Raw genomic sequence first — 115343 nt, 5'->3', positions numbered from 1 at the left:
AACTTCGATCAAATTGAAAATTTTGTGCTAAAGAACCCTTTATTAAAGATAAATGACAGCGCTTGACCCAAGATTGAACGCAAAAATCCACTAACGCACCAAAACAATGCAACTTTGGACCATTCCTCCCCAACGTGACTTTCAACCCGCTCGTGGCGCGCTAAAATCCCACTTGGGCCGAGACCTCACCGCCGGCCCGAGAACTAGCGCACTCTTTTCAGGTCTCATATCCAGCGATTTGCATGTCAGGCGCCCTCTAATAACGTGTCCCGAGGCGGCATCTGCGGTAGCATTTCCCTTTCGGCCCGAGCAGATCCAGCGAGCGCCGAAATCGGCAGGCTCAAACAAGGTTGTAAAATATGAAAGCAGTTCCCGAAGCCCCCCGTATCTGGCTCACGACCGTGCTGTTCGCCAGTACCGCACTGATCGCCGTGACCCTGGTACCGCTGTACGGCTTCCTGGTTGGTTATCACTGGTACCACTGGCTGGCATTTGCCGTGCTGGGTGCCTTCTGCGGTATTTCCATCACCGCCGGTTACCACCGACTCTGGTCCCACCGCACGTACGAGGCCCACTGGTCCCTACGCCTCTTTTATGCGCTGTTTGGCGCCGCTGCGCTTCAGAACAGTGCGCTGATCTGGTGTTCCGGCCACCGCCGCCATCACCGCCACTGTGACGACAACGAGCAAGACCCCTATTCCGCCAATCGCGGCTTCTGGTTCTCTCATATCGGCTGGATGCTGCGGGACTACCCCAGTGGTGCGGTGGACTTCGATAATGCCAAAGACCTGCAGCGCGACAAGATTGTAATGTGGCAGCACAACCACTATGTGCCCATTACCGTGGCAATGAATGTGGGCGTGCCGCTGGTTCTCGGCCTGCTCACCGGTGATGTCCTCGGCATGCTACTGGTGGCCGGCGTGCTGCGCATCGTGGTGAACCATCACACCACCTTCTTTATTAATTCTCTGGCCCACATCTGGGGCCGTCGTCCCTATACCGATGAAAACACCGCCCGCGACAACGATCTGCTGGCGTTTTTCACGTTTGGCGAGGGCTATCACAACTATCACCACATCTTTCAGACCGACTACCGCAACGGTATCCGCTGGTTCCACTGGGACCCCACCAAGTGGCTGATCAAGACCGCCAGCTGGCTGGGGCTGGCGCGCAATTTGAAGACGGTACCCGCAATGCGTATCCAGCGGGCCATGCTGACCATGCAGTTCAAACGCGCGGAGAAAAAACTGGAAAACTCCAAGCACAAGGAAAGCTGGAAGCAACTGCTGGAGCGAGAAGCGCAAGACTTTTCGGCCGCGCTTGCGGAGTGGAAAGAGCTGCAGCAAACACGCTATGAAAGCGCCCGCGAACGCCTGGTCGAAAAGTGGGAAAATGCGACCATCCGCACCCGCGTTAAGGAGCTGGAATACAGCCTCAAGATGCAGCGCAAGCGATTACAGATCATGATGGAGCAGTTCCATCTGGCACCGGCCACAGCGTAAATACACAGGCGATCCCAACGGATCGCCTTTTTTGTGTCCGGGAGTCTATCGCCTGCGATGACTTGAACGCCCGGGGATATGCACTATAACCATAAGAGAAGTATCACACTCCTCATTTGAGGCTCCCACCGGAAAACTATAATTACATCAACCAACGAGAAGGCGCATTGATGAAGACGTTCAAACAGGCCCACGAAGTTCTCAAGGATGCCCAAAAGTTTCATCTGGATATGGCCGGGCTATACCAGCAATTGCTGGAAAATAGTCAGGACAATCGCACCCAGCTGCTGCTCAAGCACCTGCACGAACACGAGCTGCGCATGGCAAATAATCTCAAGAACTATGGCGCCGTTGCAGAGCAGAAAGTCATGCAGACCTGGCTGCAGTACACCCACGAAGAGTCCGCCGGTGAACTGGTAAAAAATCTCTACCTGAGCGACAAGCCCTCCATCGACGAGATCAATAAGCTCGGGCAGGAAGTAGACCGCTATTTTTCTGAGCTATACCACTCTGTCTACGGCTCTATCGAGTCGGTGGAAGTCAAAGAAGTCTTCGAGAACCTGAAGCATATCCAGGACAAGGAGCGCATCACTCTGTCCATGGCGACAAATTCCCTCTGGGATATGTAACAGCCAGGCCGTGGTGCCGCTCCGTTCGAGCGATACCCGGCAAGAGCTCCGTTTCTTCCCCATTCCGCTACCAGCCTGCACGTTCGCCACCCTGCGGCAAGTCGTCTCGCGGGCGACCACAGCATGACATTCTTCTCATATCTGACTTCGGCCGCAAATTCTGGCGTTAAAAGCTCGATTGTGACCGCTTTATGAAAAGTTGGTGTTGCCTCGATGAATACCGGTTGCTATTTTGACAGCGATGTCATTTGGCGGCGCCGAGTTTCCAGCGTCGTGATTCAATAAAAATAATCTGCCGCAAGGTGAACATTATATGATCAACTCAAAGCTCAGGCTCGGTCTGGTGACCGCAGCCATGCTCTCGGCGGGCCACAGCTATGCCGCTGTCGACTGCAGTAATTTCCCGGTTTGGGAAGCCGCTACCGCCTACTCCGGAGGCGCGGAAGTCCAGCACAACGACAACGCATACAAGGCAAACTGGTGGACACAGAACCAGGACCCCGAACAGTATTCCGGCCAGTATCAGGAGTGGAGCCTGCTCGGCGCCTGTGAGGATGGCGATCCCCCCCCGCTCGTTGCTCCACAGGGGTCTATCACTGCACCCACCGCCGGATCTACTCACACCGAGAATGACAGCGTTGTCTTCACGGTTTCGGCGTCCGATTCCGATGGCACCGTAACGTCCGTTGAATTCTTTATCGACGGTACCTTGATCGACACTGATACCGCCGCCCCCTGGGAAACCACCTGGACCGCAGTAACCGGTGAGCCCACTCTCACCGCGCGCATCACCGACAACGACAGCCTCACCGCGACTACTTCACCGGTCACTTTCACCGTGGAAGAGGAAGTCGTGGGTGGCCCGGTTGCCCCACAGGTTAATATCACTGCACCGGGCAATGGCTCCAGCCATACCACCGGCGAAACCCTGACCATCACAGCCAGCGCGTCAGACAGTGACGGCAGCGTGAGCCAAGTTGCCTTCTACGTCGATGGCAGCCTGCTCAGCACCGATGCCATTGCGCCATACAGCGCCGAGTGGACTGCCACGCTGGGCAATCACACCATTTCCGCAGTGGCTACCGACAACGACGATCTGGACGCCTCTTCGGAAATTTCCATTGCTGTCGAAGATGAGCAGGTCGTTATCGGGGATCACCCCTGTCGCCCGGACGGGCTCTACACCACCCCGGGTACCGCGCCCAATTACTGCGACATCTATGACGCAGAGGGCCGCGAAGACATGGGCGCCGATCACCCGCGCCGAATCATTGGTTACTTCACCAGCTGGCGCAACGGCGCCAACGGCCAGCCCAGCTACCTGGTGAAAGACATTCCGTGGGGCAAAATCACCCACATCAATTACGCCTTCGCCCACGTGGGCAGCGACTACTCCGTATCCGTGGGCAATACCAGTGACCCGGGTAATCCCGCCACCGGTATGGAATGGAATGGTATCCCCGGTGCGGAAACCGACCCGGACTACAGCTACAAGGGCCACTTCAATCAGCTGTCCAAATTCAAGGAACAGTACCCGGATGTGAAAACCCTGGTATCCGTGGGCGGATGGGCGGAAACCGGTGGCCATTTCAATGAGAACGGCGACCGTGTGGCCGACGGTGGCTTCTACACCATGACCACCAATGCCGACGGCAGTATTAACCACCAGGGTATCGAGGCCTTCGCCAACTCTTCCGTGGACTTTATCCGCCAGTACGGCTTTGACGGTGTGGATATTGACTACGAATACCCCACCAGCATGAACGACGCCGGTAATCCACTGGATTTCGGGATTTCCAATCCCATGCGTGGCTCCCTGATGGAGTCTTATGTGGAGCTGATGCGCGTACTGCGGGAGAAGCTGGACGAGGCGGGCGAAACCGACGGCACTCACTACATGCTGACCATCGCCTCTCCCTCCTCCGGCTACCTGCTGCGGGGCATGGAAACCATGCAGATCACCCAGTACCTGGATTACGTCAACATCATGACCTACGACCTGCACGGGGCGTGGAATGAATATGTTGGCCACAATTCCGCGCTGTTCGACAACGGCAATGACCCGGAACTGGCGGCCGCCAGTGTGTACAGCACATCCCAGTACGGTGGCATCGGCTACCTGAACATCGACTGGGCAGTGAAGTACTTCCGCGGTTCCATGCCCGCGGGCCGCATCAACATCGGTATCCCTTACTACACCCGCGGTTGGCAGGGGGTATCCGGCGGCACCAATGGCCTGGGCGGCTCTGCGCCACTACCGGCACAATCCGAGTGCCCTGAAGGTACCGGCGGCGCTGCCGACTGCGGAAACGGGGCGGTCGGCATCGACAACATGTGGCACGACAAAAACAGCCTGGGAGACGAAATGGGGGCGGGCTCCAACCCCATGTGGCACGCCAAGAACCTGGAAGACGGTATCCTCGGCAGCTACCTCAGCGACTACGGTCTGGATCCGGCCAACGATCCGGAAGATGCGCTGGTAGGCACCTATGTGCGTAACTACGACAGTGTTTCTGAAGCGCCTTGGTTGTGGAATGACCAGAAAGACGTATTCATCTCCACTGAAGATGAAGAGTCCATGGACGCCAAGGTGCAGTATGTGATCGACGAAGGCGTTGGCGGCATCATGTTCTGGGAGCTGGCCGGCGACTACGACTGGGACGCGTCCAAGGGCGAGTACTTCATGGGTGACACACTGACGACTCTGGCCTATGACAAGTTCACCAGCGCCAGTGATTACCGACATCTGCGCACCGATCGCGCCGTACCGGAAGAGGCACTGGATATTGGTATCGAGATCACCGACTTCAAGCTGGGCGACCAGAACTACCCGCTGAATCCGAAGCTCTACATCACCAACAACACCGGCGGTGTACTGCCCGGCGGCACCGTGTTTGAGTTCGATATGCCGACCTCCACCTCCAATATCATCACCGACCAGAGTGGTGCCGGACTGGAAGTGATCGAAGACGGCGCCAATGCCGGTGGCGGCAACGTGGGCGGCCTGGAAAACGAGTTCCATCGCGTGCGCTTCAGCCTTCCGGAATGGCAGGATCTGGCCGACGGTGAAAGCTGGGATATGACACTCAACTACTACCTTCCGGTTTCCGGCCCTCAGGCCTATACCGCAACCGTTAACGGTAGTACCTATGCCCTGGCGTTTGAGTACCCCGACCTGCCAATCGCCGAGCTCGGCAGCGGCGGTGGCAGCTCTTCCGGCGGCAGCTCAGGCGGCGGCAGTGGTGATAGCTGCAGCGATGCGGGCGTAGATACCAGCAATCTGGTCACCTACCCCGAATGGCCGCGAGGCAATCACGCGGCCGGGGGTGATCAGATCATCCACAATGACAGTGTTTTCGAAGCCAAATGGTGGACCCAGTCCGAACCGGGCACCGCGGACGGCAGCTGGAGCTTCGTCTGCAATATCTGAAGCTCGATGCACAACGAATCTAGCCGGACCGGCGACGCAGCGCCGGTCCACTCTCACAGGATGGGTAGTCGATAAGAGTCGTTTAACAATTCTCTCTCTGCGTTGTGACCAATAGGAATTCCTTTGCAGGATTTGCTCCTATGTTCGCCCCGGCTTCCGTCGGGGCTTTTTTCGTTTAATTACGCAATAAAAATAAGGAAACCACGATGGCAATAATTATGAATATGCGCCCCCTGTATATTGTCACCGCGATTGCTGCACTGGCGATCAAATCATCGAGACCTTCTACACCATCAGCCCTCTCAAGGCAGACATGGACCCGGACTACAGCGAGATGGATTTCGAGTATCTCGCCAACGGCGGTTGGGGAGAGCCCGACAATGCACTTTTTGCTACCAGCTGGGAAACATTCAAGCTCGACCCGCTTGTGAAAGACAACGAGTACAGCACCAAGCCCGGCAGCTTCGCCGGCTGGCACACTCTGGTTCTACAAGCCGCAGAGAACAAGATCCGCTACTATGTCGACGGCGAACTGTTTGCGGAGCACAGTGAACATGTATATCCAGAAGAACCGATGTCGATCAATTTCAATCTGTGGTTCACCCAGGAGGGACTTATCGACTCAAACGAGCTGCGCACCTATGACAGGAAGTAGACTGGGTTTATCACATCGCGGATGAAGTACTCAGTCCCGAAGAGGTTTCCCAACAGGTACAAAACCTGCGCGCAGAAAAGATCGCGTTTACCGACACCGTGCCCGACTGGAACCCCAAGCTGGAGTCTCCCTGCGGACTTTGATGCGCTGAATCTTCACCTATAAGTACGGAACGATCTGGATCGCTCCGTACTTCAAAACCGAAAACATTGACTTAGAAAGTAGTAACCATGGTCAGTAAAAAGCAACGACTTGCATCCGTAGACGCTTTGCGCGGCTTCGATATGTTCTGGATTATCGGGGGCGAGGCGCTGTTCCTGCCGCTGTTTGCACTCACCGGCTGGTCCATTTTCCAGTTTGGCCACGGTCAGATGCAGCATACCGAGTGGCACGGCTTCAGTTTTTACGACCTGATCTTTCCGCTGTTTATTTTTCTTTCCGGTGTCACCCTCGGACTTGCCAACAAGTCTTTGCAGGGGCTGCCGATCAGCCAGCGGGCACCGATCTACCGCAGGGCGATAAAACGTCTGTTTTTGCTGATCCTGCTGGGAGTTCTTTACAACCACGGTTGGGGTACCGGAATCCCGGCAGACCTGGGTGAAATCCGCTATGCCAGTGTGCTGGCTCGTATCGGTTTTGCCTGGTTTTTTGCTGCGATGATCGTTTGGCATTTTGGTATTCGCGCTCAGTACGCGATTACAGCCGGTATCTTGCTTGCGTACTGGCTGATTCAGGCTATCGCTGGAGATTACACGCCTAAGGGCTCGATCAATGCCTGGGTGGATCAGCATTTCCTGCCGGGTATCACTTATCAGAACCGTGCCTACGACCCGGAAGGTGTTCTTTCAACCATTCCGGCGATAGCCAATGCGATGTTCGGCGTCTTCGCCGGCCGCTGGCTCAGCAAGAATGCGGGTGATCACGGGGCCATTCTCAAAGGCCTGTTTATCGGCGCCGCGACCTGTCTGCTCATTGGATTTTTATGGCATTGGAATTACCCGGTGAACAAGGAGCTGTGGACAAGCTCGTTTGTACTGATCACCTGCGGCTGCTGCTTACTTCTGCTGGGTATTTTCTACCTGGTTGTGGATATGTGGCACTGGAAAACCTTCACCTACTTCTTCTCGGTGATTGGTTGTAATGCGATTCTGGTGTATCTCGGCACCAGCCTGGTGAACTGGACATATACCAGTAAGAGTGTGTTCGGCGGGATTGCTTCAGCCTTGCCCGAAGCAGCGGGGATTTTGGTGATTGCCTGTGGTGTGATTTTGCTGCAGTGGTTGGTGCTGCGGTTCTTGTTCAAGCGTGGGATTTTTATTAGCCCTTGAGTTTCGGGGCCCCACTTAGACAGTTCAGTGGCGACAAAGCACTGGGTGTGGGTTTTCAGGACCGCTGTGAACCCATCCCTGGGCGCTTCGGCGCAAACATCCTGTTTGCGACGATCCTGAAAACCCACACCCAGCACTTTGTCTTAGATTTGAAATTCTCGCTTTTGAATAGGTTACATTGTTGAACGAACAATGCGCAGAGGCCGAAGCGAAAGTAAAGTAGCGGGGATTCGTTTTCGAAAGCGTCGGCGACAGGGACGTCGCCGACGCAGCGTACATGGATGTATTGAAGGGGGGCGCCTAGCTCGGTTTCGAAAACGAATACCCGCTGCTTTACTGCCCGAAACCCAACTAGCGGAACCTCGGACTTTTACGAACCAAGAAGGTCGCTCTTTTGTATCGCCTCAACAATAGGTTGATTGGCATCAGGAAAATGAAAATCTGATAACTCCGAAACAGAAACCCAAGCCAGCTCCTGCCCCTCAACACCGCGCTCTTTTCCGCTGAACTGGGTAACAAACCAGGTATCCAGAAACACCTGCTTATCCCCATAGTCATGGCGAACCTCGATTAGCGGCTCCATGGCTTTCACTTCAATATCGAGCTCTTCTTTCAGCTCTCGACTCATCGCTTGTTGAATGGTCTCACTGCCCTCGACCTTGCCGCCCGGAAATTCCCATCGTCCACCCATATGCAGGTGATCCGGGCGCTTGGCCAACAGGATTCGACCGTCGGCACCGAGAATAACACCGACCGCAACGTGAATATGCTTGATGGCCGACTCTCCCATCAGGTGCGGTACTCGGCGTTGATTGTCACATACTCGTGGGAGAAGTCGCAGGTCCAGATATGTTCACTAGCGTCGCCCCGTTGCAGGTCGACGGTAATAGTGAATTCCGCTTGCCCAAATATTTTCTGCCCAGCTTCCTCGGTATAGCTATCGGCGCGACCACCCGCTTCCACTATTTGTACATCATCGAGAAACACACTGATCTTACTGGTATCCAGGTTTTCGGCGCCGGCATTGCCGATCGCCATTACCAAGCGCCCCCAGTTCGGGTCAGATGCATACATTGCGGTTTTTACCAGCGGCGACTCGCCGATCTCAAACGCCATACGCAAGGCTTCTTTTGAGCTCGCCGCATTGTTCACCTGTACGGTAACAAATTTGGTCGCGCCCTCACCGTCTTTCACGATGGCCTGCGACAGCTCGATATGCACCTCAATGACGGCCGCTTTGAGCTGTGTGTAAGCCTCGCTGCCACGTTCGACTTCACTGCCGGTGGCGCCACTGGCAATCAGTACACACGCATCATTGGTGGAAGTATCCCCATCCACACTGATGCGGTTGAACGATGCCCCTACCGCCTCTTTCACCAGCTCATCCAACAACGGCTGTGCGATACGCGCATCGGTGGCGACGTAGGCGAGCATGGTTGCCATATTTGGCTGGATCATGCCGGCGCCCTTGGCGATGCCGGCAATGGTAATGGTCTCACCGGCGATTTCGAGGGTGCGGCTCGCGGTCTTTGGGCGGGTGTCGGTGGTCATGATGGCTCTGGAGGCACTATCCCAGGCATTCGCTTGCAGGTTATCCACAGCCGCCGGCAGCGCATCAAGAATTTTTTGTACCGGCAAGTGCTCACCGATCACGCCAGTACTGAATGGCAACACCTGTTGCGGCTTGATTCCCAGCGCCGCAGCAACCCCTTCGCAGCTCTGCTCCGCAGTTTTCAGGCCGCGCTCACCGGTCGCGGCATTGGCATTGCCGGCATTGATCAGCAACGCGCGGATATTGCCCTGACGGATATGCTCCTTGGCCACCAGTACCGGTGCCGCACAGAAGGCATTCTGGGTAAACGTGGCGGAGACACTAGCGCCCTCAGCGATTTCGATCAGCAACAGATCGTCGCGCTGCCAGTTTTTGATTTTGGCGGGAACGGCGGAGAGGCGAACACCGGGGATCTGAGGGAGTGGCTGCGCCATGAAATTACGTCCTTGAGCAAAAACAGAGAATGCGCGGATTATAAATAAAAAGGCCCGCTGGGTAAGAGCGGGCCTTTTTATTAATTACCTAACTACCGCGCAGTAGTTTTCAGGTGGGAGTGGAGGAAGTCAGCTTGCCGTGGCACTGCTTGTACTTCTTGCCAGACCCGCAGGGGCATGGATCGTTGCGGCCAACACGGGGGCCGCGGCGTACCGGCTCCGGATTCGCTTCTGCCGTGGCGGCTTCAGTTTCCGGCATGGCGGAGGCCTGGGCGTGTTGCAGCTCCAGCTGCTGGCGGCGCTGGGCCTCCAGACGGCGCTGCTCCATCTCCTCCATCTGTTCACGGGTCATCGGCTCTACGTGCGCCAATACGCGGATCACCTCGTGCTTGAGGTTTTCCAGCAGGGTCTGGAACAGCTGGAAGGACTCGCGCTTGAACTCCTGCTTGGGGTTCTTGTTGGCGTAGGCGCGCAGACCGATACCGGCGCGCAGGTGATCCATGCTGGACAGGTGTTCTTTCCACAACTGATCCAGAACCTGCAGCATGACCTGGCGCTCGATGGTGGGCATCAGGTTCTCGTCGCCGGTGCTCTCGGCAATCCGCGCCAGCTTCTGCTGGTAGGCACCCTGGGTTTCTTCGACGATTTTCTCGCGCAGGCTCTCTTCGTGCAGGGTGCGGTCTTCGTCCAGCCACTGCTGGACCGGCAACTGAATTCCCAGCTCGGAGGCGAGCTGCTGTTCCAGCGCGGGGATATCCCACTGCTCTTCCACACTCTGCGGCGGTACATGGGCAGAGATCAGCTCGTTGACTACATCGTCGCGAATGGCGGTGATGGTGTCGCCAATGGTGTCCGCCTCCAGCAGCTCGTTGCGCTGGGAGTAGATTACCTGACGCTGATCGTTGGCCACATCATCGTATTCCAGCAGCTGCTTACGAATATCGAAGTTGCGGCCTTCCACACGGCGCTGGGCTTTTTCGATGGCGTTGGACACCATACGGTGCTCGATGGCCTCGCCGCGCTCCATACCCAGCATCTGCATAAAGTTCTTCACCCGGTCGGAGGCGAAGATACGCATCAGGTTGTCTTCCAGCGAGAGGTAGAAGCGGGTCACGCCCGGGTCTCCCTGACGGCCGGCGCGGCCACGCAGCTGGTTGTCGATACGGCGGGATTCGTGGCGCTCGGTACCGATGATGTGCAAGCCGCCGGCCTCGATCACGGTTTCGTGACGCTTCTTCCACTCGCCCTTGATCTTCTCAATCTCTTCGGCGGTTGCCTCGCGACCCTGGCTTTGCGCCAGCTCTTCGACTTCCGCCTCCCAGTTACCGCCGAGCACGATATCGGTACCGCGGCCTGCCATGTTGGTGGCGATAGTCACAGTGCCCGGACGACCGGCCTGGGCAATGATCTGGGCTTCTTTTTCGTGGAACTTGGCGTTCAGTACCTGGTGCTCGATCTTGGCTTTCTGCAGCAGGCGCGACATTTCCTCAGAGGTCTCGATGGACGCGGTACCGACGAGGATCGGCGCCTTCTTGTCGCGACAGTACTTGATGTCTTCGATGATGGCTTCGAGCTTTTCGTCCTTGGTGAGGTACACCAGGTCGTTCAGGTCTTCCCGCTGTTTTTCGCGGTTGGTGGGGATCACCACCACGTCGAGGCCGTAGATCTGACGGAATTCGAAGGCTTCGGTATCCGCGGTACCGGTCATGCCGGCGAGCTTCGGATAGAAGCGAAACAGGTTCTGGAAGGTGGTGGAGGCGAGGGTCTGGCTCTCGCTCTGAATCTGTACGTTTTCCTTTGCCTCCAGCGCCTGGTGCAGGCCTTCGGACAAACGGCGGCCAGGCATGGTGCGGCCGGTGTGCTCGTCGATCAGCACCACCTGGCCGTTCTGTACGATGTAATCCACATCCTTGTTGAACAGCACGTGGGCGCGCAGGGCGGCGTTGACGTGGTGCAGCAAACCGAGGTTACCCGGCGCGTAGAGGGATTCGTCCTCTTTCAGCAGGCCACTGCGAGTGAGCAGATCTTCAATCAGCTGGTGACCGTCTTCGGTCATTTCCACCTGACGACTCTTTTCGTCCACGGTGTAGTGACCTTCGCCTCCCTCTTCGCCGCGCTCCAGCTGCGGCACCAGTTTGTTCATGGCCATATACAGCTGGGAGGAATCTTCCGCGGCACCGGAGATAATCAGCGGGGTACGGGCTTCATCGATCAGGATGGAGTCCACCTCATCCACAATGGCGAAGTTCTGCGGGCGCTGGGTGCGATCTTCCTTGCGCAGCACCATGTTGTCGCGCAGATAGTCGAAGCCGAATTCGTTGTTGGTGCCGTAGGTGATGTCCGCCTGGTAGGCCGCCTTCTTGTCTTCCGGGTGCTGCTGGGAAACCACGATACCCACGGTAAGACCGAGGAATTCGTATACCGGGCGCATCCAGTTGGCGTCACGGCTGGCGAGATAGTCATTCACGGTAACGATGTGAACGCCCTTGCCTTCCAGAGCATTCAGGTAAGCCGGCAGGGTCGCCACCAGAGTTTTACCCTCACCGGTACGCATTTCCGCGATATGCCCTTCATGAAGGGTCATACCACCAATCATCTGCACATCGAAGTGGCGCATGCCCAGGGTGCGGTCACTGGCTTCGCGCACCGCCGCAAAGGCTTCGGGGAGAATCTTGTCGAGGGTTTCACCATCCGCCAGGCGCTGGCGGAATTCGTCGGTTTTGGCTTTCAGCGCGGTGTCATCCAGCGCCTTGTACTCGTCTTCCAGCGCGTTGATCTTGACGACCGCTCTGCGCATGCGCTTGAGTTCGCGGTCATTTTTTGAACCGAAGACTGTTTTTATCAGTTTGCCAATCATTATTCAGAAACCACATTAATGCTGATTTTGCCTGCAGGGCCTAAAAGTGGGGCCTCTGCGCAGAAAGAGTGCAAGTAAACAGGAAGGCGCCAGACGCCGCAACAGTCTAACTTGGTGCAAACACCTGAGTTGCGGGCGTTCCTACGGGATTACAAGGGTCCCGTGCGCAAGAATAGAGAATAGTTGTTATCTGCCGGTGCGGCGGATATAGCTGGCGGGATCGACCGGACGGTCGTTTTTGTAGACTTCGAAATGTACGTGCGGACCGGTGGAGCGGCCACTGGAGCCCATCAGAGCAATCACCTGGCCGCGTTTGACCACGTCGCCTACCTTGACCTTGAGCTCACTGTTGTGGCCGTAGCGGGTCTTGTAGCCATTGCCGTGGTTGATTTCCACCAGCTGGCCATAGCCGTAGCGGTCTTCCGCCCAGGTCACCACTCCCGCGGCCACGGACACCACGTCGGAGCCGTTCTTGCCGGCAAAATCCACACCTTTGTGCCAGGAGCGGCGACCGCTGAAGGGATCGGTGCGATAGCCGTAGCGGGAAGACATCCAGCCGCGGGTAATCGGGCGGCCGGCAATAAACTGCTCGTCTTGCAGTTGACGACGAGCCATCAGGTTGTCCAGCGTCTGCAGCTGCATCTGCCGGTCTTCAATCTGATCGGACAGATCGCCGATCACTTCGAGGAATTCAGGGGGTTGGTAAGGGAGTTCACTGGCACCGCTGATACCCGGGTCTTCCGGGCCGCCTACGGCGGGCATACTGCCAAACTGGAACTCGCCTTCATCGAGCTTCGCCATTGTGGTCAGGCGTTCGCCCATCGCATCCAGGCGAGTCAGGCGCGCCTGCATCTCGGCGAGCTTTACCGTCAGCGCAGTCAGCTGCTCGCGCGCCTGCTGGTCTGCCTCCTGAATCTGATCCTGCTGCTTGCGCAAAGCCTTATTCCACGCCTTTACCGCGCGGGAATCGAATACGTCGGATTCTGAGGCCGGGAGATTGGCGCCAATCAATAGCGCACCAACGGGCAGGCCCAACAGGCAGAGGCCGAGCAGAGCTTTACTCAGGCCACCGAAGTTGAAAGTGCGGGACACACCGCCGCGATCATTGACGAGGATAACTTTCATTTCAGGCGCATTTCTGACGTGCAAGGTTTGCGACAAATTGTTGTTTTAATAATTTGGTCGTCGACAGCCCATTGGTTAACACACAGGAAACGACCGGAAGCTGCCGGTCACACACTGCGGGAGGCTCTGTCGAGACCGGGACTGCCGCATCCTGCTTGCCCCGGCGCCATCCTCATGGCGGATTGCCAGCCAATGTAACACGCACTGGCGGCGAAATAAGAATACTGGCGCACAAATCATTGCCCGCCATAAACAAAAAAGCCGGCAATTTTCGTGCCGACTTTTGCGTGAAGCGCCTCTTACACCGCCAGGATTGGCTTGACGTAAGAGATAGGCGCTTCCTGTTCGTCCTCGAACGTCACCATTTCCCAAGCATCTTCCTGCGCCATCAAGGTGCGCAGAGACTTGTTGTTCAGTGCGTGGCCGGATTTAAAGGCCTTAAACTCACCAATAACGCTGGTACCCAGCAGGTACAGGTCGCCAATGGCGTCGAGGATTTTGTGTTTCACGAATTCGTCTTCGTAACGCAGGCCGCCCTCGTTGAGGATACGGTACTGGTCGATAACGATGGCGTTATCCACACTACCACCCTGCACCAGACCTTTGGAGCGCAGATATTCAATCTCGTGCATGAAACCGAAGGTGCGCGCGCGGCTCACTTCTTTTACGAAAGAGGTGCTGGAGAAATCTACAGAGGAGCTCAGGTTGCGCCCCTCGAACACAGGGTGATCGAAGTCGATGGTGAAGGACACCTTGAAGCCGTTAAACGGCAGAAAGCTGGCAACCTTGTCGCCCTCTTCCACGGTAACCGGCTTCTTGATCCGCAGGAATTTCTTCGGAGCAGCCTGCTCCTGGATACCTGCAGACTGAATCAGAAATACGAAAGGACCCGCGCTACCATCCATGATCGGCACTTCCTGGGCGGACAGCTCGACAATCGCATTGTCGATACCCAGACCAGCCATGGCGGACAGCAGGTGCTCTACCGTGGCAATGCGCACGTCGCCCTTCACCAGAGTGGTGGAAAGCAGTGTGTCACCCACGTTTTCAGCACGCGCTTCAATCTCAACCACCGGATCCAGATCGACCCGACGGAATACGATACCACTGTTCACCGGCGCCGGTTTCAGGGTCAAAATGACCTTTTTACCGGTATGCAGGCCAACACCAGTGGCACGAATAGCGTTTTTGAGAGTGCGCTGTTTGATCATCTATATCTAGGTTCCCAATCGGTGAGCTGCGCACGAACCGCAGCGAGCCGGCGATAGTAACAGAAAATATACGCCAAAACTACAGAAACCCGTTCAGTCACTTCCCGGGCAATTCTGTTAGTGCGGCACACCATTTCCACCCTGCTTCCACTAAGCATAGTCCAGAGAGAAGACTACTGCGCCAAACCAGCGCACAGGCCAGAAACTAACGGTGTTAATTGTACGCCTTTACCAGGCTGCCGGCGGTTAACAAGTGTTAACGCACGCCCGAAAACCTGACGGTCACCAGATTCTATCGTCGAATTACTGAATTCCCCCTGAATATCACCGACTTCCTGCGGTGTACTGCCACTTTCTTCCCTGCTGAATGTCATCCAAAAGCATTGCTTTCAGCCCTCCGGGAGACGAAGCCCCACGCTCAGTGAGACTCCGCCGCCCTCGCCAGAGCGGGCGAATGCCCGGAATTTCACCGGACATAGACATGAGCAGATGCCGCCGCTGCTCGGACGAGCCCCCAACAAGCACAAGGTGCCCGCACAAAAGGGTCCCGAAGAGCCGGGCGACGTCAGTCTGCCTGGCGGCGCAGGAACGCCGGGATATCCAGGTATTCCATATCTTGGTCTGCCGGGTTGATCGGCGGCATAGCACGCTCGCGCTTCACATCGGCGCGGGCAGAAGACCGAACTTCCTGAGACTCACGGGTCGCTTCCGTCGGCGCAGCGGCACGGGCCGCTTCTCGAGGTTGCTCACGTCGAGTGTTATCCACGACCTTGGTCGGACGGGCCACCTGAGCACCTGCATCACCGAGACCGGCAGCAACTACAGTTACACGCATCTCGTCACCCAGTTTGTCGTCGACCGCAGTACCGATCACGACGGTGGCATCGTCAGAGGCAATTTCCTGCACAATCTGACCGACTTCGGAGTATTCCCCCAGAGTCAGCTCCTGACAGCCAGCCTCCTCGCTACCGGTGATGATGTTCACCAGAATACCGCGCGCGCCCTGCAGATTGACGTTATCCAGCAGCGGGCTGCGTACGGCTTTCTCCGCCGCTTCACGAGCACGGTTCTCACCAATGGCGGAGCCGGAGCCCATCATTGCCATACCCATTTCAGACATCACGGTGCGCACATCGGCGAAGTCCACGTTCATGATGCCCGGACGGATCATCAGGTCCGCAATCCCCTGAACGGCACCCAGCAGTACGTTGTCGGCCTCTTTATACGCGGCCTTCATGGTGATCTTGTTGCCGAGTACTTCCAGCAGGCGATCATTAGGGATGGTGATCAGGGAGTCGACCTTGTCGCGCAGTTCGAGGATGCCCTCTTCTGCCACGGTAGTGCGCTTGCGACCTTCAATCATGAAGGGACGAGTGACCACCGCTACGGTGAGGATACCCAGATCCTTGGCGATTTCTGCCACGATCGGTGCACCACCGGTACCGGTACCGCCACCCATGCCCGCGGTGATAAACACCATGTCGGCACCGGTCAGTACTTCGGCGATGCGCTCGCGATCTTCCAGTGCGGACTGACGGCCCACATCCGGATTGGCGCCGGCACCCAGTCCGCGGGTAATGGTGTTACCCAGCTGCAGAATGGTTTGCGCTTCCACATCTTTCAGCGCCTGGGCATCAGTGTTGGCGCAGATGAAATCCACACCGTCCACTTCGCTGGCAATCATGTGCTTCACGGCGTTACCGCCGCCGCCGCCCACACCAATCACTTTAATGACAGGTTTATCCTGTACGCTATCTACGAGTTCGAACATTGCTGTTCCCCTTTTTTGCTCATGTCCAAATTTATTAATCTGTCCGGGTATTTATTTTCGGCTTGAAGGCTCTCTTGCTACAGGTTGCCTCTGAACCAGTGTTTGACCTTGTCCCACCACTGGTTGTCCTCTCGCTTGACGCGGGGCTGGCTACCCTTGTTTTCCTCTGCCTTGATGGCGTACATCAGCAAACCCACCCCAGTGGAATAGATGGGATTACTGACAATGTCGGTCAGTCCGGCAATACCCTGCGGCACCGCCAGGCGCACGGGCATATGGAAAATTTCTTCAGCCAGTTCGACAGCACCTTCCATTTTTGAAGAGCCGCCGGTCAGTACGATGCCCGCTGCACACAGATCCTCAAAACCGCTGCGGCGCAACTCCGCCTGCACCAGCGTGAACAACTCGTCGTAACGGGGCTCTACCACTTCGGCCAGCGCCTGACGTGAAAGGTCCCGCGGTGCGCGGTCGCCCACGCTCGGCACTTTGATGGTCTCCCCTTCCCGCGCCAGCTTCGCCAGCGCGCAGGCATATTTGATTTTCAGCTCTTCCGCGTGCGGCGTCGGTGTGCGCAGGGCCATGGCGATGTCATTGGTAACCTGGTCGCCGGCGATCGGGATAACACCGGTATGGCGAATAGAGCCGCCGGTAAACACCGCGATATCGGTGGTGCCACCACCAATATCCACCATACACACGCCCAACTCCTTTTCATCGTCAGTCAGCACGGCGTAGCTGGAAGCGAGCTGCTCAAGAATGATGTCTTCCACTTCAAGACCACAGCGACGGATACACTTCTCGATATTCTGCGCCGCATTCACCGCACCACTTACCAGGTGCACCTTGGCTTCCAGGCGTACGCCGGACATGCCCAGTGGTTCTTTCACGCCTTCCTGGTTATCGATCAGATATTCCTGCGGCAGGGTGTGCAGGATTTTCTGGTCCGCCGGAATGGCCACCGCACGGGCCGCATCGATTACCCGATCCAGATCCTGCTGGGTCACTTCGCGATCTTTGATCGCCACGATACCGTGGCTGTTCAGACTGCGAATATGACTACCGGCAATCCCCGCATACACCGAGTGAATTTCACAGCCAGCCATCAGCTCGGCTTCTTCCACCGCGCGCTGAATGGACTGCACTGTGGATTCAATATTCACCACCACGCCACGCTTCATACCGGTCGAGCGGTGAGAGCCGATGCCGACGATATTCAATTCGCCGTCTCCGGAAACTTCACCGACGATCGCCACCACCTTGGATGTACCGATATCCAGCCCGACGATCATGCGCGGTTCAGAGGATTGTGTCATTGGATTTTCAACCTCGCGGGACGATGCGCCGATCCACATAGAGCATGTCGGATCAGGGCCGAGCCCCGCTTTTTATCTGCCTGTTTTGTTGTCAGTTTTGTTTGTTTTCCGTTGGTTTCCATTGCACCGCAACTGCGTTGTTGTAACGGGCATCCACGCCCGCAATTTTTTGCAGATGCGGCGCCAGTACGCCGCGGGTCAGACTGAGGAAGCGGTCAACCCGCTCCAGCAGTTCATCGTGCCCGAGCTGCAGGCGAATACCGCTCACCAGCTCCAGCTGCCAGCCCGCCAGGTCATCGAAGGACAGGCGGCGCACTTCCATATCTTTGGTGGTCAACAGTCCGGCCAGAGCCTGGTACTGCATCATTATTCGATCCACCAGATCCGCATCGCCCGCCAGTTCCGGCAAGCGCAGATCTTTTAAATTTTCTGGTCGTGGCAACAATGCGCCACTGGCGATCAACAGTTGATCTTCCCCCCAGATGGCAAGGGGCTCCGCCTCTTCGACCACCACATCCACCCCGTTGGGCCAGCGCCGGCTGACCGACGCATTCACAATCCAGGGGTCGGCCAGCAGTGCACCGCGAATCTCGTCGATATCCATCGAGAAGAAACCGCTGCGCAGGTGCGGCAACAAAATATCTTCTACCGCCTTTTCGCTGAGCGCACGAAACGGCGCTCTCACGCGCACATTTTCCAGTGCATCTACGCGGCTCAATTCCACCGCCGGTGCCCGCTGCCACAGCCAGTGGGCGCTGTAACCGAGACCGCTTGCCACCAGAAGCAACATGGCGACCATACCCAGAATTCGCAGCAGGCCCGTCCCGGCATCCTGGTCAGGGTTTGGTAGCGCGCGCGCGCCGCGCACCGGCTTCTTCCCCTTTTTTGTCTTCGCCGCTTTTTCTCGAGACGACTTTTTTTCTCTGGCCACGGTTGCTAACTGTTGCTCGCTACTTGTCGCCCAGGCGCCATTCCGCCAGTTGCTGCGCCAGGCCGCCCACGTTACCGGCGCCCTGTGTCAGCACGATATCGCCGGGCTCCAGAAGATCCGCGAGCATCGGTGGTACCTGGTCGATTTTTTCCACAAATATCGGATCTACCTGGCCGCGGTTGCGAATACTGCGCGCCAGGGTTCGACTGTCCGCGCCCGGGATTACCGCTTCGCCCGCGCTATATACATCCAGAAGAACCAGTTTGTCGACCTGAGAAAGCACCTGTACGAAGTCTTCAAACAAATCCCGGGTGCGCGTATAGCGGTGCGGCTGGTACACCATGACCAGTCGGCGCTCGGGCCAGCCGTCGCGCACAGTCTTGATGGTGGCGTCCACTTCCCGCGGGTGGTGGCCGTAATCGTCCACCAGCATGACCTTGTCTGAGTCCTTGTCGTCGCTGACCGGGTACTCGCCGTAAATCTGGAAGCGGCGACCAACCCCCTGAAAGCCCTTCAGACCTTCACGAATTGCGTCATCGCTCACCCCTTCTTCAGAAGCAACCGCTATTGCCGCGGTCGCATTCAGTACGTTGTGAATACCCGGCACATTGACGCAGACATCGATCACACTGCTATCCGGGCGCTGCACATTGAAAAAGCTGCGCAGCGGCTCCTGACGCACATCGCTGATCAGGAAATCGTTACCCTCATCAAACCCGTATGTAGCCACCGGGCGCGACAGCTTGGGGATAATCTCCTGAACGTTTTCATCGTCGCCACACATCACCGCCAAACCGTAGAACGGCAGGTTGTGGATAAAGTCGATAAAGATCTGTTTAACCTTTTCGAAATCACCACCGTAGGTTTCCATATGATCTGCATCGATATTGGTCACCACGGTGACCATCGGCTGCAGGTGCAGGAAGGACGCATCACTTTCGTCCGCTTCCGCCACCAGGTAACGGCTTTCTCCCAGTGCGGCGTTGGCCCCGGCACTGTTTACCAAACCGCCGATCACAAAAGTCGGATCCTTGCCGTCCGCGGCAAAGATCGATGCGATCAGACTGGTAGTCGTGGTCTTTCCGTGCGTACCGGCGACGGCGATGCCGTAGCGATAGCGCATCAACTCGCCCAGCATTTCCGCACGGCGCACCACCGGAATCCTGTTTTCCCGCGCGGCGGTCAACTCGGGATTGTCCCCGTAAATGGCCGAGGAGTTCACCACGACATCCACATCGCTGACATTTTCAGCGGTGTGGCCGATCTGCACTTTTACACCCAGGTTGCGCAACCGCTCGGTTACCTTGCTTTCACGCAGATCCGAACCGGACACTTCGTAGCCCTGGTTCTGCAGCACTTCCGCAATGCCGCTCATGCCCGCGCCGCCGACACCAATAAAATGGATGCGGCGAATACGGCGCATGGCGGGAACGTGATAGTGGCGCTCGCCGGTTTCACTCATAATTTTTCCTGACTCGGCGCTCTCTGGTGTTTCGTCGGACATATCAGCACCCCAACTCTTCGCGGCACACCGCCAGCACCCGACCGGTTGCGTCGGGCTTGGCCGCGCGACGCGCAGCCTCGGCCATGGCCAGTAATTTTTTCGGATCGGCAAACAGGCTTTCCAGCAAGCTCGCCAACTGTTCTGCATCCAGATCATCCTGCTGGATCACCTGTGCGGCACCCGCCTGCTGCAACCACTCACCGTTTTTGGTCTGGTGGTCGTCAATGGCAAATGGGAAAGGCACCATGATTGCACCCAGGCCAGCGGCAGCAATTTCGGAGACCGTCAGCGCACCGGAGCGGCAGATCACCAGATCTGCCTGGCTGTAGGCCGCGGCCATATCCGCGATAAATGGCACCACTTCCGCAGTGACACCAACACGCTCGTAAGCCTCCTTCGCTACGTCCAGATGGCGCTGCCCTGCCTGGTGTACAACCTGCGGGCGCTTGTCCCGGTCTATTTTGGCCAGCGCCTGCGGCACCAACTCATTAATGGCTACGGCACCCAGGCTGCCACCCAGAATCAACAGGCGCAGAGGCTGTTTTGTTCCCACCCGTTCAGCCGGTGCTGGCAAACTGGAAATTTCCTCACGTACCGGGTTCCCCACTTCTTCTGCGTTCGGAAGTCCGCTGGGGAATGCTTCCAACACCCGCGTGGCCACTTTTGCCAGCAACCGATTCGTGGTTCCCGCCACCGCATTCTGCTCGTGAATAATCAGCGGTATACCAGCGAGTCGCGCTGCCACGCCGCCGGGACCAGTGGCAAAACCACCAAAGCCCAGCACCGCATCAGGGGCTACCGCTTTCACGACGTTGCGCGCTTGCCATACGGCCTTACTGATCTGCAGTGGCGCCTTCAGCAGTGCCGCCTTGCCTTTGCCGCGAATACCTTCCACGGTAATAAAGTGCAGCGGAATATCAGCAGCCGGAATCAACTGCGATTCAATACCGCGCATGGTGCCCAACCACTCGATGGCAGCACCCTGTCCCCGCAAAGCGTTGGCCACCGCCAGCGCCGGAAACACATGACCGCCGGTACCGCCGGCCATCATCAGAATTTTTTTGCCGGTAAAAGGCTTGTCTACTTCGTGCGCACTCATTACGCGGCCTCCCCGGTTTTTCTGTCGCCCAGCTGCAACGGATTGAAAATCGGTAGCTGGCTGATTTTGGCGAGGCGACCTTCGTCCTCACCTTCATCGCTGCTCAACTCTTTCTGTGCGCGCCAGGCCAGAGCGAACAGGCCAAAGCACACCACAAGGCTGGAGCCACCTGAGCTGACAAACGGCAGCGTCAATCCCTTGGTGGGCAAGAGGCCAGATGCCACCCCCATATTCACAAATGCCTGGCCGGCCAGAAGCACCGCGATACCAAAGGTCAATAGCGCGGCGAAGTAAGCCTGCTTCTGCAGCGCTTTCCGCACCAGGCGCAACAGCGACCAGGTCAGTGCGCTGTAAAGGCAAATCACCAGCAGACCACCAATCAGACCCCACTCCTCGGCAAGAATTGCAAACACAAAATCCGTGTGCGCTTCCGGCAGGTAAAACAATTTCTGTACGCTGTTGCCAAGACCGACGCCGAACCATTCACCACGCCCGAAGGCAATCAGAGACTGAGTTAGCTGGTAGCCGGCAGCGTATTGCTCCGCCCAGGGGTCCCAGAACGTGGTGAGGCGCTGCAGCCGGTATGGACTGAAAATCGCCATCATCACCAGACCACAGGCTGCCAGTGCCACCAGCATAAAGGTATGGGGCAGACGCGCACCGGCGAGAAACACCATCGCCAGTGCAGTGCCGGCAATTACTACAACAGAGCCAAAATCCGGCTCCAGCAACAGCAGAATCGCTACGATGCCCAGCACCGAAATCGGCACCATAAAGCTGCTCCAGTGCCGGAGCTTTTCCTGACGGCGAGTCAGGAAGCTGGCGAAAAAGACCAGGCAACAAAATTTCGCAATCTCCGCCGGCTGTACGGTGATCGGCCCCAGTGCAATCCAGCGCATACTGCCGTTAACCGCGCGCCCCACTCCGGGGATCAACACCACTACCAGCATGGCGCAGGCGAAAATCAGCAGGGTCCACGACAGGTTCGACCAGGTGCTGAGGGAGATTCGACTCAGCACGAATGCTCCGAATATGCCTGCGGCAAGAAATACCAGGTGCCGCTTTAAAAAGTGCCACTCGTCGTTGTACAGATCTGCGGCGTAGGCCACCGACGCCGATGCAACCATCACCACACCGATGCTCGCCAGTGCCGCCACGCAGAATGGCAATACCCACGCGTAGGGGTCCACTTGCTGGTTGGCGGCATCAAGGGGCAACCTGCTCATTGGCTGCCTCCTTTATTCGCACAATCACTCGCAACCGAACCAGACAAACGCTCCAGCACCACGCGCCGAAATTCTTCACCCCGCGCTTCAAAATTGCGGTACATATCAAAACTGGCGCAGGCCGGAGACAGCAGTACATAGTCGCCGGGATTGGCCAGCGCGCTCGCCTTATTTACCGCATCAAACATATCTCCAGCGGTTTCCTGCTGGACTTTGCCGTCGAACACACAAGCGATTCTGGGGCCATCCACACCGATGGTCACAAGGCCACGCAGGGTATTAGCCGCCTCTGCAAGCGTCGAAAAATCGGCGCCCTTGCCATCACCACCCGCAATTAAAACGATCTTGCGTTCGCCTTCAGCCAGGCCATCCAGTGCCGCCCGCGTCGCACCCACATTGGTGCCCTTGGAATCATTCACATAAATGACACCAGCCTGATCGCCCACCCGCTCACAGCGATGTGTAAGGCCGGCAAAGGTACGCAGAGCCTGAAGCATTGGCTCCATGGAAATTCCCACCGCATTGCCCAGCGCCAGCGCCGCCAGTGCATTGGCCACGTTGTGGCTGCCCACCATGGCCATATCGTCGGTGCGCATCAGCTTTTCGGCGCCTTTCGCCAGCCACTGCCCGGCGTCGTCGGTGACCACGCCGAACTGGCGCAGGTCCGGACGATCAAGGCCAAAACTCCACTCCACCCGGTCTTTACCCAATGGGCCGCGAGTAAGCGGGTCCGCGCGATTGATAACCAGCTGCTCCGCATGGCGGTACACCCGCTGCTTGGCCTGGTGATAAGCCGCCAGGTTTGCGTAGCGGTCCATATGGTCCGCACTAATATTCAGAATGGTGGCCACATCGGGCGCGAGCGAATGCGTGGTTTCCAGCTGAAAACTCGATAGTTCAAGCACAAATACATCCGGCAGTGCAGGCCCACATTGCGCCAGCATATCCAGTACCGGCACGCCGATATTTCCGCCCACTTCCACTCTCAGGCCCGCAGCCTCGACCATCTTGCCCATCAGGGTAGTCACGGTGCTTTTGCCATTGGAACCGGTGATGGCGATGATTTTCGGTTTTGTTTCCGCGCGATTGATTTCCCGCGCGAACAGTTCGATATCGCCGATCACCGGAATCCCGGCACCTATCGCAGCCGCAATGGCCGGCTCGGCCACACCAATACCTGGGCTTGCAATGATTTCGCTCGCGGCCAGCAGGGTTTCGCTGTTCAGCGGGCCACACTCCACCGGCACATCCGGGTAATCTGCACGGAATTGCGCCAGTGGGGCCGGCGCCTCGCGGCTGTCAACAACCACAGGAGAAATACCCTGGCGCAGCAGATAGCGCACCACCGATTGCCCGGTAGCGCCCAGTCCGATCACCACTTTTCTCTCTGAAGTTGCGATTAGGCTCATTGGTTTTTTATGCTTTCCGCGTCGATTTTTTCTATGGATTAACGTAATTTGAGGGTCGCCAGACCCGCGAGTACCAGCACCACGGTGATAATCCAGAAGCGCACAATCACCCGCGGCTCCGGCCACCCTTTCAATTCAAAGTGGTGGTGCAGTGGCGCCATCCGGAAGATGCGTTTTCCGGTCAACTTGAACGAGGCCACCTGCAGGATCACCGATACAGTTTCCATTACGAACACACCGCCCATAATGAACAGCACAATTTCATGGCGGGTGATCACCGCAATAATGCCCAGGGCCGCGCCCAGGGCCAGGGCACCCACATCACCCATAAACACCTGGGCCGGGTAGGTGTTAAACCACAAGAACCCGAGGCCAGCCCCGCCCAGTGCGGCGCAGAACACCGCCAGCTCACCGGCACCGGAGATCGACGGAATGTGCAGGTAGGTGGCAAATTCCACGTGGCCAACCAGATACGCAATCACACCCAGCGCTCCGCCAACCATCACTGACGGCATAATGGCCAGGCCATCCAGGCCATCGGTCAGATTAACCGCGTTGCTGGAGCCCACAACCACAAAATAAGTCAGCAGGATAAAAGTCACTGGGCCGAGATTAATGGCCACATCTTTGAAAAACGGCACAAACAACTGGGTTTCCGCCGGCGAGGTGGCGGTCATATACAGGTAGATCGCCGCCCCTAAACCCGCAATCGACTGCCAGAAGTATTTCCAGCGTGCGATCAGTCCTCTGGAGTTTTTCTCCACCACTTTTTTGTAGTCGTCGACAAAACCCACTGCACCGAACACAAAAGTGACCAGCAGGGTTACCCACACCAGGCGATTACTGAGGTCGGACCACAGCAATGCGCCGGAAAAAATCGCGGCAAGAATCAGGGTGCCGCCCATGGTGGGCGTACCCGATTTGCTCAGGTGCGATTGCGGGCCGTCATCCCGCACTGCCTGCCCTACCTGCAACCGGTTCAGCCAGGTAATCATGCGTGGGCCAACCAGCAGGGAAATCCCCAGGGCGGTGAGCGCACTGAGAATCGCGCGCACAGTCAGGTAGTCAAAGACTGCAAAGCCCTTGAAGTACTGTTGTAAATATTCAGCCAGCCAAAGCAGCATGGATTAAACCTTTTCTTGAATCCCGTTGGTCAGTGCCTGCACAACCAGTTCCATTCGCGCACTGCGGGAACCTTTCACCAGCACAGTGGTGTTTCCATCCAGTTCCGGGGCGAGTGCCTGAATCAGCGGCTCGCGTTCGGAAAAATTCCTTTGTCCGTGTTGGCGGCCCGCGGCGAATTCCACACTCGCCGCGCCGCTCAAAGTCCCCAGGGTAAACAGCTGGTCGATACCCCGTTCGCGGGCCAGCTTCCCCATATCCCGGTGCGCGCTATCCGCCTCCGGACCCAGTTCGGCCATATCGCCGAGCACCAGGATTTTCTTGCCGGTGCGCTGGGCCAGCAATTCAATGGCCGCACTGACCGACCCAGGGTTGGCGTTGTAGCTGTCATCAATTACCGTGGCGCCATTACGCCCCTCTTGTGACTGCATTCGCCCGCCCACGCCTTTGGCTGCACTCAGGCCACTTGCAATTTCCGCCACAGGGATTCCTGCAGCGTGAGCGCAGCCGGCGGCTACCAGCGCGTTATGCACATTGTGCTCACCGAGCACGCGCAACTGCACCGGGTGCGAAACCCCTTCGACAATCAAATCGAAAGAGGCACAACCCAGCTCATCTATTTGAACGTTATCCGGATGCACCGCGCACTGATGACCGAAACCAACTTCCAGCGTGCGCACGCCCTCCGGCATTTCGCCGCGCCAATAATCCGCGTAGTTATCGTCCGCGTTCACCACCGCAATCCCTTCCGGATCGAGGCTGGTGTAAATCTGCCCCTTGGCGGTGGCGATGCCATCCACCGAGCCAAAACCTTCGACATGTGCAGGCATCACATTGTTGACCGCAGTGATCCCGGGTTTGGCAATGCCGCACAGATAGCCGATTTCATTGGGGCCGCTCGCCCCCATCTCGACGATCAGAACTTCATGCTCCGGCGCCAGGGAAAACAGGGTCATGGGCACGCCGAAGTGATTATTCAGATTACCCCGGGTAACACACACCTGATGACGCTGACCAAAAATGGCCGCCATCATTTCCTTTACCGTGGTTTTGCCACAGGAACCGGTAATGCCGATAACCGGGCCACTGAATTGATCGCGACACTGGCGACCAATCTGTCCAAGGGCAATATTGGTGTCCGGCACCAGCCACTGGGGCATGCTGGAGTTTTCCAGGCGCTTTTCGGTAACCAGGCCTAGAACCTCGCCATCGACTTTTTCCAGAAAGTCGTGGGCATCGAAGGTCTCGCCGCGCAACGCGACAAACAGTGCACCGGAATCCAGCTTGCGGGTATCGGTGCACACCGCATCAAACGTCACCGAGCCATTGATCAGCTCTCCGCCAAACCGTTGCTGTAACTGTTCCAGGGAGATCGGCGCAATCATTGTTCGCTCCCCGCGGTTGCACGCTGATCCAGGGCGGCGGCGGCCTGCTCACGATCGCAGAAGTGCAGTTTTTCACCGCCGATCAGCTGGTAGTCCTCGTGGCCCTTGCCGGCGATCAGAACCGTATCGCCCGGCTCGGCTTGCGCAATCGCAAAAGCGATGGCTTCTGCGCGATCGATTTTCACCACACACTGCTGACCATCAATGCCTTGCACTATGTCATCGATAATTTTCTGCGGATCTTCACCGCGAGGATTATCGCTGGTGACGACCGCGCAATCTGACAGCTCTGCTGCGATTCGCCCCATGGGGGCGCGCTTGCCGGAATCGCGATCACCACCGCAGCCAAAAACACACCACAGTTTGCCGCGACAATACGGGCGTGCGGCTTCCAGTGCCGCGCGCAGCGCGTCCGGAGTGTGGGCGTAATCCACCAGTACGTTGATATCTTCTGCCACACTGCTGGCGACACGTTCCATCCGCCCAGGTACCGGGCGAATCGTTTCAAACGCGGCGAGGATTTCGTCGAGCGGCATTCCCGCGGCGCCCGCCGCAGCAACAACGGCCAGAGCGTTGTGAATATTGAAATCACCAATCAACGGTGCTTTCAGTTCGCCTTCACCCCAGGGGCTAATTAAATGTACGGAAAAACCACTGTCCAGGCGCTTCAGGTCGCGGATCTGTAGATCACCGGATTGCAAACCGTAGGTAATGGTTTTCAGGCCGCGCAGCTTGCAGCGCTCAACCATCTGCGCACCAAAGGGGTCGTCAATATTGATCACACCGCGCTTCAGCTTCGGCAAACCAAACAGTTTTTCTTTGGCGGCACCGTAGGCGGCCATATTGCCGTGATAATCCAGGTGATCCCGGGTCAGATTGGTAAAAACCGCGGTATCAAATTCCAGCCCGTGCACCCGCCCCTGCGCCAGGGAGTGGGATGAAACCTCCATGGCGCCAGCGCGGGCACCCAGCGCAAAAAACTCTGCGTAGTCTTTTTGCAGTCGCACCGGGTCAGCGGTGGTGAGGCCGGTGTCCACAAGCTGGCTATCGCCGTTTTTCCAGACACCATTGCCGATGGTGCCCATCACTGCGGCACTGCCAAAATGTGCGGCCAGCAGTTGTGCGGTCAGATAGGCACAGGTGGACTTTCCATTGGTGCCGGTCACCCCCACGAGATACATGGAGGCACTGGGGTTACCGTAAAAACGCGCGGCGATTTCACCCACGCGTGCAGCAAGACCGGGCACGGTGACGACCTGCACGCCGTTGCGCTCCTCACTGCCGAGGGCCTCACCATCAGCCAGTACCACTGCTGCACCGCTGCTGATGGCACTGTCGATATATTCGCGGCCATCCACTACAGTGCCGCGCAACGCCATAAACACATCGCCCGGCTGCACCTGGCGGCTGTCGAGTGCGACACCGGTGACACAAATATCAGGAATACCTGCGTAGCCCGGCACCAGCGCTGTTAGGGATACGCTGCGCACTTCTTTCGCGCCGGTTTGGTTTTGATTGCGCTGGGTCACGATGTGGTACCTCTCTCGTCCAGCTGCGTCGCCAGCTGTCGCTCGGCGGGCGCAATTTCTTCCGGTGGCACCTGCAGCAAGCGCATGGCGCCAGTCATTACTTTTCCGAACACGGGCGCGGCGACTTCACCGCCGTAATACTTGGCGCTGGTGGGATCGTCGATCACCACCACTGCCGCCAGGCGCGGATTGCCTGCCGGTACAAAGCCCGCAAATACCGAGCGATAACGGTTATCCGCATAGCCTTCACTACCGACCTTGTGCACGGTGCCGGTTTTACCCGCGACCCGGTAGCCCTCAACTGCTGCGTGCTTGCCGGTGCCCTCAGGGCCGATCACGGTTTCCAGCATCGCGGTCACTTCCCGTGCCAGCTCCGACTCTACAACCCGATCGGCGGGCTCTGCCTTTTTTCCCTGCTCCAGAATCAGCGAAACCGGGCGCTTGAGCCCGGCGTTGGCGACCACACTGTAGGCCTGAGCCAGTTGCACCGCGTTTACTGTTAAACCGTAGCCGAAGGCAAAGTTGGCCAGCTCAATGGGGTGCCATCGTCCCCGGGTTGGCAGGATGCCGGGAGCCTCCCCGGGGAACCCACTGCCAACGGCCTCACCCAGCCCCAGTCGGTAAAAAAGCCCCCGCAGGGTTTCCGGCTCCAGATCCATCGCCACCTTGGTGATACCCACCTGACTCGATTTGGTAATCACCCGGGTCAGATCGATTTCGCCGTAGTTCACCGGGTCCAGCAGGGTCTTGCCCGGCAGGCGAATATAGCCGGGGCTGGTATTGATCCGGGTATGCGGCTGCCAGCGGCCGGTTTCCAGCGCCGCAAGTGCGGTCAGTGGCTTGATGGTGGAACCCGGCTCGAACTGGTCGATCAGCGCGCGGTTGCGCATGGCGGCCGCTTTCACCCCGGCGCGGTTGTTGGGGTTAAACGATGGCTGATTGGCCATTGCCAGCACATCGCCGGTGCGGGTATCCAGAATCACCATATAGCCGGACGCGGCGCCATTTTCCGTGACCGCCTTTTTTAGCTCCCGGTAGGCCAGGTACTGCAGGCGCATATCAATAGTGAGCTGCAGGTCGCGACCAGGGCGCGCCTCCTGCTTCACTGCCAGATCGCGCACGGTGCGGCCTTTCAGGTCTTTCACTACCTGACGCTTGCCGGGCTCGCCAGCCAGGGACTGCTCATAGGCAAGCTCCAGCCCTTCCTGACCGAGGTCGTCAATATTAGTAAAGCCCAGCAGCTGGGCAGTGACTTCACCGGCCGGGTAAAAGCGGCGGTATTCTTTTTTGCTGTAGACACCCGCGAGGTCCAGCTTCAGGACTTTCTGCGCACCTTCTGGAGTCATATGACGGCGCAGGTACATAAAGCCCTTGTTGCGGTACTTTTCCAGACGCTTGGCGAGACGCGCGGGCGGCGTGCCCAGGGCGGAGGCCAGTTGGCGCAACTGGTCGGCGCTTGCCTCTTTCAGCAGTTGCGGATTTGCCCAGATGGTGTGCACCGGGGTACTTACCGCGAGCAGTTCACCGTTGCGATCGACAATGCTGCCGCGGTAGGCGGCAATTTCTTCGGTGCGGATTGTGCGGGCGCGCCCCTGATCCTGCAGGAAGCGGTAACCCTTGTCCTGCTCCGGCAGCACCTGCAGGCCAGCCAGGTGTACCACCAGGGCTGCGGCGAGCGCACACAGTAGCCCCGCCACCAGCGCAAAGCGCCAGCGGGCGATACCCGGCTGCTGTTGTGGTTGCTGCTGCTTTTTCACGGCACCCATGATTGAGGCTATCCCGAAATCCCTGTTGTTATCGCAATCTTCTTTGCGGCGCTGCTTCGCCGTCTGTTTACCTGTCTATTCGGCCATCTAATCTGTCGTTACCAGCACCCGCTCCGATGGCCCGGGCGCGTGCATATCCAGCTTATCTTTTGCCACCTGCTCGATCCGGCTATAGGCCGACCAGGCTCCGCGCTCCAATAACAGTCGCTCCTGCTCATAGCGCAGCTCATCCCGGTAGCGCTGCGCCTGCTCCAGCTGCGCTGTGAGTACCCGGCTCTGATGCGTGGTGTGCACCACCCCCAGGGCGGACACCATCACCAGCCCCCAGAGCCCTGCCAGCCACCACTTGTTTGTCGCCGTCGCCGCCATAACCTGCGATCAGCCCAGACGCTCGGCAACACGCATTACGGCACTGCGCGAACGGACGTTTTCGCCCACTTCCTGGGCCTCGGCCTTTACAGCCTTGCCAATCGAGCGCAGGGTTTTGTTGATCTGGCTGTCCATCACCGGCAGCCCGCGAGGCAATTGCGGCCCCTTTTCCTGTTCGCGGATAAACCGTTTCACAATCCGGTCTTCCAGCGAGTGGAAGCTGATAATCACCAGCCGCCCGCCCGGCTTGAGCAGCGCCAGCGACTTGTCCAGCGCCTGGTACAGGTCATCCAGCTCGCCATTGATATGGATCCGGATCGCCTGAAACACGCGCGTGGACGGGTGCTTGCCTTTTTCCCAGGCCGGATTCGCGGCCTTGACCACTTCCGCCAGGTCCAGCGTCCGCTCAAATGGCTTTTCGACCCGCCGACGCGCGATGGCCCCGGCCATACGGCGCGCAAAACGCTCCTCACCGTACTCTTTGAAGACCCGCGCCATTTCGGCTTCGGACTCGGTATTCACCCACTCCGCCGCGCTGATACCGCGGCTGGTATCCATGCGCATATCCAGCGGGCCGTCCTGCATAAAGCTGAATCCGCGCTCCGCCTGATCCAATTGCGGCGAGGAGACACCCAGATCCAGCAGGATTCCGGTTACCTGGCCCGCGTGACCGGCGACGGCCTGATCCATATCGGCAAAAGAGCCATGCCAGATATCAAAACGCGACTCGCCGGCAAAGCGCTCGCGAGCAAATTCGATGGCCTGCGGGTCTTTATCCACCGCCACCAGACGGCCCGCGTCACTCAGCTGTTCAAGCACCAGCGCACTGTGGCCACCGCGACCAAAGGTGCCATCGACATACAAGCCGTCCGGATCCACCACCAGGGCGTCCACAGCCTCGCGCAACAACACACTGCGATGCAGATCCTGGGACACCCCACTCTCCTGCGATTAGTTGAATTCGTTTACAGGGAGAGAGAGGCCATTTCTTCCGGCATCTCTCCATCCCCCTCACTGTCGTCGAGCCAGTCCATCCAGCGGTCCTCGCTCCACAACTCCAGTTTTTTCCCTTGCCCCACCAGCATCAGCTTTTTCTCAAGCCCCGCGTACTCGCGCAAGGTGGGCGGGATCAGCACGCGGCCGTTGCCGTCCACCTGCAGCTCGCAGGCATAACCGATCAACAACCGCTGGGCGCGACGCGCCACTTTATTGAAACTGGACAGCGCCTCGATCTTTGGAAGAATTTCGCGCCACTGTGCATCAGGATAGACGAGCAGGCAGCGCTCTTCCGTATGCGCTGTCACAACCAGGCGACCACCGCAATCTTCCAGCAGCGAGTCTCTCACTCGCGCCGGAATCGCCAGACGCCCCTTGGCGTCCATATTGATTGCGTGACTGCCCAGATACATGGATCAGCAATTGCCTGGTTATTAATCAAATTTCATCCGCAGAGCGATGACACTTCCTGCCACCCGGCGACACGGTGTTGCGTGAATTACCACTCACCACCACATTCGCCCCACTTTGCCCCACAAATTTCCACTTTTCTCCACCTACGACACTATAAATCTGGGCGCAACAAAGTCAAGGAAATAGCGGGGAGAAAAGGGGAAAAGGCCTAGTAATTTCGCGGCCTGCAGGCGAAGTGTTTACATTTCAAACAGAGGTGGGGTTGCGCAAAACTGCAGCAGAGCAAGCACTTACTCTGCCAACTTAACAAGTCACTTTAACTTCACGCGAAAGCCCCATGAGCAGACTGAAAAAGCACAAAAGTAAGCAGGCACTTACGAGAACTGACCAGCCACAACTCACCCGGAGGGAAATTTGCGCCAATACGGACTTTCGCGCCACGCCCTACAATTCATGCAAAGGGGAAGGCTTGGGGCGTCGAGTCTGCGGGGATAGAACGGAGAGGCATATAAAAATCAGCTTTTATTATTTTTAATGGACATCGACACGCTGTAGCTTTGCCCTATTCAAAATTCAGCAGGAATTTATCGACATGGGCCTATCCGCCGGACTGAGCAAACAGAGCGTTCCCACTCGCACCTTCCACCACGGTGCCGACCTGGATGCGCTCAACCAGCGTTTCAAAGGCAGCAAACCCAGTGAAATCATGGCCTACACCATCGCGGAAGCCGAAAACCCCGTGGTCTTCACCAATTTCCGCCCCCTGGCCGTCGCCTTTTTGCACCTGGTCACCCGCGCCAAGCCGGACATCCCGGTAATCTGGGTAGACCATGGCTACAACACGCCGGAGACTTACCGCCATATCGAGAAGGTCATCAAGCTGCTAGACCTGAACCTGTACACTTACTCGCCGAAAATGTCCGCGGCCCACTACAACGCGGTGTACGGCGGCATTCCGCCCCTGGACACTCCGGAGCACGACTTTTTCTCGCGCACGGTGAAGCTGGAACCCTTCAACCGCGCCATGCAGGAGCTGAAGCCGGACGTCTGGCTAAACGGTATCCGCCACGACCAGAACGCGCACCGCAAGGGGCTGGATGTCTTCACCAAGGGCAACCACGGCACCATCCGCGTAGCGCCGATGTTCCACCTCAAGGAAATTGATGTGGAAGAGTATGTTTACGAGAACGATCTGCCGGATAACGATGTGTACTTTGACCCGACGAAGGGCGAGGAACACCGTGAGTGTGGGTTGCTGCTGCAGAAGTAGCCCCAAATAGTCGACGCGAAGGGGCTGATATCGGGTACGGCCTTGCGAGACCTTCTGCGACAGGGATGTCGCGGAAGAGCCCCCAGGGATGGGTTGAGGGGGGGCGCCTAGCTCGTGTCTCGCAAGGCCATACCCGGTAGCAGCACCGCCACCGGACCCTTCAAGCACCAACACCGCCACCCGATTGAACCAGCAGCACAAACGCGCCACTATTACGTAAGAATAAGTCGAGTCAGCCGATAAGCCGGGTTCTGTCGCGGACAATCATTCATCTGGGATGCCTGTCACCAGACACCTCAAGCGACCTACCCGCCCCCAGTGCGGGTCACACCTTTTAGCTTTCGCTATAGGGGGCCTATTTGGTCTTGCTCCGAACGGGGTTTACCGTGCCACGAACTGTTGCCAGTCGCGCGGTGCGCTCTTACCGCACCCTTTCACCCTTACCTGTGCTTCCGAGGAAGCCATCGGCGGTCTACTCTCTGCTGCACTTTCCGTAGGCTCGCGCCCCCCAGGCGTTACCTGGCGTCCCACCCTATGGAGCCCGGACTTTCCTCCATCTTACCGCCCGAAAGCAGTAAAACAGCGATTGTCTGGCTGACTCGGGCGCGAAGGTTAATGAGCACTGACCCCGGATGCAAGCCAAATCCTCTCAGTACCTATTTAAAGTTCCCTGGCGGTGGCGCTACCGGGTATAGCTTTGTGAGACACGCCGTGAACCCTTCCCTGGGGGCTCTTCCGCGACATCCCTGTCGCAGAAGGTCTCACAAAGCTATACCCGGCATCGTCACCTGCTCATCTGACACTGTTACTTCTGCGACAACGACCAGTTATACAGCACCTTTTTGTTCACCCCGGTGATCTCCGCCGCCACGGCTGCTGCCCGCTTGGGCGGCAACTCCGCCAGCAGCAGCTTCATTACTCGCTCGGACTCACTATCCAATTCCGAGACCTTCGCCTCCTCTGCACCGCGCACCAGCAGCACTATCTCACCGCGCTGCTGATTGCTATCCGCCCTCACCCACTCCACCAGTTCAGCGAGCGGCAACAACTGAATCGTCTCGAATGCCTTGGTCAGCTCCCGTGCAATCACCGCTTCGCGCTGCCCGCCGAAGCTCCCAGCCATCGCCTCCAGGGTCTCCAGCACCCGGTGTGGGGCTTCGTAGAACACCATGGTGCGAGTTTCGCCCGACAGTGCAGAAAGCACCTTTTCCCGGGCCAGGGACTTGGCCGGCAGGAAACCCTCGAAGGTAAAGCGGTCACAGGGCAACCCCGCCGCGGACAGGGCGGCGACGAAGGCGCAAGGGCCGGGAATGGGTACCACCGGGAAGCCCTGCTCGCGGGCCTCGCGCACCAGGCGATAGCCCGGGTCGGAGATCAACGGGGTGCCGGCGTCGGATATCAGCGCTACGGTCTGCCCCTGGGCGAGTCGCTCGAGGATCTTTCCGGTACGGACGTCGTCCGAGTAGTCATGGTAGGCAACCAGCGGCGTATCGATGGAAAAGTGGGAAAAAAGTCTCTGACTGTGACGGGTGTCTTCCGCCGCCACGAGATCCGCGGATTGTAGAACTTCAACGGCTCGCGGTACCATATCCGCCAAATTGCCAATGGGCGTCGCGACGATATAAAGCACCGCTGTATCAAGCCCCATAGTTCACTCCAGAATAAGTTTTGTGGGAGAAGAATATGTCCGCCCTTTCCCGGCGCATTCCCTTCATTTTAAATAGCCTGGCCGCAGGCACCCTGGCGCTGGCGCTGGCCGGCTGCCAGACCCCGAGCACCCAGCCTGGCGCGCAGATCCCTGCCACCCCGGGGGACGGGGTCACTGCCAACCGCCAGAGCGCCATGCGCCTGATGAGCGAGGCGCGCCAATTGCCGTCACCGCAAAAGGACCAGGCGCAATTGCAGGCGGCCGCCATTCTATACGGATTGGGCGATAACGCGACGGTCAGACAGGCTGCGAGCAGTATCGACCCGGAGCAGCTGACCGATTCCGAGTACGCGCAATACGCGCAGGTCTACGGCAGCGCCCTGGCTGCCGACGACGAGTTTTTCACCGCGCTCGATCTGGTCAGCGCACCGCGCCTGGAGCAGTCCTGGTTCCAGATTCCGGCAACCACCGCCCTGCCCCTGCGCAATCTGCGCGCAGATCTGTGGAGCCTGATGGGGGATATCGACAGCGGAATCAAGGAACGCCAGCGGATTGCGGGCCTGCCACTGGATGAACAGTCGGCCTACACCAACAACGACGGCCTTTGGCAACTGTTGACGCAGCTCCCCTCCAAAGAGCTGCGCCTGCGTGCTGAAGAGAGCCTGTCACCAGAAATGCGCGCCTGGTATCAGCTGGCGCTTTTGGGGCGCGATACCCAGGCAGATATCAGCACCCAGCTGACCGCGCTCAGCCGCTGGCGCCAGCAGTGGCCGGCACACACGGCGGTACAGCACCCACCCCAGGCGCTGCAGCTGCTGGAACAACTGGCATCCCAGCCGGCACAGAATGTCGCCCTGCTGCTGCCGCTGTCCGGCCCTCTGGGCTCCGCGGGGCACGCCATTCGCGACGGCTTTATGGCGGCCTACTACAGCGCGCTGGATGCCGGCGCGCCCACCCCGCAGGTACAGGTGTACGACACCGGCACCCAGCAGCCGTTTGAAGAGATTTACCAGACCGCCATCAACAACGGCGCCCAGGCAATTGTGGGCCCGCTGGACAAAAGCAAGGTGGCCAACCTGCTGGCGACCGAGAAACTCCCGGTTCCCACGCTGGCCCTCAACTACGGCGACGAAGGCCGCCTGACCGACGATCTGGTGCAGTTTGGCCTCGCCATTGAAGACGAAGCCCGCCAGGTGGCGCAGCAGGCGTACCGCCAGGGCCACCGTCAGGCGATGATCCTGGCACCGGAATCCGGCTGGGGCCAGCGCGGCCTGCAGGCATTTACCGAGGAGTGGAACCGCCTCGGCGGAAGTGTCAGCGTCAGCCGCAATTACAAGGACAACAGCAACTTCTCACAACTGGTGAGCGACGCACTGCTGATCCCGGAGAGCAAAGAGCGCGAGCGCGCACTGCGCAGCAAACTGGCGGCCCCGCTCAAGTTCACCCCGCGCCGTCGCGGCGATGTAGACATGCTGTTTGTGCTGGCACAGCCGCAGCAAGCGCGCCAGATCAAACCCATGCTGTCGTTCTTCTACGCGGGCGAACTGCCGGTGTACTCCACCTCGCAGATTTTTGCCGGCAATGTGGACCGCCAGCGCGACCGGGATATCAACGGTGTGCGCTTTACCGCCCTGCCGTGGCTGTTTGAAGACGACAACCAGACCAAACAGAATATTGTGAAGCAGGCAGCTCCAGCGCCGGCCTTTGCGCGGCTCTATGCGCTGGGTGCCGATGCGTTCCGCCTCTACCCGCGCTTGCCGATTCTGCGCCAGTTCCCGGAGCAACAGGTTTACGGGCTCACCGGGGCATTGAGCCTGACCTCTGACGGCCGCATCGTGCGCGAGCAGATCTGGGCGAAAATCGACAAGGGAGCACCGGTGCCCATCACCACCGCCGAAGCACCGCCTGCAATTTCCGACAGCAGCGCGCGCAACGATTGATCGAAAATCGTAACGCGCTCGTCAACCGAGCGCGTCTTTTTGGTTAGCGCTTTCCTCGGACCCGGAAAGCATGGAAAAAGTGTATGGATACCACCAGTATTGGCAGCCAGATGGAAGCGGAGGCCGAGCGGCATTTGATTGCGGCCGGACTGCGTATTGTGGAACGGAATTTTAGCGGCCGCTTTGGCGAGATCGACCTGATCGCCCGCGACAGAAACACGCTGGTGTTTGTGGAAGTGCGCTACCGCCGCAACCGCCTGTTTGGCGGTGCCGGAATGTCCGTTGACCAGCGCAAGCAGCGGAAACTGTTGCTCACCGCCAACGGTTACCTGCAGATGCGCGGACTGGACTGCCCCTGTCGCTTTGATGTCATCACCATCGAGCAGGGACAGCGCGGCGAACCATTGAATTTAGATTGGATACAAAACGCCTTCGGGCAATAGTTCACCCCTTTACGGCTACGTTCACCCATAGGAAAACACAGAGTACATGGAACAGAGAGTGGTAACGCTGTTTCACCACAGCATTGAAGCAACCATGAATGCGGGTGAACTTTTGGCACCTTACATTGCCGAAGCCAGCGAAATGATCGTGCACACCCTGCTGGCGGAAAACAAACTCCTGATCTGTGGCAATGGATTGAGTGGCGCGCTGGCACAAAGTTTTTCAGCACAGTTGATGGGCGGTTTCGAGCGCGAACGCCCGGGGCTACCGGCCATTGCATTGAACGGCGATGCGGTAACCACCGGTACTGTCGCGCGCAATCACGGCCGTGCCGAGTCTTACGCGCGGCAAATTCGCGCCCTGGGGCAACCCGGTGATCTGCTGGTCATCATCAGCACCGATGGACAGGATTCGAACCTGGTCCAGGCCATTCGCGCCGCCCACGATCGCGATATGGGCGTGCTTGCCCTGACCGGCGGCGAAGGTGATGGCGACTGTACTGCCCTGCTCGACGTGCACGACATAGAACTGCGTGTTCCCTCTCCGGTAGCACCGGAAGTGCACCAGGTACATTTACTGATACTGTTCTGCCTGTGCGACCTGATCGACAGTAGCCTGTTTGGCGGATTCGAGGAGTAATCCATGCAACCGAGCACCCATAAAAATCTTTCTAGAAAACGTTCCACCTCGCTGAAGCTGGCCCTCGCCGGCGGCCTGCTGGCCCTTGTGAGTGGCTGCGCCACTGTGCTGGACGCCACCCACGACGGTCCTATTCAGCCCGATCCGGGCGAGCGCAGCTTCGGCACCTATATTGATGACCAGCAGCTGGAAACCATCACCCGGGTAAATCTGCGCAAGGCGCACCCGGAGTTAAAAGAATCCAATATCGACGTCACCAGTTTTAATGGTGTAGTGCTGTTGACAGGTCAGGTATCCAGTAACGACTTGCGCGACCTCGCTGGGCGAACCGCGCAACAGGTACACTCGGTGCGCCAGGTGTACAACGAGATTCAGGTGCGCGGCACAACCTCCGTACTGGCTCGCACCAGCGATACCTGGCTGACCACCAAGGTTAAAAGTGTCCTGCTTACCGATAAAGAAATCGACAGCGGGCGCATCAAGGTGGTTACGGAAAACGGTGTTGTCTATCTGATGGGCCTGCTAACCCGACAGGAAGCCGAGAACGCAGCGGAGAAAACCCGTACCGTCGGTGGCGTACAGAAAGTGGTGAAAGCGGTGGAATATATCGACTGACTTTCCCAAGCAGAGAAAAGCCCGAAGCAGAGAAAAGAAAGTACCGAAAACAAAAAACGGAGGCATTGCCTCCGTTTTTTGTTTCTAACAAGCGAACCCGTTACGGGCGCTCGATCGCAATCGCCGTTGCTTCACCACCACCGATACACAGGCTCGCCACCCCCTTCTTCAGGTCGCGATTCTCCAGTGCCGCCAGCAGGGTAACAATTACCCTCGCACCACTGGCGCCGAGCGGGTGCCCCAGCGCGCAGGCACCACCGTTCACATTGACCTTGTCGCGAGACAGGTCCAGCTCTTTCATCGCAGCCATGGTGACCACGGCAAATGCTTCGTTAATCTCATAAAGGTCTACATCTGCCGCACTCCAGCCAGTTTTATCCAGCAGGTTTGCCATAGCCGAGACCGGTGCAGTGGTGAACCATTCTGGCGCGTGAGCAAACTGGCTCTGGCCACGCAGTATTGCCAGCACTTTTACTCCACGGGCTTTCGCCTCGCTCTCGCGCATCAACACCAGAGCTGCAGCACCGTCAGAAATGGAGCTGGCGTTGGCCGCGGTGACAGTACCATCTTTGCGGAAGGCCGCACGCAGCTGGGGGATCTTGTCCGGGCGCGCATTGCCCGGGCCTTCATCCACGGAGACCTCGTGATCACCTTTGCGGGTGCTCACGGTGACCGGAGAAATTTCGCGCCGAAAGGCGCCTGACTCAATCGCAGCATTGGCACGCGCCAGTGACTCGATAGCAAAGGCATCCTGCTCTTCCCGGGAGAAGCTGTACTTGTCCGCGGTGCACTCGGCGAAGTTACCCATCAACTGGCCGTCATAGGCATTTTCCAGACCATCGGTAAACATATGGTCCAGCACCTCACCGTGCCCGAGACGCATACCGCCACGGGCTTTCGGCAACAGGTAGGGCGCATTACTCATGCTCTCCATACCACCAGCCACAACCACTTTGGCATCGCCGGAAAGCAGCGCATCGCGGGCCATCATTACGGTTTTCATCCCCGAGCCACAGACCTTATTGACTGTGGTGGTCGGGGTACCCTCCGGAATACCCGCCCCCAAAGACGCCTGGCGAGCAGGCGCCTGCCCCAGGCCCGCGGGCAATACACATCCCATCAACACTTCGTCCACATCCGCTGCATCCACGCCGGCATCAGCGAGGGCACCACGAATCGCCACCGCGCCAAGCTCCGGGGCGCTGAGGCCGGACAAAGCCCCCTGCATTGCCCCCATTGGCGTACGGGAAATACCTACGATGACCACAGGGTCTTTTGTTTGCTCGCTCATGCTATTTTCACTCCATATTTTACGGAAACCGCCGCAAATGGCTGACCAGTATTGCGCCAAGTCCTGATTTGGTGGCGAATTATAACCCAGACACCCGATGAGATGACCATCCACCTTTCGTTGTATTGCTCATGGTAGTATCAGGCGCAATGGTGGAATAAACCGATACAGATCAATCGCACTGGCGGATCCGTCAATCGTGGTCCCCACCGGTCTCCTCACAACAATCTGGACCCTGGACTCTATGGAAATATCGACCATTGTCTGGCTGGTGATCATCGCCGCCCTGGTGTTTTACGTTATCGGCATCTACAACAAACTGGTTTCACTGAAACACCGCTACGAGAATGCTTTCGCTCAGATCGAAGTCCAGCTAAAACGCCGCTACGACCTGATTCCAAACCTTGTGGAATCCGCCCGGGGATACCTGAAGCACGAACGCGAGACCCTTGAAGCCGTCATTTCTGCACGCAACTCCGCCGTCGCGGGGCTGAAGGCAGCCGCCAATAACCCCGGCAGTGCGTCTGCTATGGCGGATCTGGGCAGTGCAGAGGGCCTGCTGAGCAACGCCCTTGGCCGGCTCAACGTCGTCATGGAAGCCTACCCGGACCTCAAAGCCAACCAGACGATTCAGCAGGTGATGGAAGAGCTCACCAGCACGGAAAATAAAGTCTCCTTTGCCCGCCAGGCGTTCAACGACGGCGTCACTACATACAACGTCTTCCGCCAGAGCTTCCCCCCGGTATTCTTCGCGGGCTTTTTTGGTCACCGCGAGAACGGCAAGCTGCTGGAGTTTGCGGATTCCGAAGCTTTCCAGGCTGCGCCCCGGGTAGAGTTCTAGTCAGAGGCGCGCACCACCAATGAATTTTTTCGAGTATCAGGATCGCGCCCGACGCAACAGCGCACTGCTGATCGCCCTGTTTGTGGCAGCCGTGTTCGGGCTGGTTGCGATTACCACACTGTTTGTAGCGTTTATCACCAGCTACTCCGACCTGAGTACCGCCGGTACAGGGTTCTCGCTGACATCAATGCTCGGCAGGCTGGGCTGGGACACCATTGCCGGCATCGCCATCACCATCGTCGCGATTATCGGCCTCGCGAGCCTGTTCCGGCTGCGGCAACTGGCCGATGGTGGGCGCGCGGTCGCCGAATCCCTTGGCGGGCGCAAGATCAATACTTCACCGCACAACCTTGCGGAGCAGCGCGCACTCAACGTGGTGGAGGAGATGGCGCTGGCGTCCGGTACGCCGGTGCCCGACGTGTATATCCTGGAAGACGAAGCGATCAACGCCTTCGCCGCAGGATATGCGCCCGGCGATGCAGTGATAGGACTGACGCGCGGCTGCATCGAACAGCTGAGCCGCGACGAACTTCAGGGCGTGGTAGCCCATGAATTCAGCCATATATTCAACGGGGATATGCGCCTCAATATTCGCATCATCGGATTGCTATATGGCATCCTGATTATCGGCCTGCTGGGCAGCTGGTTAGTACGCGGCAGCTACTGGGGAGGCAGCGGACGCAGCCGCGGACGCGCGGTTTTCTTCGGTATTGGCGCGGGACTCGCAGCCATCGGCTACATCGGAACGTTTTTTGGCAATCTGATCAAATCGGCAGTGAGTCGCCAGCGGGAATTCCTGGCTGATGCATCAGCAGTACAATTTACCCGCAGTCATCAGGGTATTGCCGACGCGCTGAAGAAAATCGCCGGGCACGACAGCGGCTCCCGACTACAGGCTGCAAATGCCAGCGAGTTCAGTCATATGTATTTTGCCAGTGGCCTGAAGAGTAGCTTTCTCGGCCTTTTCGCCACCCACCCGCCACTGCACGCTCGGATTCAACGCCTGGACCCTCTGTGGCCAGGCCAAGGCAACAGTCTCGTCGAAGGCAGCGAAATACGTTCAGGGGCCGCGACGGATACAGGATCAGCGCCGGTTTCGCATATGCACCCTGGAACCGGCACGGGCAATGCCGCGGGCACAGCATACAAAACGCGCCTGGACCAGGTGGTCGAGGTCGTCGACAACAATATCGCCACCCCTTCTTACCAGCAGCACGCTCTTGCCAGGTCATTGCTGGCGAACATTCCTCCACCGCTAAAGGCCGCGGCGCACGACCCATTTTCAGCGCGAGCGCTGGTGTATGGACTGCTGATGGCAGATACCGAGCGCGCCGATAAACAGGCGCACCGCGCAGCCCAGATCGCAATGCTTGAAAAAATTGCCCACCCGGCAGTGCTGCGAGAGTTTCAACGACTCGCCCCGGTGCTGAGCGAGACGCCAGTCACCTATCGCCTGCCGCTCATTGACCTGTGTATTCCTGCACTCAAAGCGCTGGCACCGCAACAATTCCAGGTGTTCAAGCGCAACGTCATCAAGCTGCTGCGCGCCGACGGCAAGATAGAGATCCGGGAGTGGGCCCTGTACCGGGTGTTGATGCACGGCCTCGAACCCAATCCTGACCAGCACCGCAAGCAGGGCGCCAGCACAGGCAAAGCAACGGCGGTCAGTGATGCGCAGCAATTTCTACTAGCCACAATGGCCCATGCGGACTGCGAGGACTACCTTACCGCGAAACGGGCCTTTGAGGCCGGCACCCGCATTCTCAGCCTGAAGGCCGCACCGCTTCCCGCACGCACGGATATCACCCTGCAACGACTGGATAAGGCCATTGCCATTGCGCGTGATACCAGGCCCCTGCAGAAGCCTCTGGTGCTCAAGGCCCTGGCGACAACACTGGCCCACGACGGTGTCATCGGCGGCGGTGAAGTTGAGCTGCTGCGGGCCATTGCAGACTGCCTGGATTGCCCAATGCCGCCGATCCCCGAAAGCCACCGTGCACTCTCACCGGAAACGGATACAGGCACATCCAGGGCAACAAGCACAGCCATCTGACCCGCAAACGCGGCCGCAATGTTCGTAAAACTAAAAAAGCCGGCACAACTGCCGGCTTTTTCGCAACACACTCTGAAATTCTGTCACTAATAGTGATGCTGATAGACCGGTCCGACCCCCATGGTCCAGATGATCACAGAGCAGATCATGATTGTGACCATCCCCACCAGCCCGATGGTCAGAACCGCACTCGCATACAGAAACGCACGCTCCTTACTCATATTCATCAGGATGGGGATACCCTCATAGAGCAGGTAAACAGAATAAATAGCCGCCAGCCCCATCACGGTCACCACCAGCCAAAGGTGGGGGTAAATCATTACAATGCCCGACAAAAGCACCGGTGTTGTGACGAATACAGCAAGCGCCGTGCCTTCGTAGTGACGGGTAGGCTCATCGCCCTCAACGCCGTAGGCCTTCGCCATCCAGTTTATAAACTCCCCGACCAGATAAATCCCGATCAGTAACGCCAGGTAGGTCACTATCGCCAAACTACCGGCACTCGCTGGCGTCAACTTCGACACGTGCCCGCCGAGTTCAAAGCCCACCTGAGTCACACCGATATAGCCGGCAATACAAGGGATCAGCGCCAGGATAGGCACATGGCTCAGAAAAACCTGCAGAAACGAGTGCTTGTCCGCGCGAATGGACTGCCACTCTTTGTCCGGATTGGTAAATATGCCAATGGTATGGCTGAGTAATTTCACTTGGGGTCCTCCTGTACACCGCTTGTTTGCAGTATCGGAAGGGCCGGGTCAATTCACCAATGAATAACAGGATTCTGGCGTCAATTTTTACGCCAGCAAATCAAACGCGCCAAAAAGGTAATGAAAAGAGCAACAACAGCGGGGGAGAAGAGCGAAGCGCCGGCCGCCAGCTCGTCACAGAGCTTTTGGCCAGCGTCGACGTTTGCACTATTTGACGACGCGCAAGGCCGGCTTCTTAGAGGGCTTTTTGAGGGTGGTTGGCGGTGTGGGCTCTGGCGGCTCCGGCGTCTCTTCCGGCTCAAACACCATGCCCTGGCCATTCTCCCGGGCATAAATCCCCACCACCGCGCCCACCGGCACCTGAATATCGGTAGGCACACCGCCAAAACGCGCATTGAAGCGGATTGCATAGTTGTCCATGGTGAGGCCCATCACCGCGGATTCCGACACATTCAGCACAATCTGACCATCTTCATTGACGTGCTGCTGCGGTACCAGCACGCCATTCAAGTGGGTATCCACCAGAAGATAGGGAGTGCACTTGTTGTCAGTGATCCACTCGTAAAACGCCCGCAACAGATACGGGCGGTTGGACGTCATCGACGGCTTATTCAATCAGCACCTCAGGCGCGCATTTCGCGTTCGTACTCGGTCAGGCTCTGCTGGAAGGCTTCGCGCTCAAACAGGCGATCCATATAGTCCAGCAGTGGCTTGGCCTGCTTGGTTTTCGGCAGGGCAATTTCCAGCTGGTCCAGACGCCACAGCAGTGGAGCCATGCAGCAATCTACCAGAGAGAACTCCTCGTTAAAGAAGTACGGCAGGTCGGTGAACATGGGGGCGATACCCACAAAGCTATCGCGCAGGTCTTTGCGCGCTGCAGCGACGTCTTTGCCACCAGCCAGAATCTTGTCTACCAGCGGACACCAGTCGCGCTCGATGCGGTGCATGATCTGGCGGCTCTGGGCGCGCGCAACCGGATACACAGGCAGCAGCGGCGGGTGCGGGAAGCGCTCGTCCAGATACTCCATCATGACCTTGGTTTCGAACAGCACCAGATCGCGGTCTACCAGGGTAGGCAGGGAGTTGTACGGGTTGAGGTCGGCGAGTTCCGCCGGCTTGTCATCGGGATCGACATCGATGATCTCTACGGAAACGCCTTTTTCCGCCAGTACGATACGTACACGGTGGCTGAAGTGACAACGACCGTCGGAAAAGAAGGTCATGGAGGAGCGCTTGTTGGTCGGCACACCCATTATGGAACTACCTCAATCTACTGGCCGGAACGATTCCGGACCAACTATTCAAAACAGAAAACGGGCGGCGGGCTGATACCGGAATACCGGCGGCCCACCACCCGGAAATATGACTGGCTCGCGCTTAGTGGTGCACGTCTTTCCAATATTCGCGGTTTAGCAACCAGGCGAAGATAAAGAACACCAGGATAAACGCCAGTACGTAGAAGCCAATACGCTTGCGTGTTTCCGCCATGGGCTCAGCTACGTACTCCATGAAATTGACCAGGTCATAGACTGCCTGATCATACTCCACATCAGTCATTGAGCCTTTCACTTTACCCACCGCCAGGCTGCCGCAATTGGCATCCATGATCGGATTGCCCATTTCATCGCGCACCACTTTACCGTGATCGCGCTTGGGGCCCGGGGCACATTCCGGCAGACCTTGCAGCTCCATCAGCACATGAGGCATACCCACGTTCGGGAACACCTTGTTGTTTACACCCAGTGGACGGCTGTCATCTTTGTAGAAGCTACGCAGGTAAGTGTACAGCCATTCTGGAGAGCGAGCCCGGGCTACCAGGGTCAGATCCGGCGGAGTGGCGCCAAACCACGCTTTGGAATCTTCCGGTTTCATGGAGATCTGCATCAGATCGCCAATTTTGTCGTCACCGAGTACCAGGTTCTGCACCATCAGCTCATTGGGAATGTCCAGATCCGTGGCCACGCGCTCCCAGCGGGAGAAGTTCGCACTGTGACAACCCATGCAGTAGTTCACGAAGTACTTGGCTCCGCGCTGCAGCGAGGGCTTGTCGGTCAGATCGGTCTTGATGTAATCCAGCTCGACTGAACTCGCTGCACCTACCGCCTTGATCGGAATAAAGGTCAGTAACAGCACCGAGATAATACCGGTCATCAACAGGATGAAGGACTTGCTACCCGACTGGGTGGTTACACGCTCTGGCTCAGGATGCACCTCGTCGCGATCGGTCAGCCACGGCAGTGCTGCGAAGAACACCGCAAATACCATGGTCATCACGAACACAAACAGGCTCGCTTTAAAGTTCACCACTGCCATCCACAGAAACATGAAGGCAAAAGCTCCACTCACAATCCAGGACGCCAGGCCCTTGCGGGTAGTCGGATTGGTCCAGATCGGCATGGTCACAAAGAACGCGAAGTAAAACAGGGTCGCTACCTGCGCCAGGAAGTTACGCCCCGGAGTCGGAGACTTCACACCCAGGTAGCCGAGGATGATGAAGATCGCCGCAAACACCATCAGCAGCACTTTCGGCAGCCAGCCCTTGTAGCGGATAGAGCGCACCGGGCTCTTATCCAGCCAGGGCAGCACGAAGAGAACCGCAATCGCCGCACCCATGGCCACCAGACCGAGGAACTTCGCCGTCAGCGGGCCGATATCAATGGTCACCGCACGCAGCACCGCATAGAACGGAGTGAAGTACCATACCGGCGCGATGTGCTCCGGAGTCTTCAGCGGGTTCGCTTCTTCAAAGTTGGCGTACTCAAGGAAGAAACCACCCATTTCAGGGAAGAAGAACACCACCACGCAGAAGGCGAACAGGAATACAGCGATACCGACCAGGTCGTGCACGGTGTAGTACGGGTGGAAGGCCACGCCGTCCAGGGGCTTACCGTTTTCGTCCTTGTGCTTTTTGATGTCGATGCCGTCGGGGTTATTGGAACCCACTTCGTGCAGCGCCAGGATGTGCAGTACAACCAGCAGCACCAGCACCAGCGGCAGCGCGATCACGTGCAGGGAGAAGAACCGCGTGAGGGTAATACCGGAAATCAGGTAGTCACCGCGAATCCACTGCACCAGATCTTCGCCCACCACGGGGATAGCTCCGAACAGGGATACGATTACCTGTGCACCCCAGTAAGACATCTGGCCCCAGGGCAGTACGTAACCCATAAAGGCTTCTGCCATCAACACCAGGTAGATACACATGCCGAAGATCCACACCAGCTCCCGCGGTGGCTTATAGGAGCCGTACATGAGTCCGCGGAACATATGCAGGTAGACCACCACGAAGAAGGCAGAGGCACCGGTGGAGTGCAGGTAGCGGATAATCCACCCCATATCCACATCGCGCATGATGTATTCCACAGAGGCGAAAGCGCCGTCTGCAGTAGGTGAGTAGCTCATGACCAGCCAGATACCGGTCAGCAGCTGGTTCACCAGAACCAGCATGGAGAGCACACCAAAGAAGTACCACAAATTGAAATTCTTGGGCGCGTAGTATTTACCCATATGGGTATCCCACGCGCGATAGATCGGCAGTCGCTGGTCGACCCAATCCCCCAGTGCGGTTAGCCAGTTCATGCGCTGCCCTCCTGATCCACGCCGATTACGATTACGTCATCCCCTTCGTAGGAATAGGGAGGTACTTCCAGGTTGTACGGCGCGGGTACACCGGTATAAACGCGGCCGGCCAGATCGTATTTGGAACCGTGACAGGCACAGAAGAAGCCGCCCTGCCACTGATCACCGCCGAGGTCGGCGGTGCCCACTTCCGGGCGATACATGGGCGCGCAGCCGAGGTGGGTACACAGACCGACAAGCACCAGAACCTGCGGCTTGATCGCACGGTTTTCCGGGTTCACGTAGGAGGGCTGAGTAGATTCTTCAGAATTGGGATCACGCAGATACGGATCCACCTTGGCGAGGTTGTCCAGCACTTCCTGGGTGCGGCGAACCACATATACCGGCTTGCCACGCCACTCGACGGTGACCATCTGGCCCGGCTCCAGCTTGCCAATGTTGTATTTTACTGGCGCACCCGCGGCTTTCGCTTTGGCACTCGGATTCCAGGAGGCGACAAAAGGTACAGCGACTCCCACTGCCCCGGCACCACCTACAACGGAGGTAGCGGCGGTCAGGAATCGACGACGCCCCACATTTACACCGTCATCACTCATGACGTAGATCTCCCATCACAGCGCCCCGTAACTTACCTGAACGTAAGCCCGAGACTGACTGGCCCAAACCCAAAATTCCGGAAAACCTCTGTCAAGAATCCAAGAGCCACCCAATGCGGTAAATCAGGGTTACCCGCAATCCGGTAGCAACGGTGCAACCTCAGTGGCCAAAAACCAGAGAGAACAGAGCACCCGCGCAACAACAGAAGAACCCTATTGCCGCGAAATCAGAGACTTAAACAGAAACTCCCCTACAACTGGCCCGCCCGCCTAGCCATAGAACAAAATGGCCAAACCCCATATGCAAGCGGATAGAAATTCGCGCAATGTTAAAGAAAATGCCAAATCTATACAAGGCGAATGCCGGCGCGAACGTCGGCAATCTCGCCGCGAACTGGCGGGATTTTAAACAGGTCACAAAACGCGCACCTGTGAGCAAGCTCGATACAATCAAAGCCACAGGCAAAAAAAAGCCCGGCATTTGCCGGGCCATAAAAAAGAGAATTCTCGCTTAACGCTTGGAGAATTGCGGCTTCTTACGCGCTTTGCGCAGACCGACTTTCTTACGCTCAACTGCACGAGCGTCGCGAGTTACGTAACCAGCTGCACGCAGCGGCTGACGCAGAGACTCGTCGTACTGCATCAGAGCGCGGGTCAGGCCGTGACGGATAGCACCCGCCTGACCGAAGGAACCGCCGCCCTTCACAGTTACGTTGATATCGAATTTTTCGACCATGTCGACCATTTCCAGCGGCTGACGCACGATCATGCGCGCCACTTCGCGGCCGAAGTATTCGTCCAGGGAACGACCGTTTACGTTGATTTTACCTTCACCCTGCGCGATGAAAACGCGAGCGGTAGAGGTCTTGCGGCGGCCAGTACCGTAGTATTGAGTTGTTGCCATGAGAATGATTCCGTTTAGATCGACAGTTCAATCGGCTGCTGGGCCGCATGAGGATGTTCGCTACCCTTGTACACCTTCAATTTCTTGAACATGGCGCGACCCAGAGGGCCTTTCGGGAGCATGCCTTTCACAGCACTTTGGATAGTGCGCTCAGGCGCCTTGTCGATCAGCTTCTCAAAGCTGATGGATTTAAGACCACCAGGGTAGCCGGAGTGGCTGTGGTAGATCTTCGCTTTGGCCTTATTGCCGGTCACGCGGACCTTTTCGGCGTTGATTACTACAATGTAATCACCGGTGTCCACGTGGGGCGTATATTCAGGCTTGTGCTTGCCGCGCAGGCGGTGAGCGATCTCGGCGGAAATACGGCCGAGAGTCTTGTCCGCAGCGTCAACAATGAACCAGTCGCGAGTAACCGCTTCCGGCTTGGCACTGTAAGTCTTCATGTTATAAAACACCTGTATATGGCTCCCGAAATGGGGGCCGTCCCACGAAAAGAGCGCGAATACTACATAAGCGCCAAGGGCTTTTCAAGCACAAAATTGAGCAACTTGTGAACAGCCCGTTCCGGCCGTTCAGGCCTCAATCCACCCGGTGCTGCCGCGCCAGATACTCCCGGGACTGCATCTCCTGCAGGCGGCTGACGGTGCGCTCAAACTCGAAGCGCAGGTGACGACCACCGTACAGGGACTCCACCGGTTCCTCCGCAGAGATCACCAGATTGACGCAGCGGTCATAGAACTCGTCAATCAGATTGATAAAGCGGCGGGCCTGGCTCTCGGTGCGTTCGTCAAAACGCGGCACATTGGCCAGCAGTACCGTGTGGAATTCCCGCGCCAGCTCGATGTAATCGTTCTGGGACCGGGGGCCGTCGCAGAGCTCGGAAAATTCAAACCAGGCCACGTCGTCCGCCACTCTGGTAGCAACGATCGGCCGCCCCTCGATATCCAGGGCAATCTTCTCACGCACCTCTGCCCCCTCCACCATCAGGCTATTAAAGGAACGCTCAAGACTGGCATCGGCCTCCGCATCGAGAGGGTGGTGGTAAAGCTCGGCCATTTCCAGGGCGCGCAGGCGGTAGTCGACCCCATTATCCACATTGACCACCTTGGTATGGGCCAGCAGGAGATCGATGGCCGGCAGGAAGCGGGCGCGCTGCAGCCCATCCTTATATAGGCCCTCGGGAACAATGTTGGATGTGGCCACCAGGGTGACACCCCGCGCGAACAGCGACTCCAGCAGATTGGCGAGGATCATCGCGTCGGTGATATCGGAGACGAAGAACTCGTCAAAGCAGAGAACCCGGGCGCGCTCGGCGATGCGATCGGCCACCTTCTCCAGGGGATTCTTCTCCCCCGCCAGACTTTTCAGCTGGCGGTGCACTTCGCGCATAAAGCGGTGAAAGTGGGTGCGCTGCTTGCGCTCGAACGGCAGCGCCTCATAAAAGGCATCCATCAGGTAGGTCTTGCCGCGCCCGACCCCGCCCCAGAAATACAATCCTTTCTCCGGGGTATCCTCTTTTTTCCACAGGCGCCGCAAGCCGCCGAACAAACCGCCGCGCCCCTGAGCGGTAATCAGTCGCCCATATAGATCCTGCAACTCTTCCACCGCTGCACGCTGCGCCGGATCTTCCACAAAATCCGGGCGCTGCAGATCCCGCTCGTAGCGCTGCATGGGTGACATAGGCATCGATGCCGAAATTGAGCCAGTCTGGTTCTGATCCGTGACCATCTAATAGGAACCGTTCATTAAATTCATGGCGACACTGCCGGGCAGGCGTTGAGGGATTGGCCATCGGCCGAATGGCGCGCACTTTACCAAATCCGAAACGGGTTGGCACAAAACCAGTGAACCATGCGGCAAGCCGGGCACAGCGTTTACAGAGGAATTGCGTATAATAGGGTCACCACCACGGATGGGCTGGTGCCACTTTTACTTTGAGGAGAATGTATCGTGCACTCAACTTCGGTTTTGATTCTGGTAGGCATTGTTGGCCTGGCCATCGGCGCCCTGCTCGCCTTTCTCGCCACCCGCAGCCGCCAAGGCGTTGACCGCACCCAGGAGCTGGAACTGCGCCTGAAAGAAGCCAACAGTAAACTTGAAGACTTCCAACAAGAGGTCAACGAACATTTCGACCAGACATCGCAACTGGTGAACAACCTCACCCAGAGCTATCGGGAAGTACACGAATACCTGGCCAACAGCGCCATGCGCCTGTCCAGCCAGGATATCGGCCGCCAGATGCTGGAAGCCGGAAGCGGTCAGCTGAGCGACAACGATGAAAACCTGAGCGTACTGCCTCCCCGCGACTGGGCACCCAAGGAGCCCGGTGCCAAAGGCACTCTGTCCGAAGAATTTGGACTGGAAAAAGAAGCGCAAGCCCCTGCCCCCGCACCAACGTCGGAAACCGCGGTTAACCGCTGACTCCCTCTGCCAAGGGCAGGCACAAAAAAGGCGGGGCTATCACCCCGCCTTTTTTGTGGCAAATGCCTTACGGTGGCAAGCCGGAGATGTAACCCGGCCCGCCCTTATCCCCTGATCACAGGCTCTGGTAGTAGTCCATCAGGATCTGGGCCACTTCCGGACGGGAAAATTCCGGAGGCGGTGCAATACCGTTACCCAGCATCTCGCGCACCTTGGTACCAGACAGCAGGATGAAATCATCCTTGGTGTGATCCGGCACATCACGCATCATCACTACGCGGTTCAGTTTCTTGGAGTAGGCGGTGTGATCCGCGCGGAAAATCTGAATCTCCAGCGCACCTTCCGGAACCTTCTCGTCGAAAATAGTCTGTGCATCGAAAGCACCGTAGTAGTCGCCCACACCGGCGTGGTCGCGACCAACGATCAGGTGGCTACAGCCACAATTCTGACGGAATACCGCGTGCAGCACCGCTTCGCGCGGGCCGGCGTACAGCATGTCGAATCCGTAACCGGTCACCATCACGGTGTTCTTGGGGAAATACTCCTCCACCATTTTGCGGATGGATGCATCACGCACGTGGGCGGGAATATCACCGGGCTTCAGCTTGCCCAGCAGCATGTGGATAAGTACACCGTCGGCATCCACCGCTTCCAGGGCCATTTTGCACAGCTCTTCGTGGGCGCGGTGCATGGGGTTGCGGGTCTGGAAGGCCACAACCTTGCTCCAGCCATGCTCCACAAACTCGTTGCGGATCTCGACCGCGGTGCGGAAAGTATCCGGGAAGTCCGCCTGAAAATAGCTGAAGTTCAGTACTTCGATAGAGCCGGAGATCAACTGGCGGCCAGCCGCCTTGAAAGTGGCCACACCCGGGTGGGCATCGTCCAGTGTGCCAAATACGTGTTCAGCAATAGTGTTGACCTGCTCGTCGGAAACGGTCTCGATGGCATCGACGTCCATCACTGCCAGTACCGGATTACCTTCGACATTGGGGTCGCGCAGGGCAATACGCTTGGCACCGGCGATCGCGGAAGTGTCTTCCACCATATTCACAACCGGGACCGGCCAGAACAGACCGTCTACGGTGCGCAGGGTTTCCGCAACACTCAGGGTATCCGCCAGGTTCATGTAGCCGTGCAGCGGGTTGAAATAACCGGCACCCAGCATTACAGCGTTGGCCGCAGCAGCAGAGCTCACCACGATGGACGGCAGGGATTCCGCTTCGTGGGCCAGCTGATGGTGGCGCTCACTGTCGTAAACAAAGCGGGGTTGCAGCTCGACACTGCCGTGTGGACGAACCAGGGACATAGACACTCCTGCGGTAGTTCTTTTAATGAGGATTCTGAGGAAAATTTTAAGCGCCACATTATACGGATAACCCGCCATACACCAAGCATCGGGCGTGACCGGGGTTAGATCATCTGGTGAGGACACAAGAACCGAAAGACGTATAATGACCTCAAACCAAGGAGCCTCTGGTGTCATTACAACGATTTCTGCAAGACTGGGCCATCCCCGCCGCGATCGGCTTGGCGATGGCGGCAGCGCTACTTTTCCTGTTCCCCCACCTGCGCGAAAACGCGGGAACTGACACCCCTCAAGTAATCACCGCCCCAGACTCCTATGCCAGTGCAGTCAATCTTGCCGGGCCCGCGGTGGTAAACGTATTCAGCAAGCGGGCTCTGCGTAACCACCCGCTGGCCAGCCACCCCCTGTTCCCCTACTACCTGAACAAAATGACCCCACTGCAACGAGAGCGCATGCAGCAGAACCTGGGTTCTGGCGTTATCGTTGACGATACCGGGTACGTCCTTACCAACTTTCACGTCATTTCCGGCGCAGAGCAAATTGCCGTAGTACTGGCGGACGGCCGTGAAGCCCGCGCACAACTGGTGGGATCAGACGCAGACTTTGACCTGGCGGTCCTGAAGATCGACCTTCCCAGCCTTACCGCAATTGAAGTTGGCGACCCGGATAGAGCGCAGGTCGGCGACGTGGTGCTGGCCATTGGCAACCCGTTTGGGGTGGGACAGACGGTAACTCAGGGCATTATCAGTGCTACCGGCAGGGACGTGGGCAACACCGGCGTAGGTGGCTACCTGCAAAACTTCCTGCAGACCGATGCGGCGATCAATCCCGGCAACTCCGGCGGCGCGCTGGTGGACTCCCGGGGTCGACTGCTCGGTATCAACACCACGTCGGTATTGAACCAAACCGGATTGAATCAGAGCGGTACCAGTGGTGGCATCAGTTTCGCGATTCCCGCCACCATCGCCCTCAAGGTCATGCAGGATCTTATCGAGTTTGGCCGGGTGGTGCCCGGCTGGCTGGGAATTGAGGCACAGAACCTGAACCCCCTGCTGGCACGCTCATTCAACCTGGCATCCACGGATGGCGTCATCGTCACCGCCATTTACAAAGAAGGGCCGGCGCATCAGGCAGGGCTCAAGCCGGGCGATGTAATCACCCACATCAATGCCACCCCGATCAATGACGGCAAACACGGCAATGCGGCGATGGCCACCCTGCGCCCGGGTGAAGTGGTGACCATTACCTATATTCGCGACGGTGAAACGCTCGCCACACGTGCAACCGTCTCGGAGAGGCCACAGGCAGAGCGCAACCAGACACAGGGTGAAGGGTGACGATTCAATTGCAGAGTGACCGCCCCACTAGTTCGGAGGGAAACGTGACCACGATATTCAAAGCTCTGGGCCTGAAAGCGCTGCTGGTAGTGACACTGTTCAACCACAACGCTGCTGCCGATGACCGCGACACACTAAACAATTTGCTGAACCAGTTTCTCGCTGGTGCTGCCGACGATATTCGCGTGCACCAGCGTTTCTGGGCCGACGACCTGATCTACACCAGCTCGTCAGGCCAGCGCTTTGGCAAATCCGCGATTGTCGAAGGAATGGAAAAGGCGGAAGAAAAAGAAGAGACGAAAGAGGCTTCTGCTCCAATGCGCTATCGCGCGGAAGAGACCGATATCCGCGTGCTCGGCGATACCGCGATCGTTGCCTTCCGGCTGATTGCAGAGCCGGCGCCGGACAGCGACAAGCCGGCGGAGAAGATGGAATTTTTTAACACCGGCACCTTCGTCAAACGCGATAACGAATGGCGAGCACTGGCCTGGCAGGCCACGAAAATCCCATCCGCAGCGCCCGCCAACCCTTAATCAATTCAAGCGAATCCGTTCGCGCCGGCCAACCCGCGCGAATCAGTCCGCGTCTGGCCGCACCCGGTATTCTGCGGAGCGGGCGTGGGCATCCAGGCCCTCCCCTTTTGCCAGGGTAGCCGCTACTCGCCCCAGGGTATCGGCACCTTCCGGCGAACAGAAAATAATCGAGCTGCGCTTCTGGAAATCGTAGACCCCAAGCGGGGAAGAGAAGCGCGCAGTACCGCTGGTAGGCAGCACGTGATTCGGTCCCGCGCAGTAGTCACCCAGCGCTTCCGCGGTATAGCGACCAAGGAAGATGGCACCGGCGTGGCGGATCTGCGGCAGATACTGCTCCGGGTTATCCACAGAGACTTCCAGGTGCTCCGGGGCAATCTGGTTGGACACTGCGATCGCTTCGGCAATATCGCTGACCAGAATCAAGGCACCGCGGTCGGCGATTGAACGACTGGCAATGGCTTCCCGGGGCAGGTCCGCAAGCAGCTTCTGCAGTGACGCTTCCACCGCATCGAGAAACGCTGCATCCGGGCTCAACAGGATCGACTGGGCCTGTTCGTCGTGCTCCGCCTGGGAAAGCAGATCCATGGCAATCCAGTCCGGATCGGTTTTGCCGTCGCAGATCACCAGAATCTCCGAGGGCCCGGCAATCATATCGATCGCCACCTGACCGAACACCGCGCGCTTGGCGGAAGCCACGAAGATATTTCCCGGGCCAACAATCTTGTCGACGCGGGCGATGGTCTCGGTTCCGTAGGCAAGGGCTGCCACAGCCTGGGCGCCACCAATGGTGAAGACTTTATCCACACCGGCAATAGCGGCTGCCGCCAACACCAGATCGCTGAGCTGGTTGTCCGGCGCCGGTACCACCATCAGCACCTCATCCACGCCGGCAACCCGCGCGGGAATGGCGTTCATCAGAACCGAGGAGGGATAGCTGGCCTTGCCGCCAGGCACGTAGATACCCACGCGCTCCATGGCGGTAATCTGCTGGCCCAGCACGGTGCCATCGGCTTCCTGATACTGCCAGGAAGATTGCAGCTGGTGCTCGTGATAGGCGCGCACACGCTCGGCGGCCGCTTCCAGGGCCGCGCGCTTGTCCGCAGGAATTCGCTCCAGCGCCGCCTGCAGATCTTCTGCCTGCAGGCAGAAACCCTGCGTCTGCTGCAACTGACGGCGGTCAAAGCGATTGGTGTATTCAATTACCGCCGCGTCACCACGGGATTTCACATCCCGAAGAATTTCCGCCACCGTCGCTTCGACCTTGGTGTCCGCGACGGACTCCCACGCCAACAGCGCGTCGAGCTGGCTTGAGAACTCTGAATTGCCGGCATCCAGCCGACGTACGGAAAAATCACTCATGGAATTTACCCGGCACTCCGTGCATGCACCGCTTCGGCCAACTGTTGGATCAGAGCATTGATCGGGCCGTATTTCATTTTCATGGACGCCTTGTTGACGATCAGGCGGCTGCTGATATCGGCGATCTGATCCCGCGCTTCAAGGCCATTGGCCTTCAGGGTGTTGCCGGTATCCACGATATCCACAATCTCATCCGCCAGATCCATCAGTGGCGCCAACTCCATCGCGCCGTACAGTTTGATGATGTCGGCCTGGCGACCCTGGGCAGCGTAATAGCGCTTGGCAGACTGCACAAACTTGGTCGCCACCTTGATACGGCCGCTGGGCAGCGGCGCGCCCTTGATGCCAGCCGTCATCAGGCGACAGCGGGCAATGTTCAGATCCAGGGGCTCGTAGAGATTGCTGTCGTCGTGTTCCAGCAGGTTGTCCTTGCCGGCCACGCCCATATCGGCAGCGCCATGCTGCACATAGGTCGGCACATCCGATCCGCGCAGGATCAGCAGGCGCACATTTTCCTGGTTGGTGGGGAAAATCAGCTTGCGGCTCTTGGCGATATCTTCCGCCGGCTCCAGGCCTGCGGCCGCCAGTAACGGCAGGGTTTCCTTGAGAATTCGTCCCTTGGTCAGGGCAATAGTGATCTGCATAGCGTTTATGATTGTGTGATTCGCCCGGTCTCCGCGGGCCAAAATGTATGGGCAATACCCCCAAAATCCCCGGGGAGCTTATCGACTCTTGTCGAGCCATGCCAATACATAACTAGAATAGCGCTAGAAGGAAACGGGCGACCGCCCGCTTCCGCTATTTGAACAAAGAGAAAAAAGAGGCGATCAGCCGGGTACGCGGCGAATATTCGCACCCAGTTGTTGCAGCTTCTCCTCAATACATTCGTAACCGCGGTCGATATGGTAGATGCGATCCACGATGGTAGTGCCTTCGGCCACCATGCCCGCAATCACCAGGCCGGCGGATGCGCGCAGGTCAGAAGCCATCACCGGTGCACCTTTCAACCTCTCCACACCGGTCACGATTGCAGTATTCCCCTCTAGCACGATGTTCGCACCCATACGGTTGAGCTCGTGCACCTGAATCAGGCGATTCTCGAAGATGGTTTCCACCACGGTACCGGTGCCCTCAGACACCGCGTTCATGGTGGTAAATTGTGACTGCATATCGGTGGGGAACGCCGGGTACGGCGCAGTGCGGAAGCTCACCGCCTTGGGGCGATTGCCCTTCATATCCAGTTCAATCCAGTCATCACCAACACTCAGGTGCGCACCCGCCTCTTCAAACTTCACCAGCACCGCATCAAGAATATCCGCGCGGGTGTGGGTCAGGCGCACTTTACCGCGGGCAGCAGCCGCGGCCGCGAGAAATGTGCCCGTTTCGATGCGATCCGGCATCACGGAATAAGTACACGGGTGCAGGCGCGAAACCCCCTGCACGCGAATGGTGTCCGTGCCGGCGCCTTCAATCTCGGCCCCCATGGCGATCAGGAAGTCCGCCAGGTCGACAATTTCCGGTTCGCGCGCGGCGTTGTGCAGAACCGTAGCGCCCTCTGCGAGCACCGCCGCCATCAGCAGGTTTTCGGTACCGCCAACGGTGACCTTTTCCATCACGATATCGGCGCCCTTCAGGCGGCCATTACTGCGTGCGCGAATAAATCCTTCGTCGATGGTGATCTCGGCGCCCATCGCCTCCAGCCCTTTCAGGTGGATATCCACCGGACGGCTACCGATGGCACAGCCACCAGGGAAGGACACATTGGCAACGCCGTGGCGCGCCAGCAGTGGGCCGAGCACCAGGATCGACGCGCGCATGGTTTTCACCAGCTCGTAGGGCGCGGTCAGCTCGTTCACCGAGCGCGGATCAATTTCCACACCCAATTTTTCGTCAATTGTGATTTCGGTTCCCATGCACCGCAACAGGGTGATCATGGTAGTGATATCGTTGAGGTGCGGCAGGTTGTGGATCTGCACAGGGCCGTCCGCCAACAGCGCCGCCGCCAGAATCGGCAGTGCGGAATTCTTGGCTCCGGAAATTTTCAGGGTTCCGGAAATGGGGCTGCCCCCTTCGATAATCAGTTTATCCATTCGGTCTGGTTTCCAAGCGGTACAAAAATCTCGACCACCACAGCGTAGTACTGCAGAGCAAGGCTGGGCGTTACTGGCCGACTTCTTCCGGAGTCAGGGTTTTCATCTGCACCGCGTGCAGGGTGCCATCGGCAATTTTGTCGGATAGCGCGCCGTACACCAGCTGCTGCTTCTTCAGGCGGCTGAGACCGTTGAACGCATCGCTGATAACGGTGAGCTGCAGGTGACTGCCTTCGAAGGCCACTTCAACCTGACTTCCAGGAATTTGCCCTTCAATCAGGGACTTGATCTGATCTGGTTGCATAGGTAGGACTACTTATCGGCTAAAAAAGAGCGCGCAAGTGTACTGGAATCGCCACCGCTGCGCAGCCGCATCACCGTCGCTGCGCACCGGCGCACAAATTTTCGTTCGAATCTCTCATGCCGATCAATTGCCGGCAACTTTGTCCGCCGCAGACCAGCCAGCGATCACTTTGTCGATATCGCCATTATTAGCCTGCATGGCCTGAGAAAATTGTCCGCGGAAGGTTTTGCCCAGATTAACACCGTTCAGGATCACGTTGATCAGTTTCCACTGACCACTGCGATTGCGCACCAGAGTGTAGGAAACTTTGGTCAAACCTTCCTTACTACGCACTTCCTGCAATACGTTGACGCGATTCCCGCTCGGGGCGGAGCCGGGATTGATTACTTTGACATCCAGATTGCCAAAGGTCGCCACGCCGCGGGCAAAGGTTGCCACCAGGTCGCGCCGGAAAGTACTGGCAAACTTCGCTCGCTGCGCTGGCGTCGCCTGCTTGGCATGCCCCCCCATCACACCGCGCGCGATAAAATTGAAATCCACTACGGGCTCAAGCACGCGATCGACAGCGGAGTAGTAACGCTGAGGATTTGAATTCAGGTTCTTGCCTTCCGTGCGGATTACGTTCAGCAACTGCCCGGAAACCCCCTCAATGAGCGAATAGGGGTTTTGCGCTGCTGAAGCAAGCGGAGCCAGCACGCAAAGCATTACGGCTGCCATCCACAACCCGAGCTTGCGCGCCACTTGGACTGCCGCAGAGCCCCGGGTTTGCCCGGCACTATAAATTGAGGTGAAACTAGAGGTGAGTGCGCTCACAGATTATCTCCCATTGGCAATTCGTCCCTTGGATACCCACAGTGTCAAAAAGTGTCGTGAGTCGCCGAAAAAATCATGCTGGCGGTTGCGGAAAGGACAACGGTCACTTCGCCCGGCCTCCACAGCTGACAATAGCGGCGGCAAACTATACCATGGCGGCCCTCCGGACAAGCGGCATTGGATCACTTTGCCTCGAGGCGCCGTTTTTTGGACCAATATAGATAGGTTAGCACCTCTATCCTCCTTGCAAGTGGCTGCACGCGAGCCAAAGCTGCGGAGTAAAAGCGAGACATACGATGGGTAAAGATCTGATTATCCAGGCCGGACGCCGCACCATCTCCATGGAAACTGCCGCAGTGGCGGCACTGGAATCCCGTATCGGCGATGATTTTCACAGGGCTTGCGAGCTGATCCTCGCCTGCCCTGGGCGCGTGATTGTGTCCGGCATGGGCAAGTCCGGCCATATTGGCCGCAAGATCGCAGCTACTTTGGCCAGCACAGGCACACCGAGCTTCTTCGTTCACCCCGGAGAGGCCAGTCACGGCGATCTCGGCATGATTACCCGCCAGGACCTGGTAATCGCCATCTCCAACTCGGGCTCCTCTGCGGAAGTTCTGACCCTGCTGCCGCTGCTGAAAAGGCTGGGTATTCCGCTAGTCAGCATGACCGGTAAGCCGGACTCCCCTCTGGCCCAGTCCGCCGACGTCAATCTGGATATTGCGGTGGATACCGAGGCCTGCCCGCTAAACCTGGCACCTACTTCATCGACCACCGTTACCCTGGTCATGGGGGATGCTCTCGCGGTCGCCCTGCTGGAAGCCCGCGGCTTTACCGCGGAAGATTTCGCCTTCTCGCACCCGGGGGGCGCCCTCGGCCGCCAATTACTGCTCAAGGTCGAAGACGTAATGCACGCCGGCGAAGAATTGCCGCAGGTATCGCCGGCAACACCACTGTCGAAGGCACTCCTTGAAATGACCAGCAAGGGCTTCGGCATGACCACTGTGGTCGACGGCAGCGGACACCTGCTCGGCGTGTTTACCGACGGCGACCTGCGCCGGGTGATCGACCAGAAGCTGGAGATGGATACCGCCACAATGGAGCAGGTGATGAGCCGCCGCCCGAAAACAGTTAGCGCGCACACTCTGGCCGCAGAAGCCCTGCGCATTATGGAAGACAACAAAATCACCGCACTGGTTGTGGAAGACCCCGAGCACCACCCGATAGGTCTGCTGCATATGCACGACATACTGCGGGCCGGCGTCATCTGAGCACAACCGCCCGCGCCGTAACCAGGACCACACAACCTAAAGGAACACCACGTGAGTCATTCACACGCCAGCGAGCAACAGATTCGGGAAAAGCTGAGCAAAGTACGTCACCTGATTCTCGACGTGGACGGAGTGCTCACCGATGGCCGCCTGTACTTCGACAACCAGGGCAACGAGCAGAAAACCTTCCACACCCTGGACGGCCACGGTATTAAAATGCTGCAGCAGTCTGGCGTCGCGGTTGCTATCATCACCGGCCGGCGCAGCGCCCTGGTTGAAAAACGTGCGCACGACCTGGGTATCACCCGCCTGATTCAGGGCCGTGAAGACAAATACAGCGCCTTTCTCGAGCTTTTCGCGGGCGAGCCATACGATCTGGAACACATCGCCTATGTCGGCGACGACTATCCTGATCTGCAACTGATGACCCGCGTGGGCTGCCCGATCGCGGTTCCCAACGCGGCTTCACCGGTACAGGAACGCGCCCTGTTCACCACCGAACGCAGCGGCGGCCTGGGCGCGGTGCGAGAGGTTTGCGATCGCATTATGCGTGCCCAGGGAACCTTCGACGCAGCGCTGGCTCCTTATATAGCGCAGTAATTGAATTGCGTTAAAACCTGACACAGGAAAAAGGAAGAAATATCGGATGCGCACCTGGCTTCCCCTGGTGATCGTAGTTGCACTGATCTCCCTCGGGCTATGGTTCACCGAAAGTCCGCCCGAACAACTGCTGGGCAAGCGCCCAACTCAGCAAGAGTACAACCGCGCTGCCGATCTGATCATTCGCGATGCGCGCACACGGCATTACGGGGTCGAGGGCGACCTGGCCTACGAAGTAGACGCCAAACGTATTACTTTTTTCCAGTTTGCCCGCCGCGACCGAGCTGACCTTACCGAGCCGCGGATGATGTTTTACCAGGGCGATGACACCAAGTGGCGCACGGAGTCCCGTACCGGCGTGGCTTATGACAACGGGCAAAAGGTGGTTCTGGAGGGCGATGTCTCGGTTATGGAGCTGCCCCAACCCGGCATTACGCTGCGCACGCCGAAAATTGTCATCAAACCCCGCGAGGAATTCGCCGAAACGGACAAAGTTGTTACCATCACCGATGGCCTCAACCTCACCACCGGCAAGGGCCTGCGCGCCGATCTAAAAAAAGACAAGGTAGAAATACTGTCCGATGTGGAAAGCCGCTATGAACTTCGCTGACTTACGCCGCCGCCTGACCACTTTGGCACTGGCACTCGCCTGCGCACTGCCCGGCATCCAGGCCGTCGCCTTGCCCGACGACCGCCAGCAGCCGGTCAAGGTTTCTGCAGACAACCTGGAAGCGAACCGCAGCAAGAACCTGTCGGTCTACAGCGGCAATGTTGTAATCAGCCAGGGCTCCCTGCAGATTCGTGCCGACCGGGTTGAAGTGCACGGCAACAGCAAGGGAGAGATCAACAAGGTCATCGCCACCGGCACGCCAGCGCACTTCCAGCAACAGGTCGAAGAAAGCACCACGCCGGTCAAGGCCCGCGCTGCGCGCATCGAATTCCTGGTGGCCAATGACGCCCTGCAACTTACCGGAGAGGCGTTTGTCGACCGCGACGGCAACACCCTGACCGCCGAACGCATCGATTACGACCTGAACAGTGAGCAGATGAAGGCCCGCGGCCAGTCAGAGAAAAAGCGCGTGGAAATGATCTGGAAGCCCGAAGGGCAGTCCGGGGACACCGACGGACAGTAATGAGACTTTAGCGAGTAACGGCATTGAGCCATTACCGCCAACGCAACACGCAGATTTATTGAGTGCGGCCAGGTGCCGCCCCAGCCGGAATTGAATAATGCCAACGCTCAAGGCGCTCCATCTCGCCAAGCAGTACAAAAAGCGCAAAGTCGTTCAGGATGTCTCCGTGAGCGTATCCAGCGGCCAGGTCGTCGGCCTGCTGGGACCCAACGGCGCGGGTAAAACCACCTGCTTCTATATGATCGCCGGTCTGGTGCAGGCGGATGCTGGCCAGGTATTGATCGACGATGAAGATATCACCGGCCTGTCCATGCATGGCCGCGCGCGCAAAGGCATTGGTTACCTGCCCCAGGAAGCCTCCGTTTTCCGCCGCCTCTCGGTGCAGGACAATATCCTCGCGATCCTGCAGACTCGCAAAGACCTGAACAATGCCCAGCGCAAGGAGCAGCTGGAAGCCCTCCTGGAAGAGTTCCACATCACCCATATCCGCGAAAGCCTGGGTATGGCCCTATCAGGTGGTGAGCGGCGGCGAGTGGAGATTGCCCGCGCCCTGGCAACCAACCCCGCATTCGTATTGCTGGACGAGCCATTCGCCGGTGTCGATCCCATTTCCGTCAACGATATCAAGCAGATCATCCGCCACTTGAAAGACCGCGGAATCGGCGTTCTGATCACCGACCACAACGTTCGCGAGACCCTGGACATCTGTGAGACCGCGTTTATCGTCAGCGAAGGCCACATTATCGCCTCTGGCGACCCCCGCGACGTGGCCGAAAACAAACAGGTGAAAGACGTCTACTTAGGACACGAGTTCACCATCTAGTTCACAGAGGGAAAGACCTCCCTATTTCACGCCAACTCGAAGACATTGGTCACAGGATTTAAGCTGTGACCAAATGCCATCATTTTTTCGGCACACTTATTGCTTAACCGCCCTCTTGTCTTCCGCCCCGCCCCGGGGTAGTCTGCATGAAATGAGCTTTACCCCGCCGCCGGAAACATAAAATTCTCCGCAGCGGATTCACGCCAGATTTTTCTGCCGGCACACCCCTATGAAGCAGTCACTCCAGTTAAAACTCGGCACTCAGCTGACAATGACGCCACAGCTGCAACAGGCCATCCGCCTGCTGCAGCTGTCGACGCTGGACCTGCAACAGGAAATTCAATCCGCCCTGGACAGCAACCCGCTGCTGGAGTCGGACTTCGACGAGCACGCCGGAGAATCACTCCAGGACCAGAACACTCCCGCAGAGCGCAAGGAAGAAGCCTCTGAGCGAGCCGCGGAAACCCAGGCCGAGTCCTCCGCAGACGGCGACTGGACCAACGATATTCCAGATGACCTGCCGGTAGATACGCGCTGGGACGACATCTATTCAAGCGGCAGCCACAGTGGCGGCGAGGGCGAAGATTTCGCGCTCGAGCAGCGCAGCGCGGCCTCGGAAAGCCTGCAGGATCACCTGCAGTGGCAACTCAACCTCACCCCACTCTCTATCGAAGACAAGCTGATCGGCGAAACGCTGATCGACGCCATCGCTCCCAACGGCTTCCTGGGTACCCCCATTGAAGAGCTGGCGGAGTCCATGGAGCTGGACGTCGATGAGGTCATGGCCGTATTGAAGACCATCCAGCAGCTGGAGCCGGCGGGCTGTGGCGCGCGCGATCTGCGCGAAAGCCTGCTGCTGCAACTGCGCCAGCTGCCGGACCAAACCCCCTGGCTTTCTCAGGCCGTAGCCGTGGTGAGCCAGCACCTGGACCTGCTGGGAAAACGGGACTTTCGCCAATTGAGCCGCCGCACCCGCCTCAGCGAAGCGCAACTGGGCGATGTCATGCGGCTGATCCAGACGCTCACGCCCTACCCCGGTGAGGCCTTCGGTGGCGAGGAGCCCCAGTATGTGGTGCCCGACGTCATCGTCAGCCGCAAGCAAGACCGCTGGGTCGTGGAACTAAACCCGGAAACCACGCCCAAGCTGCGCATCAATGACGCCTACGCGGCAATGATCAAGCGTGCAGACAACTCCAGTGAAAACAACTATCTGCGCGACAACCTGCAGGAAGCGCGCTGGTTCCTGAAAAGCCTGCAAAGCCGCCACGAAACGCTCCTCAAGGTCGCCAGCAGCATTGTGGAAAAGCAGCAGGGATTTTTCGAGCAGGGGCCGGAAGCCATGAAACCCATGGTGCTGGCGAATATTGCCGAAACCATCGGCATGCACGAGTCCACTATTTCCCGGGTCACCACCCAGAAGTACATGCTCACGCCTCGCGGCGTATTCGAACTCAAGTACTTTTTCTCCAGCCATGTCAGCACCGACTCCGGAGAAGATGCTTCCTCCACTGCCATCCGGGCGCTGATCCGCAAGCTGATCGATGGCGAGCAGCCGCGCAAACCGCTGTCTGACAACAAGATCACCCAGGAGCTCGACGCCCAGGGGATCAAGGTGGCGCGACGCACTGTAGCGAAATACCGGGAGTCCATGGGCATCCCCTCCTCAAGCGAAAGAAAGCGACTGGTGTAGGCCGCAGGGTCACACTTTTACCCAAACCCGTCGTGCCTTCCCCCCAATTCCACCTACACTTGGCCTCGGCGGCTATTTTCTGGGCAACCAATAGCCTGACAGCGAGTGTATCCTTCCATTCTGACGCACTTCCTAGTAGGGTTGCCGCCCTGTGCGGGGGTGCAGCCAGATTGTGTTGTACTCGATGAGGAGAAATCCATGCAGATCAATATCAGTGGCCACCATGTAGACGTTACTCCGGCCATTCGCGATTACTGCCTGACCAAACTGGACAAGCTCTCCCGCCACAATGACCTGATCACCACAACCCAGGTCACCCTGTCCGTCGACAAACTAGTCCAGAAAGCCGAAGCGCGGATTCACGTGAGCGGCAACAAGGATATTTTTGCCGATTCGGAGTCAGAGGATATGTACGCGGCGATTGATTCGCTGACCGACAAACTCGACCGACAGCTGTTGAAACACAAAGAGAAGTTACGCGGTCACCGCTAGGCTCCATCATTACGAGTCAACGGTTGATTCGCACCGCTAGATCATCTGCACGTTATGACATTGGAAGCATTACTCTCTCCCCGCCTGAGCCTTTGCCACCTGGCGGGGAGTAGCAAGAAAAAGCTGTTGCTCAATATCGCCCAGGCGATCTCCGAACTATACCCCGACCTGGACACCGACACAGTGTTCAACCAGCTGGTAGCCCGGGAGCGCCTGGGTTCTACCGGCATTGGTGAAGGTGTCGCCATTCCACACTGCCGTCTGCCTGGCTGTGAGAAGCCCATCGGTGTCCTTTGCACCACCTCTCCAGCTGTAGATTTTGACGCCATCGACCGTCAGCCGGTGGATCTGCTTTTCGCCCTGCTGGTACCGGAGGATTCCGACCAGGAGCACCTGGATACCCTGGCGGAAATTGCCGCCCTGTTCAGTGACAGCCGTGTACGTGAAAAGCTGCGCCAGGCCACTACCAGCGATGACCTCTACGCACTGGCCATTAACAGCGCAGCGGCGGCCTGATTTTTATTGAGCTAGCGCTCAATGGCGCAGCTTTCGACCCCGCGGATCGGGGTGACTGCTTTATACTGGCCCGGCGAATAATTAGGGCCTGCTCAATTGGCAAGGAGCGCGAGTGCAATGCGATTGGTCATCATCAGCGGCCGTTCCGGCTCAGGAAAAAGTTCTGCCCTGCAGCTACTGGAAGACGTAGGCTTCAACTGCATCGATAACCTGCCCGCGAGCCTGCTGCCAGAATTGGTACGCCGGGTAAGCGAGCAATCACCACAGACTGCTCCGGGCCACCATGAAAACACCCAACTTGCCCTGGGCATCGACGCCCGCAACCTGTGGCAGGATGTGCGCCAGGCACCCCAGGTCATTCATGACCTGCGCGAGAGCGGTGTTGAATGCGACGTTGTCTATCTGGATGCACGCTCTCCGGTGCTGGTTCAACGCTTCAGCGAGACCCGACGCAAGCACCCCCTGAGCGACAGCCGAACCCACCTGTTGGAAGCCCTCAACCGGGAGAAAGAAATCCTGGCGCCACTGGCCTCCATGGCCGACCTGGTGATCGATACCAGCAGCCTTAGCCTGCACCAACTGCGCGACCAGATTAAAACCCGGGTGGTCGGCAAAGACTCACCGGGTATGGCGGTGCTATTCCAGTCTTTCGGCTTTAAGCACGGCGTGCCGGTAGACGCAGACCTGGTGTTTGACCTGCGCTGCCTGCCCAATCCGTACTGGGTAGCGGAGCTGCGAGAAAAAACCGGGATGGACCCGGAAGTAGCGGACTTCCTCCGCTCACACCAGGAAACCCAGGACATGCAGCGGGATATCACCGCATTTCTGGAGCGCTGGCTGCCCTCATACCAGCAGAGCAACCGCAGCTATACCTCGGTGTCCATCGGCTGCACCGGTGGCCGCCACCGCTCGGTATACATGGTGGAACAACTGGCCAAGCACTTTGCCAGTACATTTGAAAACATTCAGATCCGCCATCGGGAACAACAGAAAAACCACGGTTGAGCCTCTCGCCAGACTGCTCGACGGTAAAAAACCGCACGGAAAGATCATCGCCAATGCAGAAAAGTCGTATCACCATCATCAATAAACTCGGACTTCACGCGCGCGCGGCCAGCAAATTTGCCCAGACCAGTGCGCGCTTTTCCTCCGATGTGAAAGTGCACTGCCAGGGAAAAGCCGTGGACGGTAAGAGCGTGATGGCTTTGATGTTACTGGCCGCCGGCAAGGGTGTAGAGCTCGAACTCGAAGTGGCCGGGCGCGATGAGGACGCTGCCCACGAAGCTATTTGCGCACTGATCAATGATCGCTTCGGTGAGGGTGAATAGAGCCCAGCACAGTGGACTGAACAGATAGCCGGAAAGACAAACAAGCTGCCAACTCCCGGTTTAGCACTATAATGCCGGCACCCGCCCCTCCACCGAACACCAGGACCGTCTGTGCCCAAACCCGTCAACGCCGACATCAATTTCCGCGCCCAAAACCAGCTCGGTGAGCTGTACGCGGCACTGGATAGCGGTACCGGGCGCGAAGTCCAGCGCATGCTGGCATCCCTCTCCCCCCCCAGCATCGCCCAGCTACTGGAAAGCTCCCCACCGCGCATTCGTCAGGTGCTGTGGAAACTGATCGATCGCCAGATCGAGGGTGAGGTGCTGCAGGAACTCCCGGACGAGGTACAGAGCCAGATTCTCTCCACCATGGACACCGAGGAAATGGTGGCGGTGATGGAAGGGCTCGATGCGGACGATGTGGCGGACATCCTGCAACAACTGCCAGATCGGGTGATGGCGGAAGTGCTGTCGGCGATGAGCGAGCGCGACCGCCAGCGGGTAGAGAGCGTCCTCTCTTACGATGAGGAAACCGCCGGCGGCCTGATGGATACGGAGATTGTCTCCGTGCGCCCGAACCTGCACCTGGATGTGGTACTGCGTTACCTGCGCCGCCACGAGCAGCTGCCGGAATCCACCGATAACATCTTTGTCGTCAACCGCAAGGACCGTTTTATCGGCCTGCTGCCGCTGACCAAGCTGCTGACCACTGACCCGTCGGTTACCGTGCGCGAGATTATGGTGACCGATATCGAGCCGATTCCCGCGGATATGCCGGACGATGAAGTGGCGCGACTTTTCGCCAAGTACGACTGGATTACCGCGCCGGTTGTCGATGAGGAGCGTCACCTGTTGGGCCGCATCACCATTGATGACGTGGTGGATGTGATCCGCGAGGACGCGGATCACTCGCTGATGAGCCTGGCGGGTCTCGACGAGGAGGAGGACACCTTTGCCACGGTCAGGCGCACGGCGCCGCGCCGCGCCATCTGGCTGGGCATCAACCTGCTCACCGCACTGCTCGCGTCCTGGGTGATCAATCTGTTTCAGGGCACCATCGACAAGGTGGTGGCGCTGGCGGTTCTGATGCCAATTGTGGCGAGTATGGGCGGAGTTGCCGGCAGCCAGACACTGACGGTGGTCATTCGCGGTATGGCACTGGGCCAGGTGGGCCGCAGCAACCTGGGCTGGCTGTTGTCGCGAGAGCTGGGTAGCGGTGCGTTAAACGCGATCCTGTGGTCGGCGGTAATGGGAGTCATTGCGGCACTCTGGTTTGGGGATCCGCGTATCGCCTGGATTATCATTGCGGCCATGGTCATCAATCTGATTACGGCGGCGCTGGCGGGGGCAATTCTGCCGGTGGCGCTGCGGGCAATGCGGATCGATCCGGCGCTGGCTGGTGGTGTGGCACTGACGACGGTGACGGATGTGGTGGGCTTTATGTCTTTCCTTGGACTGGCAACAATATTTTTTGCCTGATGATTGGGTACCCGGCTTACCGGGTACTGCAATTATTGGTTGAATTCAGATCTCGAGATTTTCTATGCACAATTCTGATGAAAACAATCCGTACGATGAGTTTGATGAGGACCTTCCGAAAAGCAAAACTCAAATAAAGGAGGAGATGCACGAGCTGCAGGCGCTCGGCAAAAAACTGACGGAGCTGAATGCGGCAAAGTTGGCGGAGGTGCCGATGGATGCGACGCTTGAGGAAGGGATTGCGACCTTTCACCGGATCAAGTCGCGGGAGGCGCGGCGGCGCCAGCTTCAGTACATTGGTAAGTTGATGCGCAAGGCGGATGTGGAGGCGATTGAGGCGGTGCTGGAGAAGCACAAGGAGCAGGACCACCACCATTTGCGCTTTGACCGGATGGCGGAGGAGTGGAGGGAGCGCTTGCTGACCGAGGGCAAGGAAGGCCAGAGTGCATTTTTTGATGCGTTCCCCGGTGTGGATATCCAGCAATTGCGCACGCTGATTCGCGAGTCCAATAAAGAGATTGCCAATAAAAAAGCCCCAACCAACCAGCGAAAACTGTTTCGCTACTTGCGGGACTTTTTTATGCAGGTGGACTGAGCGGGACGTCAAAGCTCAATTCGCACCTTCTTTTCGCGCCCGGTGGCGGCAAGCCACCGGGGAAGGGTTTTCAGGACCACTGTAAACCCTTCCTTGGGCGTTGCGGCGCAAACGTCCTGTTTGCGACGCTCCTGAAAACCCTTCCCCGGCAGCGTGCCTTCGATTCGAACTTCAGCTGCGATTAAGCGATTCCCAACTTCTCTATCCCGACTTCAACCCGGGCAGGTTTCAGCCGTTAGCGGCTTTCCCGGCTCATTCCCCTCCGCTGGATTCTTCAGCGGCTTGAACAAGACCAGCAGCAATGGCAGCAGTGTAAGTGAGCCCAGCAGGGCCGCCGACATGGCCAGTGCGGTCAGCAATCCGAAGTAAATCGAGGGCACGAATTTGGACAGTGCCAGTATCGAGAAGCCGGCGATAATCGTTATGGCGGTGTAGAACATGGCGCGGCCAATGGTGGCGTGGCTGCGGTGCATGGTGGCGATGTAGTCGCCGTCTTTGGCGAATTCTTCGCGGAACCGGTACAGGTAGTGGATGGCGTGGTCGACGCCGATGCCGACGGTGATGGCGGCGATGGTGATGGTCATCATGTCCAGCGGGATGTTTGCCAGGCCCATACCGCCGAGGACCACGCAGGCGGCGAGCATATTCGGCACCAGGGCGATAATCGCGATGGGCAGTGACCGGAACAGCACCAGGAACATCAGCAGGATGCCGGCGAAGACGGCGCCCAATGTGAGGATCTGGGATTTGAACAGGCTCTGCAGCATGTTGTTGTACAGCACCAGCATGCCGGTCTGGCGGATGTTTTCCGGGGCGATGCCCATTTCATTCTCTGCATAGGCGTAGATACGCTGGATCAGTTCATCCCGGCGCAGGTTGGGGTCGGTTTCCATCACGCGCATGGTGATGCGCGCCTGCTGCTCTTGCGGCGACCAGTAGGGGTTAATCAGTACCTGATTGATTTCGTCCGGCAGGCTCTGGCGGGCAACGGCCAGCTCGAAGTCGTTGAGGCCGCCGTCGTTCAGGTCCTGGGCCACTTTGTACAGGGTGGCGAGGGACTGCACCTTGCCGATTTCCGGCTGCGCTTCAAGGAAGTCGTGCAATTGCTCGATCTGGTTGAGGCCGGCTACGGTAAACCAGTAGGCGTCCGGGGCCTGGCTCTCGCCGACATCCGCGGCAAAAGGATCGTCCGCAGCGAAGGGGTCTTCGGCGGCAAACGGATCTGCCTCCCCTTCCGCGCCGTCGCCAGCAATCTCATCGCCGCCGAAGTCAGCGCCGAACGGATCTTCTTCCCCAGCATCCGCTCCCTCAAAAGCCGGTGCGGTGTCTTCCGGTTTGCTGAGAACCACATCCAGGCTGATGGTGCCGCCGAGGCGCTGATCAATGACCAGCATGCCCTGGTGAATCTCGGTGGAATCGTCAAAGTAATCGATAAAGCGGTTTTCCACTTTCAGTCGGGAGATACCCACGGCGCTGATTATCGCCGCCACCACTGCAACACCGAGCACGATACCTTTGTGGTTCTCCGCAAAGCGGGAAAACACCTGGGTAAATGCGTGAGAGTTGTCCGCGCCCTGGCCGCCGTCGCGCTTTTTCAGCAGCATCAGGCTGGCGGGAATAATCAGGAATGACAGCACCAGTGCCATGGTCACCCCAATGGTCATCATCCAACCGAAGTCGATCACCGGGCGAATTCCGCTCACGACCAGGGAGATAAACGCGACCATAGTGGTGAGGCCGGTGTACAGGCAGGGTTTGGCCATAAACGCGACGGTGGCAGACGCCAGCTGGAAGCGATCCCACTCCGGGTGCTCGGAGAAATACTCGCGATAGCGCACCGCCAGGTGGATGGTGATGGCCAATGTGATGATCAGCAGCAGGGCGACAAAGTTGGCGGAGATCACGGTCATACGCCAGTCGAGCCAGGAAAGCAGCCCCAGCATCATCACCGCGGTGGTCACACAGGTAATCAGCGGCAGCAGTACCCAGCGCGGCTGGCGAAATATCAGCAGCAGGGTGACCACGATGAAAATCAGAATACCGGCGCCGAATACCATCAGGTCACTCTGGATAAACGCGATCATATCCGAGGTGATCATGGTGAGACCGCCGAGGAACAGCTCGGCGTTGTCGTCGTAATGGGCGAGGATCTGCCGCACCTCGTCGACGCGATCCCGCGCGGCGGTTTCCTGGGCGGTGCGGTGTTTCAGGTATTCTGCACTCACCGCTTCCAGGCGGCTTGCCTGTTCCGCATCCAGACCCTGCTCATTGCGCAGGCGACGCAGCGCATCGCGCTCGCGCACCAGGTCGAGTCCTTCCCTGTCCAGTTCCAGGTTGAGCATCATGGCGGTGGTCTCACCATCGGGGCTCAATATCAGTTCTTTGTAAATCGGACTTTCAAGGAATTCTTTACGGGCCAGGCTCTTGTCAATACCGGGGCTCGACAGGGTGCGGATACCGCCTGCTACCTCGGTGATGGAAAGCTTGGGACTGTACAACAGCGGCACGTTGAGGATCGACTGAACCCCGGTGACACCGTCCACCATGGCAAGCTCGTCCTGCAGGCGACGCATGGTAGCGAGGGATTCATCGCTGAACAGATCACCGTTGTTGTAGCGATAGGTAACTACCAAAAAGTCACCGGAGTTGTAGCGTTCGGAAATTTCGCGGAAAAAGTCCAGTGAGTCGTCGGTTTCCAGCGTCAGGGAATCTGCCGAGGCATCCAGTTTGAATTTCGGCAGGCCGGCCGCAGCGGCGATGGTGAACAGTGCCACCAGTGTCAGAACGGTTTTCGGATGTCCGAGAACCAATTTTTCGTACCAGGTCTTCAAGCCCAACAGCATAATCAATTCGCTTTGTTCTGATCGGAATCAGGCAGCGCGTGTTGTTTCCATTGTGCGCGTTGCCGAATATTCGAGAGTCGTCTAAATGTCTGTTTACTTGTCCACGTGACCGAGGTCGCGCTCGGGAAACAGGACGTCCCGCACTTTCTGTTTCAGTTCTTTCGGCCCGGGAAAGCCGCCATCGCGTTTACGCTCCCAGATCAGCTGGTCGCCTACGTGAATTTCGAACACACCCCCACTGCCCGGCTTCAGTGCAACCTGGTCCAGATCTTCGGCGAAGGTGTACAGCAGCTCCTGGGTCATCCAGGTGGCACGCAGCATCCAGTTGCACTGCACGCAGTAATGGATGGTGACGGTCTTTTGCATAGCGCAGGGCTCTCAGCAGTTGCCCCAGGGGGGCAACAGGGTTTGTTCGATGTGTAACTGACTCAGGATTCTGGCCACCACAAAGTCCACCAGATCCTCCACGGTTTGCGGCTTCTGATAAAAACCCGGGCTGGCCGGCAGAATGACCGCTCCCATGCGGGTGAGCTTCAGCATGTTTTCCAGGTGAATTTCTGAATACGGCGCTTCCCGAGGAACCAGAATCAACTGCCGGCGCTCTTTCAGGGCCACATCCGCTGCGCGCTCAATCAGATTATTGGACGCACCCGTGGCAATGGCAGACAGGGTGCCGCCGCTGGCCGGGCAAATCACCAGACTGCTTGCGGCGCCGGTGCCGGACGCGACCGGAGAAAACCAGTCGCGCTTGCCGAACAGGGTTAACTGCCCTGCTTCCGCAGCATACAGTTCGCGCAGAAAATCTTCTGTGCGACCTTCTTCCGGCAGGGAAACGTCGGTTTCCGTATCAATCACGATGCGCGCCGCATCGGACAGCAGCAGCCACACCCGCACTCGCGCCACCAGCAGGCACTGCAGCAGGCGCAGACCGTACTGGGCGCCGGAGGCACCGGTGATCGCCAGGGTTACTGTTTTGGGAAAAGTGGGCTCAGCCAAAGAAGTATCCGTTTCCGCCCCCGCGCGGGGCTATTTGCCGTATCTCTGCTCCAGCGCGTGGAGCAATCGCTGGTGTACACCGCCGAAGCCACCGTTGCTCATCACAATGATGTGGCTGCCGGGGCCAGACAGTTCGAGCACGGATTCTACCGCAGCGTCGATGCTGTGGAGAACCTTTGCCGGTACGGTGGAATGGTGAACCACCTCATCCAGGGACCAGTTCATCCCTTCGGGCTGGTACCAGAGCACCAGGTCCGCCCCCGAGCAGGCTCGGGCCAGTTGATTCTGATGGTGTCCCATACGCATGGTATTGGAGCGCGGTTCAATCAGCGCAATGACTTTTTCACTGCCGACCTTCGCCCGCAGGCCATTGAGGGTGGTTTCAATCGCTGTGGGGTGGTGGGCGAAATCGTCGTAGACCCGGATACCCTGGATCTCCCCCAGACACTCCATACGCCGCTTCACTCCGCCAAACTGACCCAGCGCCTCCGCGGCGGTGGCCGGCTCGACGCCCACATGGCGCGCGGCAGCGATGACCGCAAGTCCGTTCTTCACACTGTGCAGTCCGGTTTGCTCCCACTGCACCCTGGCCACGGTGGTGCCCTCCAGCTGCACGTCGAAGTGTCCACCGTCCGCCGACACGTTCACTGCGCACCAGTCCCCCAGGCGCACACCATCGGCGTGTTCGACATCAAAGCGCTGCACTTCACTCCAGCAGCCGGCTTCCAGCACCTGGGATACCGCATCTTCCCGGGCGGCGATGACCAGCCCACTGGCGGGCACGGTGCGCACCAGATGGTGGAACTGCTTCTGAATGGCAGCAAGATCCTCGAAGATGTCCGCATGGTCAAATTCGAGGTTGTTGATGATCAGCGTGCGCGGGCGGTAGTGGACGAACTTGGAACGCTTGTCGAAGAAGGCCGTGTCGTACTCGTCGGCCTCCACCACAAAGAACGGCGTACTGCCGAGGCGCGCCGATACATCAAAATTCTGCGGTACTCCGCCGATCAGAAAACCGGGGTCCATGCCCGCATAGTCGAGTACCCAGGCCAGCATACTGGCAGTGGTGGTCTTGCCGTGGGTACCGGAGACTGCCAGTACCCAGCGCCCGCCGAGGAAATGATCACACAGCCACTGAGCGCCGGAGGTATAGGGCAGGCCCTTTTCCAGCACCGCTTCCACCGCCGGATTACCGCGGGACAGGGCGTTGCCGATAATCACCAGGTCCGGGGCCGGCTCCAGTTGGGCCGGGTCGTACCCTTCGGTCAGCGCGATCCCGGCATTTTCAAGCTGGGTACTCATGGGCGGATACACATTGGCATCGGAGCCGGTGACCTTATGACCCTCGGCCACCGCCAGTTGCGCAAGGCTCCCCATAAAGGTGCCGCAAATGCCTAGAATATGAATATGCATGCCAGTTGTTCACTCTGTTCAATACGGATGCGCGCCATTTCCGGCCCCGAAGGCCGCACGTGGCGCCGCCTGAGACTGCTCATTCACGCAATCATTCCCCACTTTTGCGGGAATTTCCGAGGCCACCTGCGGCTCGGCGCGCTTTTTGCTTCTGCTTCGGTCTATGGCAGGAAGTGTCAGCAGTGCTCGAAAAATCGACGACGCGCAAGCTTATCACGGCGTTTTACCACAGTAAGTGTCGAATACCCGCAATTCCATGCAATCGCCATATGAATACATTAGACTTCGCGCCGCGTGAGGTAGCCGCCAAGAGCCGCCCGCCGCTCCCACCCCACGCTACGGGTGACTTTTGACGAGAAGCCATAGGATAGACATGTCGAAGAAGAACGCTTTTTACGCGCAATCTGGCGGTGTGACCGCCGTCATCAACGCCTCCGCCTGCGGAGTCATCGAGACCGCCCGCCAGCACAGCGACAAGATCGGCAATATCTACGCCGGCCTCAATGGCATTGTCGGTGCCCTCAAGGAAGAACTGATCGACGTCAGCCAGGAATCCACCGAGACTATCGCAGCCCTGCGCCACACCCCGTCCGGTGCCTTTGGTTCCTGCCGCTACAAACTGAAGAGCCTGGAGCAGAACCGCGCAGAGTACGAGCGCCTGATCGAAGTGTTCAAAGCTCACAACATCGGTTACTTCTTCTATAACGGCGGTGGCGATTCCGCCGATACCTGCCTCAAAATTTCCCAGCTGTCGGAAAAGATGGGCTACCCCATCCAGGCAATCCACATTCCCAAGACAGTGGATAACGACCTGCCGTTTACCGACAACTGCCCGGGCTTTGGCTCCGTGGCCAAGTACGTTGCCGTCTCCACCAAGGAAGCGGCGTTAGATGTGGCCTCCATGTGCGCCACCTCCACCAAAGTTTTCATCGTTGAAGTGATGGGCCGTCACGCGGGCTGGATTGCCGCCGCCGGCGCCCTCGCTCAGGAACAGGAAGGCGATGCCCCGCACATCATCCTGTTGCCGGAAGTGGCTTTTGATAAAGAAAAGTTCCTCGCCAAGGTGCAACAGACCGTCGCCGACAAAGGCTACTGTGTAATCGTCGCCTCTGAAGGCGCCCAGTACGAAGACGGCACCTTCCTGGCCGACGCCGGCAGTGTGGATGCCTTTGGCCATAAACAGCTGGGCGGCGTAGCACCCACTCTGGCCAAAATGGTCAAAGACGAACTGGGCCTCAAATACCACTGGGCCCTGGCGGACTACCTGCAGCGCGCTGCGCGTCATATCGCTTCGGCCACCGACGTAGAGCAGGCCTACGCTGTGGGCAAGGCGGCGGTGGAAGCGGCGGTGGCCGGCAAGAATGCCATCATGCCGACCATTGAACGCAACGGCACCAGTGCCGCCGACTACAGCTGGACCATTGGCGAAGCTCCGCTTTCCGAGGTGGCCAACGTCGAGAAGTTCATGCCCAAGGAATTTATTTCCGAAGACGGCTTCGGCATCACCCAGGCCGGCCGCGATTACCTGGAACCACTGATCCAGGGCGAGGACTACCCGCCTTACAAAAATGGTATTCCGCAGTACGCGCGCCTGAAAAAGGCCCTGGTGGAAAAGAAACTGAAGGAAGGCTTTGACGTTTAATCGTCACAGGCTTTGCCAATGAAAAAGGCCCCAACCGGAAACGGTTGGGGCCTTTTTTGTTTTGCTGACTCAGTAACTAAACGTTCAGTAAAAGGTGTTGCCGTTCCCACGGGGAAATCTCCCGGTGGAACAGGCGCATCTCCTCGTACTTTACCGCCGCGTAGAGCTGGCAGAAGTCCTCCCCTATTGCCTGGCGCAACTCATCGGCATCGTCGAAGATGCGCAACGCCTCATCAAAAGTCAGCGGGATATAGAAGCTTTCTTCCTGCTCTTCATCCAGTTCCGACGCGGCCGGCGCGCTCGGCTCGATACCGTTGATCATGCCGAGATAACCACACACCAGACTTGCCGCAATCGCCAAATAGGGATTCGCATCGACTCCAACCACACGATTTTCCAGACGGCGATCCTGCGCACCGGAGTTGGGTACCCGCAGGCCGGTGGCGCGGTTGTCGTAGCCCCAGCCGATATTGGTCGGCGCGCTGGAGTTATCCGACAGCACGTAGCGGCGGTAGGAATTCACGTTGGGCGCGATAAACGGCATGATTTCCCGCAAATGTTTCTGGGTGCCGCCGATAAAGTAACGGAACAGGTCCGAGGCACTGCCGTCTGCCGCCGAAAACACATTGCCGCCGGTATGGACGTCCACCACGCTCTGGTGAATATGCATGGCGCTGCCGGGCTGATCGCGCATGGGTTTGGCCATAAAGGTGGCAAACATACCGTTTTTCAGCGCCGCCTCGCGGATGATGCGCTTGAAGTAAAACACCTGGTCGGCGAGCAGCAGCGGATCGCCGTGTGGCAGGTTGAACTCCACCTGGCCGGCGCCGTCTTCCTGAATCACCGAGTCGATATGCAGGCCCGCGGCCTCGGCAAACTCATAAATGGTATCGATAACCGGGCCGTATTCGTCGATGGCGGTCATGGAATAGGACTGCAGGGAAGTACCCGAGCGACCATTGCGACCGATGGGTGGCTGGATCGGCTCATTGGGATCCACATTCGGCCGGGTCAGATAGAACTCCAGCTCCGGCGCCACAATCGGCTGCCAGCCCCGCGCCCGGTACATGGCAATTACCCGCTTCAGCACGTTGCGCGGCGCGCAGGGAATCGGGTTGCCGTCGAGATCCTGCAGGTCGTGAATAATCTGCAGTGCCGGCGTTTTTGCCCAGGGAACCGCCATGGCGGTGGACATATCCGGCACCAGCGCCATATCGCTTTCCGCCCACTGGTTTTCGATATCCATCTCCACATCCTGGCCGGTGATGGTCTGGTAGAAGATGGAGATAGGCAGGAAGATCGGCGCTTCGGGGGAGAACTTGTTCAACGGCATCGCCTTGCCCCGCGACATGCCATTCAGGTCCGGGACAATGCACTCCACCTCATCCAGGCGGCGGCCGTTCAGGTAGGCGAGGAAGGCTTCGGGAAGGTTTTCCAGCCAGGTACGTACATCGGGCTGACTCATAGGGGCTCCAGTAAATTGGCCAGGAGATTGGCCAAAGAATTGAAATGGAGTCCGCAGTGTAGAGGAAAGTCTTCAAACAGAGGATAGGCTTTCCTATCGGGTCGGCGAATCCAGACATCCGACAGGCGCGCCAGCGTGTAAAGTTCGAACGCGCCCCATGAGCCGGGGAACTTCTATCTTTTACGGAGAAAGCGAGCTTCCTCTTCTGCACTCGGAACCACACATACCGCATTTTTTCCGAACAACCGATACCGGTTGCGCGCGACGCGGTCGTAAATCCAGTCGCGTACCGATGGCGGAATCAATCGAAAGCAGGTGAGTATCGGCCAGGGAAAGGGGAGCAGTTTTAGAATGCGGAGTATCGCGTCAGATTTTACGTACATCTGGCCACTTTCAACCAGAAGCAGGGTTTCATATTCATCGAGGGGCATATGGAAAAACGACAGGATCGCCTGCCCCTCTTCCGACTGCACAGTGGCGAGTATCAGGCGGCGATGGCGATCGAACTTCAGTAGAAAGCGCGCCCAGAAGGAACACAGCCGGCAAACCCCGTCGAACAGGACCGCGCGTTCGCCTTCCTGAAGATAGGGCACGGTAGCGTTCCGTTTTCCCTTGGACATCTGAGCAGGTCCCTCGCCAGAAACGAAAAGTAGCAAACGACTATAACAAAAAAGGCCGCCCCGGAGTTTCCGCAGCGGCCTTTTGAAAGCGGCGCCTGTTTAGCGCGGCTTCACTCAGGAATCCAGCACACTGCGCACGAAGTCGGTCAGTTCCTGGTCCTGGCTGTTTTCGAAGAAACAAGCCTGGAAACGCTCGCCGGTTACGGCGGTTTTCACCAGCTCCGGATCGATGGCTTTAAGGCCGTCCAGGTAGGCTTTTCCGGTGGCTTCCTTGATGTGGTTCAGGATACCGGCGTTGGCCACCTGGGATTCTTTGCGCTCCGGCGGGTAGCCCTGGCCTTTTACGCCGGTGAAAGCTTTTTCGAACATATAGCGAATGTTCAGCTCCGCACCCCAACCGAAGCCCTTGGCGAAGGGAATGGCCAGCGCGTTGCCGTTATTGATCTGGGCAAACAGGAAGGCGTCAGCCGGATCGATGCAATAGCCACAGGTTACGCCCGGGTATGCGTTCAGGGACATGAGCGCGCCCTGGCCGGTGCCACAACCGCTTACCACGAAGTCCACGGCCTTGGAGTTCAGCAGCAGGCTGCCCATGATGCCCAGGTGGATGTAGGTCAGGCGGTGATCGTTGTCGTCGCTCATACCGGTGTTGTACACGGTGTGGCCCAGTTCGCCGGCAACGTCCTGCAGCTCTTTCAGAACCACGGCGTTTTTGGATGCCTGGCTGAATTCGTTCATCAATGCGATTTTCATTATTTGGTCTCCGGTTGTACCCGTCTCTCTACCATCTTTAAGCAGAAGCAGGACGGGGGACAGGGGTCACTATCGATGCCCGATCAAAAAACAATCAGACCGGGTCGATAGAGGCTATATTCCGTTGAGGGATTATATGTGTTTGGCCGATTAATAAAAACCGGTCAGACAGCTTTGCAAGGCCACAATCTTCACGTTCGGGTACTTAGCCCGCTAAACACCCCACCGACGGCCATGGCGGCCACTGCGAACAAAGCCGGCCACCATGGCGCATCGAGTACCTGCAGCGTGAGCGCAGATAGCGTGATCCACAGCAGGGGGACCAGGCAGGTCAACCACTGAGCCCCGCCACGCAGGGCGATCATAAAAATAGCGAGGCTCACCACCGCTGTGGGATCCGGGTGCAAGCCGAACGCTTCCGCCTGAGTCCAACTGGCACCAAGCACCGGCGCCAGCAACGGAAACATCAGGAAACCAACCAGGGAAATCAGTACACCGGTGATGCTGCTTGCTGAGAGGGACTCCACGGGACCCGCAGTGCCGCGCCCTGTCGCCGCAAGCAAAACCAGCAGCGCCGCCTGCGCAATCCAGATCCAACCGAGAAATTGCCCGATCCAGTTCAGATTTGCGTAGCGCTGTGCAAAAAAAGCCACCCCGACAAATACCCATACCGGCGCAAGAAGCAGAAGCGCCATACGGGATTTTCCGCGCAATGCGCATATCAGCGCCGCAATCCCTGTCGCGAGGGTAAATAGCTGCAGCGGCCAGAAGGTTTCCCCCATTCGTTCCAGCATGCGGAAGTACACATCCGCACTGAAGGGAACAAAATCCTGGATCTGGTAGCTATTCCACTCGCTCATGGTGCGCCCACTTAGTCGGTACTTTTTAGGGGAAGAATGGATTTACAGAGAATCGATATACGCGACCATTTTCTGTCGTGTCTTTGCATCCGGCAGCGGCGCAGCGCCCGCCGCCATATTTTCGTTCATGTGCTCCACCCGCGAGGTTGCCGGAATGGCACAGTTCACCGCCGCATGGCTGACGATAAACTTGAGCAGGAAATCCGCCCAGGTGCGGCAGCCAAATTCCGCCGTTGCCCAGGCGGGTACTTTTTCCCTGCGCTTCAACCCCTTGATCAGGCTGCCACCGTCGTAGGGGCGGTTGGCGATAACGGCAATACCCTTTTCCCGTGCCAGCGGTAATAGCCGCGCTTCCACCTCACGGTGGGTGATGTTGTAGGTCATCTGGGCGAAGTCGATTTCCGTGCTCGCCATCACCTGTTCAAACTCTTGGTGACGGCGGCCGTGGGAAGTGGTGATACCGAGATAGCGAATAACACCACTCGCCTTCAGTTCACGCAGTACGGCTAAATGCTCCTGCCAGTCATCCAGATTGTGTACCTGAACCAGATCAAAAGTTTTCAATCCCCAGCGTTCGGCAAGGCTGGCGACCTGTTCACGAGAAGTGCCACCGGCGGGGCTCCAGACCTTTTCCGCACTGAACAGTGTTTTCGGGATACCTAACTGTTTCAGAGCAAAGCCGAGCGTATCCGCTGCGGAGCCATACATGGGAGACGAATCGACCAGGCCACCACCGCTGGCAAAAAAGGCCTTCAGTACCTGAGTGCGCGCAGCCAGCAACTCCGGATCCTTGCCCACATTAAACGTGCGCCAGGTACCCATACCGATCACCGGCAGCGATTCGCCGCTGCTGGGGATTGGCTTAGACAGCAATGCCGGAGACTGAGCACTGGCCAACCCCGGAAAGCCCCAGGCACTGACCACACCCGCCCCGAGCATTTTGAGAAATTGACGGCGTAGCGTCTTACCTTCCATGGTGGCTTCCTCTATTTATTGGGCACTTAATGCGCGCGGTCGCGCCAGTGCAGTCGCGAGAACCAGAATAAAACAGGCGAGCACAAAGACCTTGTTAACGAACCAGTTGGTTCGCCAGATATCCCACTCGGGCTCGGCCAGAAATAGCGCAAACTTGGTGACGATAATCACGACCTCTACCACGGACATCACGATGGCCAGAGTGCGCAGGTAGCCCGGCTGCCTGAGTAGCGCCCAGCCCAGCCACAGATGCGCCACCGGCCACAGATCCCAGTACACATGAATGTGCCAGGGCGCACCGCTAGAAAGCGCAACCGCGATGGGAAACAGGTATTTGATAAACAGCGTCCACGCCACCAGTACAAACAAGAAGTGGGCGAGGAACCATCGCCAGTGCATCTGTCGATCGATCTGGGCAGTTTCAGCCATCCACTCGCTCCCGCAAAATCTCGGCTGCCAGCTCAAAGGAGCGCAGGCGCGCGGTGTGATCGTAAATCGCGCCGGTGACGATCAGCTCGTCCACCCGGGTCCGCTCAACAAAACGGTCAATCCAGGCAGCCACGGTATCCCGCGTACCCACCGCGCTCTCCGCCAGCGCCTGCGCTACCTGCATGCGCTCGGCGGGGCCAGCGATGGTCTCAGGGTCATCCACCGGCGGTTTGATTTTCCCGGGGGTGCCCCGGCGCAGGGCGACAAACTGCTGCTCGATGGAGGTCATCAGCTTGCGCGCCTCTACCGTGTCGTCCGCGGCAAACACATTGATCGCTGCGGCGGCATAGGGTTCAGCAAGCGATTCCGAAGGTTTGAACTGTGTTCTATAGAGATGCAACGCCTGATCCAGCATGGCGGGGGCAAAATGGGAAGCAAAGGCAAACGGCAGTCCCATGGCCGCAGCCAGCTGCGCGCTGTAGAGACTGGAGCCCAGCAGCCAGATCGGCACCTGCAGCCCGGCCCCCGGCACTGCGCGCACCCGTTGGCCCGGCTTCTCCGGGGCAAAGTAGCGCAACAGCTCGCGCACATCTTCCGGGAAGTGATCTGCGGCGTGCAGCGGATCCCGGCGCAGAGCGGTCATGGTGGCGCCATCGGTGCCCGGCGCTCGCCCCAGCCCGAGATCGACCCGGTCCGGATAGAGCGCAGCCAGGGTGCCGAACTGCTCGGCAATCACCAGCGGTGCGTGGTTCGGAAGCATAACGCCGCCAGCGGCGACGCGAATCTTGTCTGTACCCGCGGCAATATGACCCAGCGCCACCGCCGTCGCCGCACTGGCCACACCGGTCATATTGTGGTGCTCCGCCATCCAGTAGCGGCGGTAACCGAAGCGTTCCGCGTGCTGTGCCAAGTCCAGGGAGTTCATCAACGCCGTGCGGGCGTCGCTTCCCTCGGTGATGGGCGAGAGATCCAGTAGTGAAAAAGCGCGCATATCAACTCCTGTACGCGTTTGGCCTTGCGCGAAAAAGCACAATAGGCGATTCAGATATGACCATCCTATCGAAGCTGTTCTCCGTGCACACCACAGTTCCTGACACTTCGCTTATCTGATAGGATCGCGCCCGCAAAAACTCATGCACAACCTAAGGGGTGGCGAAAGCCTGAGATGCTGTAGAGTCATTGAAGACTCGACAGGAAACCCTTGAACCTGATCCGGCTAATACCGGCGTAGGAATAGGTAGTCCACCAGCTCCCCTCTTCACGTCGCGCTCCGGGTCTCTCACTGATTTGTACGAGAGAGCCATGAATACCAATAACGTTTTCAAACCACTCGCCCACGCCATTGGCGCTGTAACCGCGCTGGTCAGCACTGCCGCGCTCGCGGAAACGGCCATCGAGGAAGTAGTGGTCACCAGCCAACTGCGCGCCACCAGCCAGCTCGACACCCCCACCAGCGTATCCGTGCTGGATGCCGCCGCCATCGAAACCCGCGGCGCTACCAACCTTGAGCAATTACTGAACCTGGCCCCCAACGTGAATTTCTCCAGCGGCGCCTCCCGTGGCCGTTTCGTGCAGATCCGCGGTATCGGTGAGCGCAGCCAGTTTATCGACCCGGTGAATCCCTCTGTGGGCCTGATCGTCGACGGTATCGACTTTACCGGTCTGGGCCTCGCCGCCAGCACCCTGGATATGCAGCAGGTGGAAATCCTGCGTGGCCCCCAGGGCACCGTGTACGGCGCCAACGCGCTGGCCGGTCTGGTGAGTATGACCAGCAATGCGCCGACCGCGGAAACCTTTGCAAAGGTATCCGCCGAAGCCGCCCGCTACGGCTCCCACACTCTTTCCGCGGTCACCAGTGGCCCGCTGTCGGAGCAGCTGAGCTACCGCTTCGCGGTGCAGAACCAGCAATCCGACGGCTATGTGCACAACCGTTACCTGGACCGCAAAGACACCAACAATATTGATGAGACCGTGGCCCGCGGCAAGCTGCGCTACCAGGCCAGCGACGACCTGCAGCTGAACTTCACCCTCTTCTACCTGGATGCGGACAACGGCTACGACGCCTTCAGTTTCGATAACTCCCGCACCACACAGTCCGACCAACCGGGTTGGGACCGCCAGGAAACCCTCGCCGGTGCAGTCAGCACCCAATGGACCTCCAGTGAACTGTTCACCGTCAACTCAGTATTGAGTGCTGCCAGTTCCGACACCGAATACGGCTACGATGAAGACTGGTCTTACGTTGGCTTCCACCCTTGGGAGTACGTCTCCACCGACAACTATCTGCGCGACCGCGACAACCTGAGCGCCGATGTACGCCTGGTCTCCACCGACGAAAGTCGCCTGTTTGGCGGCAGCACCGGCTGGGTAGCCGGTGTCTACCTTCGCACCGAAGAAGAAGCGCTGGAGCGCAACGCCAGTTTTACCAGCCAGTTCGATACCGACAATGCCGCGGTTTACGGACAGCTGAATACCGAGCTTGGCGCGCGCTTTGAATTGATTACCGGACTGCGCCTGGAGCAGCGCCGCGCGGACTACAATGACAATCTTCAAGTCACCAGCGATACCAGCGAAGACCTGTGGGGCGGCAATATCACCCTGCAGTTCAGCGCCACTGACAACACCATGCTGTACGGCACCCTCTCGCGTGGTTACAAGGCGGGTGGCGTCAACGGCCGTATTATTTCCGCCTCAGAAAACAATCCGGCCATCGGCAGCGAGACCTTCCTGTTCGATACCGAGAGCATGCTGAACTACGAATTCGGGGTAAAAGGTGACTGGCTGGAAAGCCGCCTGCAGGCTCAGGTCGCCGCTTTTTACCAGGACCGCAGCGACGTTCAGGCCAAGCAATCCATTTTCAACCCGGAAGACTTTTCCTTCGATGACTACCTGGCCAATGCCGCTGGCGGTCACAGCACCGGTATCGAAGCGGAAATCAACTTCCAGGCCAGCGATAGCCTGCAACTCTTCGCCACCTTCGGTTGGCTGAATGCGGAATTCGAAGACTTTGTCAGCAGCACCCACGTCGACGGCCGCGATGACAATACCGGCGAGACTTCACCGGTAGACCTTGGCGGCCGCGACCTGGCCCACGCGCCCAACTACCAGTATTTCACCGGAGCGGAGTACGCGCTGACCAATAACCTGAGCGCGCGCGTGGAACTGGAAGGCAAAGACGACTTTTACTTCTCCAACAGCCACAATGAGAAGTCCACCGCCTACGAACTGGTCAACGCACGCCTCACCTACCGCGGCGACAACTGGGACCTGTCCCTGTGGGGAAGAAACCTGACCGACGAAGTGATCTACACGCGCGGTTTCTACTTCAGCAACCAGTTCGGCAACAATCCGGCCAACGGCTACGCCCCGGAGGCTTACTACCAGCTGGGTGAACCGCGCACCGCGGGCATCTCCGGCAGCTACACCTTTTAATTGGGAGCCTTGATATGCAACTCTCCGTAGAAATCAGCATGTACCCGCTGAAAGACGAGTACATCCCGGCCATCAAGGATTTTATCCAGCGCCTGAATGAACAGCCGCAGCTGCAGGTCATCTCCAATACCATGAGCACCCAGGTATTCGGTGATTACGATGTGGTGATGGACGTGCTCAAAGCGGAAATGCGCAAATCCTGGGAGCAGTTCGGGCGCGCTATTTTCGTGTGCAAATTTATCGACGGCGACCTGAACCCCAATATCGGGCTCTGATCCATGCTCTCCCCGGAAATTCGCGAAGCCATCGCCTCCGCCTACGCCGCCATGACCCTATGGGAAGTGGCGGCGGTAGTGCTGGCGCTGACCTACCTGCTGCTCGCCATGCGGGAAAATATCCTGTGCTGGTACGCCGCCTTTGCCAGTACCGCCATCTACCTGTTCCTGTTCTGGGATGTCAGCCTGTTGATAGAATCGGCGCTGCAGGTTTTCTATCTGGTGATCGCGGTGTACGGTTGGTGGCAGTGGCGGCATCGCAATAGAGAAGGTGAAAAGCTGCATATTCACCGCTGGTCTGCAGCCATGCACCTTTACGCATTCGCGGGCGTAGGCGTGCTCACCCTGATATTTGGCTATGTGCTGGATAACTATACCAGCGCCGCCCTGCCCTACCTGGATTCCTTTACCACCTGGGGCGCCGTGGTAACCACCTATATGGTCACCCGCAAGGTACTGGAGAACTGGCTCTACTGGATCGTGATCGATGGCGCAGCCATTTATCTGTATATCGACCGCGGCATGTATCTCACCGCCCTGCTGTTCGTACTGTATGTCGTGCTTGTGATCATTGGCTTCTTCCAGTGGTATGCGCTGTATCGCCAGCAACATTCCGAGCCGGAGCAACCGGTCGCGGTATGAATGCACAGGTCGACAAACTGCTCGCCGATGAATGGCGACACTGGAGCGACCAGCAACCGGTTATCGTTCGCCCGCTCGGTGGTGGGCTGACCAACCAGAGCCTTCTGCTTCAGGCTGGCGACGAAAGACTGGTACTGCGTATCAATGCAGACAACTCCGATGCCCTTGACCTGAACCGAACCGCAGAAGCGGAAGCCCTGGCGCGCGCCGGTAGCGCAGGACTGAGTGCCCCGCTGGTATATGTCGACCCCGCCTACCGCTATCTGGTCACCCGCTACATTGACGGCAGGCCACTGGAATTATCAGAGCCGGACGCGATTGCTGAACTGTCGCGGATGCTGCGGCAAATACACCAGCTTCCGCCAATCTCAAAACACCTCAACTACGCCGGCAAAGCCAAAACCTACTGGCAGTCGATCAACACGAGTGATTCTCTCTCCCCGTCGCTGAAACTACTGCGGGAAAAACTCCGGCCGCGGCTAATAGAATGCAGCCAGATCACGAACAATCACTGCCTGTGCCACAACGACCTGCTGCCCGCGAACCTGCTTGTGGGTGAACTCTCGAGGCTGTACGCAATCGACTGGGAGTATGCGGCCTGCGGCCACCCCTATTTCGATCTGGCCACGGTAACCCTCGAGTTTGAAATGGAGAATGATCAGCAGCAGGTGCTGCTCGAGGGGTATTTACAGCGCCCGGTCACAGACGGGGATCTGGAAAAGCTCCAGCGGTGGCAGCAGGTTTACCGCTATCTGGCGATACTCTGGTACACAATTCAGATTCACAATACAGAAACGCCGCCAATGTCACGGGCAGCGCTCAAGTCTGAAATTAATGACCTTTTGGCTGAGCTGCCCTGACGCCCTTAAAGATTTCCACGGCAGGCATCGAGAAAAACGCCCCGGTAGTCGTCCACAGATAGCGGCAACGGATTCCCCGGTGCCGAAGGATCCTCTGCAGCCATATTTGCGATCCGATCCGCGTCCTCCTCACCAATACCGATTTCCGCCAACGTATTGGGGATGCCGAAGTCCCGCCGAAAAAACAATACCCAATCCAGCACCCCAGCAAAACCCGCACCTGGCAGCGCCAGATAGCGGGACAATCGGCTCATGGGCTCCTCGATGGCCACCCTGTTGGCACTCAGCACATAGGGCATCAGAATCGCGTTCAACAGACCGTGGTGTTTGTCGTAGAGCGCTCCGAGAGGGTGCGCCAGCGCGTGCATGGCGCCGAGCCCGCGCTGAAAAGCCGTAGCCCCCATACTGGACGCCACCAGCATCTGCATACGCGCTTCCAGGTCATTGCCATCGGCCACTGCACGCGGCAGGTAGACATTGATCAGGCGCATTGCCTCCAGGGCAATCCCTTCCGCCATGGGGTGGAAATTGTTCGAGCAATAGGCCTCCAGATTGTGTGACAGCGCGTCCATTCCGGTCGCGGCGGTAATCGGCGCTGGCAGCCCCAGAGTGAGCTCAGGGTCGAGAAGAACAATTTCCGGCAGCATACGCGGGTGGAAAATGATTTTCTTTAGCTTGGCGCCCTCGTCGGTAATCACCGATGAGCGCCCCACTTCCGAACCGGTACCGGCGGTGGTGGGTACCGCAATCACCGGCACCATGCCGCGAGTATTTACCTTCAGGTAGTTATCGCCCACATCCTCGAATTCCCAGATGGGATGAGTCTGCCCGACCATCAGCGCAATCGCTTTCCCCGCATCCAGTGCAGAGCCGCCACCAAAGGCAATCACACCGTCGCAGCCATGAGCCTTGAACACAGCAACGCCGTCACTCACATTCTTGCCGGTGGGATTGCCCTTGATCTCGCTGAATACCGTAAGCGACACTCCGGCCAACAGGCAGTTCTCCACAAGGTTCTGAACCATCGGCAGTGCTGCAAGGCCCGGGTCGGTTACCAGCATGGGCGTTGCCATGCCCATCTCCCTGCACAGGTCCGGTAATTCGCCAACGCGCCCGGGGCCGACACGCATGGCGGTTGGGTAATTCCAATTGGTAGAAAATTGATTGTCGGACATGGTCTGACTCAGAGGTTTAACTTGAAGTGGAAGGATTTCGGGCGGGTGAGATGTTCGAAGCCGACACCGGATAAGGTGCAGCCGCGTCCGGAATTTTTGACGCCGGTCCAGGCCAGAGCAGGGTCGAGATAATCGCAGCGATTCAGGAATACCGTGCCGGTCTGCAGCTTATCTCCTAGCGCCCGTGCGGCCTCTGGATCTGCAGAATAGATGGCGGCGGTGAGGCCGTATTCGCTGTCGTTCATCAGCGACAGTGCGTCGGTATCACCCGCCACCGGCATCACCCCCAATACCGGGCCAAAAGATTCCTCACTCATCACCCGCATATTGTGATTGACGTTGGTAAGCAGCTGCGGAGCCATATAAGCACTGCCGCGCTGGTCCAGCTCAAAATCTCCGCCATCAATATGTGCCTGAGCACCCTGCTCCACAGCCTCATCAATCTGGTCACGCACAAAGTCCGCCGCACTGGCACGCACCAGTGGGCCAAGCGTTGTGGACTGCTGATCCGAGCGGCCGAGGCGATACTCGCGAATCAGCGCAGTCGCACGCCGCACAAATTCTTCAAACAGCGATTCGTGAACATAAGCCCGTTCGATGCCACAGCAGGACTGACCGGAGTTGAAAAAGGCCCCGTCCACAACCGAGGCTACCGCATATTCGAGGTCGGCATCGGCGCGCACGTATGCCGGATCTTTTCCGCCAAGCTCCAGGCCAACAGAGAGAAAACGTCCGGCTGCCGCACTTTCCACCGCAGCCCCGCCGGCGACGGAGCCGGTAAACGCCACATGCTGCACACCGCCGTTGATAAGGATCTGTTCTGCGTCCCGGTGATCCAGATGCAAATACTGGAAAACGCCTTGCGGCAATCCAGCCTCGGTAAATGCTTGCACCAGGCGCTCAGCGCACAGCGGTGTTTGTGCAGAGTGTTTGAGGATGACACTGTTGCCCGCCAGTATTGCCGGCGCGATCGCATTGATAGCGGTCAGGTAGGGATAGTTCCAGGGGGCGATCACAAAGCTGGTTCCCAGTGGCTCCCGGCGAATAAAGCGATTGAATCCCGGCTTTTCCGACAACCGAATATCCGCCAGCGGGCCATTTTCGTTTTCGGCCAGATCTGCCATAAACAGCGCGCGCTCGGCCAGGCCGTCGATTTCACCACCAGCGTACTGAATTGGCCGCCCCATCTGCCAGCAGATCTCTTCCGCCAGTTGCGCCTTTTTCTGCTGCAGGACGTCCACTGCGGCGCGTACCAGTGCCGCGCGCTCGGACACAGGTACCCGTTTCCAGCTCTGCTGTGCACCTTCAGCGCTGCTCAACGCGTTCTGGATTTCGTATTCCGTGGCCAGCGGTCGTTCGACATAAACGCTGTTGTCGATCGGAGAGGTGCACTGGATTTTTTGCATAAATCTATCGGCTTCCTGCCTGAACAAGGGGTCGAATATGGGACTCGATTAAGGGGGCGGAATTAAATAATTTCGAAGTAACGCTGCAATTCCCAGTCGCCGATATGCTTGCGGTATTCCCGCTCTTCCCACTCTCGACTCGCGGCGAAATGCTCGACAAACGCGTCGCCAAACAGGTCGCGTGCCGCTTTCGATTGCTTGAGCTTTTGCGCCGCATCCCACAGGGTGCGCGGTAGTGCCAGCTCCTCGGGATGCTCCGCTTCATACGCATTTCCCTGCACGGCTTCGCCCGGTTCCCAACCCTGCTCGATGCCGTAAAGACCGGAGCCCAGCGCAACGGCCAGGGCGAGATAGGGATTGGCATCGGCGGCGCCGAGCCGGTACTCCTGGCGCTGGGATTTATCGCTGCCGGGTATTACCCGCAGTGCCGCGGTGCGGTTTTCCACACCCCAGGTGGCGTCAGTTGGCGCCCAGAAGCCCGGGATCATGCGCCGGTAACTGTTGATGGTGGGCGCAACCATACACAACAATTCCGGCATCAATCGCTGCTGACCGGCGAGAAAGTGCCGCTGGATATCGCTCATGGAGTAGAGCTCGCCTTCGGCATAAAACGCTGAGGCGTTGTCTTTTTTATTGCGCAGAGAGACGTGAATATGGCCGCTCTGGCCGGGATAATCATTGGACCACTTGGCCATAAAGGTCGCCATCAGGCCACGCCGCTCCGCCAGCACCTTGATAAAGGTTTTGAACAGTGCCGCCTTGTCGCCGGCCGCCTCCGCATTGTCGACAGTGATCGCCGCCTCCAGCACACCGGGTCCGGTTTCCGTATGCAGCCCCTCGATGGGGAAATCCATCTGCTCGGCAAACGCCAGAATCTCGTGGTAAAGGTCCGCGTGTACGGAATTGCGAATCATCGAGTAGCCAAACCAGCCGGGGGTAAACGGCTTCAGGTCCCGGTAGCCCTTGGCGCGGGCGGAATCCGGGGTCTCGTCGAACACGAAGAACTCGTACTCCAGCGCCGCATGGGGCGCAAAGCCGGCCTTCTCACAGCGCTCGATCACGCGCCGCAACAGTGCCCGCGGACACACCGCCTCCGCCGCGCCCTCGAACTCGGCGAGGAACAGCAGCATGCCATCCTCAAATGGCACCTCGCGACAGGTGTGGGGCAGGATACGTACCGGTGCATCGGGGTAGCCGGTATGCCAACCGGTATAGCGGGCGTTGTCGTATAGCTGGTCCTGGATATCCCAGCCCAGTACCACATCACAGAAAGCAAAGCCCTTGTCGAGAGCGGAGAAGAACTTCTCCCGGCTCATGTACTTGCCGCGCATCACCCCGTCGTTATCGAACAGCCCCACCTTCACATGGGTCAGGTTGCGCGCTTCCACGATTCGCCTGGCCTCCTCCACTGTGCGTACCTCACGGGGATTCAGCGCTCGGGGTGTGCCGTTGGCCGCGGGGCACGGGGCAGAGACAGAAGTGGCGATGGATGCCGGCGAGGATGGCGGCAGTTCGGTGGACTCGTCCATGAGATGCTCCGTTATTGTGACCGCTCCGCCGCTTCCAGGCTGCTGGATCGCGACGGGCAGAATCTTGGCTACAGGATAGTCTAACCCCCGTAGCCCGGGGGTTTTGAACAGTTTTTGAACGGTCACGCTGACACCTATGTAAGCAACCGCTCAGGGTATATAATCCGGCCTCCAAATTTTCCGATCACCCTTTTCAGCAAAAGAGTCAGGACCAGCAATGAGCTTCGACAAGGTTTCCCCGGGCAAAGAACTGCCGAACGATATCAACGTAATCATCGAGATCCCCGCCAACCACGATCCGATCAAATACGAAGTGGACAAGGACGCCGACGCGGTATTCGTAGACCGTTTCGTAGCTACCCCCATGTTCTACCCGGCCAACTACGGCTACGTACCCCAGACCCTGTCTGAAGACGGTGACCCCCTGGACGTGCTGGTTGTCGCGCCTTACCCGGTAATGGTTGGCTCCGTAATCCGCTCCCGCGTGATCGGCGTGCTGAACATGACCGACGAATCCGGTGTAGACGCCAAACTGCTGGCGGTACCGCACACCAAGCTGACCAAGCTGTACGACCACGTTAATGAAATCGGCGACCTGCCGGAGCTGCTGATCAAGCAGATCGAGCACTACTTCGAAAACTACAAAGCCCTGGAAGCAGGCAAGTGGGTGAAGGTAGACGGCTGGGCCGACGCTGACGCGGCGCGCAAGGAAGTAATGGCTTCCCGCGAGCGCTACCTGAAAGAAGAGGGCTAAGTCGCGCGCTTGCAAAGCATCGCTTTGCGCGCGGTTTAGCGACCCGCCAGGGATGGCGGGGCCGGGGCCAGATCGAACACACCTGGGCCTCGCCATGGATGGCAATCGAGTACTTTTTGCCCGCACTGTTCACCTGTTGGGTAATTTTCTCGAACATAAGAAGCCGGCCTTGCGCCGGCTTTTTTGTGCCCGTTAAATAGCCGGGTCTATTTATTCGGAGCAGCTTTCATGCCAACCACCATCAATGGCCCCGACGGCAAGCCCCGTTGCGGCTGGTGCGCAGCCACCGACGACTTCTTCCCCTACCACGACAACGAGTGGGGGTTCCCGGTGGACGACGACCAGCGCCTGTTTGAGAAGATCTGCCTGGAAGGGTTTCAATCCGGGCTGAGCTGGCGAACCATCCTCGCCAAACGGGAAAATTTTCGCAAAGCGTTCAAGCAGTTCGACTTCAACAAGGTGGCGAAATATTCTGAGAAGGATGTAGAGCGGCTGCTGCAGGACGCGGGCATTGTGCGCCACCGGGGAAAGATAGAGGCGGTGATCAACAACGCTCAGCGCGCCCGCGAAATGGTGAAAGAGGAAGGTTCACTGGCGGCCTATTTCTGGAAGTTTGAGCCGGAAGAGTCAGTGAATATCGCGCCGCAAACCGCTTCCACTTCCGACGTCTCCAAGGCCATTTCCAAAGATCTGAAAAAGCGCGGCTGGAAATTCGTCGGCCCCACCACCGTTTACGCGTTTATGCAGGCAATGGGACTGATCAATGACCATGCGGAAGGCTGCGCGACCCGCAAGGCAGTGGACAAGGCCAGGAAAAACTTCAAGCGGCCATGAGCCCGATCATTCGGGCAGCTTGAATTTTGCCTTACCGGTAATATGGCTACCCAGCTGCCAGTTCGGCACCTGCACCTGAACCGGTGGAGGCGCCTGTTGTTCACTCGCCTCCACCAGATTCCCGCCGGCGGGCTTCAGGCTCAAATGGCTTACCGGCACCTTTACCGGGGCAATCTTGCTGCGCTCGTGATCCTTGAGAAGATACCCTTCCATTGGCGCGAGGGAGAGACCACCTTCCGGCGCCGCCTCAGGCTCCGGGCTTGCTTGCCGCGCGGGCTCAGCTTGCGCTGCCGGGGACTCGACCGGTTGTGGCGCGGGGCTAGGCGCGGCGGGCTGCTCCGGTTCGCCTTCCGGCTTGACGGAGGACAGGGCGCCGTGACGGGCCAGGGTGGCCTGCAATTGCTCCGCCTGCGCCTGGCTCAGTCCCTTTTTGATCGCCAGCGGGCGACCGCTAAACAGCTTTTCCACGGTTTCCGGGCCAGCTTTGAACAGACGCGCGAAATTGGCTTTCACATCCGCCACCGTGTATCCCGGCTCAAGATCGCCGCGGAAAATAACGCTGTACGTCGATTCCGTCATTCCGTTACCTCAATTGTGGTCTCGATAGTGATGCCGTTGGTTACCGGCATTTTTATTTTATTCGCCCCAGAGGCGTAATTTGCAACAACTATTCAAACCAATTTAATCATCGGAATCCAGTGTCTGATCCATTGTGTAGGCCGGTGCCCCTTCACATTTTCCTCCCACGACCCGCGCTGGCACACCCGCTACGGTGGAATGGGCGGGAACATCTCGCAGTACCAGGCTGCCCGCGGCTATCTTTACACCCTCCCCGATCTGTACAGGCCCCAGCACCTTGGCACCCGCGCCAATCATGACGCCGCGACCAATTTTGGGGTGACGGTCGCCACCGCCACTGCCACTGCCGCCCAGGGTGACAGAGTGCAGGATGGAGACATCGTCTTCCACCACACAGGTTTCACCCACCACAAACCCGGTGGCATGATCGATCATGATGCCGCAGCCAAAGCGGGCCGCAGGGTGGATATCCACCGCGAACTGTTCAGATACCTGGCTCTGGAAGTACAGCGCCAGAGTGTGGCGCCCTTTTTTCCACAACCAGTGCGCGATGCGATGAGACTGCAGAGCGTGGAAGCCTTTGAAGTAGAGAAACGGCATCAGGTACTGATCGCAAGCGGGGTCGCGGTCGAACCAGGCACAGATATCCGCCTGCATGCACTGAGAAATAGAGGGGTCATCCGCGAGCGCCGCGGCGATGACTTCCTGCAGGGCAGTGGCGGTCAAGGCCGCGTGATCCAGCACCGACGCCAGCTGGTAAGCCAGAGCACGATCGATGCTGTTGTGGCGTAGCACCGTGTTGTGAAAATAGCTGGCCAGCACCGGTTCACCCGAAGCCGCCACAGCGGCCTCCGCACGCATCGCGGACCAGATATCGCGCTCTTTCAAAGCGCGGTCATTCACATCGCTTAAAGAAATGGTATTCACTCCTGTAGCAACACTCCGCCTACAGGCGGGTGATATTTTTTGGGTAAGCGGCATCCGGTATCGCAATAAAACGCGGATAGATTTTCGGCATCTGCGCACAAATGCAGTCTGTCAGCGAAAGCTCCTGTGTTTTTCCACAGCTCAGAATCTGCTCTATCAGTACCCGCTCGCTCAGCAGGTCCTGAAACTCACGGGCGCGCGGCGCATAACTCAAGTGCCAGCGCTCCGGCGCCACACCACCGCGGTCCTCGTCATAGGGGCGAAATAACCCGCGGCTTTCACCAGCGGCGATGCGCTCATCCAGCCAGCGGTGAAACGGACCAAAGACACCGTCATCGGCAACCTCCTCCGGCGTCAGCTGTACCGGATAATCCTCCGGCACCGCAGCGGCATCAATCACATCGAAATCCGTCCCCCAGTGATGGCGCGAAGCACCGGGCAGAGCGGACCAGCGCAAGATGGCGAACAGAATGTCCTCAGGCGACATTTGTCCCAGCTCCAGCGGGCAGCCGTCGCTGTCCAACACCGGCCGCAGCCCCGAAGCCTTGGCATTCCAGATGGTCCGCTGGCGCTCAAATCCCCGGAACCCGGAGATGACTTTGGGCTCGAAGCCGGCATCGCGCGCATCGCGACGCAACTGGTCGAACGCAGTGAGCGCCTCCGGATGCATCAGTTGACCGGATTCCGGCTCGAGGATGACGTGGGCATCGGTGAGCCCGAACAGCATGTCTCGGATTAATGGGTGCATCAGACTCCCAACTTTGAAACGTCCCGGTCCGGGCCCAATCGCCCACTGGGAGCGACGAAACAGAAACGGGCGACCTGCAAAAGTACGAAATGCAGACTAGGCTTTTGCTGCAGGCCTGACTAAATAGCACAATTGTACCCGACGATGCATTTCGACCAACGCCAATGTTTCGTCACTTTACTGCAATTGGTAACGCCCGTCAGGCACCGCACAAGGCGCTGTCCAATGGTCGCGAAGATGGCCATCGATCAAGAATAGTTGGCGGTTTGGCCTTTTATTTTTTTGTGCTATGTTGAGCGCCCGTTACAGTTGGGCCGGGTTGAGTGAGAGGTTCACCGGGCCACCTCAGGCAGGCGCAAAGGACTAGCGATTGCCACACTGTCAAAAAGTTCAGGGAAGAATTTTATGCACCCAAGTCAGTCAGAGTTGTTGAAACTGAAAAACCTGGGACTTGCCTCCGTAAACATCCTGCATTCCATCGGCATCCGCAATTTGGATGACCTGCATCGCGTCGGCCCGGCCGAGGCATTCGCCAGTATTCGCCGCCGCGGCATCAATGCCTCGCGGGTTCTTCTCTACGCGCTGCAGGGCGCAATACTCGACGTCCACTGGAACGATCTGGACCCGGACCTGAAAGCCAACCTAGTCAGTGAAGCCGAGCAACTGCTGTCGCGTAAGGACAGCGCCTGACCCCGGTATCTTCCCGTTCAAATTTGCCTTCTCCTGACTTGCAATTGGTCTGACACGACCCTATCTAAAGCGAAACCGGAAAGGCCCGCCGCGCGGTATCAATCGCCCTGTGGGACTGATGGTTCCACCTTATTATTATTCGGTTTCTGCTTACCCTTCGGAGAATGCACATGCTGCGTATAGGGCTATTCCTGCTTACCAACCTGGCGGTGATGGTGCTGGTCGGCATCATCTTCAACCTGCTGGGGATCCAGGGAATTCTCGACGCTAACGGCGTCAACCTGAACCTGCCCGGACTACTGCTGATGTGTGCCATTTTCGGCATTGGCGGCGCGTTTATTTCGCTGCTGCTGTCGAAGTTTATGGCGCGCAAGAGCATGCGAGTACAGATCATCGACCAGCCACAAACCGCGGACGAGCGCTGGCTGGTGGAAACCGTACGCGAGCTGTCCCAGAAAGCGGGTATCGGTATGCCTGACGTGGGTATATTTCCCATGCCCCAGGCCAATGCGTTTGCCACCGGCTGGAACCGCAACAGTGCCTTGGTGGCGGTGAGTGCCGGACTGCTGCAACGCTTCAATCGCGACGAAGCCCGCGCGGTGATCGGTCACGAAATCGGTCACGTCGCCAATGGCGACATGATTACCCTGACCTTGATCCAGGGAGTTGTGAACACCTTTGTGATGTTCTTCGCGCGCCTTGTAGGTTTCTTTGTGGACCGGGTATTGCTGCGCAACGAACAGGGGCTGGGCATCGGCTACTACATCACCTCTATCGTGATGGATATCGTTTTCGGGTTCTTTGCGATGATGGTGGTGGCCTGGTTCAGTCGCCGCCGCGAATATCGCGCGGATGCGGCTGGTGCGCACCTGGCGAGCCCCAATGCGATGATTGCGGCACTGGCGCGCATCAAGGCCGAGTCCGAGGCGGGCCGTGAGGAGCCGCTGCCGGCCAACATGAAGGCCTTCGGTATCTACGGCAACAGCATGGCCGCCCTGCTGGCCAGCCACCCGCCCCTTGAGGATCGGATCCTGGCGCTGCAAAATTCTGCTCGTTGACCGCAGCTTTTATTCCGCACCTTAAAGTAGTGCCCATCTCGGGCACTACTTTCGAACCGGCCCTGCGGCCAAATTAATAATTCACGCAGGAATCCGCCCACGCTATGACTGTGATCAATTTTTTCTCCCGTTTCGCCATTACCCTCGCTCTTACCTGCCTCGCTATCGGCGCCAGCGCCGATTCCCGCGTTCCCCAGTTCGCTACCGACGATGAAACCAACACCATGCAGGTGTTCAATTTTGCCAGTCCGTCGGTGGTGTTTGTCACCAATGAGACGCTGGTGCGCGACCGCTGGACCCTGCGCTTGCACTCGGTGCCCAAGGGTTCCGGCAGCGGGTTCATCTGGGACGACCAGGGGCATGTGGTGACCAATTTCCACGTGATCGAGAAGGCACGCAAGATCACTATTACCCTGCAGGATCGCAGTGAGTGGCCTGCGCAACTGGTGGGATCGGCGCCGGAGAAAGATCTGGCGGTATTGAAGATCAATGCGCCGCAGGAATTGCTGAAACCGCTGGTGGCGGGTGAATCTGCAGGCCTTGCCGTTGGCCGCAAGGTGCTGGCGATTGGCAATCCGTTTGGCCTGGATACAACGCTGACGACGGGGGTGGTGAGCGCGCTTGGGCGGGAGATTGAGGCGGCGGGGAACCGGACGATTCGCAATGTGATTCAGACGGATGCGGCGATCAATCCGGGGAATTCCGGGGGCCCGCTACTGGACAGTAGCGGGCGGCTGATTGGGGTGAATACGGCGATTTACAGCCCTAGCGGCGCGAGTGTCGGTATTGGTTTTGCGATTCCGGTGGATACGGTGAAGAAAATCGTGCCGGAGTTGATTGCCCACGGTCGTTTGGTGCGGCCGATTCTGGGGATTGAGTCGGCGCCGGACCAGTGGGCGAGCCGTTACGATTTTACCGGTGTGGCGGTGCTGCGCACGGCGCCGGGGATGCCGGCGGAGAAGGCGGGGCTGCGCGGGGTTTATCGTGGCAGCCGTGGTGGCTGGCAGCTGGGTGATGTGATTGTGGGGATCGATGGCCAGCCGGTGAACAATTACGACGATTTGATGAATTTGCTGGAGAACCGGCAGCCTGGGGATCGGGTGCGGGTGGATTATTTGCGGGACGGGGAGGCTTATCAGACTTCTCTTGTTCTTGCGGCTCCCTGATTGACTCCGCTTGCTACTCCGGTGGCGGCGCCGCTACCGGGTAAGGCCTTGTGAGACACGCCGTGCACCCATCCCTGGGGGCTCTGCAAAAACATCCATGTTTTTGAAGGTCTCACAAGGCCTTACCCGGCATCGCCGCCTTCGCCCCAACTCCTCAGGTAGTTTTCCCTGCCATCTTTTCGCTACACTGCGTGCTCAGTTATCACTTATTAAGCGTTAGTTTTCCCCATGCAAAAACATTTCCTCTGCGGCTACGAAGACCTCAACGAAGGCGATTCCAAAGGCTTTTCTCTGGGTGAGAAGAGCGCTGGGATGGACAATGTTTTTGCGGTGAAGAAAGACGGTGAGGTCTACGCCTACAAGAATGTGTGCCCGCACCGGGGAATCAACCTGGAGTGGCAGCCGGATCAGTTTCTGGATTCGGAGAAGGCGTTGATCCAGTGTGCTTCCCACGGTGCGTTGTTTGAGATCAGCACCGGGGAATGCATTGCAGGGCCCTGTGCGGGGGATGCGCTGACGCCGGTACCGGTGGAGTACGCACAGGACGGGCTCTATGTGTTGTTGGCGGACTGATTAATCCGCTCAATTATTCGACGGACCGATAGGGTACTGGCTCGATAAGGCAGATTTCTTCTGCGTCGAGTTTGGCCCGGTAGGCGATGACTTCTACGCCTGCGGCGACGGCTTCTTTCAAGGCGGCGGCGTAAACGGGGTCTATTTCGGCGGCGGCTTCTACGGTTTCGATGGCGGTGTGCTGGACGCAGTAGAAGAGGACGGCGCGGGTGCCGGTCTGGGCGAGTTTCTGTAATTCGCGCAGGTGTTTGCTGCCGCGGGCGCTGACGGCGTCGGGGAAGAGTCCACGCGCACCTTCAGCGAGGGTGACGTTTTTTACTTCTACATAGCAGTCGCCCTGCTCACCGCTGAGCAGGAAGTCGATGCGGCTGTTTTCCTCTCCGTATTTCACTTCCCGGCGCAGGGTTTCGTACCCCTGCAACTCTTTCACCACGCCATTTCGAATGGCTTCTTCCACGAGGTGGTTGGCGCGCCCGGTGTTTACACCGGCGAGGGCGCTTTCGGGGGTGGTGGAGAGTTCGAGGGTGTGGCGGTATTTGCGTTTCGGGTTGCCCGAGTCGGAGTACCAGCAGGGGGTGTTTTCTGCCCAGCAGTTTTTCATGGAACCGGTGTTGGGACAGTGAATGGTTATAATTTCACCATTCGGTAATTCAATGTCGGCCAGAAAGCGTTTGTAGCGGCGCAGGAGTTTACCCTGGGCCAGTGGGGGGCTGAGTTTCACGGGGACTTCTCGCTTTTTGCTCAAAAAGTCATCACTTGTAGATGTGGACGACAACTTGGGGAAATTTTGGCCGCCAGAATACACCAACCGGGTCATCCATTGTGGGAGGATCATCGGTGGCAGGCCGGTACGGCAACATTTTGTGGCACTGTCGGGAGAGATTTGATAGTTTCCACGGCTTGGTCGCGATAGCGGCTTTAATACAGCCTGAGGTCCAGGCTTTCGCCTGCTAGGCTTGAATTTGGTTGTAGTGCCCCGATTAAGTAGGGCCCGATTTACGAGAGAGGCAATGACTATGCCCAATACTGCTGCGAAATCCGATTCTCTGCACGGCTTTGAGCCCTATCAGGAACAGAAGGGCGAGGAGTACATGAATGAGAAGCAGCAGGAGCATTTCCGCAAGCTGCTTCTGGCCTGGAAGGCCGAATTGATGGCAGAGGTGGATCGCACCGTAACTCATATGAAAGATGAAGCTGCGAACTTTCCGGACCCTGCGGATCGCGCCAGCCAGGAAGAAGAATTCAGCCTGGAACTGCGCACCCGCGACCGCGAGCGCAAGCTGATCAAAAAAATAGACTCCACCATCGAGCTGATCGATCAGGACGACTATGGCTTTTGCGAAGCCTGCGGCGTCGAAATCGGCATCCGCCGCCTGGAAGCCCGTCCCACCGCCACCCTGTGTGTGGACTGCAAAACCCTGGCGGAAATTAAAGAGAAACAGATCTCTGGGTGAATTCGCGCGCGTAGCGAGCACTGCTCGCTGCGCGAATTCACGACCGGCCAAGGATGGCCGGGCCGGGCAGCGCACCATGGATGGTTTCTTGTGAACGAACCACCTACGCAGTGCCGCCCGATCGCTACGCGCCACACACCAAACAAATGACTTCCCACTGTTACACCGGACGCTTCGCGCCCTCCCCCACCGGTCCTCTGCATTTCGGCTCGTTAGTATGCGCCCTCGGCAGCCACCTCGACGCCATCGCCCATGGCGGACACTGGCTGGTGCGCATGGAAGATCTGGACCCGCCCCGGGAAATGCCCGGCGCCGCGGCACGCATCCTGAAATCCCTGCACGCCCACGGCCTGCACAGCCACAGCCCGATTGTCTGGCAAAGCCAGCGCTATTCACTCTATCAACAGGCGCTCGATCAACTGCGCGCTCAAGACCTGGTGTACCCCTGCTCCTGCACCCGCGAACAGATACGCAAAGCCGGCGGCCACCGCCGCAGCGACTGCGTCGGCGAACAGGGCCCCCACGCCCTGCGCTTCCACTGCGCCGGCGCCACCGAAAAATTTTCGGATATCTGGCAGGGTGAACAAACCCAGGCCGTTACCGAGGACCCGATCCTCAAACGCAAGGACGAACTCTATGCCTATCAGCTCGCCGTCGTCGTCGACGATATCGAACAGGGTATCAATTGCGTGGTGCGCGGCGCCGATCTGCTGGATTGCACCGGCATTCAACGGCAACTCTTTCGCGCCCTCGGCGCCGAACCACCCGAATACGGTCACCTGCCGCTGGTGATGAATGAGGGCGGTCAAAAACTCAGCAAGCAGAATCACGCTGCACCACTGGATGACGACAAGGCTTCGGAAAATCTTGTTCAGGCGCTGGGTTTTCTCGGGTTTCATCCGCCACCGGGACTCGAATCCGAAACGCCGGCGCGTGTGCTTTCGTGGGCCAATGCGCACTGGCATAGAAAAGCCGTTGATATTCGCAACCGATTGCTCAACTAGCAATCAATGGCTCAATGTGGTCAGGGATAAGGTGGCGATACCGGGTATGTCTTTGCAAGACCTTCACCGCCATGGATGGCGGTGCAGAGCCCCCAGGGACGGGTTCACGGCGTGTCTTGCAAAGACATACCCGGTAGCGGCGCCGCCACTACACCCAAAAGATTCACAAAAGTTGAACTCCACCCCAACCGCGCATTAACATTTTGCGCCAGTTTTCCCGAGTTCGATCTGCCTCACCGCAGGACGCCCCAACAGGCCATCAATGAGCAACCGTACCCTGTTAATCCTGCTGGTACTGGTGGGCTACGTATTTAGCCCCACCGTATTCACCTGGATGATCAACCCCACCGGCGCCTGGTATCGCCCGTTTATCCTCTGGTTCGTCCTGATCCTGCTGGCGATATTTATACAGCGGAGGCGCAAACCCGATGACCTTTGAGATCGTCAATATTGCGCTGATCGGCGTCGCCTACATATTCGCGCTGTTCTTCGTCGCCTTCGCCACCTCCAAAGGCTGGCTGCCGACCAACTGGGTGCGTCATCCATTTTTCTATGTACTGTCCCTCGGCGTCTCCCTCAGCGCCTGGACCTACTACGGCATCATCGACCTCGCCTGGCAGCACGGGTACGGCGTACTCGCCTACTACCTCGGTACCGGCGCCATGTTCCTGTTCGCCCCCGTGGCTCTGGAGCCCCTGGCAAGGCTCGCCCAGCGCTACCAGCTCACCTCCCCCGCAGACCTGCTGGTATTCCGCTACCACAGCCGTGAGGCCGGGACCCTTGCCACCTTATTCATGTTGCTGGGCCTGCTTCCGCTGATCGCGCTGCAGATTCAGGCGGTAGCGGAAACTCTCGCTCTGCTTTCCCGGGACAATGTGGCGGCCATGGCGCTGCCGGATACCGGTGTTACCAGCAAAGACCTCATCGCCTTTTTCTACTGCGTGCTGCTCGCCGTTTTCACCAGTACTTACGGTGCCTCGCGCAAACGGCGCGCCGGACTCGCCAGCGCCATGGCGCTGGAGTCGGTGGTCAAACTGGTGGCCCTGCTCGCGGTGGGACTCTACGCGGTGTACGGCGTATTCGGCGGTTTGGGCGGGCTGGACAACTGGCTGGCACAAAACAGCGATATGCAGCAATTGCTGTACTCCCCGATCAAGCAGGGCTCCTCCCACACGCTGCTGCTGGTGTTTATCGCTACCGCAGTAGCCATGCCGCACATCTTTTACCTGAGCATTGCCGAGCGCCCCGCCACCCAGGGGCTGCGCACCGCCAGCTGGGGCTTCCCCCTGTTTATGCTGCTGATGGCACTGCCGATATTCCCGATAATGTGGGCAGGCTTTGCGCTGGATGTGACAGAACCGGTGCAGTACTTCACCCTGGCAGTGCCTCGCGCCAGCGGCTCTGCGACACTGACCATTCTCGCGTTTGTCGGCGGCCTGTCTGCCGCCACCGGTGCATTGATCATGATCACCCTGGCGCTGGCCACCATGGTAATGAACCACTGGCTGCTGCCCGGTACCCGCTGGCAGTCAGACGACAATATGTACCGCCAGCTGCTGTGGTTGCGCCGGGCACTGGTGGCCGCGCTGTTTCTGGCCGGCTTCGCGTTCTACCTGTTGCTGAACAATCGCCTGTCCCTCTCCGACCTGGCGATCATTGCGTTTATCGCCTCGCTGCAGTTCCTGCCGGGGATCTTCGCCGTCATCCACTGGCCCCAGGGCAACCGGCGCGGCTTTATCGCCGGCCTGCTGGCCGGCATGCTGATCTGGGCCGCGGGCCTGCTGTTCCCGGCCATGGTGGGCAACAGTGGCATTTCCATCGGCAGTTATCGCATTCCGCTGGGTATGGAAATCTGGCCGCAGATCACCACCCTCTCACTCTCCGCCAATATCCTGCTGTTTGTGTGCCTGTCGATTTTCACCCGCACCTCCAGCCTCGAACGCTATGCCGCTGACCTGTGTAGCGACGACTCCATTAGCCAGGCCTTGCGCCTGGAGCTGGATGTACAAACCGCCGCGGAATTCCGCCTGCGTCTCTCCGAGAGTCTCGGCGCCGCCACCGCCAGCCAAGAAGTGGGCCGCGCCCTGCGCCAGTTGAACCTGACCGAAGAAGAACGCCGCCCCTACGCCCTGCGGCAATTGCGCGATCGCCTGGAAGCCAACCTCTCCGGCCTGCTCGGGCGCGTGCTCGCCGGCCAGATTCTGGACCGCCACCTGCCGTTTGTCACCGGCGATCAACCGGCGAACAAAGACATCAACCTGATCGAGACCCGCCTCAGCCGCTATAAGAACCAGCTCACCGGTCTCGCCGCAGAGCTGAACAACCTGCGCCTGTACCACCGGCAGATGCTGGAAGAACTGCCCATGGCCGCCTGCTCCCTGGGCCGCGATGGGGAGATACTGCTGTGGAATTACGCCATGGCGGACCTCACCGGGATCACCGCCAGCGAGGTGATCGGCTCCAAGCCCGAGTACTTGCCGGAGCCCTGGCGCGCCCTGCTGACGGAGTTTGCGTTTTCCGAGGACGACAGCCGCTTCAAACAGCAGGTGGATATTGAGGGCACCAGCCACTGGCTGAACCTGCACAAGACACGCCTGAAACAGCGTGCGGGGAAATACGGCCGGGAAAACACGGCCCGCGGCAAAGACAATCGCGGCGACGGCCAGATGCTGCTGATGGAAGACATCACCGAAACTCAGGTACTGGAGCAGGAGCTGATGCACAGTGAGCGCCTGGCCTCCGTCGGCCGCCTGGCCGCGGGCGTCGCCCACGAGGTCGGCAACCCGGTGACCGGCATTGCCTGCCTGGCGCAGAACCTCCAGTTTGAATCCGACAACCCGGAAGTGCTGGAAACCGCAGACCAGATCCTGAGCCAGACCCAACGGATCAGCCGTATCGTGCACTCCCTGGTGAGCTTCTCCCACAGTGGCAACCAGGAAACCGAAAAGGCCCCGGTCGACATGCGCGCCTGTGTGGAGGAGGCGGTGCAACTGCTGTCCCTGCAGCGGGACAAGACCGAGGTCACCTTCGCCAATAATGTGCCCGCAGACCTGATCGGCCTGGGTGACAATCAGCGCCTGATCCAGGTATTTATCAACCTGTTGAGTAACGCCCGCGATGCCAGCCCGGACGGCGGGCACATTGAGGTCGAGGGTTACACCCGCGCGGGGCTCGCCTGCGTCGCGGTCACCGACAACGGCCCGGGGATCTCCCCGGCCCACCGCGAGCGCATTCTCGAGCCCTTCTTCACCACCAAGGAACCGGGGGAAGGCACCGGCCTGGGGCTGGCCATGGTGTACAGCATTGTGGAAGAGCACGGCGGACAACTGGAACTGGTGAGCCCCGCCCATGCAGATACCGGCCGCGGCGCGCGGTTTATCGTGCAGATTCCGCTTCTGGAAGGGTGAATGGTGAGTCTTGAATAGCCAGAAAAAGACCGCTTATGACCAAAAGGTTACCAGCAGACAGAGATTTTAGAACATTTTTTAATCAGAAAGCCGAAGCTGGGTTGCATCGAAACGCCCAAAAGGTAAAACTTAGCCCCCACTGAACACTTTGTAACCAGGCGTAACACATGAGCCACATTCTGATCGTAGAAGATGAAGCCATTATCCGCACTGCCCTGCGCAAACTGCTGGAGCGGCACCGCTACAAGATCAGTGAAGCCGGCTCGGTCCGCGAGGCCACCACCAAATACCGCCTTGCGGACATGGATCTGATCATCTCCGACCTGCGCCTGCCCGGCGCGCCGGGCACCGATTTGCTGAAGCTCGCTGGCGACGTGCCGGTGCTGATCATGACCAGCTATGCCAGCCTGCGCTCCGCGGTGGACTCCATGCGCATGGGTGCCGCCGACTATATTGCCAAGCCTTTTGATCACGACGAGATGCTCGCCACTGTGCGCCGGGTAATCGGCAAGGCCGAGCAGAATCGCGCCGCCGGCGCCGCTGCCGCAGACAGCAAGGCCGAGGGTCGCGCTATCTCCGGCATGATCGGCGACAGCCCGGTGATGCGCGACCTCTATGCCCGCATCCACAAAGTAGCCCCCACCGATGCCACCGTACTGGTCCACGGTGAAACCGGGACCGGTAAGGAGCTGGTAGCGCGCGCGATCCACGAGGAGAGCAAGCGCAATGGCAAGCCACTGATTTCGGTAAACTGCGCCGCCATCCCGGAAACCCTGATTGAAGCTGAGCTGTTCGGTCACGAAAAAGGCGCCTTTACCGGCGCCCAGACCGCCCGCGAGGGGCTGATTGCCGCGGCCGACGGCGGCACCCTGTTCCTCGATGAAATCGGTGAGCTCCCTCTGGAAGCCCAGGCCCGCCTGCTGCGGGTACTGCAGGAAGGGGAAGTTCGCCCCATCGGCGCCATCGAATCCCGCAAGGTGAATGTACGCCTCGTCGCCGCCACCCACCGCAACCTGCGCCAGCTGGCCGCCGAGCACAAATTCCGCGAAGACCTTTATTACCGCATCAACGTGGTACAGATGACCCTGCCGCCCCTGCGCGAGCGCGGCAAGGACGTGCTGAGTATCGCGGAGAAGCTGCTGGAGAAATTCTGCGCGAAGGTCAACCGCGCCACCCTGAAACTGTCACCGGAAGCGATACAGGCGGTAACCACTTACACCTGGCCGGGTAACGTCCGCGAACTGGAGAATGCCATTCAACGGGCGGTGATCCTGACGGAGGACACCACCGAGATCGATCACCGTACCCTCGATATTGATCTGGACCTGGTGCCCATCGACGAGGCCGATCCCGAGCGGCGCCCGCGCAACAGCCTGCGGGAAGACCCGCGGGAAGACCTCTCCCTGGAAGACTATTTCGCGCGTTTCGTTCTCGAGCACCAGGAAACCATGAGCGAGACCGAGCTGGCCAAGAAACTCGGGGTAAGCCGCAAATGCCTGTGGGAGCGCCGGCAAAAGCTGGGCATCCCCCGCAAAAAGGCCAAGCGACTGGCAGAAGCCTGAGGCACCGCCCTCCCCAACGCACTCAGAAAGCCCGGGCTGGAAACACCCGGGCTTTTTTGTGCCCATGAGAAAACCCAAGATTATCAATAGGTTAGCGGCAACAATGGAACTACCGAGCGCCGGTAACAGAATGGTTACCCGACGAGAAATTGGTAACAACTGAAAGTGTTACCCCCACCGGCGGACAAGTAACAACTACCTCACCTTGTGTAACGGAAAGCTGTATTCCAGCGCCAGAAAAAAGTTCCCGAAAAAGTTAAGCCATTGATTTATAAGGACTTTTTAAAGTTGGCACGCTATCTGCTTTGTATAGGTCAAACAACGATAACAGCCAAGAATAAAAATAAATGACTGTTTAAGCCTTAATAACAACTGACAATAAGCGGGCGCAACACAATAAAAATAATAGCGGGAAGATCGACAATAACAGCCAAAGTGATCGATTCCGGAGCAAAACAGAGCCAATAACAATAATAAGGCTCAGAACAACAATAAAAATAAACAAGAAAATGTCACCTTCGGGTGACGAACAACAACGAATAATAAAAATAAACAATAAAAATAAGCAGAAATAACAAAAACAATAATTTGTAGAAGACAACAAAAATAACGACAAGCACGTGACAAACTGACTGATTGTGCCTGGGAGAGGGTTTGCTGAAAAGCAAATTGATAGCGCAAGGAAGCCGCTGCCTTCATACCGAATAAGAATAATTCCCTTCTTTTCTTTCTTTTCAATCGATGCACATTGGATGCTGGACCCCACAGGAGTGGGCCCGGCAGCTGTGCATTGTGCTGTATGTGTTAGAATCCGCCCTCATACCGCATCCGGCGCCAGGCTCACCACAGCCAGGGTCCGGAGCACACCGGTTACCGTTCAAGTATCTTCGACCACCCCGTGCCCGACACACAGCGTCCGGCGCACAGGAAGTAGAAAGAAGGTACACCGATATAGATACAGCCGCCCCTGTCCCAGCGGGCTGCGGACAACACAGATAGCCGTATGTTCAACACCCTGATCAGCAGCATCAAGCGCTGGCACAACAAATCCAAAGCCAGCGAAGGCGAAACCCAGGCGGAAACCGGGCAGTCCGATTCCGGTCAATCCCCCGCTTCCAGCCCTCGCCCGCCGCGCTCCGACCGCAAACCTGCCAAATCTTCCAGCCGCTCCCGCACCGTAGTCTCCCGTAGCGACCACTGTCTGTCCCGCCGAGATGTCAGCCGTGCGGCACTGACCGTGATGAAGCGGCTGCAGGAAGCCGGATTCGAGGCCTATATCGTCGGCGGCGGTGTGCGCGACCTGTTACTGGGCGGACACCCCAAAGATTTTGACGTGGCCACCGATGCAACGCCGGAACAGGCCAAGCAGCTGTTTCGCGGTGCGCGCATCGTCGGCCGCCGTTTCCGTATTCTGCACGCGCGTATCGGTCGCGAAGTGATCGAAGTCACCACCTTCCGCGGTCACCACAGCGATGGCGAAGCCCACGAAGCGCAGCAATCCGAGCACGGCATGCTGCTGCGGGACAATGTGTACGGAGATCTGGAAAGTGACGCGGTGCGCCGGGACTTCACCGTCAACGCGCTCTACTACACCACCAACGGCTTTGAGATCCACGACTACACCGGCGGCATCCAGGACATTGAGCAGCGCCTGATCCGTATGATCGGCGACCCGGAAACCCGCTATAAAGAAGACCCGGTGCGCATGCTGCGCGCGGTACGCTTTGCGGCAAAGCTGGATTTCGACATCGAACCCAACACCGCGGCCCCATTGCGAGAGCTGGCACCACTGCTGCGCAACATCGCCCCGGCGCGCCTGTTCGACGAAGTGCTGAAACTGCTGATGAGTGGCTACGGCGAGCGCACCTTTGAACTGCTGCGGGAACACGATCTGTGGCCGCATCTGTTTCCCGACAATGCGCGCATGCTGGAACATCCCGAGGCCCTGGCGCTCACCCGCCAGGCCCTGCGCAACACCGATACCCGCATTCGCTCTGACCAGCGTGTGACCCCGGCTTTCCTGTATGCGGCCCTGCTGTGGCCAGCGGTGAACAGCGAGCAGCAGTTCCTGGAAAGCAAAGGTATTCCGCCGGTGCCGGCGCTGGCCCAGTCTGCGCAGAAAATTACCAGCGCACAGCTGGCCCATACGGCCATCCCCAAGCGCTTCTCCATGCCCATGCGGGAGATCTGGGATATGCAGTCCCGTCTGCCGCGCCGCGGCGGCGAGCGCGCCTTCCGCCTGATGGAAATGCCGCGCTTCCGCGCTGCCTACGACTTCCTGTTACTGCGGGAAGACAGCGGCGAGATTCCCGCAGGCCTCGGACAGTGGTGGACCGATTTCCAGCAGGCCGACGAAGAGCAGCGCCTGCAGATGGTTCGCGACGTGCCCCGCAACGGCCCCCGCGCCAGCAAAAGTCGCGGCCGCCGCAATCGCGGTGGTCGCAACCGAAATCGCAGCAGACGTCCAAACGGTTCGGAACGCCCGGCAGATTGAGCGGAATTCCCAAGTGACTCGCTGTTATATTGGCCTCGGCAGTAACCTGGCAGACCCCGCTGGGCAATTGCGCGGTGCGTTCGACGCCATTGACCGGGTCCCGGAAACGGAGCTGATCGCACGTTCCCCGCTATACGCCAGTGCGCCCGTGGGCCCGGGAGAGCAGCCAGATTACGTCAATGCCGTTGCAGCACTGGACACGCGCCTGCCGGCAGAATCACTACTGGATGCGCTACAGGCGATTGAGAACAATCACGGTCGCGAGCGCACCGTGCGCTGGGGAGCTCGCACACTGGATCTGGATATCCTGCTGTTCGGCAGCGAAACAATTTCTACAGCGCGATTGAGCGTTCCCCACCCGCGCATTCCGGAACGGAATTTTGTACTGGTTCCGCTGGCCGACCTGGCCCCGGACCTGATCATGCCCAATGGCACTCCGCTGCAAACGCTACTTCAGCAGTGCCCGGCAAACCGCTTGCATCAGCTGTAGCGGTTGTTCGTAACCAGGGAAAAACAAGGAGTAATTTCGGTGCCCCAACTTTCCGCCCCCGACGCGCCAGCGACCGAAGACTACCGAACAGAAAACCTCACTCACGAGCTGGATCTCATCGGCCGTGAACTGCCCCGTTTTATCGCCGTCGAAGGCAATATCGGTGTAGGTAAGACCACCCTTGCGAAAAAGCTCGCAGCCACTTTCAATTACGACACGCTGCTGGAACTTCCGGAAGACAATCCCTTTCTGGAGCGCTTCTATCGCGACCCCAAAAGCACTGCGCTACCGACCCAGCTGCACTTCCTGCTGCAGCGCTCGCAACAGATCCAGGCGCTGCGCCAGGACGACATGTTCAAGCCGGTGCGGGTGGCGGATTTTCTGATCGAAAAAGATCATCTGTTTGCCGAGGTCACCCTGGACAGTGACGAGTTGCAACTCTACCGACAGGTCTACCAGCATCTCACACTGGAAGCCCCCAAGCCGGATCTGGTGATTTACCTGCAGGCACCGCTCAATGTACTGCAGGAGCGCATTCACAAGCGCGGCATCGCGGCAGAGCGCAGTATCAGCAACGATTACCTGGCCACACTCAACGAGGCCTATACCAACTTTTTCCACTACTACGACCAGGCACCCCTGTTGATCGTCAACTGTGCGGAAATCGATATCGTCGACGAGCAGAGCGACTACCAGCAACTGGTGGAATACCTGTTGAACGTGAAAAGCGGCCGTCACTACTACAATCCCGGGAAATAAACCTCCGACCCGGCGCGCTCGAAGCGCGGCGCCCACAAGACGTCGCAGCCGATAACCTACAAAGTCAGGGCCGAATGCCCGCAACGCGAGAAAACACCATGCCCTACGGATCCAGCGAGCTGAGTAAACCCGTTACGGTACAGACTCTGCGAAAGATGAAAGCAGACGGCGAGAAATTTATCTGCGTCGCCCTGTACGACGCGCCGATGGCGGCAATGGCCCAGAAAACCGGCGTGGAAACCTTACTGATTGGCGACTCTCTCGGTATGACAGTGCTCGGCTACGACAGCACCATACCTGTCACCATGGAGCAGATGATCTACCACGTGGAAGCGGTGGCGCGAGGCAATAAAAAGTCGCTGATTATGGGCGATCTGCCCTTTATGACTTACGCCACCCCGGAGCAGGCGCTCACCAACGCCACCCGGATCATGCAAGCCGGCGCGCACATGGTGAAAATCGAGGGCGGCGCCTGGCTGGCGCCCACGGTAAAAATGCTGACTGAACGCGGAATTCCCGTGTGTGCACACCTGGGGCTCACACCGCAGTCTGTTCACAAGCTGGGAGGCTTCCGCGTGCAAGGACGGGACGACGAACGCGCTGGCGAGATTCTCGATGATGCGGTGCAGCTGGATGAAGCCGGGGCGGACCTGCTGGTACTGGAGTGTGTGCCCTCAGACCTCGGCAAGCGGATCACCGAAACCGTCACCATGCCCACCATCGGTATTGGTGCGGGCCCACACACCGATGCCCAGGTCCTGGTCATCAACGACATTCTGGGACTTACCGAAAAGCCGCCGAAATTTTCCAAAAATTTCCTGGTGGAGGCCGGCGACATTCCCGGCGCGCTGCGTAAATACGCCGAAGATGTAAAAAACGGTGTCTTCCCCGACAAAGACCACAGCTTTAGCTAAGAATCCGTTGACTACAGAATACCGGTAAAGAATCTCGATAGCAGGCAAGCAGTATGGATTTCGAAACCATTATCCGTGGCGCACGGGAAAGTGCGCAGCCGGAAATTCCCGCAGGCTGGACCCAGGGTCGCGCGACATTTGGCGGCCTGGTGGCGGCGATGCTATATCAGCCGATTGAAGCCACTCTGGAAAAGGCCACCGGTGAGGGTGCGCAACAGACGCCGCTGCGCTCACTCACCCTCTCCTTTGTTGCACCGGCTGAAGCGGGTAGCCTGACGACTTCAGCCCGTGCACTGCGCGCCGGGCGCTCTGCAGTGCAAATCGAGGCCCATGCCGCCCAGGGCGAGCAGATAACCACAGTGGCGCTCGCGAGCTTTGGCAAATCCAGGGAGTCTGTGATTTCTGTGGGTACGGGTAAGGCACCGGAATTTCCCGCACCGGACGACTGCCAGGCACTGCCCTATATTGAGGGACTGGTTCCAGAGTTTACCCAGAAGTTTGATTACCGGTTGGGTGCCGGCGCACTGCCCTTCACAGGCAGTGAGGAAGGACGTATCGGCGGCTGGATCCGGTTCAAGAAAGACAGTGAGGAACCTACCGGTGAACCGGTCACCACCAGCCACCTGCTGGCACTGATCGACGCGTGGCCCCCAGCGGCACTATCGCTAATGAAGACCCTGGTCCCCGCCAGCTCCCTGACCTGGACCGTAGAGTGGATGCCTGCGGCCCAGGATACGACCGCGAGCGCGAACGACTGGTGGCAGTACCTGGCGGAAGTGGAACAGGCAGAAGACGGTTACGCGGTCATCGCGGCACGCCTATGGGATTCAAATGGGCAACTGATTGCCCTCTCCCGCCAGACGGCCACTATTTTCGGGTAAGCAGATATCTTAAACCGCGCGCGCTGTAGGTTTAAAGCCACTTTTTCCACCGGAATACCACCAGCTGGATCGCTACGGTAACTACCAGCAGTACGCTGAAAATCACAAACGCCTGGGGGTTCTCGGAACCGGGAATCCCCCCGACGTTCACCCCCAGCAGGCCGGTTAGAAAGCCGAGCGGCAAAAAGATTGCGGCAATAATCGACAATACATACATACGACTGTTGAGCTGTTCGGAAATACGGCTCATCAACTCTTCCTGAGTCACCGCTGCGCGCTCGCGCACCGCATCGATGTCCTCGATATGGCGCAGCAAGCGGTCGCTCACTTCGCGCAACTGCAGACGGTCCTGCTCTTCGATCCAGTCCAGCTTCTCCACCATCAGCCGCGCCAGGGCCTCCCGCTGGGGGGACAGGTAGCGACGCAGGGTGATGGTCTGTTTGCGCAGCACCGCAAGGTCCAGGCGCAAACTGCCGCTGGCTCCGGCCACGACCCGGTCCTCCAGGTCGTCGATGGTGTCTTCAAAAGTGTCCACGGTATCGCTCATCCGCCATACCAGCAGGTCTGCCAGCTCCACCACCAGCCCCGCGGTAGTGCGTGGACCGCGGCCACTTTCCAGCTGCTGACAGAGGTCATTGATGGAAAGCAACTGGCGCTTGCGAGTACTGATGACCCGCGTCTCCTCTGCCCACAGGCGGATGGAAACCATATCCTCTGGCTGAGATTCCGGGTTGAGATTGACCCCGCGCAGGGCAATCAACAAACCATTCTCCATCGACGTGGTACGCGGGCGGGTTTCCTCGGTAAGCAGTGCTTCCGCCACCAGTGGATCCAGCTTTGCCGCACCGCAAATCCAGGTGCGGGTGTCGCTATCCGTGTAATCCAGGTGCACCCACAGGCGCCCCTGGGCCGGCTCCCAGGATTCCACTTCGGTCCAGTTCAAGCGGCGCCCGCGGCCACTACCGTCCAGAAGATAGGCGTGTATCAAGCCTGCCTGCATTCGAAGTTCCCGCCCTAGCGGCTCAGTTCCAGCCGCGCACTGGCAGTTTCACCTGCGCTCAGCTGCCAGCTATTGGCAAAGGCGTTACCGTGCTCCACACACACAAACCCGCGGTAATGAGGGCCGATATCGCCGATGGTGGACGCCAGTTCGGCGCCCGGGTTCCAGGTAATAACCGTGTGGCAGTTTTCACTGCGGGCGCGAATCGGGTTTGGCGTCATGATCGTTTGCGCGGCAGGCGCCTGCTCAAATACCCGATCCACCTCACCGGAGAAGGTCTGGTTACCCTCCAGGCGGTCGCGCGCGAAATTCAGCGTCTTATCGAGGTACTCAACGCCGGAAAGGCCTTCCACCTGGACCTCATTCACATCGGCAACAGCGAAATAACTGTGCAGAGCCCAACTGTACTCGGCGGCAAACTCGGCGGTATTGGTGAGTTCGAGATCGAATGTCAGGGTTTCTCCGAGTCCGATTTTTACCGAACAGGTGAAACTTGCGGGGAACATCGTATCGCCGGGGTGCTCGTATTTCAGAGTCAGGGATACGCGGCCGTCGCTCTCAAGCACGCTTTCGGCGAGGGTCCACGGTTGTACGCGCACCAGGCCGTGCTTTGGCTTGGATGGATCCTGTCGGTTTTCGCCAAACCACGGCAGGCACAGCGGTACCCCGCCGCGCACCGACGTGCCGGGCTCGAATGCGGTGGCCGGGCTCAACCACAACAGCGGGGCACTATTGCGCGCGCTGAACTCCAGCACCTGGGCCCCTTGCAGCGCAATAACCGCGCGGCACAGGTCGGTCTCCACCAACAGCAGGTCCAGGCCCGGCTTGCCGTAGAGGGCACCGCTATCGGTGCGGGTCAGTTGTTCAATTACTGCCACAGAGAAACTCCGTTTCGAATTTTTATTGCGGATCGGCGCGATGGCTTGGCGCCACGGCTTGAAATGGATGACTAGTCTATCGTTTCCAGCGGGCTGCTTTCTATCGCTGCACCGTCAATATTGATAGGGGGAATTTCCGCCAGCGCAGGCTGCGTCAGCGACGTTTCAATCTGCAACCAGTCAAAGCCTTCCTGCTGGCAGGCGTAAATACAGTTGGCGGCTTTGGAGGCCGCCTCCGCAAGCGCCGCGCGGGCCAGCTCCAGGCTGTTGTTTTTTTCACTAATGTGCGCCAACACAAGATGCTGCAGGCGCTCACTCCCTACCCGCTGCAAAAAACCCGCAGCCTGCTGGTTACTGAGATGCCCGTAAGCTCCCCCTACACGCCGCTTCAGAGAAGGCGGATAAGGTCCCTGGGCGAGCATCTGTGGATCGTGATTGGCTTCCAGCACAAGCGCATCACAGTCACCAAAGTGAGCCTCCACATGCGGGGTAATGGTGCCGAGGTCGGTGAGTAATCCCAGACTGCTGCCACGACTGCGGAACACGAACTGTGCTGCCTCACGCGCATCGTGGGGAACCGCCACCGGGGTAACCTGAATATCTCCGATGGCAAATGGCTGGTGCCCTTCGATCAGCTGGACGTCGGGCAAGGTGCCAATGTCCCGTGCACGCAGGGTTCCCGGCGTCAGATAGACCGGCAGGCGGTATTTGCGCGCAAGCGGGCCGACACCACCCATATGGTCGCTGTGTTCGTGAGTAACGAGAATTGCGGAGAGATCCGCGGGAGAGATACCGAGCCGCGCCATGCGCCGCTCGGTTTCCTTGATGGTGAAACCGCAGTCCACCAAAAGGCAGTGATCACCACAGGCGACCAGAGTGCCATTGCCCTTACTGCCACTTCCCAGGGAGGCAAATCTGATCGCCATACTTACTGGAGCCCGCCGTCAGATCAGGTTCTGGCGGATTGCCATCAGCAGTTCGGAGGCTTTGGCACGGGGAAGCGGTAAACCGCGCGTGCTGCGAACACGCACCTCAATCGCGTCGTCTACACCGCGCAATACCACCAGATAGCCGGGGATATCCGTATCCGGTGCGCCGCCAAGTCCCTGCAGGTCACTAAACAGCGCAGGTTGCACTTTGGCATTCATATCGATGTTCGCCAGTACCTGCTGCAGGCTGTACGCATCGGCCTCTTTCGCCAGCTTGTCTTCGCCCTTGCCGGAACGCCAGCTGGAAAACCAGCCATCTTCCTCGTCAGACAACTCGCGGTCCACGTCGTAGGTGACATAGAAGATACCGATGTCGGAGTCTTCCTTGTGCAGGCGGTAACCGCCCGTATTCAGGGCATGGGAAACCGTCGCCCAGGCGCGGTTCATGGCGAGACCGAGGGCCACAAAGGGCTCCTTACCCGCGGGCTCCATCACCTGCACTTTCACTTTGCCGCCACCGATAGCCTGGGCCACCAGGGACGCCGCCGCGCCGCTGGAGTCGGCGGCCAGGGCCGATGACATCTCATCGATCATCCAGCCCTCGCGCTCGTCACTGCTGGACTGCGCCGGCCACTCAACCGCGACACTGGCGGGGGACTCCATCGGCACAGACAGGTGACGCACGTGAATTTCCGTGGTGTCAGGCTGAACGCCGGATTCCACCTGCAGCCGGTACTTGTCCTTGGTGTCCGGGTTTTCGCCAAAGGTCAGCCAGGTGGTTTCCATGGTACCGGCACCGGCATCGGACATGGCCAGTTGCAGGCCCGTGGTACGCAGGAAGTAATGCAGTTGCGGCCAGACTTCATCCGGCGGCTGGTTCACCAGTACCCAGCGGCGGTTGCCGAGTTTCTGGATCTTCACCCGATCCAAACCCACGTTGACCGATAGCGCCTGAGGGCGTGGAACGACAAAGTCGCCACGGTCTACATCCCCACTGATATGCGGCACTTCGTAGAGTTCTTCCTGGTGCTTTTCCCGGATTCCTTCTGGCATCTGCAGCGGAGGCAGGCTATTGGCCAGCTGGTAGTCGTCACCGCGGTCGCGGAAATAGCCGTCGTCACCGAAAATGCCACAGCCGCTGAGGGTAGAAACCACGGTGCACAGCAGGGCTCCGGCAGTCAATTTTGTCATTATTCGTACCTTGTCGAATCAGTCGCGATCGCGTTAGTCCAGTTTCAGCCGCGCACACTCGCTTGGCGTGCGCTTGCCTGCGCTCAGCTGTCAGAGCACCCCGGCGCTACGCAGTGCGTCGCGCACCACACCGTGATACTCGGAAGACAGACCAGTCAGGGGCAGGCGGATTCCGCCATCAATGCGGCCCATTTCCTTCAGTGCCCACTTCACCGGTATCGGGTTGGACTCCACAAACAGCGTTTTGTGCAATATTTCGATGCGCTGGTTAATGGCGCGGGCGGTTTCGGCGTCGCCAGCCAGGGCCGCTTCACACATCTGCGCTACCGCCGCCGGTGCGACGTTGGCGGTAACACTGATATTTCCGTGACCGCCCAACAGCATCAGCTCCACCGCCGTCGCATCGTCACCAGAGTAGACGGCGAAGCCTTCCGGCACCAGATCGATCACGGCGCGGGCCCGCTCCAGGTCGCCCGTCGCTTCCTTGATGCCCACGATATTGCTGATGGAACTCAAGCGAGCGACGGTATCTGGCAGCATGTCTACTGCGGTACGCCCGGGGACATTGTAGAGGATCTGCGGAATGGCAACGGCCTTGGCCACCGCCTTGAAGTGCTGGTACAAGCCCTCCTGGGTGGGCTTGTTGTAGTAAGGGGTCACCAGCAGGCAGGCATCCGCGCCGCATTTGGCGGCGGTGGTGGTGAGCTCGATGGCTTCGGTCGTGGAGTTGGCACCGGTACCGGCAATCACCGGGATACGGCCAGCAACCTGATCCACAACGCGGCGGATGACTTCCAGGTGCTCGTGTACATCCAGGGTCGCGGATTCACCGGTAGTACCCACCGCCACCAGGGCGCGGGTGCCCTGCTCAATATGCCACTCCACCAGATCGTGCAGTTTGTCCCAATCCAGGCCACCATCTGCAAACATGGGTGTGGCGAGCGCCACCATACTGCCGGAAATCATTGCAACTCCTTCTCTAACCGGCCGGGGGCCGGCTGATACCACCTAAAAATGAATGCGGTATGTTACTGAGCGTGCCAGTTCGATGCCAGCGCAAAAAAGTCATCCCGTTATTGAGACGCCCGCAGCACCAGAATCGTTCAAATTTTGCGCTTTTTCCGCCGTTTTTTACGAGGAGGGTAGAAGCTCTCATCCCCTTGCGGACGGGTTTTAAAGCGGCGGTGTACCCACATGTACTGAGACGGGTTTTCCCGCATGCGCGCTTCTACAAACTGGTTGACCAGCACCGCATCCCTGTATTCGTCGCCAGAGGGAATTTCTTCGATCGGCGGGTGCACCTTGACCAGATAAATCCCCTTCTCTTCCAGGCGAGTCACCGTATAGGGCACCACCTTGGCACGGCCGACCCGGGCGAACCGGGAGGTGCCGGTTACCGTGGCTGCCTGCACACCAAACAACGGCGCAAACACGCCCTGCTTGATGCCGTAATCCTGATCCGGTGCGTACCATACGGCGCGCCCCCTCTGCAGTGCACGCAGCATTCCGCGCACATCCTTGCGTTGCAGGACGTTAGAGCTCTCACCATGACGCTCCCGGCCTTT

108 protein-coding genes, 1 other RNA gene and 1 riboswitch (1 of these 110 cut by a window edge) are annotated in these 115343 nt (G+C 58.5%); of the genes, 49 read left to right on the top strand and 60 right to left on the bottom strand.

What is annotated here, in order from left to right:
* Nucleotides 1-359: 359 nt before the first annotated feature.
* From ACXAG1_RS08245 to nagX, 5 genes are all read left to right on the top strand, one after another.
* Nucleotides 360-1502 (top strand): acyl-CoA desaturase, encoded by a 1143-nt coding sequence (locus ACXAG1_RS08245; RefSeq protein ID WP_475093667.1) that lies wholly within the window; start codon nucleotides 360-362, stop codon nucleotides 1500-1502.
* Nucleotides 1503-1672: 170 nt separating this feature from the next.
* Nucleotides 1673-2131, top strand: a complete 459-nt coding sequence (locus ACXAG1_RS08240; RefSeq protein WP_475093668.1) for a hypothetical protein — start codon at nucleotides 1673-1675, stop codon at nucleotides 2129-2131.
* Between the two features lie 313 nt (nucleotides 2132-2444).
* A complete protein-coding gene (locus ACXAG1_RS08235) occupies nucleotides 2445-5561 on the top strand; it encodes a glycosyl hydrolase family 18 protein (protein ID WP_475093669.1) in 3117 nt (1038 codons plus the stop codon).
* 271 nt (nucleotides 5562-5832) lie between these two features.
* Nucleotides 5833-6216 (top strand): glycoside hydrolase family 16 protein, encoded by a 384-nt coding sequence (locus ACXAG1_RS08230; RefSeq protein ID WP_475119491.1) that lies wholly within the window; start codon nucleotides 5833-5835, stop codon nucleotides 6214-6216.
* A 230-nt stretch (nucleotides 6217-6446) separates the two neighbouring features.
* Nucleotides 6447-7544: a transmembrane glucosamine N-acetyltransferase NagX gene (gene nagX, locus ACXAG1_RS08225; RefSeq protein WP_475093671.1), complete on the top strand. Its 1098-nt coding sequence runs from the start codon at nucleotides 6447-6449 to the stop codon at nucleotides 7542-7544.
* A 370-nt stretch (nucleotides 7545-7914) separates the two neighbouring features.
* On the opposite strand, the gene mutT is transcribed toward nagX, so the two are convergent.
* From mutT to mraZ, 19 genes are all read right to left on the bottom strand, one after another.
* Entirely contained in the window at nucleotides 7915-8334 is a 420-nt protein-coding gene (gene mutT, locus ACXAG1_RS08220) for an 8-oxo-dGTP diphosphatase MutT (protein WP_475093672.1), read from the bottom strand.
* A complete protein-coding gene (gene argJ / locus ACXAG1_RS08215) occupies nucleotides 8334-9530 on the bottom strand; it encodes a bifunctional glutamate N-acetyltransferase/amino-acid acetyltransferase ArgJ (RefSeq protein ID WP_475119456.1) in 1197 nt (398 codons plus the stop codon). The genes mutT and argJ overlap by 1 nt, the downstream gene beginning before the upstream one ends.
* A 109-nt stretch (nucleotides 9531-9639) precedes the next feature.
* Complete coding sequence (gene secA / locus ACXAG1_RS08210; RefSeq protein WP_475093674.1) at nucleotides 9640-12387, bottom strand: preprotein translocase subunit SecA; 2748 nt, start codon at nucleotides 12385-12387, stop codon at nucleotides 9640-9642.
* Between the two features lie 186 nt (nucleotides 12388-12573).
* Nucleotides 12574-13512, bottom strand: coding sequence for a M23 family metallopeptidase (locus ACXAG1_RS08205; RefSeq protein WP_475093675.1), 939 nt, complete (start codon nucleotides 13510-13512; stop codon nucleotides 12574-12576).
* 299 nt (nucleotides 13513-13811) lie between these two features.
* Nucleotides 13812-14723 carry a UDP-3-O-acyl-N-acetylglucosamine deacetylase gene (gene lpxC, locus ACXAG1_RS08200; protein WP_043317379.1) on the bottom strand — a complete coding sequence of 304 codons (912 nt, stop codon included), beginning with the start codon at nucleotides 14721-14723 and terminating at the stop codon, nucleotides 13812-13814.
* A 565-nt stretch (nucleotides 14724-15288) separates the two neighbouring features.
* Nucleotides 15289-16494: a cell division protein FtsZ gene (ftsZ, locus tag ACXAG1_RS08195; RefSeq protein ID WP_475093676.1), complete on the bottom strand. Its 1206-nt coding sequence runs from the start codon at nucleotides 16492-16494 to the stop codon at nucleotides 15289-15291.
* A gap of 77 nt (nucleotides 16495-16571) precedes the next feature.
* Nucleotides 16572-17807 (bottom strand): cell division protein FtsA, encoded by a 1236-nt coding sequence (ftsA, locus tag ACXAG1_RS08190; RefSeq protein ID WP_475093677.1) that lies wholly within the window; start codon nucleotides 17805-17807, stop codon nucleotides 16572-16574.
* 91 nt (nucleotides 17808-17898) lie between these two features.
* Nucleotides 17899-18738: a cell division protein FtsQ/DivIB gene (locus ACXAG1_RS08185; RefSeq protein ID WP_475119455.1), complete on the bottom strand. Its 840-nt coding sequence runs from the start codon at nucleotides 18736-18738 to the stop codon at nucleotides 17899-17901.
* Nucleotides 18739-18757: 19 nt separating this feature from the next.
* Nucleotides 18758-20200: a UDP-N-acetylmuramate--L-alanine ligase gene (murC, locus tag ACXAG1_RS08180; protein WP_475119490.1), complete on the bottom strand. Its 1443-nt coding sequence runs from the start codon at nucleotides 20198-20200 to the stop codon at nucleotides 18758-18760.
* 43 nt (nucleotides 20201-20243) lie between these two features.
* Nucleotides 20244-21341, bottom strand: a complete 1098-nt coding sequence (murG, locus tag ACXAG1_RS08175; protein WP_475119454.1) for an undecaprenyldiphospho-muramoylpentapeptide beta-N-acetylglucosaminyltransferase — start codon at nucleotides 21339-21341, stop codon at nucleotides 20244-20246.
* The gene (ftsW, locus tag ACXAG1_RS08170) at nucleotides 21341-22567 is read right to left on the bottom strand and encodes a putative lipid II flippase FtsW (RefSeq protein WP_475093680.1); all 1227 of its coding nucleotides are present in this window, start codon (nucleotides 22565-22567) and stop codon (nucleotides 21341-21343) included. Before ftsW ends, murG begins: the two co-directional genes overlap by 1 nt.
* Nucleotides 22564-23976, bottom strand: coding sequence for a UDP-N-acetylmuramoyl-L-alanine--D-glutamate ligase (gene murD / locus ACXAG1_RS08165; RefSeq protein WP_475119453.1), 1413 nt, complete (start codon nucleotides 23974-23976; stop codon nucleotides 22564-22566). Before murD ends, ftsW begins: the two co-directional genes overlap by 4 nt.
* Before the next feature lie 38 nt (nucleotides 23977-24014).
* Nucleotides 24015-25100, bottom strand: a complete 1086-nt coding sequence (gene mraY / locus ACXAG1_RS08160) for a phospho-N-acetylmuramoyl-pentapeptide-transferase (protein ID WP_475093682.1) — start codon at nucleotides 25098-25100, stop codon at nucleotides 24015-24017.
* A gap of 3 nt (nucleotides 25101-25103) precedes the next feature.
* On the bottom strand, nucleotides 25104-26483 hold the full coding sequence (locus tag ACXAG1_RS08155) for a UDP-N-acetylmuramoyl-tripeptide--D-alanyl-D-alanine ligase (RefSeq protein ID WP_475093683.1): 1380 nt from the start codon (nucleotides 26481-26483) through the stop codon (nucleotides 25104-25106).
* A complete protein-coding gene (locus ACXAG1_RS08150; RefSeq protein WP_475093684.1) occupies nucleotides 26480-28012 on the bottom strand; it encodes a UDP-N-acetylmuramoyl-L-alanyl-D-glutamate--2,6-diaminopimelate ligase in 1533 nt (510 codons plus the stop codon). The genes ACXAG1_RS08155 and ACXAG1_RS08150 overlap by 4 nt, the downstream gene beginning before the upstream one ends.
* Entirely contained in the window at nucleotides 28009-29778 is a 1770-nt protein-coding gene (locus ACXAG1_RS08145; protein ID WP_475119452.1) for a peptidoglycan D,D-transpeptidase FtsI family protein, read from the bottom strand. The genes ACXAG1_RS08150 and ACXAG1_RS08145 overlap by 4 nt, the downstream gene beginning before the upstream one ends.
* A gap of 87 nt (nucleotides 29779-29865) precedes the next feature.
* The gene (gene ftsL / locus ACXAG1_RS08140) at nucleotides 29866-30147 is read right to left on the bottom strand and encodes a cell division protein FtsL (RefSeq protein WP_475119451.1); all 282 of its coding nucleotides are present in this window, start codon (nucleotides 30145-30147) and stop codon (nucleotides 29866-29868) included.
* Nucleotides 30148-30156: 9 nt separating this feature from the next.
* The gene (gene rsmH, locus ACXAG1_RS08135) at nucleotides 30157-31083 is read right to left on the bottom strand and encodes a 16S rRNA (cytosine(1402)-N(4))-methyltransferase RsmH (RefSeq protein ID WP_475119450.1); all 927 of its coding nucleotides are present in this window, start codon (nucleotides 31081-31083) and stop codon (nucleotides 30157-30159) included.
* Nucleotides 31084-31112: 29 nt separating this feature from the next.
* Nucleotides 31113-31556: a division/cell wall cluster transcriptional repressor MraZ gene (mraZ, locus tag ACXAG1_RS08130; RefSeq protein ID WP_231759774.1), complete on the bottom strand. Its 444-nt coding sequence runs from the start codon at nucleotides 31554-31556 to the stop codon at nucleotides 31113-31115.
* Nucleotides 31557-32149: 593 nt separating this feature from the next.
* On the opposite strand from mraZ, the gene ACXAG1_RS08125 reads away from it, so the two are divergent.
* Entirely contained in the window at nucleotides 32150-32827 is a 678-nt protein-coding gene (locus ACXAG1_RS08125; RefSeq protein ID WP_475093688.1) for a phosphoadenosine phosphosulfate reductase domain-containing protein, read from the top strand.
* Nucleotides 32828-33051: 224 nt separating this feature from the next.
* Here the strand turns inward: ACXAG1_RS08125 and rnpB are convergent.
* Nucleotides 33052-33429, bottom strand: an RNA gene (gene rnpB, locus ACXAG1_RS08120) — RNase P RNA component class A.
* 203 nt (nucleotides 33430-33632) lie between these two features.
* Nucleotides 33633-34475 (bottom strand): 16S rRNA (cytidine(1402)-2'-O)-methyltransferase, encoded by an 843-nt coding sequence (gene rsmI / locus ACXAG1_RS08115; protein ID WP_475119449.1) that lies wholly within the window; start codon nucleotides 34473-34475, stop codon nucleotides 33633-33635.
* A gap of 35 nt (nucleotides 34476-34510) precedes the next feature.
* Here rsmI and ACXAG1_RS08110 point away from each other — a divergent pair, with 35 nt between their 5' ends.
* The 4 genes from ACXAG1_RS08110 to ACXAG1_RS08095 all read left to right on the top strand — a co-directional run bounded on the left by ACXAG1_RS08110 (nucleotide 34511) and on the right by ACXAG1_RS08095 (nucleotide 38113).
* Nucleotides 34511-36415, top strand: coding sequence for a penicillin-binding protein activator (locus ACXAG1_RS08110; RefSeq protein ID WP_475119448.1), 1905 nt, complete (start codon nucleotides 34511-34513; stop codon nucleotides 36413-36415).
* Between the two features lie 83 nt (nucleotides 36416-36498).
* Nucleotides 36499-36858, top strand: coding sequence for a YraN family protein (locus tag ACXAG1_RS08105; RefSeq protein ID WP_475093691.1), 360 nt, complete (start codon nucleotides 36499-36501; stop codon nucleotides 36856-36858).
* A gap of 46 nt (nucleotides 36859-36904) precedes the next feature.
* Nucleotides 36905-37498, top strand: a complete 594-nt coding sequence (locus tag ACXAG1_RS08100) for an SIS domain-containing protein (protein ID WP_475093692.1) — start codon at nucleotides 36905-36907, stop codon at nucleotides 37496-37498.
* A 3-nt stretch (nucleotides 37499-37501) separates the two neighbouring features.
* On the top strand, nucleotides 37502-38113 hold the full coding sequence (locus ACXAG1_RS08095) for a BON domain-containing protein (RefSeq protein ID WP_475093693.1): 612 nt from the start codon (nucleotides 37502-37504) through the stop codon (nucleotides 38111-38113).
* Nucleotides 38114-38213: 100 nt separating this feature from the next.
* Here ACXAG1_RS08095 and ACXAG1_RS08090 read toward each other — a convergent pair whose 3' ends face one another.
* Nucleotides 38214-39404: an acetyl-CoA C-acyltransferase gene (locus ACXAG1_RS08090; RefSeq protein ID WP_475093694.1), complete on the bottom strand. Its 1191-nt coding sequence runs from the start codon at nucleotides 39402-39404 to the stop codon at nucleotides 38214-38216.
* 244 nt (nucleotides 39405-39648) lie between these two features.
* Between ACXAG1_RS08090 and ACXAG1_RS08085 the strand changes: the two genes are divergently transcribed.
* Nucleotides 39649-40245 carry a LemA family protein gene (locus ACXAG1_RS08085; protein WP_475093695.1) on the top strand — a complete coding sequence of 199 codons (597 nt, stop codon included), beginning with the start codon at nucleotides 39649-39651 and terminating at the stop codon, nucleotides 40243-40245.
* Nucleotides 40246-40264: 19 nt separating this feature from the next.
* A complete protein-coding gene (locus ACXAG1_RS08080; protein WP_475119447.1) occupies nucleotides 40265-42298 on the top strand; it encodes a M48 family metallopeptidase in 2034 nt (677 codons plus the stop codon).
* 86 nt (nucleotides 42299-42384) lie between these two features.
* On the opposite strand, the gene ACXAG1_RS08075 is transcribed toward ACXAG1_RS08080, so the two are convergent.
* From ACXAG1_RS08075 to petA, 5 genes are all read right to left on the bottom strand, one after another.
* A complete protein-coding gene (locus tag ACXAG1_RS08075; protein WP_043317409.1) occupies nucleotides 42385-43005 on the bottom strand; it encodes a Yip1 family protein in 621 nt (206 codons plus the stop codon).
* A gap of 207 nt (nucleotides 43006-43212) precedes the next feature.
* On the bottom strand, nucleotides 43213-43605 hold the full coding sequence (locus ACXAG1_RS08070; protein WP_475093960.1) for a ClpXP protease specificity-enhancing factor: 393 nt from the start codon (nucleotides 43603-43605) through the stop codon (nucleotides 43213-43215).
* A gap of 23 nt (nucleotides 43606-43628) precedes the next feature.
* A complete protein-coding gene (locus tag ACXAG1_RS08065; RefSeq protein ID WP_475093697.1) occupies nucleotides 43629-44258 on the bottom strand; it encodes a glutathione S-transferase N-terminal domain-containing protein in 630 nt (209 codons plus the stop codon).
* Between the two features lie 124 nt (nucleotides 44259-44382).
* Complete coding sequence (locus tag ACXAG1_RS08060) at nucleotides 44383-46584, bottom strand: ubiquinol-cytochrome c reductase (RefSeq protein WP_475093698.1); 2202 nt, start codon at nucleotides 46582-46584, stop codon at nucleotides 44383-44385.
* Entirely contained in the window at nucleotides 46581-47180 is a 600-nt protein-coding gene (petA, locus tag ACXAG1_RS08055) for a ubiquinol-cytochrome c reductase iron-sulfur subunit (protein WP_475093699.1), read from the bottom strand. The genes ACXAG1_RS08060 and petA overlap by 4 nt, the downstream gene beginning before the upstream one ends.
* A 326-nt stretch (nucleotides 47181-47506) precedes the next feature.
* Here petA and ACXAG1_RS08050 point away from each other — a divergent pair, with 326 nt between their 5' ends.
* The gene (locus ACXAG1_RS08050) at nucleotides 47507-47695 is read left to right on the top strand and encodes a hypothetical protein (RefSeq protein WP_475093700.1); all 189 of its coding nucleotides are present in this window, start codon (nucleotides 47507-47509) and stop codon (nucleotides 47693-47695) included.
* Here ACXAG1_RS08050 and rpsI read toward each other — a convergent pair.
* The 3 genes from rpsI to zapE form a co-directional block, all read right to left on the bottom strand.
* A complete protein-coding gene (gene rpsI / locus ACXAG1_RS08045) occupies nucleotides 47692-48084 on the bottom strand; it encodes a 30S ribosomal protein S9 (RefSeq protein WP_475119446.1) in 393 nt (130 codons plus the stop codon). The two genes, ACXAG1_RS08050 and rpsI, sit on opposite strands and share 4 nt — an antisense overlap.
* 14 nt (nucleotides 48085-48098) lie before the next feature.
* Nucleotides 48099-48527, bottom strand: coding sequence for a 50S ribosomal protein L13 (gene rplM / locus ACXAG1_RS08040; RefSeq protein WP_475093701.1), 429 nt, complete (start codon nucleotides 48525-48527; stop codon nucleotides 48099-48101).
* Between the two features lie 136 nt (nucleotides 48528-48663).
* Nucleotides 48664-49755: a cell division protein ZapE gene (gene zapE, locus ACXAG1_RS08035; protein ID WP_475119489.1), complete on the bottom strand. Its 1092-nt coding sequence runs from the start codon at nucleotides 49753-49755 to the stop codon at nucleotides 48664-48666.
* A 279-nt stretch (nucleotides 49756-50034) separates the two neighbouring features.
* On the opposite strand from zapE, the gene ACXAG1_RS08030 reads away from it, so the two are divergent.
* Nucleotides 50035-50505, top strand: a complete 471-nt coding sequence (locus tag ACXAG1_RS08030) for a Z-ring associated ZapG family protein (protein WP_475093702.1) — start codon at nucleotides 50035-50037, stop codon at nucleotides 50503-50505.
* A gap of 115 nt (nucleotides 50506-50620) precedes the next feature.
* On the opposite strand, the gene sat is transcribed toward ACXAG1_RS08030, so the two are convergent.
* A complete protein-coding gene (sat, locus tag ACXAG1_RS08025; RefSeq protein WP_475093703.1) occupies nucleotides 50621-51811 on the bottom strand; it encodes a sulfate adenylyltransferase in 1191 nt (396 codons plus the stop codon).
* Nucleotides 51812-51981: 170 nt separating this feature from the next.
* On the opposite strand from sat, the gene ACXAG1_RS08020 reads away from it, so the two are divergent.
* A complete protein-coding gene (locus tag ACXAG1_RS08020; protein WP_475093704.1) occupies nucleotides 51982-53148 on the top strand; it encodes a S1C family serine protease in 1167 nt (388 codons plus the stop codon).
* A 44-nt stretch (nucleotides 53149-53192) separates the two neighbouring features.
* On the top strand, nucleotides 53193-53681 hold the full coding sequence (locus ACXAG1_RS08015; protein ID WP_475119445.1) for a nuclear transport factor 2 family protein: 489 nt from the start codon (nucleotides 53193-53195) through the stop codon (nucleotides 53679-53681).
* Between the two features lie 42 nt (nucleotides 53682-53723).
* On the opposite strand, the gene hisD is transcribed toward ACXAG1_RS08015, so the two are convergent.
* The 5 genes from hisD to ACXAG1_RS07990 form a co-directional block, all read right to left on the bottom strand.
* Entirely contained in the window at nucleotides 53724-55040 is a 1317-nt protein-coding gene (gene hisD, locus ACXAG1_RS08010) for a histidinol dehydrogenase (protein WP_475093706.1), read from the bottom strand.
* A 5-nt stretch (nucleotides 55041-55045) separates the two neighbouring features.
* On the bottom strand, nucleotides 55046-55684 hold the full coding sequence (gene hisG / locus ACXAG1_RS08005) for an ATP phosphoribosyltransferase (protein ID WP_475093707.1): 639 nt from the start codon (nucleotides 55682-55684) through the stop codon (nucleotides 55046-55048).
* 183 nt (nucleotides 55685-55867) lie between these two features.
* Nucleotides 55868-57130 carry a UDP-N-acetylglucosamine 1-carboxyvinyltransferase gene (murA, locus tag ACXAG1_RS08000; protein ID WP_475093708.1) on the bottom strand — a complete coding sequence of 421 codons (1263 nt, stop codon included), beginning with the start codon at nucleotides 57128-57130 and terminating at the stop codon, nucleotides 55868-55870.
* Between the two features lie 70 nt (nucleotides 57131-57200).
* On the bottom strand, nucleotides 57201-57434 hold the full coding sequence (locus ACXAG1_RS07995; protein ID WP_475093709.1) for a BolA family protein: 234 nt from the start codon (nucleotides 57432-57434) through the stop codon (nucleotides 57201-57203).
* Between the two features lie 123 nt (nucleotides 57435-57557).
* Nucleotides 57558-58151: an MlaC/ttg2D family ABC transporter substrate-binding protein gene (locus ACXAG1_RS07990; RefSeq protein ID WP_475093710.1), complete on the bottom strand. Its 594-nt coding sequence runs from the start codon at nucleotides 58149-58151 to the stop codon at nucleotides 57558-57560.
* 392 nt (nucleotides 58152-58543) lie between these two features.
* Between ACXAG1_RS07990 and ACXAG1_RS07985 the strand changes: the two genes are divergently transcribed.
* The 12 genes from ACXAG1_RS07985 to yjgA all read left to right on the top strand — a co-directional run bounded on the left by ACXAG1_RS07985 (nucleotide 58544) and on the right by yjgA (nucleotide 68171).
* Entirely contained in the window at nucleotides 58544-59515 is a 972-nt protein-coding gene (locus tag ACXAG1_RS07985; protein ID WP_475093711.1) for a KpsF/GutQ family sugar-phosphate isomerase, read from the top strand.
* A 51-nt stretch (nucleotides 59516-59566) separates the two neighbouring features.
* Nucleotides 59567-60115, top strand: a complete 549-nt coding sequence (locus ACXAG1_RS07980; RefSeq protein WP_475119444.1) for a KdsC family phosphatase — start codon at nucleotides 59567-59569, stop codon at nucleotides 60113-60115.
* A 46-nt stretch (nucleotides 60116-60161) separates the two neighbouring features.
* Entirely contained in the window at nucleotides 60162-60725 is a 564-nt protein-coding gene (gene lptC, locus ACXAG1_RS07975) for an LPS export ABC transporter periplasmic protein LptC (protein WP_475093713.1), read from the top strand.
* On the top strand, nucleotides 60712-61248 hold the full coding sequence (lptA, locus tag ACXAG1_RS07970; RefSeq protein ID WP_475093714.1) for a lipopolysaccharide transport periplasmic protein LptA: 537 nt from the start codon (nucleotides 60712-60714) through the stop codon (nucleotides 61246-61248). The genes lptC and lptA overlap by 14 nt, the downstream gene beginning before the upstream one ends.
* Nucleotides 61249-61345: 97 nt before the next feature.
* Nucleotides 61346-62071: an LPS export ABC transporter ATP-binding protein gene (gene lptB, locus ACXAG1_RS07965; protein WP_475093715.1), complete on the top strand. Its 726-nt coding sequence runs from the start codon at nucleotides 61346-61348 to the stop codon at nucleotides 62069-62071.
* Between the two features lie 229 nt (nucleotides 62072-62300).
* Nucleotides 62301-63761, top strand: a complete 1461-nt coding sequence (locus ACXAG1_RS07960; protein WP_475119443.1) for an RNA polymerase factor sigma-54 — start codon at nucleotides 62301-62303, stop codon at nucleotides 63759-63761.
* A 198-nt stretch (nucleotides 63762-63959) separates the two neighbouring features.
* On the top strand, nucleotides 63960-64253 hold the full coding sequence (hpf, locus tag ACXAG1_RS07955; RefSeq protein ID WP_475093717.1) for a ribosome hibernation-promoting factor, HPF/YfiA family: 294 nt from the start codon (nucleotides 63960-63962) through the stop codon (nucleotides 64251-64253).
* Nucleotides 64254-64307: 54 nt separating this feature from the next.
* On the top strand, nucleotides 64308-64769 hold the full coding sequence (gene ptsN, locus ACXAG1_RS07950) for a PTS IIA-like nitrogen regulatory protein PtsN (RefSeq protein WP_475093718.1): 462 nt from the start codon (nucleotides 64308-64310) through the stop codon (nucleotides 64767-64769).
* Between the two features lie 117 nt (nucleotides 64770-64886).
* Nucleotides 64887-65774, top strand: a complete 888-nt coding sequence (gene rapZ, locus ACXAG1_RS07945) for an RNase adapter RapZ (RefSeq protein ID WP_475093719.1) — start codon at nucleotides 64887-64889, stop codon at nucleotides 65772-65774.
* A 53-nt stretch (nucleotides 65775-65827) separates the two neighbouring features.
* Nucleotides 65828-66097, top strand: coding sequence for an HPr family phosphocarrier protein (locus ACXAG1_RS07940; protein WP_475093720.1), 270 nt, complete (start codon nucleotides 65828-65830; stop codon nucleotides 66095-66097).
* Between the two features lie 135 nt (nucleotides 66098-66232).
* On the top strand, nucleotides 66233-67576 hold the full coding sequence (gene mgtE, locus ACXAG1_RS07935) for a magnesium transporter (protein ID WP_043318414.1): 1344 nt from the start codon (nucleotides 66233-66235) through the stop codon (nucleotides 67574-67576).
* Between the two features lie 64 nt (nucleotides 67577-67640).
* On the top strand, nucleotides 67641-68171 hold the full coding sequence (gene yjgA, locus ACXAG1_RS07930; protein ID WP_475093721.1) for a ribosome biogenesis factor YjgA: 531 nt from the start codon (nucleotides 67641-67643) through the stop codon (nucleotides 68169-68171).
* 212 nt (nucleotides 68172-68383) lie between these two features.
* Here the strand turns inward: yjgA and ACXAG1_RS07925 are convergent, their stop codons facing one another.
* From ACXAG1_RS07925 to mpl, 4 genes are all read right to left on the bottom strand, one after another.
* Nucleotides 68384-71014, bottom strand: a complete 2631-nt coding sequence (locus ACXAG1_RS07925; RefSeq protein ID WP_475119442.1) for an efflux RND transporter permease subunit — start codon at nucleotides 71012-71014, stop codon at nucleotides 68384-68386.
* Between the two features lie 93 nt (nucleotides 71015-71107).
* Nucleotides 71108-71380: an Rdx family protein gene (locus tag ACXAG1_RS07920; protein WP_475093723.1), complete on the bottom strand. Its 273-nt coding sequence runs from the start codon at nucleotides 71378-71380 to the stop codon at nucleotides 71108-71110.
* Nucleotides 71381-71392: 12 nt separating this feature from the next.
* Nucleotides 71393-72010: a flavin prenyltransferase UbiX gene (locus ACXAG1_RS07915; RefSeq protein ID WP_475119441.1), complete on the bottom strand. Its 618-nt coding sequence runs from the start codon at nucleotides 72008-72010 to the stop codon at nucleotides 71393-71395.
* Nucleotides 72011-72040: 30 nt separating this feature from the next.
* Nucleotides 72041-73423, bottom strand: coding sequence for a UDP-N-acetylmuramate:L-alanyl-gamma-D-glutamyl-meso-diaminopimelate ligase (mpl, locus tag ACXAG1_RS07910; protein ID WP_475119440.1), 1383 nt, complete (start codon nucleotides 73421-73423; stop codon nucleotides 72041-72043).
* Between the two features lie 373 nt (nucleotides 73424-73796).
* Here mpl and ACXAG1_RS07905 point away from each other — a divergent pair, with 373 nt between their 5' ends.
* On the top strand, nucleotides 73797-75065 hold the full coding sequence (locus ACXAG1_RS07905) for a 6-phosphofructokinase (RefSeq protein ID WP_475093726.1): 1269 nt from the start codon (nucleotides 73797-73799) through the stop codon (nucleotides 75063-75065).
* 76 nt (nucleotides 75066-75141) lie between these two features.
* Here the strand turns inward: ACXAG1_RS07905 and ACXAG1_RS07900 are convergent, their stop codons facing one another.
* From ACXAG1_RS07900 to ACXAG1_RS07870, 7 genes are all read right to left on the bottom strand, one after another.
* Nucleotides 75142-76530, bottom strand: coding sequence for a glutamine synthetase family protein (locus ACXAG1_RS07900; RefSeq protein ID WP_475119439.1), 1389 nt, complete (start codon nucleotides 76528-76530; stop codon nucleotides 75142-75144).
* Between the two features lie 173 nt (nucleotides 76531-76703).
* Nucleotides 76704-77150 (bottom strand): thiol-disulfide oxidoreductase DCC family protein, encoded by a 447-nt coding sequence (locus ACXAG1_RS07895; protein ID WP_475093728.1) that lies wholly within the window; start codon nucleotides 77148-77150, stop codon nucleotides 76704-76706.
* Between the two features lie 114 nt (nucleotides 77151-77264).
* Nucleotides 77265-77903, bottom strand: coding sequence for an RpiB/LacA/LacB family sugar-phosphate isomerase (locus ACXAG1_RS07890; RefSeq protein ID WP_043317464.1), 639 nt, complete (start codon nucleotides 77901-77903; stop codon nucleotides 77265-77267).
* Between the two features lie 191 nt (nucleotides 77904-78094).
* A complete protein-coding gene (locus tag ACXAG1_RS07885) occupies nucleotides 78095-78763 on the bottom strand; it encodes a DUF6064 family protein (RefSeq protein WP_475119438.1) in 669 nt (222 codons plus the stop codon).
* Between the two features lie 42 nt (nucleotides 78764-78805).
* Complete coding sequence (locus ACXAG1_RS07880; RefSeq protein ID WP_475119437.1) at nucleotides 78806-79738, bottom strand: aldo/keto reductase; 933 nt, start codon at nucleotides 79736-79738, stop codon at nucleotides 78806-78808.
* A gap of 15 nt (nucleotides 79739-79753) precedes the next feature.
* Entirely contained in the window at nucleotides 79754-80167 is a 414-nt protein-coding gene (locus ACXAG1_RS07875) for a hypothetical protein (RefSeq protein WP_475119436.1), read from the bottom strand.
* Nucleotides 80160-81158, bottom strand: a complete 999-nt coding sequence (locus ACXAG1_RS07870; protein ID WP_475119435.1) for an LLM class flavin-dependent oxidoreductase — start codon at nucleotides 81156-81158, stop codon at nucleotides 80160-80162. Before ACXAG1_RS07870 ends, ACXAG1_RS07875 begins: the two co-directional genes overlap by 8 nt.
* 144 nt (nucleotides 81159-81302) lie before the next feature.
* Nucleotides 81303-81418, top strand: a riboswitch (TPP riboswitch).
* Between the two features lie 51 nt (nucleotides 81419-81469).
* On the opposite strand from ACXAG1_RS07870, the gene ACXAG1_RS07865 reads away from it, so the two are divergent.
* From ACXAG1_RS07865 to ACXAG1_RS07850, 4 genes are read left to right on the top strand one after another with little or no spacing between them, the layout of a single operon-like run.
* A complete protein-coding gene (locus ACXAG1_RS07865; protein WP_475119434.1) occupies nucleotides 81470-83599 on the top strand; it encodes a TonB-dependent receptor in 2130 nt (709 codons plus the stop codon).
* 14 nt (nucleotides 83600-83613) lie between these two features.
* Nucleotides 83614-83874: a YkoF family thiamine/hydroxymethylpyrimidine-binding protein gene (locus ACXAG1_RS07860; RefSeq protein ID WP_066966529.1), complete on the top strand. Its 261-nt coding sequence runs from the start codon at nucleotides 83614-83616 to the stop codon at nucleotides 83872-83874.
* Between the two features lie 3 nt (nucleotides 83875-83877).
* Nucleotides 83878-84516 (top strand): nicotinamide riboside transporter PnuC, encoded by a 639-nt coding sequence (gene pnuC, locus ACXAG1_RS07855; RefSeq protein ID WP_475119433.1) that lies wholly within the window; start codon nucleotides 83878-83880, stop codon nucleotides 84514-84516.
* The gene (locus tag ACXAG1_RS07850) at nucleotides 84513-85376 is read left to right on the top strand and encodes a phosphotransferase (protein WP_475119432.1); all 864 of its coding nucleotides are present in this window, start codon (nucleotides 84513-84515) and stop codon (nucleotides 85374-85376) included. The genes pnuC and ACXAG1_RS07850 overlap by 4 nt, the downstream gene beginning before the upstream one ends.
* 5 nt (nucleotides 85377-85381) lie before the next feature.
* On the opposite strand, the gene ACXAG1_RS07845 is transcribed toward ACXAG1_RS07850, so the two are convergent.
* From ACXAG1_RS07845 to ACXAG1_RS07835, 3 genes are all read right to left on the bottom strand, one after another.
* Nucleotides 85382-86551 (bottom strand): iron-containing alcohol dehydrogenase, encoded by a 1170-nt coding sequence (locus tag ACXAG1_RS07845; RefSeq protein ID WP_475093738.1) that lies wholly within the window; start codon nucleotides 86549-86551, stop codon nucleotides 85382-85384.
* Between the two features lie 8 nt (nucleotides 86552-86559).
* Nucleotides 86560-87957 (bottom strand): aldehyde dehydrogenase family protein, encoded by a 1398-nt coding sequence (locus ACXAG1_RS07840; RefSeq protein ID WP_475119431.1) that lies wholly within the window; start codon nucleotides 87955-87957, stop codon nucleotides 86560-86562.
* A gap of 62 nt (nucleotides 87958-88019) precedes the next feature.
* Entirely contained in the window at nucleotides 88020-89486 is a 1467-nt protein-coding gene (locus ACXAG1_RS07835) for a glutamine synthetase family protein (protein ID WP_475119430.1), read from the bottom strand.
* A gap of 217 nt (nucleotides 89487-89703) precedes the next feature.
* Between ACXAG1_RS07835 and ppa the strand changes: the two genes are divergently transcribed.
* The gene (gene ppa, locus ACXAG1_RS07830; RefSeq protein WP_078085749.1) at nucleotides 89704-90240 is read left to right on the top strand and encodes an inorganic diphosphatase; all 537 of its coding nucleotides are present in this window, start codon (nucleotides 89704-89706) and stop codon (nucleotides 90238-90240) included.
* 228 nt (nucleotides 90241-90468) lie between these two features.
* Nucleotides 90469-91074, top strand: coding sequence for a DNA-3-methyladenine glycosylase I (locus ACXAG1_RS07825; protein WP_475119429.1), 606 nt, complete (start codon nucleotides 90469-90471; stop codon nucleotides 91072-91074).
* Between the two features lie 6 nt (nucleotides 91075-91080).
* Here the strand turns inward: ACXAG1_RS07825 and ACXAG1_RS07820 are convergent, their stop codons facing one another.
* The 3 genes from ACXAG1_RS07820 to ACXAG1_RS07810 all read right to left on the bottom strand — a co-directional run bounded on the left by ACXAG1_RS07820 (nucleotide 91081) and on the right by ACXAG1_RS07810 (nucleotide 93328).
* Nucleotides 91081-91653: a hypothetical protein gene (locus ACXAG1_RS07820; RefSeq protein WP_475093742.1), complete on the bottom strand. Its 573-nt coding sequence runs from the start codon at nucleotides 91651-91653 to the stop codon at nucleotides 91081-91083.
* A gap of 102 nt (nucleotides 91654-91755) precedes the next feature.
* Nucleotides 91756-92580 (bottom strand): serine O-acetyltransferase, encoded by an 825-nt coding sequence (cysE, locus tag ACXAG1_RS07815; RefSeq protein WP_475119428.1) that lies wholly within the window; start codon nucleotides 92578-92580, stop codon nucleotides 91756-91758.
* A gap of 19 nt (nucleotides 92581-92599) precedes the next feature.
* Nucleotides 92600-93328, bottom strand: coding sequence for a M15 family metallopeptidase (locus tag ACXAG1_RS07810; protein ID WP_475119427.1), 729 nt, complete (start codon nucleotides 93326-93328; stop codon nucleotides 92600-92602).
* 405 nt (nucleotides 93329-93733) lie between these two features.
* Here ACXAG1_RS07810 and ACXAG1_RS07805 point away from each other — a divergent pair, with 405 nt between their 5' ends.
* From ACXAG1_RS07805 to ACXAG1_RS07790, 4 genes are all read left to right on the top strand, one after another.
* On the top strand, nucleotides 93734-94018 hold the full coding sequence (locus ACXAG1_RS07805; RefSeq protein WP_475093745.1) for a TfoX/Sxy family protein: 285 nt from the start codon (nucleotides 93734-93736) through the stop codon (nucleotides 94016-94018).
* Nucleotides 94019-94188: 170 nt separating this feature from the next.
* Nucleotides 94189-95076 carry a protease HtpX gene (gene htpX, locus ACXAG1_RS07800; protein WP_475093746.1) on the top strand — a complete coding sequence of 296 codons (888 nt, stop codon included), beginning with the start codon at nucleotides 94189-94191 and terminating at the stop codon, nucleotides 95074-95076.
* Nucleotides 95077-95180: 104 nt separating this feature from the next.
* Nucleotides 95181-96242, top strand: coding sequence for a S1C family serine protease (locus ACXAG1_RS07795; RefSeq protein WP_475093747.1), 1062 nt, complete (start codon nucleotides 95181-95183; stop codon nucleotides 96240-96242).
* Between the two features lie 228 nt (nucleotides 96243-96470).
* Entirely contained in the window at nucleotides 96471-96815 is a 345-nt protein-coding gene (locus ACXAG1_RS07790) for a Rieske (2Fe-2S) protein (RefSeq protein ID WP_043317498.1), read from the top strand.
* A 13-nt stretch (nucleotides 96816-96828) separates the two neighbouring features.
* On the opposite strand, the gene sfsA is transcribed toward ACXAG1_RS07790, so the two are convergent.
* Nucleotides 96829-97536, bottom strand: a complete 708-nt coding sequence (gene sfsA / locus ACXAG1_RS07785) for a DNA/RNA nuclease SfsA (RefSeq protein ID WP_475093748.1) — start codon at nucleotides 97534-97536, stop codon at nucleotides 96829-96831.
* Nucleotides 97537-97831: 295 nt separating this feature from the next.
* Here sfsA and dksA point away from each other — a divergent pair, with 295 nt between their 5' ends.
* The 10 genes from dksA to ACXAG1_RS07735 all read left to right on the top strand — a co-directional run bounded on the left by dksA (nucleotide 97832) and on the right by ACXAG1_RS07735 (nucleotide 109780).
* On the top strand, nucleotides 97832-98269 hold the full coding sequence (gene dksA, locus ACXAG1_RS07780; protein WP_043317502.1) for an RNA polymerase-binding protein DksA: 438 nt from the start codon (nucleotides 97832-97834) through the stop codon (nucleotides 98267-98269).
* Nucleotides 98270-98415: 146 nt separating this feature from the next.
* Nucleotides 98416-99273, top strand: a complete 858-nt coding sequence (gene gluQRS, locus ACXAG1_RS07775; RefSeq protein WP_475119426.1) for a tRNA glutamyl-Q(34) synthetase GluQRS — start codon at nucleotides 98416-98418, stop codon at nucleotides 99271-99273.
* 262 nt (nucleotides 99274-99535) lie between these two features.
* Nucleotides 99536-99712, top strand: a complete 177-nt coding sequence (locus ACXAG1_RS07770) for a hypothetical protein (RefSeq protein WP_197023780.1) — start codon at nucleotides 99536-99538, stop codon at nucleotides 99710-99712.
* On the top strand, nucleotides 99702-102680 hold the full coding sequence (locus ACXAG1_RS07765; RefSeq protein WP_475119425.1) for an ATP-binding protein: 2979 nt from the start codon (nucleotides 99702-99704) through the stop codon (nucleotides 102678-102680). The genes ACXAG1_RS07770 and ACXAG1_RS07765 overlap by 11 nt, the downstream gene beginning before the upstream one ends.
* A 167-nt stretch (nucleotides 102681-102847) precedes the next feature.
* Nucleotides 102848-104242 carry a sigma-54-dependent transcriptional regulator gene (locus ACXAG1_RS07760; RefSeq protein WP_475093753.1) on the top strand — a complete coding sequence of 465 codons (1395 nt, stop codon included), beginning with the start codon at nucleotides 102848-102850 and terminating at the stop codon, nucleotides 104240-104242.
* Nucleotides 104243-105245: 1003 nt separating this feature from the next.
* On the top strand, nucleotides 105246-106736 hold the full coding sequence (gene pcnB / locus ACXAG1_RS07755; protein ID WP_475093754.1) for a polynucleotide adenylyltransferase PcnB: 1491 nt from the start codon (nucleotides 105246-105248) through the stop codon (nucleotides 106734-106736).
* Between the two features lie 13 nt (nucleotides 106737-106749).
* Nucleotides 106750-107226 carry a 2-amino-4-hydroxy-6-hydroxymethyldihydropteridine diphosphokinase gene (gene folK / locus ACXAG1_RS07750; protein WP_475093755.1) on the top strand — a complete coding sequence of 159 codons (477 nt, stop codon included), beginning with the start codon at nucleotides 106750-106752 and terminating at the stop codon, nucleotides 107224-107226.
* Between the two features lie 108 nt (nucleotides 107227-107334).
* Nucleotides 107335-107985, top strand: coding sequence for a deoxynucleoside kinase (locus tag ACXAG1_RS07745; protein WP_475093962.1), 651 nt, complete (start codon nucleotides 107335-107337; stop codon nucleotides 107983-107985).
* 98 nt (nucleotides 107986-108083) lie between these two features.
* Nucleotides 108084-108899: a 3-methyl-2-oxobutanoate hydroxymethyltransferase gene (gene panB, locus ACXAG1_RS07740; protein WP_475093963.1), complete on the top strand. Its 816-nt coding sequence runs from the start codon at nucleotides 108084-108086 to the stop codon at nucleotides 108897-108899.
* 53 nt (nucleotides 108900-108952) lie between these two features.
* The gene (locus ACXAG1_RS07735) at nucleotides 108953-109780 is read left to right on the top strand and encodes an acyl-CoA thioesterase (RefSeq protein ID WP_475093756.1); all 828 of its coding nucleotides are present in this window, start codon (nucleotides 108953-108955) and stop codon (nucleotides 109778-109780) included.
* 31 nt (nucleotides 109781-109811) lie between these two features.
* Here ACXAG1_RS07735 and zntB read toward each other — a convergent pair whose 3' ends face one another.
* The 6 genes from zntB to lpxL form a co-directional block, all read right to left on the bottom strand.
* Nucleotides 109812-110780 (bottom strand): zinc transporter ZntB, encoded by a 969-nt coding sequence (zntB, locus tag ACXAG1_RS07730; RefSeq protein ID WP_475119424.1) that lies wholly within the window; start codon nucleotides 110778-110780, stop codon nucleotides 109812-109814.
* A gap of 14 nt (nucleotides 110781-110794) precedes the next feature.
* Nucleotides 110795-111658: a D-hexose-6-phosphate mutarotase gene (locus ACXAG1_RS07725; RefSeq protein ID WP_475093758.1), complete on the bottom strand. Its 864-nt coding sequence runs from the start codon at nucleotides 111656-111658 to the stop codon at nucleotides 110795-110797.
* A gap of 71 nt (nucleotides 111659-111729) precedes the next feature.
* Nucleotides 111730-112584 (bottom strand): MBL fold metallo-hydrolase, encoded by an 855-nt coding sequence (locus ACXAG1_RS07720; protein ID WP_475119423.1) that lies wholly within the window; start codon nucleotides 112582-112584, stop codon nucleotides 111730-111732.
* Between the two features lie 18 nt (nucleotides 112585-112602).
* A complete protein-coding gene (gene bamC / locus ACXAG1_RS07715; RefSeq protein ID WP_475093760.1) occupies nucleotides 112603-113778 on the bottom strand; it encodes an outer membrane protein assembly factor BamC in 1176 nt (391 codons plus the stop codon).
* Nucleotides 113779-113868: 90 nt separating this feature from the next.
* The gene (gene dapA, locus ACXAG1_RS07710) at nucleotides 113869-114744 is read right to left on the bottom strand and encodes a 4-hydroxy-tetrahydrodipicolinate synthase (RefSeq protein WP_475119422.1); all 876 of its coding nucleotides are present in this window, start codon (nucleotides 114742-114744) and stop codon (nucleotides 113869-113871) included.
* Between the two features lie 137 nt (nucleotides 114745-114881).
* Nucleotides 114882-115343: the 3' end of an LpxL/LpxP family Kdo(2)-lipid IV(A) lauroyl/palmitoleoyl acyltransferase gene (gene lpxL, locus ACXAG1_RS07705; RefSeq protein ID WP_475093762.1), read on the bottom strand. 495 nt of this gene lie beyond the right edge of the window; 462 of the gene's 957 nt are visible here — the last part of the coding sequence; its start codon lies beyond the right edge, outside the window — the gene reads right to left on this strand; it ends in the stop codon at nucleotides 114882-114884.

This window comes from Microbulbifer sp. ABE4_465 (assembly GCF_056160765.1).
The sequence above is the reverse complement of the archived record's forward strand: the minus strand, read 5'-3'. Positions and strand labels throughout refer to the sequence as shown.

Bases quoted from the DNA above. Each gene is read 5' to 3' on its own strand.
- ACXAG1_RS08245 (WP_475093667.1), top strand. From the start codon at position 360: ATGAAAGCAGTTCCCGAAGCCCCCCGTATCTGGCTCACGACCGTGCTG.
- ACXAG1_RS08240 (WP_475093668.1), top strand. From the start codon at position 1,673: ATGAAGACGTTCAAACAGGCCCACGAAGTTCTCAAGGATGCCCAAAAG.
- ACXAG1_RS08235 (WP_475093669.1), top strand. From the start codon at position 2,445: ATGATCAACTCAAAGCTCAGGCTCGGTCTGGTGACCGCAGCCATGCTC.
- nagX (WP_475093671.1), top strand. From the start codon at position 6,447: ATGGTCAGTAAAAAGCAACGACTTGCATCCGTAGACGCTTTGCGCGGC.
- mutT (WP_475093672.1), bottom strand. From the start codon at position 8,334: ATGGGAGAGTCGGCCATCAAGCATATTCACGTTGCGGTCGGTGTTATT.
- argJ (WP_475119456.1), bottom strand. From the start codon at position 9,530: ATGGCGCAGCCACTCCCTCAGATCCCCGGTGTTCGCCTCTCCGCCGTT.
- secA (WP_475093674.1), bottom strand. From the start codon at position 12,387: ATGATTGGCAAACTGATAAAAACAGTCTTCGGTTCAAAAAATGACCGC.
- ACXAG1_RS08205 (WP_475093675.1), bottom strand. From the start codon at position 13,512: ATGAAAGTTATCCTCGTCAATGATCGCGGCGGTGTGTCCCGCACTTTC.
- lpxC (WP_043317379.1), bottom strand. From the start codon at position 14,723: ATGATCAAACAGCGCACTCTCAAAAACGCTATTCGTGCCACTGGTGTT.
- ftsZ (WP_475093676.1), bottom strand. From the start codon at position 16,494: ATGTTCGAACTCGTAGATAGCGTACAGGATAAACCTGTCATTAAAGTG.
- ftsA (WP_475093677.1), bottom strand. From the start codon at position 17,807: ATGACACAATCCTCTGAACCGCGCATGATCGTCGGGCTGGATATCGGT.
- murC (WP_475119490.1), bottom strand. From the start codon at position 20,200: ATGAGTGAAACCGGCGAGCGCCACTATCACGTTCCCGCCATGCGCCGT.
- murG (WP_475119454.1), bottom strand. From the start codon at position 21,341: ATGAGTGCGCACGAAGTAGACAAGCCTTTTACCGGCAAAAAAATTCTG.
- ftsW (WP_475093680.1), bottom strand. From the start codon at position 22,567: ATGAGCAGGTTGCCCCTTGATGCCGCCAACCAGCAAGTGGACCCCTAC.
- murD (WP_475119453.1), bottom strand. From the start codon at position 23,976: ATGAGCCTAATCGCAACTTCAGAGAGAAAAGTGGTGATCGGACTGGGC.
- mraY (WP_475093682.1), bottom strand. From the start codon at position 25,100: ATGCTGCTTTGGCTGGCTGAATATTTACAACAGTACTTCAAGGGCTTT.
- ACXAG1_RS08155 (WP_475093683.1), bottom strand. From the start codon at position 26,483: ATGATTGCGCCGATCTCCCTGGAACAGTTACAGCAACGGTTTGGCGGA.
- ACXAG1_RS08145 (WP_475119452.1), bottom strand. From the start codon at position 29,778: ATGGGTGCCGTGAAAAAGCAGCAGCAACCACAACAGCAGCCGGGTATC.
- ftsL (WP_475119451.1), bottom strand. From the start codon at position 30,147: ATGGCGGCGACGGCGACAAACAAGTGGTGGCTGGCAGGGCTCTGGGGG.
- mraZ (WP_231759774.1), bottom strand. From the start codon at position 31,556: ATGTATCTGGGCAGTCACGCAATCAATATGGACGCCAAGGGGCGTCTG.
- ACXAG1_RS08125 (WP_475093688.1), top strand. From the start codon at position 32,150: ATGGGCCTATCCGCCGGACTGAGCAAACAGAGCGTTCCCACTCGCACC.
- rsmI (WP_475119449.1), bottom strand. From the start codon at position 34,475: ATGGGGCTTGATACAGCGGTGCTTTATATCGTCGCGACGCCCATTGGC.
- ACXAG1_RS08110 (WP_475119448.1), top strand. From the start codon at position 34,511: ATGTCCGCCCTTTCCCGGCGCATTCCCTTCATTTTAAATAGCCTGGCC.
- ACXAG1_RS08105 (WP_475093691.1), top strand. From the start codon at position 36,499: ATGGATACCACCAGTATTGGCAGCCAGATGGAAGCGGAGGCCGAGCGG.
- ACXAG1_RS08100 (WP_475093692.1), top strand. From the start codon at position 36,905: ATGGAACAGAGAGTGGTAACGCTGTTTCACCACAGCATTGAAGCAACC.
- ACXAG1_RS08095 (WP_475093693.1), top strand. From the start codon at position 37,502: ATGCAACCGAGCACCCATAAAAATCTTTCTAGAAAACGTTCCACCTCG.
- ACXAG1_RS08090 (WP_475093694.1), bottom strand. From the start codon at position 39,404: ATGAGCGAGCAAACAAAAGACCCTGTGGTCATCGTAGGTATTTCCCGT.
- ACXAG1_RS08085 (WP_475093695.1), top strand. From the start codon at position 39,649: ATGGAAATATCGACCATTGTCTGGCTGGTGATCATCGCCGCCCTGGTG.
- ACXAG1_RS08080 (WP_475119447.1), top strand. From the start codon at position 40,265: ATGAATTTTTTCGAGTATCAGGATCGCGCCCGACGCAACAGCGCACTG.
- ACXAG1_RS08070 (WP_475093960.1), bottom strand. From the start codon at position 43,605: ATGACGTCCAACCGCCCGTATCTGTTGCGGGCGTTTTACGAGTGGATC.
- ACXAG1_RS08065 (WP_475093697.1), bottom strand. From the start codon at position 44,258: ATGGGTGTGCCGACCAACAAGCGCTCCTCCATGACCTTCTTTTCCGAC.
- ACXAG1_RS08060 (WP_475093698.1), bottom strand. From the start codon at position 46,584: ATGAACTGGCTAACCGCACTGGGGGATTGGGTCGACCAGCGACTGCCG.
- petA (WP_475093699.1), bottom strand. From the start codon at position 47,180: ATGAGTGATGACGGTGTAAATGTGGGGCGTCGTCGATTCCTGACCGCC.
- ACXAG1_RS08050 (WP_475093700.1), top strand. From the start codon at position 47,507: ATGTTAAAGAAAATGCCAAATCTATACAAGGCGAATGCCGGCGCGAAC.
- rpsI (WP_475119446.1), bottom strand. From the start codon at position 48,084: ATGGCAACAACTCAATACTACGGTACTGGCCGCCGCAAGACCTCTACC.
- rplM (WP_475093701.1), bottom strand. From the start codon at position 48,527: ATGAAGACTTACAGTGCCAAGCCGGAAGCGGTTACTCGCGACTGGTTC.
- zapE (WP_475119489.1), bottom strand. From the start codon at position 49,755: ATGCAGCGCTACGAGCGGGATCTGCAGCGCCCGGATTTTGTGGAAGAT.
- sat (WP_475093703.1), bottom strand. From the start codon at position 51,811: ATGTCCCTGGTTCGTCCACACGGCAGTGTCGAGCTGCAACCCCGCTTT.
- hisD (WP_475093706.1), bottom strand. From the start codon at position 55,040: ATGAGTGATTTTTCCGTACGTCGGCTGGATGCCGGCAATTCAGAGTTC.
- hisG (WP_475093707.1), bottom strand. From the start codon at position 55,684: ATGCAGATCACTATTGCCCTGACCAAGGGACGAATTCTCAAGGAAACC.
- murA (WP_475093708.1), bottom strand. From the start codon at position 57,130: ATGGATAAACTGATTATCGAAGGGGGCAGCCCCATTTCCGGAACCCTG.
- ACXAG1_RS07995 (WP_475093709.1), bottom strand. From the start codon at position 57,434: ATGCAACCAGATCAGATCAAGTCCCTGATTGAAGGGCAAATTCCTGGA.
- ACXAG1_RS07990 (WP_475093710.1), bottom strand. From the start codon at position 58,151: ATGGCAGCCGTAATGCTTTGCGTGCTGGCTCCGCTTGCTTCAGCAGCG.
- ACXAG1_RS07985 (WP_475093711.1), top strand. From the start codon at position 58,544: ATGGGTAAAGATCTGATTATCCAGGCCGGACGCCGCACCATCTCCATG.
- lptC (WP_475093713.1), top strand. From the start codon at position 60,162: ATGCGCACCTGGCTTCCCCTGGTGATCGTAGTTGCACTGATCTCCCTC.
- lptA (WP_475093714.1), top strand. From the start codon at position 60,712: ATGAACTTCGCTGACTTACGCCGCCGCCTGACCACTTTGGCACTGGCA.
- lptB (WP_475093715.1), top strand. From the start codon at position 61,346: ATGCCAACGCTCAAGGCGCTCCATCTCGCCAAGCAGTACAAAAAGCGC.
- ACXAG1_RS07960 (WP_475119443.1), top strand. From the start codon at position 62,301: ATGAAGCAGTCACTCCAGTTAAAACTCGGCACTCAGCTGACAATGACG.
- hpf (WP_475093717.1), top strand. From the start codon at position 63,960: ATGCAGATCAATATCAGTGGCCACCATGTAGACGTTACTCCGGCCATT.
- ptsN (WP_475093718.1), top strand. From the start codon at position 64,308: ATGACATTGGAAGCATTACTCTCTCCCCGCCTGAGCCTTTGCCACCTG.
- rapZ (WP_475093719.1), top strand. From the start codon at position 64,887: ATGCGATTGGTCATCATCAGCGGCCGTTCCGGCTCAGGAAAAAGTTCT.
- ACXAG1_RS07940 (WP_475093720.1), top strand. From the start codon at position 65,828: ATGCAGAAAAGTCGTATCACCATCATCAATAAACTCGGACTTCACGCG.
- yjgA (WP_475093721.1), top strand. From the start codon at position 67,641: ATGCACAATTCTGATGAAAACAATCCGTACGATGAGTTTGATGAGGAC.
- ACXAG1_RS07925 (WP_475119442.1), bottom strand. From the start codon at position 71,014: ATGCTGTTGGGCTTGAAGACCTGGTACGAAAAATTGGTTCTCGGACAT.
- ACXAG1_RS07920 (WP_475093723.1), bottom strand. From the start codon at position 71,380: ATGCAAAAGACCGTCACCATCCATTACTGCGTGCAGTGCAACTGGATG.
- mpl (WP_475119440.1), bottom strand. From the start codon at position 73,423: ATGCATATTCATATTCTAGGCATTTGCGGCACCTTTATGGGGAGCCTT.
- ACXAG1_RS07905 (WP_475093726.1), top strand. From the start codon at position 73,797: ATGTCGAAGAAGAACGCTTTTTACGCGCAATCTGGCGGTGTGACCGCC.
- ACXAG1_RS07900 (WP_475119439.1), bottom strand. From the start codon at position 76,530: ATGAGTCAGCCCGATGTACGTACCTGGCTGGAAAACCTTCCCGAAGCC.
- ACXAG1_RS07895 (WP_475093728.1), bottom strand. From the start codon at position 77,150: ATGTCCAAGGGAAAACGGAACGCTACCGTGCCCTATCTTCAGGAAGGC.
- ACXAG1_RS07890 (WP_043317464.1), bottom strand. From the start codon at position 77,903: ATGAAAATCGCATTGATGAACGAATTCAGCCAGGCATCCAAAAACGCC.
- ACXAG1_RS07885 (WP_475119438.1), bottom strand. From the start codon at position 78,763: ATGAGCGAGTGGAATAGCTACCAGATCCAGGATTTTGTTCCCTTCAGT.
- ACXAG1_RS07880 (WP_475119437.1), bottom strand. From the start codon at position 79,738: ATGGAAGGTAAGACGCTACGCCGTCAATTTCTCAAAATGCTCGGGGCG.
- ACXAG1_RS07875 (WP_475119436.1), bottom strand. From the start codon at position 80,167: ATGGCTGAAACTGCCCAGATCGATCGACAGATGCACTGGCGATGGTTC.
- ACXAG1_RS07870 (WP_475119435.1), bottom strand. From the start codon at position 81,158: ATGCGCGCTTTTTCACTACTGGATCTCTCGCCCATCACCGAGGGAAGC.
- ACXAG1_RS07865 (WP_475119434.1), top strand. From the start codon at position 81,470: ATGAATACCAATAACGTTTTCAAACCACTCGCCCACGCCATTGGCGCT.
- ACXAG1_RS07860 (WP_066966529.1), top strand. From the start codon at position 83,614: ATGCAACTCTCCGTAGAAATCAGCATGTACCCGCTGAAAGACGAGTAC.
- pnuC (WP_475119433.1), top strand. From the start codon at position 83,878: ATGCTCTCCCCGGAAATTCGCGAAGCCATCGCCTCCGCCTACGCCGCC.
- ACXAG1_RS07850 (WP_475119432.1), top strand. From the start codon at position 84,513: ATGAATGCACAGGTCGACAAACTGCTCGCCGATGAATGGCGACACTGG.
- ACXAG1_RS07845 (WP_475093738.1), bottom strand. From the start codon at position 86,551: ATGTCCGACAATCAATTTTCTACCAATTGGAATTACCCAACCGCCATG.
- ACXAG1_RS07840 (WP_475119431.1), bottom strand. From the start codon at position 87,957: ATGCAAAAAATCCAGTGCACCTCTCCGATCGACAACAGCGTTTATGTC.
- ACXAG1_RS07835 (WP_475119430.1), bottom strand. From the start codon at position 89,486: ATGGACGAGTCCACCGAACTGCCGCCATCCTCGCCGGCATCCATCGCC.
- ppa (WP_078085749.1), top strand. From the start codon at position 89,704: ATGAGCTTCGACAAGGTTTCCCCGGGCAAAGAACTGCCGAACGATATC.
- ACXAG1_RS07825 (WP_475119429.1), top strand. From the start codon at position 90,469: ATGCCAACCACCATCAATGGCCCCGACGGCAAGCCCCGTTGCGGCTGG.
- ACXAG1_RS07820 (WP_475093742.1), bottom strand. From the start codon at position 91,653: ATGACGGAATCGACGTACAGCGTTATTTTCCGCGGCGATCTTGAGCCG.
- ACXAG1_RS07810 (WP_475119427.1), bottom strand. From the start codon at position 93,328: ATGCACCCATTAATCCGAGACATGCTGTTCGGGCTCACCGATGCCCAC.
- ACXAG1_RS07805 (WP_475093745.1), top strand. From the start codon at position 93,734: ATGCACCCAAGTCAGTCAGAGTTGTTGAAACTGAAAAACCTGGGACTT.
- htpX (WP_475093746.1), top strand. From the start codon at position 94,189: ATGCTGCGTATAGGGCTATTCCTGCTTACCAACCTGGCGGTGATGGTG.
- ACXAG1_RS07795 (WP_475093747.1), top strand. From the start codon at position 95,181: ATGACTGTGATCAATTTTTTCTCCCGTTTCGCCATTACCCTCGCTCTT.
- ACXAG1_RS07790 (WP_043317498.1), top strand. From the start codon at position 96,471: ATGCAAAAACATTTCCTCTGCGGCTACGAAGACCTCAACGAAGGCGAT.
- dksA (WP_043317502.1), top strand. From the start codon at position 97,832: ATGCCCAATACTGCTGCGAAATCCGATTCTCTGCACGGCTTTGAGCCC.
- gluQRS (WP_475119426.1), top strand. From the start codon at position 98,416: ATGACTTCCCACTGTTACACCGGACGCTTCGCGCCCTCCCCCACCGGT.
- ACXAG1_RS07770 (WP_197023780.1), top strand. From the start codon at position 99,536: ATGAGCAACCGTACCCTGTTAATCCTGCTGGTACTGGTGGGCTACGTA.
- ACXAG1_RS07765 (WP_475119425.1), top strand. From the start codon at position 99,702: ATGACCTTTGAGATCGTCAATATTGCGCTGATCGGCGTCGCCTACATA.
- ACXAG1_RS07760 (WP_475093753.1), top strand. From the start codon at position 102,848: ATGAGCCACATTCTGATCGTAGAAGATGAAGCCATTATCCGCACTGCC.
- pcnB (WP_475093754.1), top strand. From the start codon at position 105,246: ATGTTCAACACCCTGATCAGCAGCATCAAGCGCTGGCACAACAAATCC.
- panB (WP_475093963.1), top strand. From the start codon at position 108,084: ATGCCCTACGGATCCAGCGAGCTGAGTAAACCCGTTACGGTACAGACT.
- ACXAG1_RS07735 (WP_475093756.1), top strand. From the start codon at position 108,953: ATGGATTTCGAAACCATTATCCGTGGCGCACGGGAAAGTGCGCAGCCG.
- zntB (WP_475119424.1), bottom strand. From the start codon at position 110,780: ATGCAGGCAGGCTTGATACACGCCTATCTTCTGGACGGTAGTGGCCGC.
- ACXAG1_RS07720 (WP_475119423.1), bottom strand. From the start codon at position 112,584: ATGGCGATCAGATTTGCCTCCCTGGGAAGTGGCAGTAAGGGCAATGGC.
- bamC (WP_475093760.1), bottom strand. From the start codon at position 113,778: ATGACAAAATTGACTGCCGGAGCCCTGCTGTGCACCGTGGTTTCTACC.
- dapA (WP_475119422.1), bottom strand. From the start codon at position 114,744: ATGATTTCCGGCAGTATGGTGGCGCTCGCCACACCCATGTTTGCAGAT.